The organism is Pseudomonas sp. P116, assembly GCF_020149425.1.
GTDB lineage: Bacteria > Pseudomonadota > Gammaproteobacteria > Pseudomonadales > Pseudomonadaceae > Aquipseudomonas > Aquipseudomonas anatoliensis.
Window position 1 is genome coordinate 570,023 of the sequence record NZ_JACVHB010000002.1, and the last position, 115,343, is coordinate 685,365.

The window sequence follows — 115,343 nt, forward strand, 5'->3', positions numbered from 1 at the left end:
CCATCAACCCGGCGCGTACCTCGATCGGCACTTCCGGGCGTATCAAAAACAGGCCGTACAACACGCCGATCAGCAGACAGCCCACGATATTAACGGCCAGCGTCGCGGTATAGAAGTGCCGCGGCCAATTGGCGGTGACCCAATTGCCGGTGGCGAAGCGCAACAACGTGCCGGCGACCCCGCCGACGGAGACCGCAACAATCAATGGAATCACTATTTTCTCCGCTGTCTTGGGCTTAAACGATCGAGTTGCGCGAGATGATTGAGCTTTTCGCCGATCTTCAACTCAAGGCCTCGGGGCACTGGCTGATAGAACGGGATCGGCTCAAGCTCTTCCGGAAAATAGTCTTCGCCGGCGGCGTAGGCGTCCGGCTCGTCGTGGGCGTAGCGGTATTCATCGCCATAACCCAGTTGTTTCATCAATTTGGTCGGCGCGTTGCGCAGGTGCAATGGCACTTCCAGCGAGCCGTTTTCCGCGGCGGCGCGCAGTGCGGTCTTGAAGCCCATGTACACCGCGTTGCTTTTTGGCGCACAGGCCAGATAGGTGATGGCCTGGGCCACCGCCAACTCGCCTTCCGGGCTGCCGAGGCGCTCCTGCACTTCCCATGCAGCCAGACACAGGCTGAGGGCGCGGGGGTCGGCGTTGCCGATGTCTTCGCTGGCCATACGCACCACGCGCCGGGCCAGGTACAGCGGATCACAACCGCCGTCGATCATCCGCGCGAACCAGTACAACGCACCGTCGGGATTGGAGCCGCGCACCGATTTATGCAGCGCGGAGATCTGGTCGTAGAACGCTTCACCGCCCTTGTCGAAACGCCGACGGGTGTCGCCGAGCAGACTTTGCAACAGTTCGGTGCCGATCTCGCTGTCGTCTTCGGCAAGGTCGGAGGCGTTTTCCAGCAGATTGAGCAGACGCCGGCCATCACCATCGGCGGCGGACAGCAGCATCTGGAAGCCTTCGTCGTTCAACGTCAGGTTACGTTTGCCCAAGCCGCGCTCTTCCGTCAGCGCGCGATGCACCAATTTGCGCAGCGCCGCTTCGTCGAGGCTCTTCAGAACGTAGACGCGGGCCCGCGACAACAGCGCGTTGTTGAGTTCAAACGAAGGATTTTCAGTGGTGGCGCCGATGAAGATCAGCGTGCCGTCTTCAACGTACGGCAGGAACGCGTCCTGCTGGGACTTGTTGAAACGGTGCACTTCATCGACGAACAGAATCGTGCGCTTGCCGTACTGGCCGGCCTGCTGCTTGGCGATTTCAACGGCCTGACGGATCTCCTTGACCCCGGCGAGCACCGCCGAGACCGTTTCGAAGTGCGCATCCGAGACTTCCGCGAGCAACCGCGCCAGCGTGGTTTTACCCACGCCCGGCGGCCCCCAGAAAATCATCGAATGCAGAGCACCCTGCTCCAGCGCCTCACGCAGAGGTTTGCCGCGAGCCAGCAGGTGCTCCTGACCGACGTACTCGTCCAGATTGGTCGCACGCAAACGCGCGGCCAGCGGCTGGGCAATCGGTGCACTGCGAAACAGATCCATCACGTAGCGTTGAAACCTCTGATTTTCTGAAACCTGTTGATGACCCTGTGGCGAGGGGATTTATCCCCGATCGGCTGCGAAGCAGTCGTAAAACCAATCGATGCGGTGTGTCAGAAAGAACTTGAATGCAGGTTTTGGGGCCGCTTCGCGGCCCATCGGGGATAAATCCCCTCGCCACAAGAGCCCCTCAATACCAGGCCCTCACCACAAAGGCCCCGACACACACGGCGCCGGGGGTTTATTCCTGAATAACGTCAGCGCCCTTAGGGATGTCGAACTTGAACTTCGACGCCGGCACCGGCTCGTTGGCCTTCACCCCGGTGAACAGGATGTTGGTGCGCTGACCAACGCTGTCGATCAGTTGCATGTCGTTGAGCAGACCGTTGCGGAACGACAGGCGCAGGTTGTCGAACAGGGTGTCCTTGGTTTTCGGCTTGAGGGTGAAATCGATCACGCCGCCCGCCTCTTTCGCACTGATGTCGAAGCTCTGGCTGATCTTCGACACGTCACCGGACAGCAGCAGCGCCGGGGTCTGGGTCAGACGCTCGTCGAGCTTCTTGATGGTTGCCTGCTCAAGATCCGGGTCCCACAGGGTGACTTTCTTGCCGTCGGAAACCATGGTCTGCTCGGCCGGCGCATTGGTGTGCCAGTAGAACAGGCCCGGACGCTGCAAGGTCATGTTGCCAGTGGTTTCCTGCAACTGCGTGCCGCCGCCATCGAGGGTCAGCTGCGAGAAGTTTGCGCTCAGGGTCTTGGATGTTTCCAGCAATTGGGTCAGACGCGCCACGTCCTTGTCATCGGCGTGGGCCGTGAGGGTGGTCAACGCCAGTACTGGCAACAGCATGCGGATAAGACGCATGGGAGTCCTCTTGAATACTCGTGGGAGAGCGGCGGAACATCATTGTCCCGCCTCTTGCTTTGTTATCAGTCGCGTACCGGGCCCGGGGCCAGGACTTCACGCGAACCGTTGGTGTTCATTGATGTGACGACGCCGGCCATTTCCATGGCTTCGATCATTCGCGCGGCGCGGTTGTAGCCGATCTTCAGCTTGCGTTGTACAGCGGAGATCGATGCGCGGCGGCTTTCCAGCACGAACTGCACGGCTTCGTCATACAGTGCGTCCGCCTCAGGATCGTCACCGTCGCCGCCACCGCTGCTGCCTTCAAAGCCGCTGCCCGCCTCTTCGACACCGTTGAGGATGTCGTCGTTGTATTCCGGGGCGCCGCGCAGCTTCCACGCTTCGACCACACGATGGACTTCTTCGTCGGACACGAACGCACCGTGAACCCGGATCGGCAGACTGGTGCCCGGCGGCATGTAGAGCATGTCACCGTGGCCGAGCAGTTGTTCGGCGCCGCCCTGGTCGATGATGGTTCGCGAGTCGATCTTGCTCGATACCTGAAACGCCATACGGGTCGGAATGTTGGCCTTGATCAGACCGGTGATCACGTCCACCGACGGCCGCTGTGTCGCGAGAATCAAGTGAATACCCGCCGCACGCGCCTTCTGGGCGATACGGGCGATCAGCTCTTCAACCTTCTTGCCGACGATCATCATCATGTCGGCGAATTCGTCGACGACCACGACAATAGTCGGCAGCTTTTGCAGCAACGGTGCTTCGTCGTGAATGCTTTCGCGCTTGTACAGAGGATCGCTCAGCGGCTCGCCGGCGTCCTGGGCTTCCTTGACCTTGGCGTTGAAGCCGGACAGGTTACGCACGCCCATCTTCGCCATCAGCTTGTAGCGACGTTCCATCTCGGCGACGCTCCAGCGCAAGGCGTTGGCGGCGTCCTTCATGTCGGTCACTACCGGGCACAGCAGGTGCGGAATGCCTTCGTAGATCGACAGCTCGAGCATCTTCGGGTCGATCATGATCAGCTTGGCGTCTTCCGGGCCGGACTTGAACAGGATCGACAGAATCATCGCGTTCACACCCACCGACTTACCGGAACCGGTCGTACCGGCCACCAGCAAGTGCGGCATCTTGGCCAGGTCAGTGATAACCGGTTTGCCGCCAATGTCGTGCCCCAGCGCCAGCGTGACCGGCGATTTGAAGTTGTCGTACTCGGGCGTCGACAGCACTTCGGAGAAGCGCACGATCTGCCGGTCTTCGTTGGGAATCTCGATACCGACGGTAGTCTTGCCGGGAATGACCTCGACCACCCGCACACTGGTCACCGCCAGGGAACGCGCCAGGTCTTTTGCCAGGTTGGAGATACGGCTGACCTTGACGCCCGCAGCCGGCTGGATTTCGTAACGGGTGATCACCGGGCCCGGATGGATCGAGTCTACGGTGACTTCGACGCCGAACTCCTTGAGCTTGATCTCCAGCAAGTGGCCGACCGCTGCCAGCGACTCCGGCGAGTAATTGAGTTGTTTCTTTTCCGCAGGATCAAGGATCGAGATCGGCGGCAAGGTGCCTTCCACAGCACTGTCGACAAACAACGGTGCCTGTTTCTCTTTCTGCACGCGCTTGCTCGGCTCCGGCGCTTTGGTCGGCGCCGGGGCGATGACCGGCGGCACCTGTTTCTCGCGATCGGACATGTGCTTGCTCAGCGCCTGCTCACGTTCGATCAGGCGTTCCTTGACCTTGGCCTGTTCACGCTTGTCGGTGACTGTCGGTGCGACCACATCATGTACGCGATCATCGACTTCACGCAGTTGCGCAACCAGTTGCTTGCGCTCGGTGCGTGCCGACCACCAGCGGTTGAGCGCGCCCTGAAACAGTTCGAACAGGTCGAGGGTGATCTTGCCGGTGATGTCCATCACCTTGAACCACGACAGGTCGGTGAACACCGTCAGGCCGAACAGAAACAGCGCAATGAACAGCAACGTGCTGCCCTGAATATTGAATGCGTTCTTCGCCAGATCGCCAAGGCTTTCGCCCAGCGCACCACCCGCGCCGGCTGGCAGACCGGTGGCCGCGTGAAAATGGATATGTGCCAGCGCCGCGCCGGACAGCACCAGAAACACCAGACCGATCAGGCGCCAGGAGAACAGCCAGCCGCTCCACTGCCATGGCTCGTGGCGCTGACGGAAGATCTGATAGGCCTTGACCGCCAGCAGCAACGGAAAGATGTAGGCGAAGTAACCGAGCACCATGAACAGGATGTCGGCGCTGTAGGAGCCCGCCGGGCCGCCGAAGTTCTGCACGTCGTCGATCTTGCTGTTGTGGCTCCAGCCCGGATCGTCCTTGCCGTAGGTCAGCAAAGCCATCATCAGGAACAGGCACAGCGCGCCGATGGCGATCAATGCACCTTCCTTGAGCCGGTAGTGCAACTGTTGGCGCCAGAGCGGAACGACTGTTTTTGGTGCTTCGGTGGATTTCTTCAAAACGCTACTTTTCCTGCGCCCGAGGCGCGTCCATCTATTGAATGACGATAAAAAACTGCCCAATCCAGGCAGGTAAAAAAGTTGACGGGCACAACTGAGACTACTTTTAACACTGAGCCGCGGCTTTTACATACACAGCTATAAACACGTGGCCCAGCGAATATTCTGTAACAGCCCGGCATTGTACGGGTTTGTGCGTCCGATGCCATGCTTCAGACCCGCAGCATTGAGCATAGCCAAGCGCACAAGACCTGCGACTCAATTTGAGCATGCATTGTCTTTTGTGACAAAGGCTTATGAGGTGTATTTGATGAACGTAGCGAAGCACTGACACCCAGCCCCTGCGAACTGCCGCAGATCGCCCGCCAGGCCCGCTGCAGACATGTTCCAGGCCGGCGCACAGCGCTCGCTTACGACCGCATCCAGCGCGCCAAGTTGCAACACCGCGAATGTCGATCAGGATCGGCACGACATTCGCCGCATTTCGCGGCACACTTTACTGCGGGCAGAACAGCCCGCGCCGCCCTCCCCTTCTGCAAGCCTGGATGCCATGCTGACTTGGTTACAACGTAATTCCCTGACTTTTCCGCCGCTGGAAAAGGCCATGCGCGAACCCAACGGATTGCTCGCCGCCGGTGGCGACCTCTCCGCCGACCGCCTGATCCAGGCGTATCGCCATGGCTGCTTTCCGTGGTTTTCCGAAGGCCAGCCGATTCTCTGGTGGTCGCCTGATCCTCGCACCGTGCTGTTTCCCGACGAACTGCATGTTTCGCGCAGTCTGGGCAAATTGCTGCGCAAGGAGCGCTATGAGGTGACTTTCGATCAGGACTTCGAAGCCGTGATCCGCGCCTGCGCCGCGCCACGGGATTACGCCGACGGCACCTGGATCACTGAGGCCATGCAAGACGCCTACGTTGAACTGCACCGGCGCGGCTTCGCTCATTCGGTGGAAGTGTGGGATCAGGGCGAACTGGTCGGTGGCCTATACGGGCTGGCGATGGGGCAGCTTTTTTTTGGTGAATCGATGTTCAGCCGCGCAGACAATGCCTCCAAGTACGGTTTTGCCACGCTGGTCCGGCATCTGCAAGAGTCAGGATTCGTGCTGATCGACTGCCAGATGCCGACCGACCACCTGCAGAGCCTCGGCGCCCGGGCGATTCCCCGCCACGAATTTGCGGATTATCTGGCACGGCATCTGGATCAACCCAATCGTGCCACCTGGGTTTGCTGAGCGACTTTTGCGCGCGTGGCTTACACTTAATTCACCAGCTTATCCCGAGGGTTGATCATGACCGAGTTGGCGCGGTTGAAGTTCTATGCCACTCAGCCTCACTCTTGCAGCTATCTGCCCGAGGAACAGGCCACGACCCTGTTTCTCGACCCTAGTCAGCCCATGGATGTGCACGTCTACGCAGACCTGTCGGAAATGGGCTTTCGTCGTAGCGGCGATCATCTGTACCGCCCCCATTGCCAGAATTGCAATGCGTGCGTGCCTGCACGCATCCCGGTGGCGCAGTTCACCCCGAATCGTCAGCAGAAACGGATTTTCAAGCGCAACGCCGACTTGCAGATACAGCCGGCGAAACCGGGTTTCAGTGAAGAATACTTTGAGCTGTACCAGCGCTACATCGAACAGCGTCACGCCGACGGCGACATGTACCCGCCGAGCCGGGATCAATTCTCGACTTTTCTGGTGCGCGATCTGCCCTTCTCACGCTTTTACGAGTTCCGACTCGACGGACGGTTGCTGGCGGTAGCCGTGACCGATTTGCTGCCGAACGGCTTGTCGGCGGTCTACACTTTTTACGAACCGGCCGAAGAACGGCGCAGCCTGGGACGTTTCGCGATCCTGTGGCAAATCGCCGAGAGTCAGCGCCGCGGACTTGAAGCGGTCTACCTCGGTTACTGGATCAAGAATTGCAAAAAGATGAACTACAAGACCCAATATCGCCCCATCGAACTGTTGATTAATCAGCGCTGGGTGATCCTGAACTGAAGACAAGCCGTAAACCCCTTGGCGTAAACACCATTTTTCGGGCACAATGCACGCCGCTTTTGCCTGGCGCAGTTGCACCGGGCCATTCATTGGATACCGAGGGCTTTACTGCATGTCGAAAGAAGACAGCTTCGAAATGGAAGGCACTGTCGTCGACACCCTGCCCAACACCATGTTTCGTGTGGAGTTGGAAAATGGGCACGTCGTAACCGCGCATATTTCCGGCAAGATGCGCAAGAACTACATTCGTATTCTTACCGGTGACAAAGTGCGCGTCGAGCTGACGCCCTATGACTTGAGCAAAGGGCGCATTACTTACCGCGCTCGCTAATCAGGTCAATACAAGACGCCCGGCTTTATGCCGGGCGTTTTTGTGTCTGGGGTTTGGGATTTTGGGTTTTGGGTTTTGGGTTTTGGGTTTTGGGTGTATATCCGTTGCTGCGGGTGTTGCTGATTAGGGTTTCGCCCTTACGGCGAGTCACCTTTTCCAAACGCCGAAAAGGTAACCCAAAAGGCTTTGCCCCGGCGTACGGCACTTCGCTTAGGCTCAGTGTTCCCTCGCTACGGTGTCCATCCGGGGGCATCGCCTACGGTTTGCTTCGCTGCACCTCCTCTCGATGAATGCGGCTTCGCCGCACGGCGCTGCGCGCCTACCCCCCCGGATGAACACCTTCGCTCGGCCTGCCGATGGGGCAAAAGATCAAAAGCCGAAGCCAGATCAAAAGCCAGATCAAGAGCCCCTCACCCTAGCCCTCTCCCGGAGGGAGAAGGGACTGACCGGGGTGCTTGGGCGAACTACGCCCACGTGCGATACCGAGTCGAACTCAGGCTTTGAAAAGCACACAAATCGGCTCCCTCTCCCTCTCTCTCCGGGAGAGGGTTGGGGTGAGGGGCGAATCCACTACAAAATCAAATCCGAACACCCGCTCCTCACCACTCAACAGGATGAGCGTTAGCTCGGCTGCAGCTCTTGATCTTGATCCACGGGCGACGTCGGAAGGCTGAGTGGAGGGATTGATCCGGGGGTGGGAGCGCAGCGACCGTTTGGCGAAGCCAAACACAGCGAGAGGAGGTGCAGCGCAGCAAACCGGAGACGCTGCGCCCGGATCGATCCCGAAGCGAAGGGACCCCGAGCCCCAGCGAGCGGGCCGCACGTAGGAGCAAGCGTTTTTTGCTTACTTTTTTTGGCGCTTGAAAAAAAGTGAGTCGCCGTAAGGGCGAAACCGTAATAAGCCATCACCGCAGCAACGGATATTCACCCAAAAAACCCAAACGACAACTAACAAAAAGGCGCCCGAAGGCGCCTTTCGCTTACAACAGGCCGTCAGGCCATCTCAGCCGTGGTTTCGAAGTCAAAGGTCATCTCACCATCCTTGATATCGATATGCACAACACCACCATGCTCAGCCAACTCGCCAAACAGGATCTCCTCCGCTAGCGGACGCTTGATCTTGTCCTGGATCAGGCGCGCCATCGGCCGTGCGCCCATTGCCGAGTCGTAACCACCGGCCGCCAGCCAACTGCGCGCCGCGTCGGTCACTTCCAACAGCACCCGCTTGTCTTCCAGCTGCGCCTGAAGCTCGGTAAGGAACTTGTCCACCACACTCTTGATAACCTCATGACTGAGGCGACCAAACTGGATAATGGTGTCCAGACGGTTACGGAATTCCGGCGTGAAGCTCTTCTTGATCACTTCCATTGCATCAGACGAGTGATCCTGATGAGTGAAACCAATCGAAGCACGCGCGGCTGTTTCGGCACCGGCGTTGGTGGTCATGATCACGATTACGTTGCGGAAATCCGCCTTGCGCCCGTTGTTATCGGTCAGCGTGCCGTGATCCATCACCTGCAACAGCAGGTTGAAGACTTCCGGGTGCGCCTTCTCGATTTCATCGAGCAGCAATACGCAATGCGGCTGCTTGGTGATCGCCTCGGTCAACAGACCGCCCTGATCAAAGCCGACATAGCCCGGAGGCGCACCGATCAGACGCGATACGGTGTGACGCTCCATGTACTCGGACATGTCGAAGCGAACCAGCTCAATACCCAGTGCCTTGGCCAATTGTCGCGCGGCCTCGGTTTTACCGACACCGGTTGGCCCTGCGAACAGGAACGAACCGACTGGTTTGTCTGGCGACTTGAGGCCGGCACGGGACAGCTTGATCGCAGTCGACAGCGAATCGATCGCCGCATCCTGACCAAACACCGTCAGCTTCAGATCACGCTCGAGGTTACGCAGCAGTTCCTTGTCGGAGCTGGTGACGTGCTTCGGCGGAATCCGTGCAATCTTCGCCACGATGTCTTCGACGTGCGGCACTTCGATACGCTTGGCGCGTTTCTCGACCGGTTGCAGGCGCTGGTAAGCGCCGGCTTCGTCAATGACGTCGATGGCTTTGTCCGGCATGTGCCGGTCATTGATGTAGCGCGAAGCCAGTTCGGCAGCGGCGCGCAACGCCTCATCGCTGTACTCGATGTTGTGATGCGCTTCGAAGCGCCCCTTCAGGCCGCGCAGGATGCCGATGGTGTCTTCCACCGACGGCTCGACGACATCGACCTTCTGGAAGCGTCGTGCGAGGGCACGATCCTTCTCGAAGATGCCGCGAAATTCCTGGAACGTAGTCGAACCGATGCAACGAATGTCGCCAGACGAGAGCAAAGGCTTGAGCAGGTTCGAAGCATCCATCACGCCACCCGACGCAGCACCGGCACCAATAATGGTGTGGATCTCGTCGATGAACAGAATGGCTTGCGGACGTTTTTTCAATTCATTGAGTAGCGCCTTGAAGCGCTTCTCGAAATCGCCGCGATACTTGGTGCCCGCGAGCAGAGCACCGAGATCAAGGGAATAAACAACGCTGCCAGCCAGCAGGTCAGGCACCTGGTTGTCGACAATACGCTTGGCCAGGCCTTCGGCAATCGCGGTTTTACCCACGCCAGCCTCGCCTACCAGCAGCGGATTGTTCTTGCGACGACGCGCGAGAATCTGCGCGACGCGCTCGACTTCCAATTCGCGTCCGACCAACGGATCGATACGACCCTGGCGTGCCAGTTCGTTGAGGTTGCTGGCATAAGCATCCAGAGGATTGCCTGAAGAAGAAGACTCACCGCCCTCGTCGTCCTGCATATCTTGTTCACCTTCAGAGTGATCGCCATGCCCCGGCACTTTGGAAATGCCGTGCGCGATGTAATTGACGACATCGATGCGCGCAACGCTCTGCTGTTTCAGCAGAAACACTGCCTGACTCTCTTGCTCACTGAAGATTGCAACCAGCACGTTGGCGCCAGTTACTTCACGCTTGCCCGAGCTCTGTACGTGGAAAACAGCACGTTGCAGGACACGCTGAAAGCCCAGGGTTGGCTGGGTTTCGCGATCTTCGTCATGGACGGGGATCAATGGCGTGGTGGAGTCGATGAACTCCTGCAGGTCGTGCTTGAGTTTGTCGAGGTTCGCGCCGCAGGCACGCAAAACGGTGGCGGCAGCCTCATTGTCCAATAGGGCCAGCAGCAGGTGTTCGACGGTCATGAATTCATGACGTTTCGAACGAGCCTCCTTGAAGGCAAGATTGAGGGTGACTTCGAGCTCGCGGTTTAACATAGCTTCACCTCATACCCAAGTGGTCGGCGATTAACCGTCCTTCTCGATTTCACAGAGTAGCGGATGCTGGCTTTCCCTGGCGTACTGGTTGACCTGCATGGCCTTTGTCTCGGCGATGTCGCGGGTAAACACTCCACATACTGCCCGTCCTTCTGTGTGAACGGCCAGCATGACCTTGGTCGCCAGCTCGCGATTCAGGTTAAAAAACACCTCGAGCACTTCGACGACGAAATCCATCGGTGTGTAGTCATCGTTGAACAAAACCACCTTGTACATCGGCGGCGCCTGTAACGCAGGCTTTGCTTCCTGAACAGCAACGCCCGCCGAATCGTCGTCGCGTTCCTCCGGGTGATCCTTTTGGAGAGTCGGGCGATCCTGATTGAATGTTAGTCGAATCTGGCTGATTGCATGCATGGAAAGAAAGGTTCGTCAGTTGTGCAAATACAGTGGTGGGGGCGGTTGTCCACGTTTTCAACTCCGACTGCCCGGTCACCTTGACTATCGGGAAAACGGTGTTACAACCAATAGAGCCCACAGTGGGTAAAAAAGATCCGCGGAGTCAATCCTTTTAACGGATTAGATTGCGGATGACTTGGATGATACTCCAGCGATGGAGTCTGTTGCAGAGGGATTTGAGCATGGCTGTCGGCAAGGTGAAATGGTTCAACAATGCCAAGGGGTTCGGTTTCATTAATACCGACGCCCGCGAAGGTCGCGATGAAGACGGCAAAGACATTGATTTCTTTGCGCACTACTCCGCCATCGAAATGGACGGGTACAAAACCCTCAAGGCAGGGCAAGTGGTGAAATTCGACATCGTGCAAGGCCCAAAAGGCTTGCACGCCGTGAAGATTGGAGCCGTCGATTCCGAAAAAGAAACGTCCCCCGTCGATGCCAAGCAACAAAAGGTAACCAGCTGACGCACAGCACCTTCGGCCATAAAAAAAACGCCCGGCTCGATTATTTCGAGCCGGGCGGTTTTGTTGCAGGGTGTTGCTCTTACATGTGCGAGATCAGCGCATCACCGAAGCCCGAAGACGAAACCAGCTTGGCCCCCTCCATCAGACGTTCGAAGTCATAGGTCACGGTCTTGGCGCTGATGGCGCCGTTGGTGCCCTTGATGATCAGATCCGCCGCCTCGGTCCAGCCCATGTGCCGCAGCATCATTTCTGCCGACAGAATCAACGAACCCGGGTTGACCTGGTCCTTGCCGGCATACTTCGGCGCGGTCCCGTGGGTGGCTTCGAACATCGCTACGGTGTCGGACAGGTTGGCGCCCGGCGCAATACCGATACCGCCCACTTCCGCTGCCAGGGCGTCGGAGAGGTAATCACCGTTGAGGTTCAGGGTCGCGATCACATCGTATTCGGCCGGGCGCAGCAGGATCTGCTGAAGCATGGCGTCGGCGATGGCGTCTTTGACCACAACGTTCTTGCCGGTTTTCGGGTTTTTGAACTGCATCCACGGGCCGCCGTCGAGCAGGGTCGCGCCGAACTCTTCAGCCGCCACCTCATAGGCCCACTCTTTGAAGGCACCTTCGGTGAACTTCATGATGTTGCCTTTGTGCACGATGGTCAGCGAATCGCGGTCGTTGTCGACCACATATTGCAGAGCCTTGCGCGCCAGACGCTTGGTACCTTCCAGGGAAACCGGCTTGACGCCGATGCCGCAGTTTTCGTCGAAACGGATCTTGGTGACGCCCATTTCTTCTTTAAGGAATTTGATGACCTTGGTCGCTTCCGGCGAACCGGCCTTCCACTCGATACCGGCGTAGATGTCTTCGGAGTTCTCGCGGAAAATCGTCATGTCGACGTCGCCAGGCTTTTTCACCGGGCTTGGCACGCCTTCGAACCAGCGCACCGGGCGCAGACAGACGTAGAGGTCGAGTTGCTGACGCAGGGCCACGTTCAGCGAGCGGATGCCGCCACCGACCGGAGTGGTCAGCGGGCCTTTGATGGAAACCACGTAATCCTTGACTGCGTCCAGGGTTTCCTGAGGCAGCCAGGTGTCCTGATCGTAAACCTGAGTGGCTTTTTCCCCGGCGTAGACTTCCATCCAGGAAATCTTGCGCTTGCCGCCGTATGCCTTTTGAACTGCAGCATCGACAACCTTGATCATCACCGGACTGATGTCGACACCAATGCCGTCACCTTCGATGAAGGGGATGATCGGGTTATCAGGAACATTGAGAGAATGGTCTGCATTGACGGAGATTTTGTCGCCGACGGCTGGAACCTGAATCTTCTTGTAACCCATGCTGAACTCCATTGTTTGGATTGAACATCTGGCTTGGTTCGAGCGTAACCCAGTTAAATCAACACGCAAACCCTCTGTTCGCGGCGCAGGCACATCTGGTTTCGTACAAGCCTGAAAGCAAAGGGAAAAGCGCCAAACTCAAGCATTCGCGACGACTCTACGCCCCACCCTGCCCTGCGACCTTTAGACCAATGGACGAGAATCGTTGCATATGAACCATCGGCAGATTGCCAGCTACCTATGTATAATGCCGGCCGCTGACCACAGGGTCACGACGGCTGGCCTGTCTAGAACGAGACTTTCCGCCCTATAGCCAGGTTGTTATCGCAACCTGACTGCTCGACGCTCAACGATGCACCCAACATCACCGCGAAGATTCTCGACATTCGGTTCATGGATGACTTTGAACGAACGCGCTTACCCGGCGCCCCTCGAGTTTCTGCGCACGCTTAGCAAAGAAGAGAGAGTTAATCCGAATATGCCCACCCGCTCGAAGATCATCTATACCTTCACCGACGAAGCCCCAGCCCTCGCCACCTATTCCCTGCTGCCGATCATCGAGGCCTACACCGCCTCGGCCGATATCGCCGTGGAAACCCGCGATATCTCTCTTGCAGCGCGCATCCTGGCCAGCTTCCCCGAGCAACTGGGTGACAAAGCCGTAGCCGACCACCTCGCCGAACTGGGCGACCTGGCCGTTACGCCTGAAGCCAACATCATCAAGCTGCCGAACATCAGTGCTTCGGTTCCTCAACTGCAAGCTGCGATCAAAGAGCTGCAAGCTCAGGGTTACAACCTGCCGGACTACCCGGAAACCGTGACCAGCGACGCCGACAAAGACGCCAAGGCGCGTTACGACAAGATCAAGGGCAGCGCCGTGAACCCGGTTCTGCGCGAAGGCAACTCCGATCGTCGTGCACCGCTGTCGGTCAAGAACTATGCGCGCAAGCACCCGCACAAAATGGGCGCCTGGGCCAAAGACTCCAAATCCCACGTCGCTCACATGAGCACCGGCGATTTCTACGGCAGCGAAAAAGCTGCCCTGATCGACGCCGCTGACGCTGTGAAAATCGAGCTGATCGCCAAAGACGGTACCGCTACCGTCCTGAAAGAAAAAACCACCGTTCAGGCTGGCGAGATTCTCGACTGCGCCGTGATGAGCAAAAACGCCCTGCGTTCGTTCATCGCTGCTGAAATCGAAAGCGCCAAGGCTCAAGGCGTGCTGCTCTCGGTTCACCTGAAAGCGACCATGATGAAGGTTTCCGACCCGATCATGTTCGGCCAGATCGTTGCCGAGTTCTATAAAGACGCACTGACCAAGCACGCTGACGTGCTGGCCCAGATCGGCTTCAACCTGAACAACGGCATCGGCGATCTGTACGCTCGCATCAAGGCCCTGCCGGCCGAGCAACAAGCGCAGATCGAAGCTGACATGGCAGCGGTCTACGCTGCGCGTCCGTCGCTGGCGATGGTCAACTCCGACAAAGGCATCACCAACCTGCACGTGCCGAGCGACGTTATCGTCGACGCCTCGATGCCGGCAATGATCCGTGACTCCGGCAAGATGTGGGGCACCGACGGTCAGTTGCACGACACCAAGGCTGTGATCCCGGATCGCTGCTACGCGACCATCTACCAGGCCGTGATCGAAGATTGCAAAGCCAACGGTGCTTTCGATCCGACCACCATGGGCAGCGTGCCAAACGTTGGCTTGATGGCTAAAAAAGCCGAAGAATACGGCTCCCACGACAAGACCTTCCAGATCAAGGCTGACGGCGTGGTTCGTGTGACCGACAGCAAGGGCACCCTGCTGATGGAACAGGCTGTTGAAGCCGGCGACATCTTCCGCATGTGCCAGACCAAAGACGCGCCGATCCAGGACTGGGTCAAACTGGCCGTCAACCGTGCTCGCGCCAGCAGCACTCCAGCGATTTTCTGGCTGGACCCAATGCGCGCTCACGATGGCGTAGTGATCGAGAAAGTTCAGGCTTACCTGAAGGATCACGACACCGCAGGTCTGGACATCCAGATCATGGCGCCGGTCGACGCAATGAAGTTCACCCTGCAGCGCACCCGCGATGGCAAGGACACCATCTCGGTGACCGGCAACGTACTGCGCGACTACCTGACTGACCTGTTCCCGATCATGGAACTGGGCACCAGCGCCAAGATGCTGTCGATCGTGCCGCTGATGAACGGCGGTGGCCTGTTCGAAACCGGCGCCGGCGGTTCGGCTCCGAAGCACGTGCAGCAACTGGTTGAAGAGAACTTCCTGCGTTGGGATTCGCTGGGTGAGTTCCTCGCCCTGGCAGCCTCGCTTGAGCATTTGGGTGTGAACTACAACAACCCGAAAGCACTGGTGCTGTCCAAGACCCTGGATCAGGCCACTGGCCAGTTCCTCGACAACAACAAGTCGCCATCGCGCAAAGTCGGCAACATCGACAACCGCGGCAGCCACTTCTATCTGGCGATGTACTGGGCTCAGGCTCTGGCTGCCCAGACCGAAGACGCTGCACTGCAAGCGCAGTTCGCGACGCTGGCCAAGACTCTGACCGAGAACGAGGCAACCATCGTTGCCGAGCTCAACGCCGTTCAGGGCAAGCCAGTCGACATCGGCGGTTACTACCACGCCAATGCCGAGCTGATCAGCAAGGCCATGCGCCCAAGCGCAACCCTCAACGCGGCGATTGCTGCGCTGGTTTAAGGTTGTAAAGGGAACATCACAAACCCCGGCCAAGTGCCGGGGTTTGTGTTTTTGGCGAAGATCAAAAGATCGCAGCCTTCGGCAGCTCCTACACCGGTCCTTGTAGGAGCTGCCGAAGGCTGCGATCTTTTGATCTTCAATGCGCTGAAGACTTTACCGAGGAAACCCTATGGAATGGCTCCCCCACATCACCGTCGCCACCATCGTCGAGGACAACGGTCGCTTTCTGATGGTCGAAGAGCACAAGGCCGGCCGTAACGTGCTCAACCAGCCCGCCGGTCATCTCGATCCGGACGAGACACTGATTGATGCCGCCATTCGTGAAACCCTCGAAGAAACCGGCTGGGACGTCGAACCCACCGGCGTGGTCGGCATTTACCTGTACACCGCACCCAGCAACGGCGTGACCTATCAACGCGTCTGCTTCGTCGCCAAAGCACTGAAACATCACCCGGATTATCAGCTCGACGACGGCATTGTCGGCGCCAAGTGGCTGACCCGCGACGAATTAATCGAGCAGCGCGAACACTGGCGCAGCGAGCTGATCATCCGTTGCATCGATGATTATCTGGCCGGCCATCACTTCGGCCTCGAATTGATCCGCCCTTCTCTTTAGCCTTGAGGCCGCGAGCCTGATAGAATCGCGTCCTTTTTAAAGACACTCATTGAATCCCTATGCGTGATCCAGCCCCTTCTGACACATCCAAGAAGCGCGTCATTGTCGGCATGTCCGGCGGCGTGGACTCTTCCGTTTCCGCTCTCCTGCTGATCGAGCAGGGCTACGCGGTGGAAGGCCTGTTCATGAAGAACTGGGAAGAAGACGACGGAACGGAATACTGCACCGCCATGGACGACCTGGCGGATGCCCAGGCTGTCTGCGACAAGATCGGCATCAAGCTGCACACCGCCAACTTCGCTGCCGAGTACTGGGACAACGTGTTCGAGCACTTCCTGGCCGAATACAAGGCAGGGCGCACGCCGAACCCGGACATCCTGTGTAACCGCGAGATCAAGTTCAAGGCGTTCCTCGACTACGCCATGATGCTCGGCGCCGACCTGATCGCCACCGGCCACTACGTGCGCCGCCGTGACATCGACGGCCGCACCGAGCTGCTCAAAGGCCTCGATGCGAACAAGGATCAAAGCTACTTCCTGCACGCCGTCGGCGGCGAACAGATCGCCAAGACTCTGTTCCCGGTCGGCGAGCTGGAAAAACCTGAAGTCCGCGCAATTGCCGAAAAATACGAGCTGGCCACTGCCAAGAAGAAGGATTCCACAGGGATCTGCTTCATCGGTGAACGGCGCTTCAGCGACTTTCTCAAGCAGTACCTGCCGGCACAGCCGGGCGAGATCAAGACCACCGAAGGCGAAGTCATCGGCCGTCACCACGGTTTGATGTACCACACCATCGGTCAGCGTCAGGGCCTGGGCATCGGCGGCCTGAAAGATGCCGGCGACGAGCCGTGGTACGTGCTGCGCAAGGATCTGGACACCAACGAGCTGATCGTCGGCCAGGGCAACAACCATCCGTGGTTGTTCTCCGGCGCCCTGCTCGCTTCGGAAATCTATTGGGTCAACCCGGTCGATCTGAGCCAGCCACGTCGCCTGACCGCCAAAGTGCGCTATCGCCAGAGCGATCAGGCCTGCACGCTGGAGCAGACTGCAACCGGCTACCGTGCCGTGTTCGATGAGCCGCAACGCGCGGTCACACCGGGCCAATCCGTGGTGTTCTATGACGGTGAAATCTGCCTCGGCGGCGGCGTGATCGAAGTCGCCGAGCCATGGAGCGGTCAGGCATGAGCCCGACTCAGGAGCAACTGACGGCGCTGGGCGGCGTATTTCTCGCCGCCGTGCTGGTCGACCGGATCGCCAAAAGCGGCCAGACCAGCGAAGCCGGCCTGACCTGCATGCTCGGCAGTCTGTTGGTACGCGACCCGAAAGACACGCTGGACGTGTACGGCGGCGACGACCTCAATCTGCGCGAAGGCTATCGTGCATTGATCGGCGCTCTCGAACGCGATCCGAGCACATTGCAGCGCGAACCGTTGCGCTATGCCCTGTCGATGCTCGGTCTTGAGCGCCAACTGGCCAAGCGCAACGACATGCTCGATGTGATCGGCAAGCGTCTGCCGCAGATCCAGTCGCAGGTCGAGCATTTCGGCCCGGCGCACGAAAACGTCATTGCCGCCTGCGGCGCGCTGTATCAGGACACCCTGAGCACGCTGCGCCAGCGCATTCAGGTGCACGGCGACATGCGCAACCTGCAGCAGCCGAGCAACGCCTCGAAGATTCGCGCCCTGCTGCTCGCCGGGATTCGCTCGGCGCGCCTGTGGCGTCAGCTCGGCGGCCATCGCTGGCAGTTGGTCGTCAGCCGGCGCAAGCTGCTCAAAGAGCTGTATCCGCTGATGCGCAGCGAGTAAATCGCCTGCAACAAATGCTTTGAAGTCTGTAACGCGTAATACGCCGGTCAGTTGGCAACGGACCGGCGGATTTTTTCATGTATGATACGCGCCCCATTTCGTTGCCCGACTGTCCGAGAACACCCCATGCAGCTTTCTTCGCTCACTGCGGTTTCCCCTGTTGACGGCCGCTACGCCGGCAAAACCCAGGCCCTGCGCCCGATTTTCAGCGAGTACGGTCTGATCCGTGCCCGTGTTCTGGTTGAAGTGCGCTGGCTCCAGCGCCTGGCCGCCCACGCTGGTATCCCTGAAGTGCCAGCCTTCTCCGCCGAGGCCAACGCCGTTCTCAATGAACTGGCTGAAAACTTCTCGCTGGAGCACGCCGAGCGCGTCAAAGAGATCGAGCGCACCACCAACCACGACGTCAAGGCGATCGAATACCTGCTCAAAGAGCAAGCCGCCAAGCTGCCTGAGCTGGCCGCTGTCAGCGAATTCATCCACTTTGCCTGCACCAGCGAGGACATCAACAACCTGTCCCACGCCCTGATGCTGCGCGAAGGCCGTGACGATGTAATGCTGCCGCTGATGCGTCAGACCGCTGAAGCCATCCGCGAGCTGGCAATCCGTTTCGCCGACGTGCCGATGCTGTCGCGCACCCACGGCCAACCAGCCTCCCCGACCACTCTGGGTAAAGAGCTGGCGAACGTGGTTTACCGCCTCGAGCGTCAAATCGCTCAAGTCGCTGCCGTTCCGCTGCTGGGCAAGATCAACGGCGCTGTCGGCAACTACAACGCTCACCTGTCGGCTTACCCGCAGATCGACTGGGAAGCTAACGCCCGCGCCTTCATCGAAGACGAGCTGGGTCTGGGTTTCAACCCGTACACCACTCAGATCGAGCCGCACGACTACATCGCCGAGCTGTTCGACGCCATTGCGCGCTTCAACACTATTCTGATCGACTTCGACCGTGACATCTGGGGCTACATCTCCCTGGGTTACTTCAAGCAGCGCACCATCGCTGGCGAAATCGGTTCGTCGACCATGCCGCACAAGGTCAATCCGATCGACTTCGAAAACTCCGAAGGCAACCTGGGCATCGCCAACGCGCTGTTCCAGCACCTGGCGAGCAAACTGCCAATCTCCCGCTGGCAACGCGACCTGACCGACTCCACCGTACTGCGTAACCTCGGTGTCGGCTTCGCCCACAGCGTGATCGCGTACGAAGCCAGCCTCAAAGGCATCAGCAAGCTTGAGCTGAATGCACAGAAGATCGCCGCTGATCTGGACGCTTGCTGGGAAGTTCTGGCTGAGCCAATCCAGACCGTGATGCGTCGCTACAACATCGAAAACCCGTACGAAAAGCTGAAAGAACTGACCCGCGGCAAGGGCATCAGCCCTGAAGCGTTGCAGACTTTCATCGACGGCCTGGACATGCCAGCCGAAGCGAAAGCCGAGCTGAAACAGCTGACCCCGGCCAACTACATCGGTAACGCTGTAGCGCAAGCCAAACGCATCTGATCGACCGCTTGAACCGTTTGAGACGCCCGGCCGCGCCGGGCGTTTTTATTCCCGTCTGAAAAGTGCTTTTTTTCAATAGGTTACATATGAATTCCGATATTCCTCTTCAACTTCTGGGCGGCATCACGGCGCGCGAATTCCTGCGCGACTACTGGCAGAAAAAGCCACTGCTGATCCGTCAGGCGATTCCTGACTTCGAGAGCCCGATCGACGCCGACGAACTGGCCGGCCTGGCCCTGGAAGAAGAAGTTGAATCGCGCCTGGTGATCGAGCACGGCGAGCGCTCATGGGAGCTGCGCCGCGGCCCGTTCGCTGAAGACGAATTCAGCAAATTGCCGGAAAAAGAGTGGACCCTGCTCGTTCAGGCAGTCGACCAGTTCGTTCCGGAAGTCAGCGAGCTGCTGGAAAGCTTCCGCTTTCTGCCGAGCTGGCGCGTCGACGACGTGATGATCAGTTACGCCGCCCCGGGTGGCAGCGTTGGCCCGCACTTCGACAACTACGACGTGTTCCTGCTGCAAGGTCACGGCAAGCGCAACTGGAAAATCGGCCAGATGTGCGATTCCGAGAGCCCGCTGCTGCAACACGCAGACCTGCGCATCCTCGCTGAATTCGAACAGACCGAAGAATGGGTTCTGGAACCGGGCGACATGCTTTACCTGCCGCCGCGCCTGGCCCACTGCGGTGTCGCTGTCGACAACTGCATGACCTACTCGGTCGGCTTCCGCGCACCAAGCGCATCCGAAGTGCTGACCCACTTCACCGACTTCCTCAGCCAGTTCCTGACCGATGAAGAGCGCTACACCGATGCCGACGCGCAGCCAGCCGTCGATCCGCATCAGATTCAACACGACGCACTGGATCGCCTGAAAAGCCTGCTCGCCGAACACATGAGCGACGAGCGCCTGCTGCTGACCTGGTTCGGCCAGTACATGACCGAGCCGCGTTACCCGGAACTGGTCGTCGGCCCGGAAGAAGTCGAGGAAGAAGACTTCCTCAGCGCCCTGCAGGATGGCGCCGTGTTGATCCGCAATCCAAGCGCACGTCTGGCGTGGTCGGAAGTCGATGACGACTTGCTGCTGTTCGCCAGCGGCCAGAGCCGTTACCTGCCGGGCAAACTGCGCGAGCTGCTGAAACTGATCTGCGCCGCAGATGCCTTGCATGTCGACAACCTCGGCGAGTGGCTGAACGACGAAGACGGTCGTGGCCTGCTGTGCGAGCTGGTCAAGCAAGGGAGCCTGGGGTTCGCCGATGAATAAGATTCGCGTACGTGTCGCAGATTGGCAAAAGGACATCGCCGAGATCCGCCGCATTCGTGAGACGGTATTCATCGCTGAGCAATCGGTGCCACCTGAGCTGGAGTGGGACGCGGATGACGCGAGCGCCGTGCACTTTCTGGCGTTTGAAGGCGACTTCCCGATCGGCACCGCACGACTGTTGCCCGACGGGCACATCGGCCGGGTGTCGGTGCTCAAAGACTGGCGCGGCATTAAGGTCGGTGATGCGCTGATGCAAGCGGTCATCGCTGAAGCTGAAGCGCGCGGTCTGAAACAGCAGATGCTCAGCGCTCAGGTGCAGGCCACGGCGTTTTATGAGCGCCTGGGTTTCAGCCTGGTCAGTGAGGAGTTCCTGGAAGCAGGGATTCCGCACGTTGATATGGTTCGCCATTCGGCCCAACCGCTAGCTGAATGAAACCTTGTGGCGAGGGGATTTATCCCCGATGGGGCGCGAAGCGGCCCTAAAATTTTGGGTCTGCTGCGCAGCCCATCGGGGATAAATCCCCTCGCCACAAGAGCAATATGCAAACTTCAGCAAACGCCCCGACATCCACCGATGCCGGGGCGTTTTGCTGTCTTGGATTCAACTTGCCCCACCCCGGGCCGACAAACTGGCAATATCAAGCCTTTCGAAAGCGGAGATAACGGACATGTCCCTACGCACCCTGCTCACCACCCTGCTGCTCGGCTGCAGTTTTTCGGTGATGGCAGCCACAGAAGTCGTCCCCCTCAAGTACCGCACCAGCGCCGACATGCTGCCGATGGCGCAAGACTTCATCGGCAAGGACGGCCAGGTCAGCGCCTATGGCAATCAACTGATCATCAAGGCCGAGCCGGACAAGATCGAGGAACTCAAGACGCTGATCACTCAGCTCGACACCGCGCCAAAACGCCTGCTGATCACTGTCGACACCAATGAAAACAACGGCCGTGGCGATGAAGGTTATTCGGTCAATGGCGCGCAGACCCGCATCATCAGCCGCAGCACCGCCAGCCGTGACGGCGGCGTCCAGCAAGTCCAGGCCACCGACGGCATGCCGGCGCTGATCCAGGTCGGCCAGAGCGTGCCGATCACCAGCAGCCAGAGCAACTCCTACGGCGATTACAACAGCCAGACCGAGTACCGCAACGTCACCCAGGGTTTCTACGTCACCGCCAGCGTCACCGGCGACATCGTTCACCTGGCAATCACGACCAATCGTGACCGTATGAGCCAGGAACGTCCCGATGTAGTGAACGTGCAAAGTACCGACACAACCGTCAGCGGACGCCTCGGCGAGTGGATCACTCTGGCCGGCGTGAATCGCCAGACTCAGGCCGACAAACAGGGCCTGGCCCGCAGCTACTCGACTCAAGGCCGGGATGACATGACCTTGAAGGTGAAAGTCGACGCGTTGGACTAAACCACCGAAAACTGACTGATTAGTCGTATTAGACGAAAGATGTAGTGCTTGAAAAAAAGCACTACAAAACGTTTGACGAGGCAAAAAAGCGAAGGCATGATGGCCTCGCTCCCGCTAATCAGAGGCCCTGGCAAGGGCCTTCGAAGCGATGTTCGCATCTACCCCGCGAACCGCTTCGTGTCTGTACCGCCCACAAGGTGTGTTTGACGAGGTTGCCGACTGGAACGAAGTTGTCCCGAGGGACGGAAGCGTAATTAGGTAACCCGGCTTCACGCTGTAGTTCGTACAAAGGCCCACGACGCCCGAATGCGCCCGCAGTCCGCCCTTACCTGTCACTTCCCCTCGAGCCCATCGTTCATCCCGTCGCCTACCCCGCCGAATCCGACTTGACCGCCTAAGCTTCTGGTCAGCGAGCGCAGGAATTTTCCACCGCAGAACAACTTTTCATAAAAGACGCGACGAGGTTTATCTCCATGGCACTGACACGCGAACAGCAAATTGCAGCCCTCGAAAAAGACTGGGCTGAAAACCCGCGCTGGAAAGGCGTGACCCGCGCTTACTCCGCTGCTGACGTCGTCCGCCTGCGTGGCTCGGTTCAACCTGAGCACACTTTTGCAAAACTCGGCGCCGAGAAGCTGTGGAACCTGGTCACCCAGGGTGCCAAGCCGTCCTTCCGTCCAGACAAAGATTTCGTCAACTGCATGGGCGCCCTGACCGGCGGCCAGGCTGTTCAGCAGGTCAAGGCCGGCATCCAGGCCATTTACCTGTCGGGCTGGCAAGTCGCTGCGGACAACAACTCCGCAGAATCGATGTACCCGGACCAGTCGCTGTACCCGGTGGACTCGGTTCCAACCGTGGTCAAGCGCATCAACAACTCGTTCCGTCGTGCTGACCAGATCCAGTGGAAAGCTGGCAAAGGCCCGGGCGACGAAGGCTACATCGACTACTTCGCGCCAATCGTGGCTGACGCCGAAGCCGGTTTCGGCGGCGTTCTGAACGCCTACGAGCTGATGAAGAGCATGATCGAAGCAGGCGCCGCCGGCGTTCACTTCGAAGACCAACTGGCTTCCGTGAAAAAATGCGGCCACATGGGCGGTAAAGTACTGGTTCCTACTCAGGAAGCCGTACAGAAGCTGACCGCTGCACGTCTGGCTGCTGACGTTGCCGGTACACCGACCATCATTCTGGCGCGTACCGATGCGAACGCTGCGGATCTGCTGACTTCCGATTGCGACCCGTACGACCAGCCGTTCGTGACTGGCGAGCGTACTCAGGAAGGCTTCTATAAGGTTCGTGCCGGTCTGGACCAGGCAATCGCCCGTGGCCTGGCTTACGCACCGTACGCCGACCTGATCTGGTGCGAAACCGCCAAACCGGATCTGGACGAAGCCCGTCGCTTTGCTGAAGCGATCAAGAAGGAATACCCGGACCAACTGCTGTCGTACAACTGCTCGCCTTCCTTCAACTGGAAGAAAAACCTGGACGACGCGACCATCGCCAAGTTCCAGCGCGAACTGTCCGCCATGGGCTACAAGCACCAGTTCATCACCCTGGCCGGCATTCACAACATGTGGCACAGCATGTTCAACCTGGCGCACGACTACGCCCGCAACGACATGACTGCCTACGTGAAGCTGCAAGAGCAGGAATTCGCTGACGCTTCCAAGGGTTACACCTTCGTGGCGCACCAGCAGGAAGTGGGCACCGGCTACTTCGACGACATGACCACCGTGATCCAGGGTGGCTCGTCCTCGGTAACCGCGCTGACCGGTTCGACCGAAGAAGAACAGTTCCACTGATTCTGCTTCGCCTGAGCAAACGGCCGTTGCGGACCGAATAAAAGCTAACCGCAGCGCTGCACATCTGACGCCCCGACTGGTTCGGGGCGTTTTTTTGCCTGCAGAAACCGCGCCCCCTCCCCCCTGTAGGAGCTGCCGAAGGCTGCGATCTTTTGATCTTGCTTTTGATGTTGAAAGCCCAAAGTCAAAAGATCGCAGCCTTCGGCAGCTCCTGCAGAGGGGTGGCGATTCCTCGGACATCACAAACCCGTGCCAGACCTTTCTGAAAAAACATTGATCCAGAGCCGTATGGGCGTAGGAAAAATCAGCTAAAACGGACGCCGCCGCTACTTGCAGTAACGGGTATATAAGACAACTTCCCAACTACTGCGCCGCAAAATAGTTACAAAACCACCACAAACGATATTAATTATCATTCAGCCATAACTATGTTCGTTACATTCCCGACAAAACATTATTCATTGAAACCCGGCTAATGCCCGCAACGCATGGGCCTCAGGGCATTCGAGGTGCGCTATGTCCTTATTCCAATAAATAATTTCGCTATAGGAATTTTACTTGCTGGGTGTTTAGCCATAAAATCAGCGCGATTGATTGCTGCGACATATCGTCACTGCCTATTTCTTTATCAAGCTCAGAGACCTTTGCTCTCTGTTAAGGATTACCAGCATGCCCGAAGCGACAGGACTCATGGCCCACAACTGGGGCTTTGCCATTTTCCTTCTGGGTGTCGTCGGCCTGTGTGCCTTCATGCTTGGCGTTTCCAGCCTCCTCGGGTCAAAAGCCTGGGGCCGCAGCAAAAACGAACCGTTCGAGTCGGGCATGCTACCTACCGGTGGCGCCCGCTTGCGGCTCTCAGCCAAATTCTATCTGGTCGCGATGCTCTTCGTGATCTTCGATATCGAAGCCCTCTTTCTCTTTGCATGGTCTGTGTCCGTCCGCGAAAGCGGCTGGACCGGATTCGTCGAAGCTCTCGTTTTCATAGCAATTCTGTTGGCAGGTCTTGTCTACCTGTTCCGAGTGGGCGCCCTTGACTGGGCTCCGGAAGCTCGTCGCAAGCGGCAGGCGAAGCTGAAACAATGAGGCTTTGGCAATGCAATACAATCTCACCAGGATCGACCCCGATGCTCCTAACGATCAGTACCCGATCGGCGAACGGGAAACCGTTTCCGATCCGTTAGAAGATCAAGTTCACAAAAACATTTTCATGGGCAAGCTCGAAGACGTGCTGAGTGGCGCGGTCAACTGGGGACGTAAAAACTCCCTGTGGCCGTACAACTTCGGCCTGTCGTGCTGCTATGTGGAAATGACCACCGCCTTCACGGCGCCCCACGACATCGCGCGCTTTGGCGCCGAAGTTATCCGGGCATCGCCGCGTCAGGCCGACTTCATGGTTATCGCCGGTACCTGCTTCATCAAGATGGCGCCGATCATTCAGCGTCTCTACGAGCAAATGCTCGAACCGAAATGGGTTATCTCCATGGGTTCGTGCGCCAACTCCGGTGGCATGTACGACATCTACTCCGTGGTTCAAGGGGTGGACAAGTTCCTGCCGGTGGACGTCTACGTACCTGGCTGCCCGCCCCGTCCAGAAGCATTTCTGCAAGGCTTGATGCTGTTGCAGGAATCGATTGGCAAGGAGCGTCGCCCGCTTTCCTGGGTCGTTGGTGATCAAGGCGTTTATCGCGCCGACATGCCTTCGCAGAAGGAACAGCGCCGCGAACAGCGAATCGCAGTGACCAACCTGCGCAGCCCTGACGAAGTCTGATCCAGATCTGTTCTTACAAAGAAACGAGAAGCTGGCTTCATTCTTTACGTTGACCGAAAGCGAATAAATAACCATGACTACAGGCAGCGCTCTGTACATCCCGCCTTATAAGGCAGACGACCAGGATGTGGTCGTTGAATTGAATAACCGTTTTGGCCCGGAGGCGTTCACCGCCCAGCCAACCCGCACCGGCATGCCGGTGCTGTGGGTGGCGCGTGCCAGACTCGTCGAAGTCCTGACTTTCCTGCGCAACCTGCCCAAGCCGTACGTCATGCTCTATGACCTGCACGGCGTGGACGAGCGTCTGCGCACCAAGCGTCAAGGGCTGCCATCGGACGCCGAGTTCACCGTGTTCTATCACCTCATGTCGCTTGAGCGTAATAGTGACGTGATGATCAAGGTCGCTTTGTCCGAGAGCGACCTGAGCTTGCCGACCGTCACCAGCATCTGGCCGAACGCCAACTGGTACGAGCGTGAAGTCTGGGACATGTACGGCATCGACTTCAAAGGCCACCCGCACCTGTCGCGAATCATGATGCCGCCGACCTGGGAAGGTCACCCGCTGCGCAAGGACTTCCCGGCGCGCGCCACCGAATTCGATCCGTACAGCCTCAACCTCGCCAAGCAGCAGCTTGAGGAAGAAGCAGCACGCTTCCGTCCTGAAGACTGGGGCATGAAGCGTTCCGGTGTGAACGAGGACTATATGTTCCTCAACCTGGGCCCGAACCACCCTTCGGCTCACGGTGCGTTCCGCATCATTCTGCAACTGGACGGTGAAGAAATCGTCGACTGCGTTCCGGACATCGGTTACCACCACCGTGGCGCCGAGAAGATGGCCGAGCGTCAGTCGTGGCACAGTTTCATTCCGTACACCGACCGTATCGACTACCTCGGCGGCGTGATGAACAACCTGCCGTACGTGCTCTCGGTCGAGAAGCTGGCCGGCATCAAGGTGCCTGAGAAGGTCGACGTCATCCGCATCATGATGGCCGAGTTCTTCCGGATCACCAGCCACCTGCTGTTCCTGGGTACGTACATCCAGGACGTTGGCGCAATGACCCCGGTGTTCTTCACCTTCACCGACCGCCAGAAGGCGTACACGGTGATCGAAGCCATTACCGGTTTCCGTCTGCACCCGGCCTGGTACCGCATCGGTGGCGTTGCCCACGACCTGCCGCGCGGCTGGGAAAAACTGGTGAAAGACTTTGTTGAATGGCTGCCAAAACGCCTCGACGAATACACCAAGGCTGCCCTGCAGAACAGCATCCTCAAGGGTCGTACCATCGGCGTTGCCGCCTACAACACCAAAGAGGCCCTGGAATGGGGCGTTACCGGTGCAGGCCTGCGTTCGACCGGTTGCGATTTCGACCTGCGTAAAGCGCGTCCGTACTCCGGCTACGAGAACTTCGAGTTCGAAGTACCACTGGCCGCCAATGGCGATGCCTACGACCGCTGCATGGTGCGCGTTGAAGAGATGCGCCAAAGCATCAAGATCATCGACCAGTGCATGCGCAACATGCCGGAAGGCCCGTACAAGGCGGATCACCCGCTGACCACGCCGCCGCCCAAAGAGCGCACGCTGCAGCACATCGAAACCTTGATCACGCACTTCCTGCAAGTTTCGTGGGGTCCGGTCATGCCGGCCAACGAATCCTTCCAGATGATCGAAGCGACCAAGGGCATCAACAGTTATTACCTGACGAGCGACGGCGGCACCATGAGCTACCGTACCCGGATCCGCACTCCAAGCTTCCCGCATCTGCAACAGATCCCTTCGGTGATCAAAGGCAGCATGGTCGCGGACTTGATTGCGTACCTGGGTAGTATCGACTTCGTTATGGCCGACGTGGACCGCTAAGCATGAACAGCACGCTTATCCAGACAGACCGTTTCACCTTGAGTGAAACCGAGCGCTCGGCCATCGAGCACGAGCTGCATCACTACGAAGACCCGCGCGCGGCGTCGATCGAAGCCCTGAAGATCGTTCAGAAAGAACGTGGCTGGGTGCCGGATGGCGCCCTGTACGCGATCGGCGAGATGCTCGGCATCCCGGCCAGCGATGTTGAAGGTGTGGCGACGTTCTATAGCCAGATCTTCCGTCAGCCCGTCGGCCGTCACATCATTCGCGTCTGCGACAGCATGGTCTGCTACATCGGCGGCCACGAGTCGGTGGTCAGCGAAATCCAGAACAATCTGGGCATCGGCCTGGGTCAGACCACCACCGACGGTCGTTTCACCCTGCTGCCTGTCTGCTGCCTCGGCAACTGCGACAAGGCACCGGCGCTGATGATCGACGACGACACCTTTGGTGATGTGCAGCCTGCTGGCGTCGCCAAACTGCTCGAGGGCTACGTATGACCCTGACATCTTTCGGTCCTGCCAACCGCATTCAGCGGTCGGCCGAGACTCACCCGCTGACCTGGCGTCTGCGTGACGACGGCGAAGCCGTGTGGCTCGACGAGTACCAGGCCAAGAACGGTTACGCCGCTGCGCGCAAAGCCTTCGCCGACATGGATCAGGACGCCATTGTCCAGACCGTGAAAGACGCAGGCCTCAAAGGTCGCGGCGGTGCAGGCTTCCCCACTGGCGTTAAGTGGGGCCTGATGCCCAAAGACGAATCCATCAACATCCGCTACCTGCTGTGCAACGCGGATGAAATGGAGCCGAACACCTGGAAAGACCGCATGCTGATGGAGCAACTGCCCCATCTGCTGATCGAAGGCATGCTGATCAGTGCCCGCGCGCTGAAAACCTACCGTGGCTACATCTTCCTGCGTGGCGAGTACACCACCGCCGCCAAGCACCTCAACCGTGCCGTGGAAGAAGCCAAGGCAGCAGGCCTTCTGGGCAAGAACATTCTGGGCTCAGGCTTCGATTTCGAACTGTTCGTGCACACCGGCGCCGGGCGTTACATCTGCGGTGAAGAAACCGCACTGATCAACTCCCTCGAAGGCCGCCGCGCCAACCCGCGCTCCAAGCCGCCCTTCCCTGCCGCCGTCGGCGTGTGGGGCAAGCCGACTTGCGTGAACAACGTCGAAACCCTGTGCAACGTGCCGGCGATCATTGCCGACGGCGTTGACTGGTACAAATCGTTGGCCCGCGAAGGCTCTGAAGACATGGGCACCAAGCTCATGGGCTTCTCCGGCAAGGTCAAGAATCCGGGTCTGTGGGAATTGCCATTCGGCGTTACCGGTCGCGAGTTGTTCGAAGACTACGCCGGCGGCATGCGCGACGGTTTCAAACTCAAGGCCTGGCAGCCAGGCGGGGCCGGTACCGGTTTCCTCCTGCCTGAGCACCTCGACGCACAAATGTACGCCGGCGGCATCGCCAAAGTGGGCACCCGTATGGGTACCGGCCTGGCGATGGCGGTGGATGACAGCGTCAACATGGTCTCGCTGCTGCGCAACATGGAGCAGTTCTTTGCCCGTGAGTCGTGCGGCTTCTGCACCCCCTGCCGTGATGGTTTGCCATGGAGCGTCAAGCTCTTGATGGCCATCGAAGAAGGCCGTGGTCAGCCAGGCGATATCGAGACCCTGCTGGGTCTGGTCGGTTTCCTCGGCCCGGGCAAGACCTTCTGTGCTCACGCACCGGGTGCCGTGGAGCCGTTGGGCAGTGCCATCAAATACTTCCGTCCAGAGTTCGAAGCCGGTATCGCGCCTGTCAGCGCCGCCGTCCCGCCTCTGGCAAGGCCGATCGTAATCGGCCCGTAAACGCTTAATAAAGGTGAAGGGCCCGTGCTCTTCATCTCCTGCGATGACGCCTTTCGAGGCTGGTTTGATTCGCACGGATAACAAGATTCCATTAGCCACGCCCGCTGACACCGGGCCAACGAAGACCTTTGAACCATGGCCACTATCCACGTAGACGGCAAAGCGCTCGAAGTCGACGGGGCAGACAACCTGTTACAGGCATGTCTGTCGCTGGGCCTCGACATTCCATATTTCTGCTGGCACCCCGCGCTAGGTAGCGTCGGGGCTTGCCGCCAGTGCGCGGTCAAGCAGTACACCGACGAGAACGACACCCGTGGTCGCATCGTCATGTCGTGCATGACCCCTGCCACCGACAACACCTGGATCTCCATCGAAGATGAAGAATCCAAGGCGTTCCGCGCCAGTGTTGTCGAATGGCTGATGACCAACCACCCGCACGACTGCCCTGTGTGCGAAGAAGGCGGTCATTGCCACCTGCAAGACATGACAGTGATGACCGGCCACAACGAGCGCCGTTATCGCTTCACCAAACGCACCCACCAGAACCAGCAACTGGGCCCGTTCATTTCCCACGAAATGAACCGCTGCATCGCTTGCTACCGCTGTGTGCGTTTCTACAAAGACTACGCTGGCGGCACCGACCTCGGTGTGTTCGGCGCCCACGACAACGTGTACTTCGGTCGCGTCGAAGACGGCACCCTCGAAAGCGAGTTCTCCGGCAACCTCACCGAGGTCTGCCCGACCGGTGTGTTCACCGACAAGACTCACTCCGAGCGTTACAACCGCAAGTGGGACATGCAGTTCTCGCCGAGCATCTGCCATGGCTGCTCGAGCGGTTGCAACATCTCCCCGGGCGAGCGTTACGGCGAACTGCGTCGCATCGAAAACCGTTTCAACGGTTCGGTGAACCAGTACTTCCTGTGCGACCGTGGCCGTTTCGGTTATGGCTACGTCAACCGCACCGACCGTCCACGTCAGCCGCTGCTGGCCGACGGCACCAAGCTGAGCCTCGACGCTGCGCTGGATAAAGCCGCCGATCTGCTGCGCGGTCGCAACATCGTCGGTATCGGTTCGCCGCGTGCCAGCCTTGAAAGCAACTACGCGTTGCGTGAACTGGTAGGCGCCGAACACTTCTACTCGGGTATCGAAGCGGCCGAACTGGAGCGCATCCGTCTGGTTCTGCAAGTGCTCAATGACAGCCCGCTGCCAGTACCGAACATGCGTGACATCGAAGACCACGACGCCATTTTCGTGCTCGGTGAAGACCTGACCCAGACCGCCGCCCGTATGGCGTTGTCGCTGCGTCAGTCGGTCAAGGGCAAAGCCGAAGAAATGGCCGACGCCATGCGCGTCCAGCCATGGCTCGACGCCGCGGTGAAAAACATCGGTCAGCACGCGCTGAACCCGCTGTTCATTGCCAGTCTGGCTGAAACCAAGCTCGACGACATCGCCGAAGAATGCGTTCACGCGGCTCCCGACGATCTGGCGCGTATCGGTTTCGCCGTGGCTCACGCTCTGGATGCCAGCGCCCCTGCCGTTGAAGGTCTGGACGCTGAAGCACTGGAACTGGCCAAGCGCATTGCTGATGCCCTGCTCGCCGCCAAGCGTCCGCTGATCATCGCCGGTACTTCGCTGGGTTCAAAAGCCCTGATCGAGGCTGCGGCCAACATCGCCAAAGCCCTGAAGCTGCGCGAGAAGAACGGTTCCATCAGCCTGATCGTGCCGGAAGCCAACAGCCTCGGCTTGGCGATGCTCGGTGGCGAATCGGTCGACGCTGCGCTGCAAGCAGTGATCGATGGCAAGGCCGACGCTATCGTCGTGCTGGAAAACGATCTCTACACCCGCACCGCCAAGGACAAGGTCGATGCAGCCCTGAACGCCGCGAAAGTGGTGATCGTCGCTGACCATCAGAAGACCGCTACCAGCGACCGCGCGCATCTGGTTCTGCCAGCCGCCAGCTTCGCTGAAGGCGACGGTACTTTGGTAAGCCAGGAAGGTCGCGCCCAGCGCTTCTTCCAGGTTTTCGATCCGCAATACCTGGACGCGAGCATTCTGGTGCACGAAGGCTGGCGCTGGTTGCACGCCTTGCGCGCCACCTTGCTGAATCAGCCGATCGACTGGACGCAACTCGACCACGTCACCGCTGCCGTTGCTTCGAGCACCGCGCAACTGGCGCGTATCGTCGATGCTGCGCCGTCTGCCGCATTCCGCATCAAGGGTCTGAAACTGGCGCGTGAGCCGCTGCGTTACTCCGGTCGCACCGCGATGCGCGCCGACATCAGCGTTCACGAACCACGCACGCCGCAAGACAAAGACACCGCGTTCTCTTTCTCCATGGAAGGTTACTCGGGCTCTGCCGAACCGCGTCAGCAAGTGCCGTTTGCCTGGTCGCCGGGCTGGAACTCGCCGCAAGCCTGGAACAAGTTCCAGGACGAAGTCGGTGGTCACATCCGCGCTGGCGACCCGGGCACCCGCCTGATCGAAAGCACGGGCGATTCGCTGAACTGGTTCGCTGCTGCTCCGCGTGCGTTCAACCCGACGCCGGGCACCTGGCAAGCCGTGCCGTTCTTCCACCTGTTCGGCAGCGAAGAGAACTCTTCGAAAGCCGCGCCGGTTCAGGAACGCATTCCGGCGGCTTACGTTGCACTGGCCAAATCCGAAGCGGATCGCCTAGGCGTCAACGAAGGTGCACTGCTGAGCCTGAACGTGGCCGGTCAGACCCTGCGTCTGCCGCTGCGCATCAATGAAGAACTGGGCGCAGGTCTGGTGGCATTGCCTGCGGGCATCGCCGGCATTCCACCGGCATTCGCCGGCGTATCCGTCGACGGTCTGCAGGAGGCAGCGCAATGACCTGGTTCACCCCTGAAGTGATCGATGTGATCCTGACGGTCGTCAAAGCCATCGTGATTCTGCTGGCCGTTGTGGTCGCGGGCGCGTTACTCAGCTTTGTCGAACGTCGCCTGCTGGGCTGGTGGCAGGACCGTTACGGTCCGAACCGCGTTGGCCCGTTTGGCATGTTCCAGATCGCTGCCGACATGCTGAAGATGTTCTTCAAGGAAGACTGGACGCCACCGTTTGCCGACAAGGTGATCTTCACCCTGGCACCGGTTGTGGCCATGTCGGCCTTGCTGATTGCGTTCGCGATCATCCCGATCACCCCGACCTGGGGTGTCGCGGATCTGAACATCGGCCTGCTGTTCTTCTTTGCCATGGCCGGTCTGTCGGTCTACGCAGTGCTGTTCGCCGGCTGGTCGAGTAACAACAAGTTCGCCCTGCTGGGTGCCTTGCGTGCCTCGGCGCAGACCGTGTCCTACGAAGTGTTCATGGGCCTGGCCCTGATGGGCATCGTGGTGCAGGTCGGCTCGTTCAACATGCGCGACATCGTCGAGTACCAGGCGCAAAACCTGTGGTTCATCATTCCGCAGTTCTTCGGCTTCTGTACTTTCTTCATCGCTGGCGTCGCCGTGACTCACCGTCACCCGTTCGACCAGCCGGAAGCGGAACAGGAACTGGCTGACGGTTACCACATTGAATACGCCGGCATGAAATGGGGCATGTTCTTCGTTGGCGAATACATCGGCATCATCTTGATCTCGGCGCTGCTGGTCACCCTGTTCTTCGGTGGCTGGCACGGTCCGTTCGGCATCCTGCCGCAACTGTCGTTCCTGTGGTTCGCCCTGAAGACCGCGTTCTTCATCATGCTGTTCATCCTGCTGCGCGCCTCTATCCCGCGTCCGCGTTATGACCAGGTGATGGACTTCAGCTGGAAATTCTGCCTGCCACTGACCCTGATCAATTTGCTGGTGACCGCTGCGGTCGTGTTGTGGAACACGCCCGCAGTTGCGGTTCAGTGAGGATTTGACCCATGTTCAAATATATTGGCGACATCATTAAGGGTACCGGTACCCAGTTGCGCAGCCTGGTCATGGTCTTCGGCCATGGCTTTCGCAAGCGCGACACCCTGCAATATCCGGAAGAAGCGGTCTACCTGCCACCACGCTACCGTGGTCGCATCGTCCTGACCCGCGACCCCGATGGCGAAGAACGCTGCGTAGCCTGCAACCTGTGCGCCGTGGCGTGCCCGGTGGGTTGCATCTCGCTGCAGAAAGCTGAAACCGAAGACGGTCGCTGGTACCCGGACTTCTTCCGTATCAACTTCTCGCGCTGCATTTTCTGCGGTCTCTGCGAGGAAGCCTGTCCGACCACCGCAATCCAGCTGACACCGGATTTCGAGATGGCCGAGTTCAAACGTCAGGACCTGGTGTACGAGAAAGAAGATCTTTTGATCTCCGGCCCCGGCAAAAACCCTGATTACAACTTCTATCGTGTTGCAGGTATGGCAATCGCTGGCAAGCCGAAAGGCGCTGCACAGAACGAAGCCGAACCGATCAACGTGAAGAGCTTGCTGCCTTAAGGAAGAACGATGGAATTCGCTTTCTATTTCGCATCGGGTATCGCGGTTGTGGCCACGCTTCGTGTGGTCACCAACACCAACCCTGTGCACGCCCTGCTCTACCTGATCATCTCGTTGATCGCCGTGGCCATGACCTTCTTTGCACTCGGCGCTCCATTCGCCGGCGTGCTGGAAGTGATCGCCTACGCTGGCGCCATCATGGTGCTGTTCGTGTTCGTGGTAATGATGCTCAACCTCGGCCCCGCCGCGGTTCAGCAGGAACGCGTCTGGCTCAAGCCCGGTATCTGGGCCGGACCGGTAATTCTCGCCGGTCTGCTGCTGGCCGAATTGCTGTATGTGCTGTTCGCTCACCAGAGCGGCCAGGCCATCGGCCACACCACCGTCGATGCAAAAGCCGTGGGCATCAGCCTGTTCGGCCCGTATCTGCTGGTGGTCGAACTCGCCTCGATGCTGCTGCTTGCCGCAGCCGTCACGGCGTTCCATTTGGGCCGCAACGAGGCGACGGAGTAACTTATGCCTGCTATCCCTCTTGAGCATGGTCTGGCGGTTGCCGGCATCCTGTTCTGCCTAGGCCTCGTCGGCCTGATGGTTCGTCGTAACATTTTGTTCGTGTTGATGAGTCTGGAAGTGATGATGAACGCCTCTGCACTGGCCTTCATCGTTGCAGGCGCCCGTTGGGGCCAGCCGGATGGACAGATCATGTTCATCCTGGTGATCAGCCTTGCAGCCGCCGAGGCCAGTATTGGTCTGGCGATCCTGCTGCAGCTGTATCGCCGCTTCCACACGCTCGATATCGACGCTGCCAGTGAGATGCGCGGATGAACCTAATCTTTCTGACTTTCGTATTCCCCCTGATCGGGTTCCTGCTGCTGTCGTTCTCTCGTGGACGCTGGTCGGAAAACCTCTCGGCGCTGATCGGCGTGGGTTCCATTGGCTTGTCGGCGATTGTCACCGCCTACGTCATCTGGCAATTCAACGTCGCACCTCCCGAAGGCGGTCACTACACCCTGGTGCTGTGGCAGTGGATGGCGGTGGAAGGCTTCAAGCCTGACTTCGCGCTCTACGTCGACGGCCTGTCGATCACCATGCTCGGCGTGGTGGTAGGCGTAGGTTTCCTGATCCACCTGTTCGCCTCCTGGTACATGCGCGGTGAAGCGGGTTACTCGCGCTTCTTCTCGTACACCAACCTGTTTATCGCCAGCATGTTGTTCCTGGTCCTGGGCGATAACCTGTTGTTCCTGTACTTCGGCTGGGAAGGCGTGGGCCTGTGCTCGTACCTGTTGATCGGTTTCTACTACAGCAACCGCAACAACGGTAACGCCGCACTCAAGGCCTTCATCGTGACCCGGATCGGCGACGTGTTCATGGCCATCGGCCTGTTCATCCTGTTCCAGCAAGTGGGCACGCTGAACATCCAGGAACTGCTGGTGCTGGCACCGCAGAAATTCCAGGTCGGCGACTTCTGGATCACCCTGGCGACTCTGATGCTGCTGGGCGGTGCGGTCGGTAAATCGGCGCAACTGCCGCTGCAAACCTGGCTCGCGGACGCGATGGCCGGTCCTACCCCGGTTTCGGCACTGATCCACGCCGCGACCATGGTGACCGCAGGTGTTTACCTGATCGCGCGTACCCACGGTCTGTTCACCCTGGCGCCGGACATCCTGCACCTGGTCGGCATCGTTGGTGGTGTGACGCTGGTACTCGCCGGTTTCGCCGCTCTGGTTCAAACCGACATCAAACGTATCCTCGCCTACTCGACCATGAGCCAGATCGGCTACATGTTCCTGGCGCTGGGCGTTGGCGCATGGGATGGCGCGATCTTCCACCTGATGACCCACGCCTTCTTCAAGGCGCTGCTGTTCCTTGCTTCCGGTGCGGTGATCGTTGCCTGCCACCACGAGCAGAACATCTTCAAGATGGGCGGTCTGTGGAAGAAACTGCCACTGGCCTACGCCAGCTTCATCGTCGGCGGCGCGGCACTGGCTGCTTTGCCACTGGTAACCGCAGGCTTCTACTCCAAGGACGAAATCCTCTGGGAAGCGTTCGCCAGCGGCAACCACGGTCTGCTCTACGCAGGTCTGGTCGGCGCGTTCATGACCTCGCTCTACACCTTCCGCCTGATCTTCATCACGTTCCACGGTGAAGCCAAGACTGAAGCGCACGCCGGTCACGGTATTGCTCACTGGTTGCCACTGTCGGTGCTGATCGTGCTGTCGACTTTCATCGGCGCCATGATCGTTCCACCGCTGCACGGCGTACTGCCAGAAAGCGTTGGCCATGCCGGTGGCGAAGCCAAGCACAGTCTGGAAATCGCTTCGGGCGCCATCGCTCTGGCCGGTATCCTGCTGGCGGCCCTGCTGTTCCTCGGCAAGCGTCGCTTCGTGACGGCGATTGCCAACAGCGGCGTCGGGCGTTTCCTGTCGGCCTGGTGGTTCGCTGCCTGGGGCTTCGACTGGATCTACGACAAACTGTTCGTCAAGCCGTACCTTGCGATCAGCCACATCCTGCGCAAAGACCCGCTCGACCAGACCATCGGTCTGATCCCGCGTATGGCCAAGGGTGGACACACTGCTCTGAGCCGCACCGAGACCGGTCAACTGCGTTGGTACGCTGCTTCGATGGCTGCTGGTGCCGTGCTGGTTATTGGCGCCATCGTGCTGGTAGCGGTCTGATATGAACCTTGCGAATTTGCGAAAGGAAACGAGCCCGTCATGATTCTGCCTTGGCTAATCCTGATCCCCTTCATCGGCGGCCTGCTGTGCTGGATGGGTGAGCGCTTCGGCGCTACCCTGCCCCGCTGGATTGCGCTGATCACCATGTCCCTGTTGCTCGCGATCGGCCTCTGGCTGTGGGCTACCGGCAACTATTCATTTGCCCCGGCGCCTGGCGCCGATCCGACCTGGGCGCTTGAGTTCAAGCATATCTGGATCGCGCGTTTCGGCATCAGCGTGCACCTGGCCCTCGACGGCCTGTCGCTGTTGATGATCCTGCTGACCGGTCTGCTGGGTATCCTCTCGGTACTCTGCTCGTGGAAAGAGATTCAACGTCACGTTGGCTTCTTCCACCTGAACCTGATGTGGATCCTGGGCGGTGTTGTCGGCGTGTTCCTCGCCCTCGACCTGTTCATGTTCTTCTTCTTCTGGGAAATGATGCTGGTGCCGATGTACTTCCTCATCGCGCTCTGGGGTCACAGTTCTTCGGACGGCAAGAAAACCCGGATCTACGCAGCAACCAAGTTCTTCATCTTCACTCAGGCTTCCGGCCTGATCATGCTGGTGGCGATCCTCGGTCTGGTACTGGTCAACTTCAACAACACTGGCGTGATTACCTTCAACTACGCCGACCTGTTGAAAACCAAGATGTCGATGACCACCGAGTACATCCTGATGCTCGGCTTCTTCATCGCCTTCGCGGTCAAGCTGCCAGTCGTACCGTTCCACTCCTGGTTGCCTGATGCTCACGCCCAGGCGCCGACCGCAGGTTCTGTCGACCTCGCCGGTATCTTGCTGAAAACCGCTGCTTACGGCCTGCTGCGTTTCGCCCTGCCGCTGTTCCCGAATGCCTCGGCCGAGTTCGCGCCGATCGCCATGACCCTCGGTCTGATCGGGATCTTCTACGGTGCGTTCCTGGCGTTCGCGCAAACTGACATCAAGCGTCTGATCGCCTTCTCTTCCGTTTCCCATATGGGCTTCGTGTTGATCGGCATCTACTCCGGCAGCCAACTGGCCCTGCAAGGTGCAGTGATCCAGATGCTGGCGCACGGTGTTTCGGCAGCCGCACTGTTTATCCTCAGCGGTCAGTTGTACGAGCGTCTGCATACTCGTGACATGCGTGAGATGGGCGGTCTGTGGTCGCGTATTGCTTACCTGCCGGCGATCAGCCTGTTCTTTGCAGCCGCGTCCTTGGGTCTGCCGGGTACCGGTAACTTTGTCGGTGAGTTCCTGATCCTGATCGGTTCTTTCGCGAGCTGGCCTTGGATCACTGCGATTGCCACCTCCGGTCTGGTGTTCGGTTCGGTCTACTCGCTGATCATGATCCACCGTGCGTACTTCGGTCCGTCGAAATCGGATTCGATTCTGCACGGTATGGACGCTCGCGAACTGATCATGGTGCTAGGCCTTGCGGTGCTGCTGATTTACCTCGGCGTCTACCCGCAACCGTTCCTCGACACTTCTGCCGCCACGATGCATGGCGTACAGCAGTGGCTCGGCACCGCCTTCACTCAACTCGCTTCGGCCCGGTAAGAGCGCTATGGAATTCACGATTCAACACTTTATTGCGCTTGCGCCACTGTTGATCACCAGCCTCACCATTATCGTGGTGATGCTGGCAATCGCCTGGCGCCGCAATCACTCGCAGACCTTCCTGATCTCGGTCGCCGGTCTGAACCTGGCCTTGCTGTCGATCCTGCCTGCCTTGAAAGTCGCGCCTCTGGCCGTGACCCCATTGCTGCAGATCGATGCGTTCGCCTGCCTGTACATGGCGCTGATCCTGGTCGCCACCCTCGCCTGCGTCACGCTCGCCCACGCCTATTTGGGCGACGGCGGTTCGGGTTACCCGGGCAACCGTGAAGAACTGTACCTGCTGATCCTGATGGCCGCCGCCGGTGGCCTGGTTCTGGTCAGCGCGCAGCACCTGGCCGGGTTGTTCATCGGTCTGGAACTGCTGTCGGTGCCGGTCTACGGTCTGGTGGCTTACGCCTTCTTCAACAAGCGTTCGCTGGAAGCCGGCATCAAGTACATGGTGCTGTCGGCCGCCGGTTCCGCGTTCCTGTTGTTCGGTATGGCACTGCTGTACGCAGACGCTGGTTCGCTGAGCTTCACCGGTATCGGTCAGGCACTGGCTGCCACTGGTCTGCCTAGCCCGCTGGCACAACTGGGCCTGGGCATGATGCTGATCGGTCTGGCGTTCAAGCTGTCGCTGGTACCGTTCCACCTGTGGACGCCGGACGTGTACGAAGGTGCTCCGGCACCGGTCGCCGCGTTTCTCGCGACCGCTTCCAAGGTTGCCGTGTTCGCGGTGATGGTGCGCCTGTTCCAGATCTCCCCTGCTGCAAGCAGTGGCGTACTGAGCGACGTGCTGAGCGTGATCGCCGTTGCCTCGATCCTGTTCGGTAACCTGCTGGCCCTGACCCAGAGCAACCTCAAGCGTCTGCTCGGTTACTCGTCCATCGCGCACTTCGGCTACCTGCTGATCGCACTGGTGGCGAGCAAGGGTCTGGCCGTGGAAGCCATCGGCGTGTATCTGGTTACTTATGTGATCACCAGCCTCGGCGCTTTCGGCGTGATCACCCTGATGTCTTCGCCGTACAAGGGCCGTGACGCAGACGCGCTGTACGAGTATCGCGGCCTGTTCTGGCGCCGTCCGTACCTGACCGCCGTACTGACCGTGATGATGCTGTCCCTGGCCGGTATCCCGCTGACCGCAGGCTTCATCGGCAAGTTCTACATCATCGCTACCGGTGTCGAGTCGCACCAATGGTGGCTGGTGGGTTCGCTGGTACTGGGCAGCGCCATCGGCGTCTTCTACTACCTGCGCGTGATGGTCACCCTGTACCTGATCGAGCCGAACCTGCGTCGCCACGATGCCGAGTTGCACTGGGAACAAAAGGCGGGCGGCGTAATGCTGCTGGCCATCGCCCTGGTTGCGTTCTTCCTCGGCGTTTACCCGCAGCCGTTGCTGACACTGGTTCAGCAGGCGGGTCTGGCGGGCTGATTGCTCTGCTGGATTTAGCTGCAAATGGAAACGGCACCTTCGGGTGCCGTTTTTGTTTTTGCGGATATATGTGCAGCGCCGGTCCCCTCTGCGCCTGATACCTACCCTTCTGTAGTTGTAGGAAAGCCTTCAATCAGCGCAAGGAAAACTCATTACCTGCGATGGAAAATTCCCGGGAGCTGATTGCCAGACCCTCTTTTCCCAAAAAACCCGCTGAAATATCCCACGCCCCCTCAGCAAGAAACCCTCTCAGGCACACCAAATCCCCCCGACAAATAACAACCGTGCCCCTCGGAAAAAGCCGCTGAATCCTGACTATCCCGCATTTCAATCACAAGATGATGTGTACGCATTTCACCCTCCCATCCATCCCGGAACTGAAACTTCCGGACATTTTTGACCCCTCACAGCCCGCCTTATAGATTCGGTCCGTGCAAGCAAATGCACTTTCATCCAAAAAGAAAAAGGAATTGACCTATGGGCTACATGGCCAGCTGGAACGCCAACAAAATCGTTGAACTGGACGAGGAGCAAGCTCGCGATCCGGAGCACATCGAAGCACTGCAACTGAGTGAGGAAGAACTGGCCGAACTCGACGCGCAGTGAGTCAACGAACGGGGGTGAAAGCCCCCGTTCTTTTTGAGGATGGATAGCATGGACAGCATCAGGATGATCGAGCGAGAACTGACAGCAGATCAGGCATACCAGCGCATTCAAACTGAATTGAGTCGACTGGGAATGACGCCCGCTATGCACACCTTGGGTCAGGACGTTGTTGCGGTACAGGCGACCTTTACTGACAGCAAAGGTCTGCCTGTCGCGCGCGGCGCCGGCAAAGGTTATGCAATTCAGGCAACCATCGGTGCGCTCTACGAAACGCTTGAACACTATTGGACAGACTCGCTCCCGGTTGAGAATGCCCACGCTATTCCCGTGGACTACTTCGCAGACAAGGCGATGTTCAACGAAGATCTGGTGCGACTCATTACCCGCCAGCAGCACCGCCAAATCGCCTGTCGACGCTACACCTGCCCTCAACGACACGACCCTTTTTTTTACCCGCTCGCGCTGACGTCACCCAACACGCAGCAGTTGTTTGATCAGCAGACCGCGGACTGCCGCGCCTTGCGCCGTTACTCGAGCAACAGCGGCACGGCCATCGGCGCCAGTTACAACGAAGCCCTGCTGCATGCCATCAATGAATGCATCGAACGGGACGCTGTTTCGTTGTTTTTGCTGGATCATTTTTATTATCAGAATCACCCGCCAGTGCGCCGGATCACCCGCCCCGACCATGGCGATGCCTTGGGCCAACTGTGGGCGGATGTCGAAAGGGAAATCGGCGCAGAGGTCGTGCTGGTGGATATCAGTACCGAATTCGTTGCGCGCACTTTCCTGGCGTTTTGCGCCGCACCCGGTGCCTGGATTCATGTATTCGGTTCAGGTTGCTCCCTGGATCCGCGCCATGCTGCCTGGCGGGCGCTGACGGAACTGGTGCAGTTGCATCACGCCGCGGCGGGGCCCGAATATACGCAGCATTTGCTCAACGCGAAGCGCCACTTAAGTCCCTTCCCCCGACTATTGCGCTGCCTGCTATTCAATCCTGAGGATCTGCTGCATCGCTGCGCTCACTCCACGGTCACCTTGCCCGAGGCCAGCCCGCAAAGACCATTGCCCCTGCAGATTGAACAGCTGACTACCGATCTTCAACAACACGGGCGCCACCTCGGCGTATCCACTGTGCATCAAACGAGCCTCGGCACCAGCCTGGTCAATGTGGTGATACCCGGTCTGGAACGGTTCTTCGTCGTGTCCAGCGGCAACGTGGTGATTCCCCACGCCCGAGGTCGAGGGTTGGACAAACAGCTTCACGGAGTGAGCTCATGAACAACCAAGCCATCGTCTGCTCAAAGGGGCATGAACTGGAACTGGCAAAAAACCTGTCCGACCACATCACAAGCGCCGGCCCGATCGGTTGTTTCGTCGAATCGACTCGCAACGGCCTGCATCAGGTATTTATTCTGCGGGTCCGCGACCGTGACTGGGTCGGCCGCAAAGTCTTGCAGCGAGACCCTTGCAATCGCTGGGGCCTGAGCAGCCTGTTGAACCCCACCATGTTGCTCGGCCCCCACAGGCAGTCGCAATGGGGCAACGACGGCGTGTCGATCTATTTTCAAACATCAACGTTGAAAGAAAGAATCGAAGCCTTCGAAGCCGCGCTGAACAGCCCGGACAGCGAGATACATTTCCCCTTTGCTGTCATCGATGATTGTGGTGACGAGGCCGTTTGCCCCGCCGATTACTGGCAGGGAAACGAATTGCTGGCTGCGCAACTGAACGCAGACGAGTGCCACTTTCGCGAACACTGCGTGAGCGTACTTCGTCCATTGCTCAAACCGGACGACCTGGTTTACGACCCGGCCTGCTCGACAGGTGACTTCATCGCCCATCTGGCTGTCGAACTCACTGACGGCCGCTACCTCGGCACAGACCGTTCGGCCTCGATGATTGAATATGCGCAACAGCGTCACGCAACATCGACTGCGCAGTTTCGCGTGATGGAGGCGACCGCCTGCATCGACGCTCATATTCGCTGCGACGTGCTGATCCTTCGTTTCCTCAACGCCGAAGTCATGACCCGCCGCGAAGCACACAGCGCGTTTGAAAGCCTGGTGCGTTGCGTAAAGCCCGGTGGCACGATCCTAGTGTTTGGTCATACGCCGGTGCTGCTTGCCATGCCCTGGCTGGCTCACACCTTTGGTCTGGTGATTATTTCCAGTGTGGCGGCGCGCAGCGGGCGGCAAGAGTTATTTCAGTTCTACCGCCTGACGCTTCCCGCCGCATGACCCGCCTCAACGGATACCTTCTCACCGCTGACGGCCATCAACTGTACTGGGAGCGCCACGGAACACGCGGTGGTGAGCCCGTGTTCTTCTTGCACGGAGGGCCCGGTGGGCGCTGCAGCCGTCATCATCTGGAGTTCTTCGACCTGCGTTGCTTCGACGTGATTTTGATTGATCAGCGCGGATGTGGCCGATCACGCCCGTACGGGCAGACGCGAGACAACAACACGGCCCTGAACGTCGAAGACATCAACGCCTTGCGCCTGCACCTGGGCTTGCAGCGCATCAGTTTGCTGGGTGTCTCCTGGGGCACCTGGCTGGCCATTCAATACCAGCAGCGATACCCCGCCACTTTGCTGAAAACCACATTGGTGTCTGTTTTCGTTCCGTTTGCAGCGAACACTTACGCCTATGAAGAAGCAATAAACGCAGCCTTGCGCCATACCGGTGGCGGTACCGCGCGCGACATCCAGCAAATATTGAATGATGGCTGTCGTGACCAACAGCAACAAGCCGCCATCCACTGGTTGCAAGCGTCGTTACGACTCAACGGGCAGACGATGCCAATGGATGCTCTCGGTAGGTTTGCCGATGAAGAAGCCATTCTCGCCATCCGTCTGGAATTGCATTACCACGTCAATCGCTACTTCTTCAGTGCGGACAGCGAAAACGTTTCGCTCAATTCCGACACCCTGATAATTCAGGGCATCAAAGACCCCTTCGGCATGTCCAGCCTGCGTTGGTTACGGCAGCGCCAGCCCGTGCGCAGCCGTCTACTGCGCGCCGGGCACAACGCTTTCGAATGGCCGATATTGAAAACCGTACGCGAGTCGTTGAAACGTGAATGCGCGTCAGACGCTTTTCCACAAACCGTCGCCCCCCCATTGCAGCCTTGAAGCGAACCGATCTGGCAAAGCCTTCCACATGACGAAATTGTAATCCCCCAATCACCCTCGCGTTATCCGCCGCTTGCAACGATGTCACCCGGCGACCATGCCGGCGGGCGGAAAGAGGTGAATCTTTTGGCGTCCTTCGGGGCGCCTTTTTTAGGTCGCCGCTTCCACCTCCATTCTTGAAAGCATTGCTAAGCCCAGCGGGAGCAAGCTCCCTCGCTACAATGGCATCACAGTTTCTTCACCATTGGCACGCACGCCAGTTGCAGACCCGAAGGCGATTGGTAAATCGCACTCCCCTCCCCGATGTAACCGCAGCGCCGGTAAAAATCGGCAGCGTTCAACGTTGCGTCCAGGCAGACCTCTGCCAGCCCCAGCTCCCTTGCCAGATCTTCGAGAAAGCGCAAAACGTGTTTGCCCAGTCCACGCTGCATGAAATCCGGATGAATGAAGATTGCACCGATTTCACGGTGCTCCAGATCAAGCATTCCGGTTGCCACGGGCTCGCCCTCAACGAAGCCCAGATAGAAATGCTTTTCCATGAACGTGTCGTAACCGTCCTCAGCCGAACCCTTGGTCCAGTCGTGCATTTGCTGCTCGGTGTAGGCACCGATGCATTGATGCCTGATCGCCATGCGTCGTATGTCGAATGCGGTTTGGGCGTCATTCGCGGTGGCTCTTCTGATGTCGAACATTTCTCTCTCCATGAGCCATGTGCGGACGGGAACGAAAAAGCCCCGTCCATTTCTGGCGGGGCTTCGGGTACACGTCAAATGACAAACACGTATGACCTTATGGCCCGCCGGAAGCGGTCATTGAGGCGCACATCATGTTCATTCGGTGGTGGGCAGTCATGATCGGATAGTGCTGTGGATTGTTCCGACACGTCAATTGCGAAGTCTCTTTGTTGCTCTACCGAAAGCTCTTGCAAGAAGGTCAGGTTCGTCCTACAGCCAGAATTGAGGCACTTCTCTATCCTCAGTAATTGCTGAAAAGATCAATCGAGGCACGGAGGAACAATGAAACGAGACATTTTTTCCGAACTACTGGACGGCTTGAAATCCTTGGCAGATGAGCGCGAAGGCAAAGTCAAACTACGGACCACCAAGCTTCATCTGGTAAAGGATTCCGATAAAAGCGAGGAAACAAACAATCCCATACACCGATTGAGTTCAAACCAAACGCACATGACGAAATTGTAATTCCCTCATCACCTTGGCGTTATCCGCAGCTTGCAACGATGTTACCCGGCGACCATGCCGGCGGGCGCTTGCCCGTCGAACAATAAAATCCACGCCGAAGCACGTTCCCGTTCTGCCGAACCCAAGGAGTGTTTGATGGTTAACAATACAAAAATGTCGATGGCCGCTTTAGCGGTGGTGGTTGGCTCCGGGCCGTCCATGGTGTTTGCAGAAGAAAAAGCCGAAGGCTTTATCGAAGGCAGCAGCCTGACGGTGCTTAACCGCAACTTCTACTTCAATCGTGACGACCGCAACAGCCAGTCCAGTCCTACCGGCAATGGCTACTCAGAAGCTTGGGCGCATGCGGTGATCAGCAAGTTCGAGTCCGGTTTCACTCAAGGCACCGTCGGGGTCGGAGTCGATGCGTTTGCCATGATCGGCTTGAAGCTCGACACCGGTGACGGCCGCAACGGTGGCCGCAGTTCGTTCGATGTGCTGCCGGTCAACAGTGACGGCGAGGCGCGGGACGAATACACCAAGGTCGGGGGTGCCGCGAAAGTGCGGGCGTTCGATACGGTGGTCAAGGTGGGTGATGTGTTCCCCGCCAACCCGGTCGTCGCAGCAGGTGATTCACGATTACTGCCAGAGAGTTTTCGTGGTGTGACGGCGACCAACACCAGTATTGAAGGTCTATCGGTTCAGGGTGGTCGACTGCACGCGATGAGCCAACCGGTGTCGAGCGACATGCGGGAGAACTTCGCGACCTTCTATGCAGGCCCGGTCAATTCGCCGTGGATCGCGTATGGCGGCGGTGACTATGTGCTGAATAAGAACCTCAGCGTCAGTCTCTATTCCAGTCGTCTCAAAGATGCCTGGAACCAGTATTACGTCGGCACCGCGTGGACATATCCGCTGGCGGATGACCTGTCGCTGTTCGGTGGTTTGAATTACTACAAGGCCGTCGACGAAGGCAAACAACTGCTCGGCGAGTTCGACAACAACATCTGGAGTGGCCGGGTTGGCGTGAAGTTCGGTGCGCATTCCGTGGCCCTGTCGCACCAGCGCAACAACGGCAACGACGATTTCGATTACCTGCGCCAGTCCGACTCGATCTTCCTCGACAACTCCATCCAGTACAGCGATTTCAACTCGCCAAAAGAACGTTCGTGGATGGTGCGCTACGACCTCGACATGACCACCCATGGCGTGCCCGGTTTGTCGTTCATGACTCGCTACGGCCGCGGCACCGACGCCGATTATTCCAACGCCAACACCGTGTACATGCGCCGCGATGGCGACGGCAATCCGCTGACGGATCAGAAGCGTTGGGAGCGGGATATCGAAGTCAAATACGTGGTGCAGAGTGGTTCGTTGAAGGACATCTCACTGCGTTTGCGCCAGGCCACCACCCGCGCCACGGCGTTCGAGTCGGACCTGGAGGAAGTGCGGGTGATTGTCGAGTATCCGTTGGCGATTCTCTGAGTTCACGAGCAATGTACATTCACCTTTAGAAGCTCCTTGCTCCTTTGGAAAGAGGTGAATTTTTTGGCGTCCTTTGGGGCGCCTTTTTTATGCGTTAGCTTTGGCACGGTTTTCCAGGGCAGGAAAGCAGCCCTCACGGTAAAGACCGGGTACATCCTTTAAGTTTGAGACCAGGACATGGTTTACAGGTATCAATGGCATGACGACTTGCACGATCTCCAGGCGTCATGTGATCCCTGCTGTCCGGCAGCACACCGAGCTACGTTTACTTTCAGCTCCACCGTTTTCGACGAATTTTCAGTTGGCATAAGCACACGTTGTTTCGGGCCGGGTTGGCTTCAATAGCCTGTTCGAATGCGCTAAATGCAACGTCATCGAGAAGATATAGCTGTGCTACCGGATTCGTCTGTTGACACGTGAAGGCTGCGAGATCAATCACATGCCGTTTCTTTTGATCCGTACTTCGATAGCTTGAAAAGGGATTGGTAATCACATCGAGTTCAGTTGGACTGGGCATTGACCTGCCTCCGTTGTATTCGAACATTGACCTGCGTGCGCCACGATGTGGCGAGAGATAACCAATCTCGCCACGTGGCTCAGTGCCTACACCGCAGGCTCGACGTTATCCAGCGCTCTGTTCACCGCCAGTTCACCAAGCATCACAACTTGGGCGATCCCCAGCAGTGTCTTGCGATGCGTGCCTTCCAGCAGCGCGGCGAAGTCACCGAGCATGACGCTGGCCGAGCCTAGGGATTCGCTGGCGTTGGCCAGCAGGGATTCGGTGTCGGCGGTGGGATTGACCTGGAACATCTGGTTCTGGACGTAGGGCGTGGCCATGATGGCGGCGGTGGGCTTGAGGTAGAAGTCGAGGGCGCGGTCGGCGGCTTCGTGGAGTTTGCGGGTGTCTTCGCAAGCGTAGGGGGACGTTGTATTGGCGTCCGCAGGGACGGTTGTTTCGGGCGGATTGGGTGTTGGCTTTTTCATGATGAAACTCCGGTGTGGCAATGGAGCTGGCCCATTCGGTTCCAATCGAAGGGTGGCAGCTGTACGCAGGTTGGAACCCGGGCCACCAGACAAAACCCGACAGACTCGAAGTCTCCCGCGCACAGCCGCCATAACGGAGTGCACACCATCAAGGTGCGCAAGCATACGTCATGAAAGCCAGTTTTGCGCTTTCGGGTGGTCCGGGGTTCCAATCCCGATCGCTGATTTGGCAGCGACCCACACAGGCTAGAGAGCCGACGTCCGACGGACAACCTGAAAACATTGTGGGAAGGTTCTGTATTTCCCACACAACCTTTAAACATCCCGAATCGAAATACACATCGTCATTTCGAAATCCTCCCCTGTAGGAGCTGCCGAAGGCTGCGATCTTTTGATCTTGTTTTCAAGGATCAAGGTCAAAAGATCGCAGCCTTCGGCAGCTCCTACACGGGACCGTGTTCTGATCGTTGGCGGATCAGCCGCGCTGGCGGCATTCGCCGGCCACGGTGTATCTGAGGGTGTTGAGCTGTCCCTTCGAATCTTCGTAGGTCATGACGGTGGGGACCACGGCGCAAGTAGCCGGCGGCTTCACGACGCTGACGATTTTCACCACATCCAGCTTCATGCCGTATGCGTATTCCTTCACCACTGGCGGCGCTTTGCCCTGGTTGGCGGCGTATTGCTCCATGGCTTTGGAGTTGGCGCTGAGTGCGCGTTCAAACGCGCGGTCACCACCACCTTCGGCCAACACATTCAGCGACATTGCCAGCACCCCGGCGAACACCATCCACTTGATCAACTTCATGTTTATAACCTCCATAAAAAAGCCCGGCATCGATGCGCGATGTCGGGCTTGCTCAGTTGCGACACGCTTACAGGTCTTGGGTCTTGTCGTCTTTCTTTTCATTGACCACGACCGGATTACCAGCGGCCTGTTCCCGGGTAACGAACAGCTCCACGGAGCGGTCATTGGCGGTCATCATTTTTTCGAAGGTGCGGTCGCCGCCACCTTCGGCCATGGCCAGGGAAGACATCACCAGAGCGGCTGCAAAGGCACTGATTTTTACCAACTTCATATTTGATTCCTCGTTTAAGTAGCTGACGGGATCAAGGTAACAATCCGAACCTATCGGGACGGTGGCGGGGAAATTACATATCCGTTATCTGGCCTTACCCCGCCACTGAGCAGCCTGCTGCAATACCTGTGGCGAGGGGATTTATCCCCGATGGACTGCGCAGCAGGCCTGCTTTTTTGGGGCCGCTGCGCGACCCAACGGGGATAAATCCCCTCGCCACAGGGTTGTGTTCACAATCAGGTAGGAATGGCGTCCTCATCCCGGCGATGGGCGAGTTGGTACAGCGCCGGCAAGATCAGCAGCGTGAGAATGGTCGAGGACAGAATCCCGCCAATCACCACCGTCGCCAATGGCCGCTGCACTTCCGCGCCCGTGCCGGTCGCCAGCGCCATCGGAATGAACCCCAGAGAAGCCACCAGCGCCGTCATCAACACCGGCCGCAATCGCGTCAGTGCTCCGACGTTGATCGCATCCGTTAGAGAGCGCCCCTCCTCCCGCAGATTGCGGATAAACGCGATCATCACCAAGCCGTTGAGCACCGCCACACCCGACAGCGCGATGAATCCGACTCCGGCAGAGATCGACAGCGGAATATCCCGCAACCACAGCGCCATCACCCCGCCGGTCAACGCAAACGGAATCCCGGTAAACACCAGCAAGCCATCCTTCAGGTTGTTGAACATCATGAACAACAATCCAAACACCAACAGCAATGCCACCGGCACCACGATCTGCAAGCGCTTGGCCGCCGATTGCAGTTGCTCGAACTGTCCGCCCCAACTGGTCCAGTAACCGGCCGGCACCTGCACATCACGTTCGATCACTTCGCCCGCCTCGGCAACGAACGAACCGATATCGCGCCCGCGCACGTTGGCGCTGACGATCACCAGGCGCTTGCCGTTTTCGCGGCTGACCTGATTCGGCCCCAGCACCAAGTCGAGGCTGGCGACTTCTTGCAACGCGATGAAGCCGATCTGATCCGCCGCGCCATTCACCGCCGGCACCGGAATCAGCAGCGACGACAAGCCTTCGATGTCTTTGCGCATGGCATCGGACAAACGCACGACCATGTCAAAACGCCGATCCCCCTCATACAACGTCCCGGCCTGACGCCCACCCACGGCCACGGCAATGGTGTCCTGCACATCGCCGACGTTGAGCCCGTAACGCGCCGCTTTGTCGCGATCGATGTTGATGGTCAGCACCGGCAACCCGGTGGTTTGCTCGACTTTGACTTCGGATGCGCCATTGACCTTCTGCATCGCCGCCGCAATCTTCGCTGCCGTGGCGTTGAGCACGTCCATGTCATCGCCAAACACCTTCACCGCTACGTCACTGCGCACGCCGGAGATCAGCTCGTTGAAGCGCAACTGAATCGGCTGCGACAGCTCGTAGTTGCTGCCCGGCAATGTGGCGGCGGCGCCTTGCAGTTCGGCCATCAGTGTTTCGCGGGACTTGTCCGGGTCCGGCCATTGCTCTTTCGGCTTGAGCATCACGTAGCTGTCGGAGATGTTCGGCGGCATCGGGTCGGAGGCAATTTCGGCGGTGCCGGTGCGGGCGAACACGCGCTCGACTTCCGGCACTTTCGCCAGAATCAGCGTTTCCAGACGCTGCTGCATATCGACCGATTGCGTCAGGCTGGTGCCCGGTACACGCAAGGCCTGCAGGGCAAAATCCCCCTCACTGAGACTCGGCACAAACTCACTGCCCATACGACTGGTCAGCACACCACTGAGCACAATCACGCCCACCGCCGCACCGATTGCCACGGTGCGATGAGACATGACCCACGCAAGAGCTGGTGCGTAAACGCGACGTGCACCGCGCATCACCATGCCCTCTTCTTCCTTGACCTTGCCGGTGACAAACAGCGCAATCGCCGCAGGAACAAAGGTCACCGAAAGCAGCATGGCACCGAGCAACGCGATGACCACGGTGAACGCCATCGGATGGAACATTTTCCCTTCGACGCCGCTCAGGGCGAAGATCGGCAGGTACACGACCATGATGATCAACTGGCCGAAAATCAGTGGGCGCCGCGCTTCTTTCGCCGCCGCAAACACTTCATGGAAACGCTCGGATCGCGTCAGCAATCGCCCGTGACGCTGCTGCGCGTGAGCCAAGCGGCGCAGGGTGTTTTCGACGATCACCACCGCGCCGTCGACGATAATGCCGAAGTCCAGCGCCCCCAGACTCATCAGGTTAGCGCTGACCTTGTTGCTGAACATGCCGGTGAAGGTGAACAGCATCGACAGCGGAATCACCATCGCGGTAATCAGCGCCGCACGGATGTTGCCGAGGAACAGGAACAGAATCGCGATCACCAGAATCGCGCCTTCGATGAGGTTTTTCTTCACCGTGGCAATGGCTTTGTCGACCAGGTGCGTGCGGTCATAAACCGTCACCGCGATCACGCCTTTGGGCAGGGATTTGTTGATCTGTTCGAGCTTGTCGGCAACCGCTTGCGACACGGTACGGCTGTTCTCGCCGATCAGCATGAACACCGTGCCGAGCACCACTTCACGGCCATTTTCCGTGGCTGCGCCGCTGCGCAATTCGCGACCGATTTCCACGGTGGCAACGTTCTTGATGCGGATCGGCGTGCCGTCGACATTGGCCATGACGATGTTGGCAATATCCTCGGTGCTCGCCACTTGCCCCGGCGCGCGAATCAGCAATTGCTCGCCGCTGCGCTCGATGTAGCCAGCGCCGACGTTGGTGTTGTTGCGCTCAAGCGCGGTGACCAGATCGGTGAGGGTCAGTTTGTACGCGGCCAGGCGTTTCGGGTCCGGCGCAATCTGATATTCCTTGGCGAAACCGCCGATGGTATTGATCTCGGCCACACCCGGCACGTTGCGCAATTGCGGTTTGATGATCCAGTCCTGTATTACCCGCAGATCGGTCGGCGTGTAGGGCGTGCCGTCGTCCTTTAACGCCCCTTCCTGCGCCTCGACCGTCCACAGGAAAATCTCCCCAAGGCCGGTGGAAATCGGCCCCATCACGGCTTCCGCGCCTTCGGGCAATTGCTCCTTGGCGATCTGCAAACGCTCGTTGACCAGTTGGCGGGCGAAGAACAGGTCGGTGCCGTCCTTGAAGATCACCGTGACTTGCGACAGCCCCGAACGCGAGAGCGAACGGGTCTGCTCCAGCGCTGGCAAACCGGCCATGGCGGTTTCAATCGGGAAGGTGATGCGCTGCTCGGTTTCCAGCGGTGAGAACCCGGCGGCGCCGGTGTTGATTTGCACCTGGACGTTGGTGATGTCGGGCACGGCGTCGATCGGCAGTTTTTGATAACTGGCGATGCCGAGCCCGGCCATAAGCAGAACGGCGAGCAGCACGATGATGCGCTGCTCGATGGCAAACTGGATCAGGCGTTCGAACATGGGAGTCTTCCGGGATCAGTGACTGTGCTCGGCTGAGGCTTTGCCCAGTTCCGATTTGAGGACGAAGCTGCCGGCGCTGGCGACTTGCGCGTTCGCATCCAACCCTTGAGTGATTTCCACAAAACCGCCTGCGCGGCTACCCAGTTCCACCGTTTGCGCCTTGAAGCCATCGTCGGTGCGCACGAACACCGTGGGTTTTTCCTCGACGGTCTGGATGGCGTTTTCCGGTACAGCCACTTTCGCCTGACGGCTGTCGGTGGCCACCAGCGCGGTGACGAACAGCCCCGGTCGCCACGAACCTTGCGGGTTTTCCAACGTGACGCGCACGGTCGCCGTGCGGGTTTGTTCGCCAAGCAGACTGCCGACGTAAGCCACGCTGCCGGTGACTTGCGCATTCAATTCCGGCGCGCTGACGGTAACGGTTTTGCCCACCTGCACCTTGGTCAGGTCCTTGGGCGACACGCCAAACGTTACCCAAACCCGCGACAGGTCGGAGAGCGTGAAAGCCGCTGTGGTTTCATCCACCACCTCCCCCGGCGTCAGGTGTTTTTCCACCACGACACCGTCGAACGGCGCACGCAGTTCATAGCGATTGCCGCCGGTGGCGACCACGCTGCCGCTGAGCACGCTGATTTTTTGCCGGGCGTTGTTCACGGCGATTTCGGCTTCTTCCATGGCTTGCCGCGCCTGAAGAAAATCCTGCTCGGCAGAAATCTTGTCCTGCCACAGCGTCTTTTCGCGCTCATAAGTCGTGCGCGCCAAGGCCAAACGGCGTTGCGCCGCAGCCTGCTCGCTGCGCTGGTCGGAGATCTGCTGACTGGAGATGACCGCCAGCAATTGCCCCTTCTTTACCGACTGCCCGAGGTTGACCGACACCGACTCGACCACGCCGGGCACGCGTGGCACGACGTGGGCGGTGCGGTCTTCGTCGAATCGCACTTCACCGGGGAACGGTAAACCCAGGCTGATGGTTTGCGCCCGCGCTTCGGCCAGTTGAATGCCGGCTGCGGTGATCTGTTCGGCGCTCAATTCAATGTGCCCTTCTTCGCCGTGGTCGCCGTCGGCGGCGGCGCCTTCTTCAGCGTGATTGGCATGTTCCGCCCCTTCATCCGCGTGGGCGTCGATAGACGCATTGCCCGGCCACATCGAGCCGATACCGATGCCCAGGGCCAAGGTTGCCGCAGCGACCACAATCAGTTTTTTATCCATGGAAACTCCTCTGCGCCGTGCCATCGCGCAGTGTTGAAAAAGATGAAATTCAAGGGCTGACGGCGAGCTCGCCGAAAATCCGTTCGATGCGTACGCGGGCGTCGGTGGCTTCGCTGACCGCCTGGATGTATTGGCTACGCGCACTGATCAAGGTGCGTTGCGCATCGAGCACGTCGAGAAAGCCGAACTTGCCCATTTCGAAACCGCGAGTGGCGCTGTCGACGGCACTTTGCGCGGCGGGCAGGATGGTTTGATTGAAGGCCTGAACTTCGCCGTTGGCGGTCTGCCATTGCTCAAGACTGGTCTGGATTTCAGTGCGCAAACGCAACTCGGTGGCGTTGCGTAGATCGCGCGCCTGATCGCTGCGTCGCGCGGCCGCCAGCACGTTGCCCTGATTGCGGTTGAACAGCGGAATTGGCATCGACAGCCCGACCACATTGACCCGTTCGCGCTCAGTTTCGCTGTACTGGCTGCCGAGGCTGACGGTGAGATCGGGAATGCGCTGGGACTTCTCCAGCCCCAACGAGGCTTCGCGCTGATCGATCTGCAATTTGGCCAGGCGCAGCTCGGCGGTTTCGTTCAAGCGGTCCAGCAGACGGCTCGGCGGTGGCACTGCGGGCATGTTTGGCGTGGCTGTTTTTACGTTGGTCGAGTTTGGCAACGGTGCGCCCATGACCTGCGCCAGTTGCTGATAAGCGTTGGCCTGATCACGTTCGGCGCGGCTCAGTTCAAGGCGTACTTCGGAGAGCTGCACCTGCGCCCGGGTGCCTTCGACCGGCGAGGATTTGCCCGCCTCGATACGGCCCTGCGCCACGCGCAAACCATGCTCGGCCAGTTGCAGGGATTGACGCGACAACTGCAAGCGCTGCTGTGCGGTCTGGGCGTTGTTGAACGCCTGAATCACATCGGCGCGCAAGGCATTGCGCTTGCGCTCCAGTTCAATACCGGCAGCGTCCTGGGCGCGGCTGGCAACATCGATGCGCGCGCCGCGTTTGCCGCCCAACTCGATCGGCTGGCTGAGCATCACTGTAGTAGTGCGTGAATCGCGGCGGGTGTCTTCGGCCTCCCAAGAAACTTCGGGGTTGGGGATCAGCCCCGCCTGTTGGCGATCACCCTCGGCGATGCCGATTTCCCATTGGGCAGCGGCCAGATCGGGGTTGCCGGCGAACGCGGTTTGCAGGGCCTGCTCCAGGGTCAGGGACGATGCGAGCGCAAGGTTTGCAGTGGCCAGCAACAGAATGCCGCTGGCTATTTTTTTCAGGCGTGTTCGCGCCATCAGTTCGGTTAAACCGGGCAATTGAAGACTTCCTTTAATCAAGAATCTTTGATGCCGCCACGGTAGGGTTTTGAACTTATCGACAAGGTGACTGGAAGATTACAAATCCGTTATCCACGGTTTGCCGAAGTTGTTTTGTTTTAGGATGCGAAGTGCTAGCGGTGTTATTGCAATACATGGAAACAAATGCGCGCTAGTTATCTGCTGAGCAGCACTTGCGGAAATCAAACTCATAAGGATTTTGTGGCTTGTGCTGCGGCCGACTGTCGCAGAGCACCGTTTTAAAGCGCTTGGCGGTTGACCCTGTAGCCACTACAACCTTTATTGTCCGGACTTACCCTCACCCCAGCCCTCTCCCGGTGGGAGAGGGAGCCGACCGAAGTGTCTGGCGTTATATATCGACCTGTTACATCAAGTCGATTATGGATTCAGTAATGTTTTCTCACGTCGGCGTAGTTCTGAAATATCCCGCGCTCAGTCCTCTCTCCCTCCGGGAGAGGGTTAGGGTGAGGGGCCGCCTTAATTAAATATCCATTAAATAAAAGTGGTGATAGATCATGCGAATCCTTGTGATCGAGGACGAGCTTAAAGCTGCCGAATACTTGCATCAGGGTTTGACCGAAAGTGGCTATATTGTTGACCACGCGACCACCGGTGCGGACGGTTTGCATCTGGCGCAACAACAGGTTTATGACCTGATCATTCTCGACGTCAACCTGCCGGAACTCGACGGCTGGGGCGTGCTGGAGCAGTTGCGCCGCACCCATTCGACACGGGTGATGATGCTCACCGCGCGCGGGCGGCTGGCCGACAAGATTCGCGGGCTCGACCTGGGCGCGGACGATTATCTGGTCAAGCCGTTCGAGTTTCCCGAGTTGCTGGCGCGAGTGCGCACATTGATGCGGCGCAGCGAAAACATCCCGGTGCCGCAGGTGCTGAAAGTCGCTGATCTGGAGCTTGATCCGGGGCGGCACCGCGCCTTTCGTGGCCAGCAGCGCATCGACTTGACCACCAAGGAGTTCGCCCTGCTGCACCTGTTGATGCGCCAGTCCGGCGAAGTGCTGACCCGCACGCAGATCATTTCGCTGGTGTGGGACATGAATTTCGATTGCGACACCAACGTGGTCGAGGTGTCGATCCGGCGGTTGCGGGCCAAAATCGATGAGCCGTTCGACAATAAGTTGATCCACACCCTGCGCGGTGTCGGCTATGTGCTGGAGGCGCGTGAATGAAGCCGGCCAGCCTGTCGATGCGCCTGGGTTTGACGGTGAGTATTCTCGGCGCGCTGCTGGTGGTGTTTCTGGCGATCCTCGCGTATTTCGCCCTGACCCATGAGCTCAATGCGCTCTCTCGAGACAGTCTGAAAAAGAAGATGGAACAGGTTGAACACAGCCTCTCGTTGTATGCCGACACTAGCGAAATCGGCGCTAAACCGCACATCCTGCTTGATCAGGTCATGGGCCATGACAACCTCACACTGACGATTTACGACCGCAACAATTTGCGCACGCCGTTGCTCAAATCCGGCACTGGCATGGCCGATTCGCGCCTTGAATTGAGGGTTGTGCGGGCGATCACCGACGATTTGACCTACTCCAGCAGCACCGATGCCGAGGGCGCGAAATTCCTCACCGCGTCGAGGCTGATCAGCCTCAAGGGCGGCGCCCGCGTACCTGTGTTGCTGTCGATGGACAACGCCCACGATGAGGCCTTGCTCAGTGCCTATCTGCGCTCGACGCTGATTGCCTTGCCGTTGCTGCTGATCTTCATCGGCCTGAGCGCCTGGGGTGCGGTGCAGCGTGGGCTGGCGCCGATGCGCGAGTTTCGCAAAGTGGCGGCGATGGTCTCGACCCAGGATCTGGATCATCGGCTGTCGGTGGTGAACATGCCGCAAGAGTTGAGCGAACTGGCGCAGGGCATCAACTTCATGCTGCATCGCCTGGATGCGGGGGTGCAGCAGTTGTCGCAGTTTTCGGATGATCTGGCCCATGAGTTGCGCACGCCGATCAATAACCTGATGGGCAAGGCGCAGGTGACGCTGTCGCGCGAACGCACCACCGAGGAATACAAGGACGTACTGGTCTCGTGCACCGAAGAACTGGAGCGCGTGGCGCGGATTGTTTCGGACATGCTGTTTCTGGCGCAGGTGAGCCACCCGTCGGCGCTGGCACCGTTTGAGCCGGTTGCGCTGGAGGTTGAGGCGGCGAAAGTGGCTGAGATGTTTTCGTTGTCGGCGCAGGACAAGGACATTCATTTGAACGTGGTCGGCAGTGCTTCGGTTCTTGGGGATCGGTTGATGATTCAGCGGGCGATATCGAATCTGCTGTCCAACGCGCTGCGCCATTGTCCGTCCGGCAAAACCGTGACGTTGATGATTGAACAAGCTGCGGCGCAGACTTCATTGCTGGTGAGCAATCCCGGTACGGGGATCGAGGCGCAGCATCTGCCCCATCTGTTTGATCGCTTCTACCGCGTAGACAGCAGCCGCTCGCGCTCGCAGGGCAGCACCGGGTTGGGCCTGGCGATCGTGCGCTCGATCATGAGCCTGCATCAGGGCGTGGCCGAGGTGAAGAGTTTGCCGGGGGCGATGACCGTGTTTCGACTGGGTTTCCCTGCAGTGACACGACCGGCCCCATCGCTTGCAGGCAAGCTCCCACAGTGAGTTGCGGTGACACCGGATTTTGTACATTCCAACGAAACCTGTGGGAGCCAGCCTGCTGGCGATTGCGGTGGGTCAGTCAACATCATTGTTGAATGTAAGTCCGCCATCGCTGGCAAGCCAGCTCCCACAGTGTTCAGTGGTGCCCACAAAATCCAGGAACACTCGAGATTCCTGTGGGAGCTGGCTTGCCAGCGATGGCGGTGGATCAGCCACAAAAGAAAACGGCACCTTGCGGTGCCGTTTGCCTTTCACAGTTCCCCCATCACTTACGCGCATCCGCCCACGATTTCAGCAGCTCGTTATAGCTCACGGTCTCACCCTTCGGTTTCTCGTTCGCCAGTTTCGGTTTCGGCGCACCCGGTTGATCGAACCAATACTGAGCATCGCGTTCCGGGTTCATTTTCGGTGCGCAGGTGGCCTGGGCCTTGGAGCGTTCCAGACGCGTCATGATCGCGTCCTGATCTTTCGCCAAGCCATCAAGCGCCTGCTGCGGAGTCTTCTCGCCGCTCGCCGCTTCGGCGATGTGGCTCCACCACAGTTGTGCCAGACGTGGATAGTCGGGCACGTTGGTGCCGGTCGGCGACCATTGCACGCGGGCCGGGCTGCGATAGAACTCGACCAGACCACCGAGTTTCGGCGCCAGATCGGTCATGGCCTGCGAGTTGATGTCCGACTCGCGAATCGGCGTCAGGCCGACAATGGTTTTCTTCAGCGAAACCGTTTTCGAGGTCACGAACTGCGCGTACAGCCACGCCGCAAGTTTCTGTTTCTCAGGCGTGGATTTCATGAACGTCCACGACCCCACATCCTGATAGCCGAGCTTCATGCCCTCTTCCCAATACGGGCCTTTAGGCGACGGCGCCATGCGCCACTTCGGCGTGCCGTCGGCGTTGACCACCGGCAGGCCGGGTTTGGTCATGTCGGCGGTGAACGCGGTGTACCAGAAGATCTGCTGGGCGATGTTGCCCTGCGATGGCACCGGGCCGGACTCGGAGAAAGTCATGCCCGCTGCTTCCGGTGGCGCGTAGGCCTTGAGCCAGTCGACATATTTGGTGGTGGCAAACACCGCCGCCGGGCCGTTGGTGTCGCCGCCGCGGGTCACGCTGGAGCCGACCGGATGGCAGTCCTCGACACGAATCCCCCACTCGTCCACCGGCAAACCGTTGGGCAAGCCCTTGTCGCCGCCGCCCGCCATGGAGAACCAGGCATCGGTGAAACGCCAGCCCAGCGACGGGTCTTTCTTGCCGTAGTCCATGTGCCCGTAAACGCGCTTGCCGTCGATTTCCTTGACGTCCTCGCTGAAGAATTTGGCGATGTCTTCATAGGCTGACCAGTTCACCGGCACACCCAATTCGTAGCCGTACTTTTCCTTGAACTTGGCTTTGAGGTCGGCACGCTCGAACCAGTCGGCGCGGAACCAGTACAGGTTGGCGAATTGCTGGTCGGGCAGTTGATAGATCTTGCCGTCCGGCGCGGTGGTGAACGAGATGCCGATAAAGTCCTTGAGGTCGAGGGTCGGCGAGGTGAAATTCTTGCCTTCGTTGGCCATCAGGTCGGTGATCGATTCGGTCTTGCCGTAGCGAAAGTGTGTACCGATCAGGTCCGAGTCGTTGACCCAGCCGTCATAAATATTCTTGTCGGACTGCATCACCGTCTGCATCTTTTCCACCACGTCGCCTTCTTGCAGCAGGTCGTGGGTGAGCTTGATCCCGGTGATTTCAGTGAAGGCCTTGGCCAGCACTTTCGACTCATATTCGTGGGTGGTCAGGGTTTCCGAAACCACCTTGATGTTCATGCCACGAAACGGCTCGGCTGCCTTGATGAACCACTTCAATTCTTCAAGCTGCTGTTCGGCCGTCAGGGTCGACGGTTTGAATTCGCTGCCGATCCACTTTTTCGCAGCGTCTTCGTAGGCATCGGCCCAGGCAGATGCGCTCAAACCGCTGAGTGCCAGCATGGCTGCCAATGAAATGCTATGTCGCAGCTTATTGTTTTTGTCGAACATAGAGACCTCCTGTTTAGGATTTCGGAGCACGATTGCCGATCAATTCGACTAGCCCCAACGCATCACAGCCAACAGCCACACCAGGGACAACGCGGACGCGACCCAGATGCTCCAGTCGGTGGCGCCGATTACCAGCAAATGCAGGTAGGCGCTGCCGAGAAGACCGATAAACAAGCGATCGCCACGGGTGGTGGCAATCGGCAGAAACCCTCGCCGCAAAATGCTCGGCGAACGCAATTCCCAGGTGGTCATGCCCACCAGAATCAGGCCGATGACGATGAAGAATGTCGCTGTGGGGGTGGTCCAACTCATCCATTCCATCATCAGCTCCTCAGACTCGACCGAGGGCAAAGCCCTTGGCCACGTGGTTGCGAACAAACCAGATCACCAGCATGCCGGGCAGAATGGTCAACACCCCCGCCGCCGCCAGCACGCCCCAATCGATACCGGAAGCCGACACCGTTCGGGTCATTACCGCCGCAATCGGCTTGGCGTTTACCGACGTCAACGTGCGCGCCAGCAGCAGTTCGACCCAGGAAAACATGAAGCAGAAAAACGCCGTGACGCCGATGCCGGAGCCGATCAGCGGGATGAAAATCTTCACGAAGAACTTGGGGAAACTGTAGCCATCAATGTAGGCGGTTTCGTCGATTTCTTTCGGCACGCCGGACATGAAGCCTTCGAGAATCCACACCGCCAACGGTACGTTGAACAGACAGTGCGCCAGTGCCACGGCGATGTGCGTGTCGAACAGACCAATCGACGAATACAGCTGGAAGAACGGCAACAGAAACACCGCCGGTGGTGCCATGCGATTGGTCAGCAGCCAGAAGAACAAGTGCTTGTCACCCAGGAAACGGTAGCGCGAAAACGCATAGGCCGCCGGCAATGCCACGCTCAGCGAGATCACCGTGTTCAGGCTGACGTAGTACAGCGAGTTGAGATAACCGTTGTACCAACTCGGATCGGTGAAGATCACCTTGTAGTTCGCCAGCGTGAAATCCTGTGGGAAAAGCGTCAGGCCACCGAGGATTTCGGTGTTGCTCTTGAAGGACATGTTCAGCAGCCAGTAGATCGGCACCAGCAGGAACAGGATGTAGATCAGCAACGGAATCAGCTTTCTCTTGCTCATGGCCGGGCCTCAGCGGTTGGCGTCGGAGTGCGTCATGGCGGTGTAGAACAGCCAGGACACCAACAGGATGATCAGGAAGTACACCAGCGAGAAAGCCGCTGCCGGACCCAGGTCGAATTGGCCTACAGCCATTTGCGTCAACGTCTGACTCAAGAAGGTCGTGGCGTTACCCGGCCCGCCGCCGGTGAGCACGAACGGCTCGGTGTAGATCATGAAACTGTCCATGAAGCGCAGCATCACCGCGATCAACAACACGCTTTTGAGCTTGGGCAACTGAATGTGCCTGAACACCGCCCATCCCGAAGCGCGGTCGATTCGCGCCGCTTGGTAATACACGTCAGGAATCGCCCGTAATCCGGAGAAACACAGCAGCGCCACCAATGAGGTCCAGTGCCAGACATCCATCACCAACACGGTCACCCAAGCGTCCATGGTGTTGGCCGCATAGTTGTAGCTGATGCCCATGGCATTGAGGCTGGAACCGAGCAAACCGATGTCGGCACGGCCGAAAATCTGCCAGATAGTGCCGACCACGTTCCACGGGATCAGCAGCGGAATCGCCAGAATGATCAGCACCACCGACGACCAGCGGCCCTTGGTCGGCATGGTCAGGGCGACAGCGATGCCCAGTGGAATTTCGATCAACAGCACGCACGCCGAGTAGATGAACTGGCGCAGCAGCGAGTCATGCAGACGCGGGTCGAGCAGCACTTGCTTGTACCAATCTGCGCCGACGAAGTAGCGGCTGGACTGGTCGAAGATGTCCTGCACCGAATAGTTGACCACGGTCATCATCGGGATAACGGCACTGAACGCCACCAGCAGAAACACCGGCAACACCAGCCACCAGGCCTTGTTGTTCTGCACCTTGTTCATGGCTGCACCTCGCTGTTTTCGCTGGCTTCGAGGAGGAATTCGTCGGCATAGACCATCAGCCACTGCGCCGGAAAACTGATGTACGCCGTGCCCTGCGGCACCGGTTTGTCTTCCGCCAGGCGAACTTTCAACGGTGCGCCGTCGAGGTCGAGGGTCATGATCTTGTAGGTGCCGAGGTCTTCGACGTGTACGACCCTGGCCTGCATCGCGTCATCAAACGGCTCGTCCCACACGTGAATGAACTCGGGACGGATGCCGACCTTCAGATTTTTCCACTGGCCATGTTCGATATGGCGCTGCAAGGCGTCGGACAACGGCAGGTGCGTCGAGGCGAAACCGACGCCACCGGGCTGCGGTTGCACTTCGATCAGATTCATACCCGGGCTGCCGATGAAGTAGCCGACGAAGGTGTGGCTCGGCCGCTCGAACAATTCCCGTGGCGTGCCGAACTGGACGATCTGGCCGCCGTACATCACCGCGATCTTGTCGGCGAAGGTCGAGGCCTCCAGTTGATCGTGGGTGACGTAGACCATGGTGATGTTGAACTGCTCGTGGATCTGTTTGAGCTTGCGCCGCAGTTTCCACTTCAGGTGCGGGTCGATCACCGTCAGCGGCTCATCGAAGAGGATCGCCGAGACGTCATCGCGCACCAGACCACGGCCCATGGAGACTTTCTGTTTTTCGTCAGCGGTGAGGTTGCGCGCCTTCTTGCTCAGCAGGTTTTGCAGGTCGAGCACTTCGGCAATTTCCTGCACCTTGCTGTGCACTTTCGCCTCGGCCATGCCCTGATTGCGCAGGGGAAACGCGAGGTTGTCGAACACGGTCATGGTGTCGTAGACCACCGGAAACTGGAACACCTGAGCAATGTTGCGCTTCTCCGGCGTCAGGTCGTTGACCGCTTTGCCGTCGAACAGCACATGCCCTTGGGAGGGACTGAGCAGGCCGGAAATGATGTTGAGCAAGGTCGACTTGCCGCAACCCGACGGCCCGAGCAGAGCATAGGCACCGCCCTGTTCCCAGACGTGATCCATCTCGCGGATCGCGTAATCCTCCGGCCCACCCGGGGTTTTGCTGTAGCTGTGAGCAAGGTGTTGCAAGCGGATTTCGGCCATCAGGCAACCCTCGCGACACGCCGGCCAGGTGCTTGCACCAGACGGCCCTGCGCATCGAAAACAAACAGTTTATGGGTCGGGATATAGATGCGGATCGGCGCATCGACGTCGTATTCGTGAACGCCCGGCAAGTGCAGCACCAGCAGGAAATGCTCGTTGCGCACATGCAGAAAGGTTTCAGAACCACTGATCTCGGCGACTTCGACGGTGACCGCCAATTCCAGATCATCATCGTTGCTCGGCACCAGCGAGATGTGGCTGGGGCGCACGCCAAAGCGGAACTCACCCTCGCCCACCGGACGCAGATCGACGTTCAACGGGAAGTGCACAAAATTGGCGAAACTGACTTCGTTGCCGGCGATGCGGCCGGGCATCAGGTTGATCGGAGGCTCGGAGAACAATTCGGCGGCGAGTACCGTTTGCGGCTGGTGATAAACCTCGGTCGAAGGACCGCTCTGAATCACCCGGCCTTCGTGAAGAATGGTCGTGGTGCCGCCCAGCGCCAACGCTTCGTTGGGCTCGGTGGTGGCGTAAATCGCAATGGTGTGGCGCAACTTGAACAGCTCGCGCATTTCCTGACGCAGTTCTTCGCGCAGTTTGTAGTCGAGGTTGACCAGCGGCTCATCGAACAGAATCAGTTCGGCATCCTTGACCAGCGCCCGCGCCATGGCAGTGCGTTGTTGCTGACCACCCGAGAGCTCCAGCGGATAACGCTGCAAGAACTTCTCGATGCGCAGCATTCGCGCGGTTTCCTGCACCCGGCTGTGGATGATCTCTTTCGAGACGCCGGCCTGGCGCAGTGGCGAGGCGATGTTCTCGAATACGGTCATGGTCGGGTAATTGATGAACTGCTGATAGACCATCGACACGTTGCGCAAGCGCACCGGGCGTTGCGTGACGTCGACACTGTTCATCAGCACGCGGCCGCTGTCTGGCTTGTCGAGGCCGGCCATCAGGCGCATCAGGCTGGTCTTGCCGGACAGCGTGCGACCGAGCAAAACGTTGAACGAACCGGGTTCGAATTTCAGGCAGGCATCGTCGATCCAGATCTGGCCCTCGACGGTGCGGCTGACGTGCTCCAGGGTGAGTGACATGGCTCGGCCTTTTTTATTTTTGGAGTCAAGCGACCTGTGCACTGGAGCGACTTTCGTGCCAAAAACGGCAAGCTGTTGATTTGTCGTGAAAATCGCTGAAAACGTCGCTAAGAGGCATTCAATGGTGAACACATTTGAACAGTTGGACGATTGACAATGAACAATTGTGAACAACACTCTATGCACTCTTCGCGCATCCCCGAATGCAAACGGAATTGCCTGCGAACGCAACATCGCCACCTGTAGGAGCTGCCGAAGGCTGCGATCTTTTGATCTTGTTTTTAACAAGCCACGTCAAAAGATCGCAGCCTTCGGCAGCTCCTACAGGGGATCGCATAACAATAATAAAAATGTTGTTTCAGAGGCTGACCGCCATGGCCGCACCTGCCCCGCCGTTGTCCCACGACGCAATCGTCCAGAGTTCCTGGCAACGCTGTCGCGCGTTCGGTCTTGACCACCAGAGCACCCCGGCTTTCGATCAACTGCCCGCCGCCAGCATTGCGCGGTTACTCGACAGTCAACATTCACTGGTGCAGACCACCCATCAGGAAGTGCTGCCCTATTACGAGAACATCCTCAGCAATTCCAATTGCCTGATCATGCTCGCCGATAACCAGGGCCAGGTGCTGACCTCGTGGGGCACGCAACGCTTTATCGAGCCGAATCTGGCCCGGGGGTTTCAGGCCGGGGCGAGCTGGATGGAGCGCTGCAGCGGCACCAATGCCATCGGCACGGCGCTGGCCTGTGAGCAGGCCGTGCACATCGAACACGATGAACATTTTCTTAAAGCCAACCGCTTCATGACCGGTTCCGCCGCGCCGATTTTCGATGCCGAGCGCAAGGTGATCGCGGTGCTCGACGTCTCCAGCGACAGCTATCTGCCGCCGTCGCACACACTGGGCATGGTCAAGATGATGAGCCAGACCGTGGAAAACCGGCTGATCCTCAACCTGTTCCACGGTCAGCACTTTCAACTGACCTTCAACACCGGGTTGAACAACCTCGACAGTCAGTGGGCCGGGTTGTTGATCTTTGATGAGAGCGGCCAGGTGCTGTCGGCCAATCGCCGGGCGGACAATCTGCTCGGCGTGCGTTTGTCGCGAGTGAGCGTCGAAAGCCTGTTCAAGGTGTCGTTGCTGGAGTTGATCAATCAGCCAGACGGGCTGCCGTTTGCCTTGCAGACCTCGGGGCGCAACCGTTTTCAGTGCCTGTTGAAGCGCCCGAAACAGGCACCGATTCAGGCGCGGGTTTTTACGGCTGAAACTAAACCCGTCGTTTCAACGACGATCAGCCTCAACACTCTGCACTTCGGCGACAGCCGCGTGGAAAAAGCCGTACGGCAAGCAGAACGACTCTTGGAAAAAGACATTCCCCTGCTGATTCACGGCGAAACCGGCGTCGGCAAAGAGGTGTTCGTCAAAGCCCTGCACCAGGCCAGTTCACGCAGCAAACAGGCGTTTATCGCCGTCAACTGCGCGGCGATCCCCGCCGAACTGGTCGAGTCCGAACTATTCGGCTACGAGAAAGGCGCGTTCACTGGCGCCAACCAGAAAGGCAGCATCGGCCTGATCCGCAAGGCTGACAAAGGCACGTTGTTCCTCGATGAAATCGGCGACATGCCGCTGCCCACTCAGGCGCGGTTGTTGCGGGTGTTGCAAGAGCGCTGCGTGCAACCGGTGGGCAGCAGTGAATTGTTCCCGGTGGATCTGCGGATTATCTCGGCGACTAACCGTTCGTTGCGCGAGCAAGTGCAACTGGGACGGTTTCGCGAGGATTTGTATTACCGCATTGGTGGCCTGACGCTGGAACTGCCGCCGCTGCGCGAGCGCAGTGATAAACAAGCGCTATTTAAACGGCTTTGGGAACAGCATCGAGAGCCGACGCAGTGGGCGGGTTTGAGTCCAGAGGTGCTGGAGTTGTTCGACAAACATCCGTGGCCGGGGAATCTGCGCCAGGTCAGCAGCGTGATGCAGGTGGCACTGGCCATGGCTGAAGAGCAACCGGTGCGGTTGGAGCATTTGCCGGATGATTTTTTTGTTGATCTGGAGATGGAGCCGGTTGAGAGCGCGCAGCCGTTGGGGTTGGATTTGAATGATGTTGAAGCGTTGAATCGGGAGTTGAAGTTGGCGGGGGGCAATATTTCGCACTTGGCGCGGCGGTTGGGGGTTAGTCGCAATACGCTTTATAAGCGGTTGCGGCAGTTGGGCGGTTAACAGCGAAGATCAAAAGATCGCAGCCTGCGACAGCTCCTACACGGTGTACGCAATGCCACTGTAGGAGCTGCCGAAGGCTGCGATCTTTTGACTTTGAAAGCTATATAAAAGCAGTGCGCATTACGAATACGCCGACTCAATATTTGTCGTTGAAGCAGCAGCCAACGTACGCAACCCAATCAACACAACCACCATCATCATCACCCCCGCACCAATCGCCACCCCGAACCCCGCACGCGCGCCATAAGCATCAATCACCGGCCCCGCGAGCATGCCCCCAAGCGCTACGCCAATGCTGATGCCAGTGGTCATCCACGTCAGCCCTTCTGTCATCCTGGACGCAGGGATGATGATCGTCCCCAACTTCATGACCACGACCATGGTGGGCGCAAACGATATGCCCGCGATAAACAGCATCGCTGACAGGACATAAACATCTGTTGCGAAAACCGGCAGTACGCCGGTGACGGCCGTGACCAATATGCCGATAAAGAACTGTTTTTCGATCGGCAGGGAAACCCGCAATGCACCGAACGTAAGGCCCGCCACCAGAGAGCCGAGCGCATAGGCGGCGAGCATGAACGTGGCAGACGCGGGCCAGCCTTGATCATTGGCAAAAGCCACGACGGCGACATCGATTGCACCGCCAATGGCGCCCATCGCCAACAGCGCCAGGACAATGGTGCGAACGCCAGGAATCAGCAACGTGGAACCGCTATTGCTGCGGTTGCCCACGACCACTTTCGGTTCGGTCTGGCGCTGCATGAGAAACGCCGTCACCCCGACGGCCAGCAGCCCGACCGCCACCAGTGGCCCGGCTTCGGCGAAGAAGCTCACGCTCAAACCGATCGCCAGTGGCGGGCCGATGATGTACGCGAGTTCGGTCAAGACCGTGTCCAGAGAGAACGCCGTGTGCAACTGCGGCTTGCCACGGAACAAGTGCGACCAGCGTGCCCTGATCATGGACGGCATACTGGGCATTGTCCCCGCCAGTGCCGCCAGAACAAAAAACAAGGCGGCAGGAGCCCTCATGTAGACGGCGAAGATCAGCGCCAGCAGCATGACCACGCTGAAAGCCGTGACGATGGGCAGCACGCGACTCTGGCCGCGCTGATCAACGAGTCTCGAAATAACCGGGCCGAGCAGCGCATTGGCCAAGGTGAACGTACCGGCGACGGCGCCGGCCAACCAGTAAACACCGGTTTGCTGGACCAGCATGGTGATGATGCCGATGCCGATCATTGCTTGTGGCAGTCGGGCAATAGAGCTCGCGAGCACTAACCCGGTGGCGCCGGGGGTGGTGAACAGTTCGCGATAGTGATTGGCCATGATTCCTCCTTTTATTAGTCGCTGGTCAGCATCCTGCTGCAAGCGCCGCCCATGTTGGCGGAGTCAGATATCAAGACCTACGCGTAGAGCAAAAGCAACCCCCTCACTAACGCTCTCCCGGAGGGAGAGGGTTAGTGAGGGGCTCTTCTTCGTGACAGGTCGAGGGTTGGAGGCACAGATCAAAAGATCGCAGCCTTCGGCAGCTCCTACAGGGTCGCGCTCGATGTAGGAGCTGCCGAAGGCTGCGATCTTTTGATTCTAAAAAACAAAAACCCGCACAAGGCGGGTTTTGTTTGTATCAGGTAGGCAATCAGTCAGCCAGACGCCAGGTAGTCCCACCCTTCCCGTCTTCCAACACAACTCCCATCGCAGTGAGCTGGTCACGAATACGGTCGGACTCAGCCCAATCCTTACCGGCCCGTGCCGCCAGACGCGCAGCAATCAGCGCGTCGACTTCAGCCGCGTCAACACGCCCTTCGGCGCCGGCCTGCAGGAAGTCATCGGCTTCGAGCTGCAACACACCCAGCACGCTCGCCAGTTCTTTCAAACGTGCAGCCAGACCTGCCGCTGCATCAAGATCGCTCTCACGCAGACGGTTGATCTCACGCACCATCTCGAACAGCACCGCGCAGGCTTCCGGCGTGCCGAAGTCATCGTTCATCACCGTGGTGAAACGTTCGACAAACGCTTCGCCGCCGGCAGGCGCCACGTTCGGCAGGCCTTTCAACGCGTGGTAGAAACGCTCGAGTGCGCTTTTGGCGTCCTTGAGGTTGTCTTCCGAGTAGTTGATCGCGCTGCGGTAGTGGCTCGATACCAGCAGGTAACGCACGACTTCCGGGTGGTACTTTTCCAGCACGTCGCGGATGGTGAAGAAGTTGTTCAAGGATTTGGACATCTTCTCGCCATTGATGCGAATCATGCCGCAATGCATCCACGCGTTGGCGTAGGTCTTGCCGGTGGCCGCTTCGCTCTGGGCGATTTCGTTTTCGTGGTGCGGAAACTCGAGGTCGCTGCCGCCGCCATGAATATCGAAAGTTTCACCGAGGCAGCAGGTCGACATCACCGAGCATTCGATGTGCCAGCCCGGACGACCGTCACCCCACGGCGATGCCCAGCTTGGCTCGCCCGGCTTGACGCCTTTCCACAGCACGAAGTCCAGCGGATCTTCCTTGGCCTCGTCGACCTCGATCCGCGCCCCGATGCGCAGGTCTTCGATCTTCTTGCGCGACAGCTTGCCGTAGCCCATGAACTTGCCGACGCGGTAGTACACGTCGCCATTGCCCGGGGCGTAGGCGTAGCCCTTGTCGATCAGGGTCTGGATCATCGCGTGCATGCCCGGAATGTGATCCGTGGCGCGCGGCTCCATGTCCGGCTTCTTGATGTTCAGGCGCGCTTCGTCTTCATGCATCGCGGCGATCATGCGCTCGGTCAACGCTTCGAACGACTCGCCGTTCTCGTTGGCACGATTGATGATCTTGTCGTCGATGTCGGTGATGTTGCGCACGTAAGTCAGGTCGTAACCGCTGAACCGCAACCAGCGGGTCACCAAGTCGAACGCGACCATGCTGCGACCGTGGCCCAGGTGGCAGTAGTCGTACACGGTCATCCCGCAGACGTACATGCGCACCTTGTTGCCATCGAGCGGCTTGAAGACTTCTTTGCTCTTGGTGAGCGTGTTGTAGATCGTAAGCACGTTGGTTTCCTTGACGCTAAATCACTGGCCCCACGAATCACGCAGGGTCACGGTACGGTTGAATACCGGCTGACCTGGTTTCGAGTCCTTGATATCGGCAACGAAGTAGCCTTCGCGCTCGAACTGGAAACGGTCTTCCGGCTGTGCATTGCCAAGCGATGGCTCAGCACGACAACCGGTCAGCACTTGCAGTGAGTCAGGGTTGATGTTGTCGAGGAAACTGGCGCTGTCTTCGGCCTTCTCAGGGTTGGCCGAGCGGAACAGACGATCGTACAGACGCACTTCGCACTCGATGCTGGCGGCGGCCGGCACCCAGTGGATCACGCCTTTGACCTTGCGGCCTTCCGGGTTCTTGCCCAGGGTTTCGGGATCGTAGGAGCAACGCAGTTCGACGATGTTGCCATCGGCGTCCTTGATCGCTTCGTCGGCGCGAATCACGTAGCTGCCGCGCAGACGCACTTCGCCGCCCGATTCCAGACGCTTGTAGCCCTTCGGCGGCTCTTCCATGAAGTCTTCACGGTCGATGTAGATTTCCCGGGCGAACGGCAGAGCGCGCACGCCCATGTCTTCTTTCGGGTGGCGCGGCAGTTCGAGGTTCTCGACCTGGCCTTCCGGGTAGTTGGTGATCACGACTTTCAGCGGACGCAGCACGCACATGGCACGCGGGGCGCTGTGGTCGAGGTCGTCGCGGATGCTGAATTCGAGCATGCCGAAGTCGACCACGCCGTCGGAACGGTTGGTGCCGATCATTTCGCAGAAGTTGCGGATCGATTTCGGCGTGTAGCCACGACGACGGAAGCCCGACAGCGTGGACATGCGCGGATCATCCCAGCCATTGACGTGCTTTTCATCGACCAGTTGCTTGAGCTTGCGCTTGCTGGTGATGGTGTAGTTGAGGTTCAGACGGCTGAACTCGTACTGACGCGGGTGCGCGGGTACTGGCAGCGCATCGAGGAACCACTCGTACAGCGGACGATGGCTTTCGAATTCCAGGGTGCAGATCGAGTGGGTGATGCCTTCGATGGCGTCCGACTGACCGTGGGTGAAGTCGTAGTTCGGGTAGATGCACCACTTGTCACCGGTCTGATGGTGATGGGCGTGGCGGATGCGGTACATGATCGGGTCGCGCAGGTTCATGTTCGGCGAGGCCATGTCGATCTTGGCACGCAGCACGCGGGCGCCGTCCGGGAACTCACCGGCGCGCATGCGGGCGAACCAGTCGAGGTTCTCTTCAACCGAACGATCACGGAACGGGCTGTTCTTGCCCGGCTCGGTCAGGCTGCCGCGGTATTCCTTGGCTTGCTCAGGCGTCAGGTCGTCGACGTAGGCCTTGCCGGCCTTGATCAGCTCGACGGCCCAGTCGTGCAACTGGTCGAAATACTGCGAGGCGTAGCGCACTTCGCCGGACCATTCAAAGCCCAGCCATTTGACGTCGCTTTCGATCGCGTCGATGTATTCCTGATCTTCCTTGGCCGGGTTGGTGTCATCGAAACGCAGGTGCGTGACGCCGCCGAACTCCTGGGCCAGACCGAAGTTCACGCAGATCGACTTGGCGTGGCCGATGTGCAGGTAGCCGTTGGGCTCAGGCGGGAAACGGGTGATGATCTTGGTGTGCTTGCCCGAGTCCAGGTCTGCCTGGATGATCGGCCGCAGGAAGTTGACCGGCACGGCAGGGCCGGACTTGGCATTCGAGGTAGGGTCGACAGTGGGCTTGCTCATAGGATCCTTGACTTACATGTGCGCGGCCGCAGAAGAGGGGCCAGACAAAACAAAGCCGCTATCATAGCCGATGCCGTCAAGGGCCTGACAGAGCAGGCCCTATAAAGGCGTGCATTTAATCGCACGGAAATGAAAAACTGCCTCGAAATTCGCGCCTGTCACGCTAAACTGCGCACCTTGGCCTTCAAGGGCTGAACCGGTAAGGGGTGTAAATGGGCCCCTACCCACGAATTCCTTATAAAGAGTAGCGATCATGACTCAAGTAAAACTGACCACTAACTTCGGTGACATCGTCATCGAGCTGAACGACGAAAAAGCCCCGATCACCGCGGCCAACTTCATCGAATACGTTAAAAAAGGTCACTACGAGAACGTCGTGTTCCACCGTGTGATCAAGGGTTTCATGATCCAGGGCGGCGGTTTCGAGCCTGGCATGAAGGAAAAGAAAGACAAGAGCCCAAGCATCCAGAACGAAGCTGACAACGGTCTGAAGAACGAGAAGTACACCCTGGCCATGGCTCGCACCATGGACCCGCATTCGGCATCGGCGCAGTTCTTCATCAACGCCACCGACAACGGCTTCCTCAACCACACCGCCAAGACCGCTCAGGGTTGGGGTTACGCGGTATTCGGTAAAGTGGTTGCCGGCTTCGACGTTGTCGACAAGATCGAAGGCGTTTCCACAACGTCCAAGGCAGGTCACCAGGACGTACCAGCAGACGACGTGATCATCGAGAAAGCCGAGATCATCGAAGCGTGATATTGCTGATTTCAGACTTGCATCTGGAAGAGGAGCGCCCGGACATCACCCGGGCGTTTCTGGATTTGCTCGCCGGACGCGCCCGCTCGGCGAGTGCGTTGTACATTCTGGGCGACTTCTTCGAAGCGTGGATTGGCGACGACGCCATGACACCTTTCCAGCGTTCCATCTGCCAGGCCCTGCGCGAATTGAGCGACAGCGGCACGGCGATATTTCTGATGCACGGCAATCGCGACTTCATGCTCGGCAAGGCCTTTTGCAAACAGGCCGGCTGCACATTAATGAAGGACCCGAGTGTCGTGCAGTTTTACGGAGAGCCGGTGCTGTTGATGCACGGCGACAGCCTCTGCACCCGCGATGTCGGCTATATGAAGCTGCGGCGTTATCTGCGCAATCCGGTCACCCTGTTTATCCTGCGCAACCTGCCGCTGAGCACCCGGCACAAACTGGCGCGCAAGCTGCGCAGCGAGAGCCGCGCGCAGACGCGGATGAAGGCCAATGACATTGTCGATGTCACGCCCGAGGAGATTCCGCGAATCATGCAGGAATTTGGCGTGAAGACCCTGATTCACGGGCACACCCATCGTCCGGCGATCCACAAGTTGCAGCTCGGCGAGCAGGCGGCGAAGCGGATTGTGCTGGGGGATTGGGATCGTCAGGGTTGGGCGTTGCAGGTGGATGAGAACGGGTATGCATTGGCGCCGTTCGACTTCGCCCCGCCTCCAGCCCTGCCCGCCCCGAGCGCCTAAGGATCACTGCTATCCCTGTGGGAGCGGGCTTGCCCGCGATGAGGCCATCACATTCAACATCTCTGTTGACCGAAAATCCGCCATCGCGGGCAAGCCCGCTCCCACAGGTTATGTGTTGCCTCAATGGCCGGAAGCAGCCGGCCCGGCCTTGGCAGCAAACGGCGGCTTCGCCAGCCACACAATCAATATCAAACCCATGAACCCCCAACCCAACAGCGTGAAGTAATCCACGGTGGAGAGCATGTACGCCTGACTGGTCAGGATCTGATCCATCTGCGCATACGCCGATTGACTCGCCCCGCCCAATGAATTCAAGGTCTCGCGAGTCGCCGGCTCGAAAGTGCTGATACTTTCACTCATGTACGCATGATGCTGATCCGCGCGACGAATCCAGATCCATGTGGTCAGCGACGCCGCGAAGCTGCCGCCCAAGGTGCGCAAAAATGTCGCAAGGCCTGCGCCATCAGCGATCTGGCTTGGCGGCAAGTCCGACATCAAGATGCTCAACGTCGGCATGAAGAACAGCGCCACGCCAATGCCCATGAACAGTTGCACCAGCGCGATATGCTGGAAGTCCACCTCGTTGGTGAACCCGGCGCGCATGAAGCAGCTCAGGCCAATCGCCAGAAACGCCAGCCCGGCCAGCAGGCGCAGGTCGAACTTGTTCGCGTACTTGCCGACAAACGGCGACAGCAGCACCGGCAGAATGCCGATCGGTGCCACGGCCAGACCGGCCCAGGTCGCGGTGTAGCCCATCTGGGTTTGCAGCCATTGCGGCAGGATCAGGTTGATACCGAAGAACCCGGCGTAACCCAACACCAGCACAATCGTGCCGATGCGGAAGTTGCGATGGGCGAACAGGCGCAGATTGACCACCGGGTGCTGGTCGGTCATTTCCCAGATCACGAACACCGCTAGCGCAACCACCGATATCGCCGCGCCGATGATGATGAAGTTCGACTCGAACCAGTCCAGGTCATTGCCCTTGTCGAGGATCACCTGCAACGCACCGACACCGATGATCAGCGAGATCAGCCCGACGTAATCCATCGGCTGGCGACTGGTCACCACCGGACGCTTGGCCAGTTGCGAACGCACCACCATCACCGCAAAGATGCCGATCGGCACGTTGATGAAGAAGATCCACGGCCAGCTATAACTGTCGGTAATCCAGCCACCGAGGATCGGCCCGGCAATCGGCGCAACCACCGTGACCATCGCCAGTAACGCGAGCGCCATCCCCCGTTTAGCGGGGGGATAAACAGCGATCAACAATGTTTGTGTCATCGGGTACAGCGGCCCGGCGACCAGACCTTGCAGCACACGGAAACCGATCAGTTCCGGCATCGACGTCGAGATACCGCAAAGGAACGACGCCAGTACAAACAGAATGGTCGCCCAGAGAAACAGCTTCACCTCGCCGAACCGGCGGCTGAGCCAACCGGTCAGCGGCAGCGCAATCGCGTTGCTCACGGCGAACGAGGTGATCACCCAGGTGCCCTGCTCCGAACTCACACCGAGGTTGCCGGAAATCGTCGGCAGCGCCACGTTGGCGATGGTGGTGTCGAGCACTTGCATGAACGTCGCCAGCGACAGGCCGATGGTGCTGAGCAACAGGCTGGGCGGCGTGAAAGAGGCGTTATTGCTCATTGTGAATCCTATGGAACCTGATTGGCGCTGCGCCTGTTACAGACGCAGCTGCGCTTGTGGGAACACGCTTTTGTGATGAGGGAGCTTTTGTGGCGAGGGGATTTATCCCCGATGGGTCGCGAAGCGGCCCCTCTTTTGCTCCTGAAAAGACGGGCCTGCTTCGCAGTCAATCGGGGATAAATCCCCTCGCCACAGATGCATCTTTTCTCTACAGAAGAATCCCTTCTTCTCAGATGAATCCTTTCACCACAGAGGCTTGCCCCCCACAGGATGAATGTCAGCGTTGCGCGGTTTTGCTGGTCGCGGCGCTGTTGTCGTGGATCAGCCGCGCAATCATCGCGTCGGCTTCGGCCAGTTGGCGGTCGTAGACGTTGGTGCTGAACGAGGCTTTTTGCGGCGGCTGCTGGGCCAGTACCGGGCCGCTCTGGTCGTGCAGATTGACCTCGACGTTGGTCGACAGACCGACGCGCAGCGGATGCTTGGCCAGTTCTTCAGCGTTGATATGAATGCGTACTGGCACACGCTGGACGATCTTGATCCAGTTACCGGTGGCGTTCTGCGCAGGCAACAGGGCAAACGCGCTGCCAGTGCCGGCGCCGAGGCTGTCGATGGTGCCGCTATATTTCACGTCGCTGCCGTAGATGTCGGATTCGATGTCCACCGGCTGGCCGATGCGCATGTCACGCAACTGGGTTTCCTTGAAGTTGGCGTCGATCCACAGTTGATCCAGCGGGATCACCGCCATCAGCGCGGTGCCCGGCTGCACACGCTGACCGAGCTGCACGGTGCGTTTGGCGACGTAACCGGTGACCGGTGCAATCAAGGTGCTGCGGGCATTGGTCAGATAGGCCTGACGCAGATCGGCGGCGGCCGACATCACGTCCGGATGCGACGAAACGACGGTGTCGTCGACCAGTGCGCTGGTGGTTTTCAGTTGCTGTTTAGCGTTGGCAAGGGCGTTTTGTGCCGAGGTCAGGTCATCGCGAGCGTGGGACAGTTCTTCCTGGGAAATCGCCCCGCCCGAGGCAAGACTCTTGCGGCGGTTGTAGTTGTCCTGCGCCTTCTGCACTTCGGCCTGTTGCGCGTTGACCTGGGCTTTCATGCCATCGACGTTGCTGTACAAGCCGCGCACCTGACGCACAGTGCGCGCCAGTTTCGCCTGAGCACTTTGCAGGCCGACTTCAGCGTCGTTGGGGTCGAAGTTGATCAGCACCTGACCTTCGTGAACCAGATCGCCATCGTCAGCACCAATGCTGACCACAGTGCCGGTCACCAGCGGGGTGATTTCAACGACGTTGCCGTTGACGTAGGCATCGTCGGTGCTTTCGTTAAAGCGCCCGATGAATTCGTGATACGCCCAGACGCCAGCGACGGCGAGGATCACCACGACGGCCAGCGTCAGCAGCATCACTTTGCGTTTGCGCGGGTTGCCGGTGTCCGGGGTGTTGTCTTGAGCTTGGGTGTTTTCGGCAGTGGCCATGACAAATACCTTGAATTAGTTATGCGGCGTGGCTGGGCGGGCGTTGGCTGCGGTCAGGGTTTCACCCTGGAAGCCGCCGCCCAGCGCTTGCATCAGTTGAATCGACAGGTCGATCTGCTCGGCATTGAGGTTGGCCAACTGACGTTGGGCCTGGAGCAATTGCTGCTCGATGCTGAGCACGTCCAGGTAGTTGCCGATGCCGGAACCGTAACGCTGGACGACGGTGTTGTAAGAATCCTGAGCAATGTCGGTGGCGTGTTGCTGCGCGCCGATCTGCCGGCCGATGTCACGCAACTGGTTGATTGTGTCGCTGACATCGCCGAGTGCTTTCACCAGACTTTTGTTGTACTGCGCCACCGCCAGATCGTAATCGGCATCGCGCGCATCGAGGTTGGCGCGCAAGCGTCCACCGTCGAAGATCGGCACCGAAATGGTCGGAGCAATGCTGAAGAAGCGACTGGCCGAACCGAACATCGCATCACCCAATAACGATTCCGCACCGGCCGAGGCCGTGAGGTTCAGATTGGGATAGAACCGGGTTTTCGCCGAGTCGATGTCTTTGCTCGCGGCTTCCACGCGCCAGCGGGCGGCAACCAGATCCGGACGACGACCGAGCAGTTCCGCCGGCAACACCGACGGCACGGCAACAGCGCTGGCCTGGAGGATTTTCGGGCGGGCGATTTCGTTGCCGCGATCCGGGCCTTTGCCAAGCAGCACCGCCAAAGCGATTTTCGCGCTGTTCAGGCGTTTTTCTGCGTCAATCAGACTGGCTTCGGAACTGGCTTCCAGACTTTGCGTTTGCTGGAACTGATACTGACTGTCGATCCCCGAGCTCAAGCGACGCTGGCTCAGGTCGAGCATCTGCTTGGTGCGCTTGAGGTCTTCATTGGCCAAGTCATAAACAATGTGCGCCTGACCGAGATCGCTGTAAGCGCGGGCGACGTCGGCGGCGAGTGTCAGTTGTGCAGCCTGACGGTCGACTTCGGCGGCACGGGCTTCACCGAGCGCGGCCTCCCACGCATCACGCTGGCCGCCCCACAGGTCGAAGTTGTAATTGAAGCCGGCGCTGACGTTACGCACGGTGGCGTAGGCATCGCCCTGCCCTCGCGGATCCTGATCCTTGGCCAGGCGCGAACGGCTGATGCCGGCGCTGGCGTCCAGCGTCGGATAGCGCTCGGCATCGGCGGCATACGCGGCGGCGCTGGCCTGATGGGCGCGGGCTTCGGCTATCTGCATGTCGGGGCTGTCGTGCAGGGCTTCGCGGATCAAGCCGTCGAGTTGCGGATCGCCGAGGCTGGTCCACCAATCGCTTTTCGGCCAGGCCGCCGGCGACAGCGTGACGCCATTGAGCGACTGACCGACCTTGAGGCTTTTCGCATCGAGGCTCTGGCCTTGAGTGTCGAGGCCGCTGTAGTTGGCGCAACCGGCGAGAATCATCGCCGACAGCACCAAAGTGAGGCTGCTGCGCAAGGTTTTACCGCTCATTGTGTTCACCTAACCGCTGGATAGTGATCGGGTCACCGGCTGCCAGCAGAATTTTCTTGAGGATGTATTCCAGGGTTTTCAACTCGTCCGGAGTGACGGCGCCGGCCAGTTCATTCATCGCATCGGCGCCTATGTGCGGCAGGCGATCGGCCAGTTGCTGGCCTTGTTCGGTCAGTTTCAATTGCACCTGACGGCGATCGCCTTCGCTGCGGTGGCGGGCCAGGAAACCTTTCTGCTCCAGACGATCAAGCATGCGTGTCATCGAACCGCTGTCGAGCGACAAGTGCCGGCACAGCTCGGCCGGCGTATCGACGCCGAACTGGGCCATGATGATCAACACCTTGAACTGCGCGGCAGTGATGCCGTGGGGTTCCATGTGGGTGTCGATGATCCGGTCCTTGAGCAACGCAGCACGGCCAAGCAACAGGCCGAGATGGCAGTGTTTGAATTCGTCCGGGGTGAAATGCTTCATTTGCTCACCTAATAACTGCCTAGGCAGTGAATGTATGTCGAGATGTTACTGCCTAGGCAGCGAATGTCAATGGAATAGTTAGCAGGCTAGGTAATTGGCTGATAAATGGGCTGGGTTTTGCGGCGTGCGCACTGACGCCATCGCTGGCAAGCCAGCTCCCACAGGTTTTTGTGGCGTAAATGATTTTTCAGTACGACACATCCCCTGTGGGAGCTGGCTTGCCAGCGATGGCAGCGACTCGGTCTAAAGCCAATCAGGATTCGTCGGGGGGACGGACTGATGTTGGCGGCTGCAACGGATGCACCTCGCGCCCCCGCAAGGCAGTGGCCACATAGCCGCAGGCGCGTTTCGCGCCCGCGTACATGCTGTGCCAGCCCGGCGGTGCTGGCTCGACAGCGGCCCGCAATGCCCGGGCATAATCGAGCACCAGACCTGGGGTCCAGGCCATGGCTTCGGCACGTTTGCGCACCTGGGCCGCTACCCAGAATTCGGGGCTGATGATGATCCGGGCAAAATCCAGCATGCTTGATTTGCCCCGATTCATAGCGCCTTCAAGGGCCGCTTCCAGGCTATGGGCGACGGCACTGGAGCAATTGCGGCTGGTGAGGTTGTAGGTGGCGTTCTGCCGATAGTTGGCCCAGAACCCGGCCAATCGCTGAGCATCGTAATGGGCAAAACTGACTTGAACCGACGATGGACACCAGTCGGCGACCTCGCTCGGATAATCGGGTAAAAACCTGCCGGCGACATCGTTGTTCGGCGTCGCCCGCAGCAACCGCACGAAATCCCCGGCCGAACGGTCAATGTCGTCCTGCGGATAGTGGCTGATGTAGATGTCCGGCCCGCACTCGAGTGCGGCGTGGCCGGCAGAGATGACGCCGTTGACGTCGACCGCCGCGATATAACGATTGAGCAGGCGGTTACGTACCAGGGTGTCGTCGACCGTGCCGCTGGGTGTCCAGACATGGATCACCAGTGCGTTGCTGCAGGCCGGTGCACTGACGGGGGAAATGCTGATCGGCGACTGCCAGTTTTTGAACCGGATGGCCTGGCGCAACAAGGCACCGCCCGAGAGAAAAATGCTCATGCCAATGCAGAACGGCACCGTTCCCTTATAGAGCGTCGGGTACGGTTCGAGGATGAAAAGGCCAAAACCAATCTCGAACAACCCCGTCAGCAATGACAGTCGCCAGCCGACAAAACGCACCACCACTGCCGCCGCCAGCCGGAAGCCACCATCGACCAGAAAAGCCCCGCCAAACAGCACCGCCAGAATCAGGCTGGCGGCATGCTGCCGGTCGACAATCAGCAGCCCAAGTATCAGGAAAGCCACACCTCGCGCTTTGCGCAAAGCGGCAGCGGTGCCGGTTTGCGGTGCGGGCACCAGCAGAATGATCAAGGCATCGAGTAACAGCAGATAGCCAAAAAAATGCAGCGGAAAATACATCACGCCATCGAGCGCATCGATGAATATCGCCACGCCGGACGCGCCCCAGACCACGCCGATCAGGGCCAGCGATGACCAGCGTTTGCGGACAAAGTCTTTACCGAGCAGGATCGTGCTCAAGCGGATCATAAGACCAACCTATGAGGCGTCAGGCAACGGCCCGCGCGGCTTGCAAGTCCGCTGAGTCTAATACATCCGCCGATAACCGGAGCGCGCGCGGCGATCCGGTCATCGTCAACGCGACCTAGAAATCGCGCTTGTAGAAGATATCCAGCGAACTGGCCACGCCGCTGGCGACTTCGACGTAAACCTTCTTGCTCAGCTTGTAGCGCAAGGCAATGGTGCTGGCCGGTTCAAACACGCCAACGCCGTAACGCAAACTGAGCTTCTCGGAGATATTGCCGCTGGCCACCACGCTGGTGGCGTCGCCGCTGCCCTGTGTGTCGAGCTGGAAATCCTGAATGCCCAGATCCTTGGCCAGGCCGCTGGTGACCCCGGCACTGCCCATCAAGCCCAGGCCCAACGCCGCTTGCGCGAGCATGTTGTTGTCTTCACCGTTGGTGCTCAACGGACGGCCGAGGACGAGGTAAGACAGCGCCTGTTCCTGGCTCATCGCCGGCTCGGAGAAGATCTGCGTGGTCGGTTGTTCCGCGCTGCCGCTCAGGCGAATACCGGCGATCACGTCGTCAGTCTGGCGAATCGCTTCGATATCCAGATACGGCTGATCGATGGGACCGGCGAACAGCAGACGCGCACGCCGCACCGTCAGACGCTGACCGTAGGCGCGGTAACGCCCGTCGTTGAGCCAGAGTTCGCCACGCGTGTCCATGTTGTCACCGATGTGAACCTGACCTTGCAGATTGGCGGTCAGGCCAAAACCGGCGAAGCTCAACTTGTCTTGCCCGACCACCACGTCGATGTCCATTTTCATGGCGATTGGGGGTTTGCCCTGTTCGGTCTGCGCGCCGACGATGATCGTGTCATCGGAGACCTTCACCGTCGATGGCGGCAATTCACGCACGGTGATTTCGCCTTTGGGCACCAGCACTTTGCCGGCAATTTTCAGCTCATCGCCGGCCATGGAAATCTTCAGGTCCGGCGCCACTTCAAGCTTGGCATAGGGCTCGACGCTGACCGGCAATTGCGTGCCTTTAAGCGCTAGGTCAACCACCAGCGCCTGGCCCCAGGTGATGTTGCCGTTCAGATTGCCCTGCCCGCGCTTGCCGCTTTTCCAGCCGCCGTCCAGACGCACCGACTCACCGGCAATCATTGCTTTGAGTTGCAGATCCTGCAGCTCCATCGGCAACTCGGCGCCGGACACTTCGCCATCGCTGAGTTGCACGGTGCCGTTGACCAGCGGCGCGAGCAGACCACCGGAGATCGTGCCGCTGCCGTTGAGGTGCCCGGTGAGTTTCTCGACCATAGGCACAAACGGCCGCGCCACGGACAGATCCAGCCCGGTCAGGCGGAACGAGCCGCTCAGCGGTTTGTTTTTCGGCAGCGGATTGAGCTGCGCCTGCACCATCAGTTCGCCGAGTTTGCCACCGACGAAGTTGAGGTCGGTGTCGATGCGTTTCGGGGTCAGCTTGCTGGTGAGTTTCAGCGTCTGGTACGGAAAGTCGAGCCACTGATCCTTCTCACGCATACGCAAGGTGCCGCCGCTGGCGTCGATGCTGACCACGCCATTGGGGCCGCTCGCCGGCAAGTCCAGTTGCAGATCGGCATTGAGCTTGCCCTGCCAGGCGAAGTCTTTGGGCAACCACTGCGCGAGGCTTTCAATCGGGAATTGCTTGAGGTGGTATCGCAGTTTCGGCTCGGGCATCAGCCGTTGATCTTCACCGCAGAAGCTGGCGCTGCCGGACACCCAGCAATGGGCGCCGAAGTTGATTTTGCCGTCAGCCAGACGCTCGAGTCTGGCCGGGTTTTGCAGTTTCCAATCATGGCCGCCGGCCTGAATATCGCCGCTGGCCAGGCGCCCGCGCCAATTGCCCTTGTCCAGATTGCCGTCCAGGCCAAGCGCCAGTTTCAGTTTCGGCCCGAGCAAGTAGAGGTTGAGCTTCTGGCTCTTGATGTCGCCTTGGGCGCTGGCGGTCAGTGTGCCCAACGAGGTATCGCCGGCCTGAATGCCGCTGCCTTTCAGATCGATTTTCGCTCGCTGTGCGCTGTCGAGGGTGGCGTCGAGATTGAGGCTTTGCAGGCGATTATCCTGAAAGGCCAGTTGCGACCCTTGCAGATCGAGCTTGCCTTGCGGTGCTTTCAGCGTGCCGGCGACGTTGACCTGGCCGTTGATCTGCCCGCGCAGTTCTGGCCAGAGCTGGGCCAGACGGGCCAACTTGATGTCGATCTGCCCGGTGAGTTTCTGTTGCAGGCTGCCCTTGCCGCTGATGCTGTTATCGCCGAGGCGGATTTGCAGGGCATTCAGATTCCATAGTTCGCCAGCGCCGTCAGCCTTGGCCTGGAGGATCGCCGGTTGGCCGCGCAGTTTGCCTTTGAGGTCGAGATCGGCCGTCAGGCTCAGGCGCTCATTCTTCATCTCGCCTTTGCTTTTCAGTGGGCCGGCCAGGGTGCCCGGCAGCTCCGCCACCCAGTACGCCGGATTGAGCGCCGACAGATCCAGCGCCGCGTCCCAGGCAATGCCGTCAGCAAACTGCACGTTCACGTGCCCTTCGGCCTTGCCCTGCCCGGCTTCCATTTTCAGTTGCGGCAAAGCGATCTGTTTAAGGCTGCCGCTAAACGGACTGCTCAGGCTGAATGCGCCCGCCGGGCCATCCAGCGCGGCGGCGAAGTTACCAATGTACTGACCGTCGGTGTAAGACACTTCGCCGTTGAAGGTACGCAAAGCGACCTGTGGCTCGTCGATTTCGTTGTAGAGCCGATGCCACGGGAAGTCCTGCCAATTGATGTTGGCTTGAGCGGTCAGACCCTTGCTCCAGTCAACACTGCCGGTGAGTTTGAGGCTTTGCTTGTCGTTGGCGCTCAGGTCGAGGCCGGCGATTTGCGCGCCGCTGGCGTCGACCTTGCCTTTGAGCAACAACGCCACCGGGCCTTTATCGGCGGGCAGCGTGGCGTTGCCGTTTAGCTGGTAACCGTTTTTCAGGTCGCCTTCACCGGTCAGCACGAGTTGATTGAGTTGCAGGGTATCCGGCAGATCAGCGCTCGGTTTGAACGCCTCGGACGTGATACGCACCTTGGCCGGCAGGTTTTCCACCAGCGGTTGCAGTTCGCCGCTCAACTGGCCATCAAGGTAGCCACGACTGTCGGCGTGCAGATTGAGGGTCTTCAACAGATCGCCGTCGACTTTCAACGCCAGCGTCCAGGGATCGGTGCCCGGAGACGGCAGGGTCAGATCCCCTGCAATGTTCAGCGGCCAGTTACCGGTGGGCTGGAGCAATCCGGACAGGTTCAGGCTCAGCTCATCGCGTTGCAATTTCACGCTGTCGATCTGCAAGCCTTTGGCGGTCCAGTGGGCCGCCAGTTGCAGGCCTTTGAGTTGCTCGCTGCCGTTAAACAGCAAACTGCCGACCTGCACATCGCCCAGTTCGAGACCCAGCGGCAACTGCAGATCCGGCAATTTGATCGGGCCGCTTTCGGTGGTTTCTTCACTCGGCGGAAATTGCAAAACAACCCGATCAGCTTTGAGTTGATCGATGCACAGCGTCATGCGCGTCAGGCACAGCGGCGACCAGGCGAAGATGGCCTTGTCCAGTTCAACCCGGCTGCTGTCTTGCTGCCAGACAAGATGATCGGCGCTCCATTGCCCGCCGAGGCGCCCCTGGAAATTCTCCGTGCTCAAGCCCGGCACCAGACCCAGCGCCCAGCGGCTGCCGGTGTTGGTTCCGAGCACGACGGCCACACTCAATACAATCAAGAACACCAACGCCAACAACGTCAGTGCGGTAATTTTCAAACCACGCTTCACAGCTCAGGCCCCATGGAAAAGTGCAGCCGGATGCCGCCATCGTCGTCCAGCGCGTGGGCCAGGTCGAGGCGGATCGGCCCCACCGGCGAAACCCAGCGCACACCGATACCGACCCCGGTCTTGAGGTCCGGCAGTTCGAGTTTGTTGAAGGAGTTACCCTGATCGACGAAGGTCGCGACCCGCCATTTCTCGGCGACGGAGTATTGATATTCAACGCTGCCGGCAATCATGTAGCGGCCGCCGATGCGGTCGCCATCGGAGTTTTCCGGGGACAGGCTCTGGTAGTCGTAACCGCGCACGCTCTGATCGCCACCGGCAAAGAAGCGCAACGATGGCGGGACTGATTTGTAACCGTTGGTGGCGCTACCGCCGACCTGCACGCGACCGAGCAAACGGTGTTTGTCGAACACCGTGGTCAAGCCCTTGACCAGCGCGGTGCCATATAAAAGGTTGGTGTCGGAGCCGACGCCCTCTTTCGCGACTTTGCTTTCAAAGGTCAGGCGATAACCGTTGTGCGGATCGATGCGGTTGTCACTTTTCAGGTACGAGTAACTGATGCCGGGCATCAGCAAGGTACTCAAGCCCGAGTCATCGCCAAGCTCGTATTCCTCGCGCTGCCATTTCAGCGAGATCACCCGTTGCCAGCCGCTGGGCAACTTGCTGTGCCATTCCGGGCCGAAGGTCAGCAGTTTGCTGAGCGTGTCGGAACCTTCGATGTCTTCGAATTGATAACCGCCGGCCCAACGCAATTTGTCGGTCAGCGGCGGGTCGAGCGGGATGTCGTAGAACAGCCCGACGTTCTGCCGCGGCGCCGAGAGTTCGGCTTCCCAGCCATAGCTGTCGCCCTGCGGATTGACCCAGTGGCGCGTCCAGTTGGCTTTGATCCGTGGGCCGACGTCGGTCGAATAGCCGAGACCCAAGCCCATGGTGCGCGGCTTGCGCGTGTCGAGTTTGACGGCCACCGGGATCACGTCGTTTTTCGCGGCGGTCGGTGCGGCATCCACCCGCACGCCTTCGAAATAGCCGCTCGATTGCAGATCGCGATTGAGTTCGGCGATCAGTTCGGAGTCGTAAGGCTCGCCCGGTTTGAATGGCACCATGCGTTGCAGCAAGTCTTCGTCGAACGGCGTATCGCCTTCGAAACTGACTTTGCCCAGCGCATAACGCGGGCCGCTTTCGTAGATCAGTTCGACATCGGCGACGCCTGCGCGCGGGTCGACCAAGAGTTTTTGACTGGTGAAATGGCCACTGAAATAGCCGAAGCGCGAGGCCTGATTCTGGATCAGCCGCTTGGCGTCTTCGTAGCGACCATGGTTGAGCACCGCGCCGGGCTTGAGCACATCGGCTTTCGGTACGCGAAAGGATTTGAACGAGGCCGCTGGACCGTCGACGCGAATGGTCACGTTGCGCAGCCGGATCGGCTCGCCGGGATCGATGTTCAGCACCAGGCGCGGCTTGTCGCCGCCCTTCACATCGCTGTCGATCTGCGGCTGGTAGTAGCCCAAAGCCTGCGCGGCTTTGCGCGCCTGCTCCTCGGCACCACGACTGAAGCGCAGCAAGGCTTCTTCGTCGCGGTCACCGAGGCTGCCGATATAGCCTTCTATATTGGCCTTGAGTTCATCGTTGGACGGTTTGATCCGCACATCCAATTCACTTTGCGCCAGCGCCGCGCAGCTGGATAACAGCATGAGCACGCCACTGGTAAATCTTCCTGGAAACTTCATAGGCGCGGATGCTATCACGAGCTTGGGAGCGTGATAGAACCGGACTTGTCTCGAAAAGTTCGATCGTTATGCGGTCGCAGTTTGTAACACCTGCGGATTGGCATGGAAAAACACATGCTCGCGCACCGGGCCGACGGCAACTTCGCCGATCTCCTCGTAACCCTGTCGTTTGTAAAATTCCAGATAGCGTGGATTGCCAGTGTCGAGCACCACGCCTTGGGACGTTTCGTCCACCGCGCACCAGTTGTGTACGGCCGTCAGCAGTTGCTCGCCGAAGTGCTTACCCTGAAACTGCGGATGAATACCGAGCAGCGGCAACATGTGTACCGAATCACTCGGCACGCACGCGGCGACGGCATCGTGGTATTCCAGATAGCGCCGGGTGCAGCGAAAACCGGTGCTGAGCACCATGCGCAGGCGCCATGCCCAACTTTCGGTGATGCCCAGGCGGCGCTGCGGTGGCGCAATCAGGGCGATGCCGATCAGTCGGTCGTTGACCAGCAGGCCGATCGCGGGCAAGTCCTGCAGAAAATGTTGTTTGACCAGCTCGCGCACCGTCGCCCGCACGCGCTGCTCGTATCCGGGACGCTCGGCTTCGAACAGGTAACCGAAGGTCGGCTCGTGGCGATAGGCCTGATACAGCAGCGATCGGGCTTCGCGGGAATAACCGCGGTCGAGCATATGAATGTCGGCGATGGCGGTCTGGGTTTCAGGCATGACAGTGATTCTCCCCTGGCACCGCTTGAATGGCGGGGCTCTTGTTGGTACGAACCTTTTGCGGGTGGCGCGGTTCCCCACAGGTATAGACCAAAGCGGGATCTTCATCGACTGAACGGACGCCATCGCTGGCAAGCCAGCTCCCACAGGTTTCTCGGGTGTTCACAAAATTTGTGTTCGCTGGAGATCCCTGTGGGAGCTGGCTTGCCAGCGATGGCGCCATTGCAGACAGCACGAATCCCATAGACCAAACCGAATCTGCCTACCCCAACACTGGCCCCCATCCCACATGTCAGCTAGCATCGCCCTTTTGCCAGGACTGCCGACCATGAAGATTGTTTCCTTCAACATCAACGGACTGCGCGCCCGTCCGCATCAGCTGGCAGCGCTGATCGAAAAACACCAGCCGGACGTGATCGGCCTGCAGGAAACCAAGGTCCACGACGACCAGTTCCCGCTGGAAGAAGTACGCGCCCTTGGCTACCACGTGTATTTCCACGGCCAGAAAGGCCATTACGGCGTGGCAATGCTCTCGCGTCAGGAGCCGATTGCTATCCACAAAGGTTTCGCGACTGACGAAGAAGACGCCCAGCGCCGCTTCATCTGGGGCACTTTCGCTGACGCCAATGGCGTGCCGGTGACGATCATGAACGGCTATTTCCCACAGGGTGAGAGCCGCGACCATCCAACCAAATTCCCCGCCAAGCAGCGTTTCTACAGCGATCTGCAAACCCTGCTGGAAAGCCAGTTCAACAACGAGCAGCCGGTGGTGGTGATGGGCGATGTGAATATTTCCCCGGAAGACTGCGACATCGGCATCGGCCCGGACAACATGAAGCGCTGGCTGAAAACCGGCAAATGCAGCTTCCTGCCGGAAGAGCGCGAGTGGATGGCCCGCCTGAAAAACTGGGGCCTGACCGACAGCTACCGCCACCTGAACCCGGACGTGACCGACATGTTCAGCTGGTTCGACTACCGCAGCCGTGGCTTTGAAGATGAACCGAAACGCGGGTTGCGCATCGACGTGATCCTGGCATCCCACGGTTTGCTGCCACGGGTGAAAGCGGCGGGTGTCGACTATGAATTGCGCGGCATGGAAAAGCCTTCTGACCATGCGCCGATCTGGCTTGAACTGAGCTGATCCTCTTCAAGATCAAAAGATCGCAGCCTGCGGCAGCTCCTACAGGGAATGGTGTTTTTCTGTAGGAACTGCCGCAGGCTGCGATCTTTTCCTGTGTAATGTTTTGGTCATGCGCCTGACTTAATCTCCCCGGCAATCCCCTTGGCTTCAATTGGTGCCGGCATGAACCTGCGTGTTTTATTCGTGTTTCTGTTGGGCGCATGGCTGAAGGTCTCTGCCGCAGCCTTGCCCATTGCGCAAAACGGCCCCGCACTGCGCATTCAGGGTTCCAATACCATCGGCGCCGAACTCGGCCCGGCACTGGTTGAAGGCTTGCTGCAAGAACAAGGTCTGCTGAAGATTCACCGCGAAATCCCGGACGCTGCCAATGAACTGCGTATCGTCGGCCAGACTGCGCAAGGTCAACGCGTTGTCGTGGAAGTTGCCGCCCACGGTTCGAGTACCGGATTTATCGCGTTGAAAAACGCCAGCGCCGATCTGGCCGCTTCTTCCCGCGAGATCAAGGATGGTGAGTTACAGACACTGCAATCACTCGGTGATCTGAAAAGCCCCAGCGCTGAGCAAGTCATTGCCATCGATGGTCTGGCGATCATCCTTCATCCCGATAATCCATTGCAGCAACTGGATACCGAACAACTGGCGCGGATCTTCAGTGGCGAGCTAAAAACCTGGGAAGACCTTGGCGGGCGTGGTGGCGCCATTCATTTATATGCGCGGGATGATCAGTCCGGTACGTACGACACGTTTAAGGAACTGGTCCTGAGTCGTCGTGGGAAAAATCTGAGTAACGCGGCGAAAAGGTTTGAATCCAGCGAGCAGTTATCCGACGCCGTCAGCAGCGATCCGCAGGGTATCGGCTTCATCGGTTTGCCGTACGTGCGGCAGGCCAAAGCGGTGGCGATAGCCGATGGCGCGTCGCAATCGATGCTGCCACTCAACAGTTTGATCGCCACCGAGGACTATCCGCTGTCGCGACGATTGTTCTTCTATCTGCCGCCAGACAGTCAAAACCCGTGGGCCAAGGCATTGGTGGCGTTTGCGCAAAGTCGTCAGGGCCAGGCAATTGTTGCTTCCAACGGTTTTATCAGTCAGACCGTGCATGCGATGACCGTCGCACCGAATGCGCTGATGCCCGAGGGCTATCAATCCCTCAGCCGTCACGCCCAACGCCTGACAGTCAATTTTCGTTTCGAGGAAGGCAGCGCCAGCCTAGACAACAAGGCTCGGCAGGATCTGGCTCGGGTGTTCGACTATATAAAGCGCCACGACAAAACCGATCGCGCGGTAACGCTAGTAGGGTTTGGTGACCTCAAGGACGACCCGGCGCGGGCGGACTTGCTGTCCAGACTGCGGGCGATGGCCGTGCGACGTGAACTGGTGAAAAACGGCGTGGTGCTGCGCGAGGTGCGCGGGTTTGGCGCGCAGATGCCGGTGGCGGCCAATAGCGCGGATGAAGGCAGGATCAAGAATCGGCGGGTTGAGGTTTGGGTTTATTGAGTTTCAACTGATCGTTCCGATGCAGTGCCTGAATAAGATCAAAAGATCGCAGCCTTCGGCAGCTCCTACATTGGAATGTGTTCCCCTGTAGGAGCTGCCGAAGGCTGCGATCTTTTAGCTTTTAGCGCTCGCTACGCAGCATTTCCTTCGGCACATATTTGCCGATTTCGAACTTGCCGATCGCCGCGCGGTGCACTTCGTCGGGGCCGTCAGCCAGGCGCAGGGTGCGTTGCATGGCGTACATGTAGGCCAACGGGAAATCGTTAGACACCCCTGCCCCGCCATGCATCTGGATCGCCCGATCAATCACGCGAAGTGCCACGTTCGGTGCGACAACCTTGATCTGTGCGATCTCGCTCTTCGCCACTTTATTCCCGACAGTGTCCATCATGTAGGCCGCTTTCAACGTCAGCAGGCGCGCCATGTCGATTTCCATCCGTGAGTCGGCGATCTTGTCGACGTTACCGCCCAGACGCGCCAATGGTTTGCCGAATGCAGTGCGGCTCACCGAACGTTTGCACATCAATTCCAGCGCACGTTCCGCCATGCCGACCGAACGCATGCAGTGGTGAATTCGGCCTGGGCCAAGGCGACCCTGAGCGATTTCGAAGCCGCGTCCTTCACCCAACAGGACGTTTTCGTACGGCACGCGTACGTTGTCGAACAGCACTTCAGCGTGACCATGGGGCGCGTCGTCATAACCGAATACCGGCAGCGGACGGACGATTTTCACGCCGGGGGTGTCGACCGGCACGAGGATCATCGAGTGCTGCGCGTGGCGCGGCGCATCGGGATCGCTCAGGCCCATGAAGATAAGAATTTTGCAGCGTGGATCGCAAGCGCCGGAGGTCCACCACTTCTTGCCGTTGATCACCCACTCGTCGCCATCACGCACGGCGCGGGCGGCCATGTTGGTGGCGTCGGACGAAGCGACGTCCGGCTCGGTCATGGCAAACGCCGAGCGAATCTCGCCGCGCAGCAGCGGTTCGAGCCAGCGCTGTTTCTGCTCTTCGTTGGCGTAACGCACCAGTACTTCCATGTTGCCGGTGTCTGGCGCTGAGCAGTTAAACGGCTCTGGCCCCAACAAAGAGCGACCCATGATTTCTGCCAGGGGTGCGTATTCGAGGTTGGTGAGGCCGGCACCCAGTTCCGATTCCGGCAGAAACAGATTCCACAACCCCTGCGCCTTGGCCTTGGCTTTGAGCTCCTCCATGATCGCCGTCGGCTGCCAGCGATCGCCTTCGGCAACCTGGCGTTCGAACACGGCTTCGGCCGGGTAAACGTAAGTGTCCATGAACGCGGTTACGCGCTCACGCAGTTCTTGCACCTTGGGCGAATAAGCGAAATCCATGAGCAATTACCTTGTTGGGCAGAGGTTGTTTAAGTCATGCAATCGATGCTAGAACAGCGTTGATAATTTACCTAGCCTATTCTCGGCGTGTATTAACATTCATCACCGATATATGATCGGCTGATTGTCAGCCCCTCAAACACCTGCCCTTAAAAACAAGAGAAGCCGCGTTATGAATCTGAGCAAGGTCGACCTCAACCTTTTCATCGTCTTCGACGCGATCTACACCGAAGCCAACCTGACCCGTGCCGGGCAGATTGTCGGCATCACTCAGCCAGCGGTGTCCAACGCGTTGGCGCGGTTGCGCGAGACGTTTAACGACCCGCTCTTCGTACGCACGGCTCAGGGCATGGTGCCGACGCCGATGGCACAGAACATCATCGGCCCGGTGCGCAACGCGCTGTCGCTATTGCGCGTATCGGTTCAGGAAAGTCGAATTTTCAACCCGGCGCAAGCGGCCAAGACTTACCGCATCAGCATGACCGACCTCACCGAGGCAGTGATTTTGCCGCCGCTGTTCCAGCGTTTGCGCCGTTTGGCGCCGACGGTAATCATTGAAAGTTTCCTGTCCAAACGTCGCGAGACCACCAAGGAACTGGCGGCCGGACGTCTGGATTTTGCCGTTGATGCGCCGCTCAACACCGACCCGCAGGTGCGTCACGTCAAGCTGATGGAAGACCGTTATGTTTGCGCAATGCGTAAGGGCCACCCGATGGCGGGCAAGGAAAAATTCTCCCTCGATGACTATCTGTCGCTGACGCACATTCATATTTCCAGCCGCCGCAGCGGCCTCGGCTATGTGGACCTGGCCTTGGGCAAAATGGGCATTCAGCGCAAGATCGCATTGCGTTCGCAGCATTATTTGATGGCGTCCCAGGTGATGCAGCAGACCGACATGGTCATGACCGTGCCGGAGCGTTTCGCCCGTCGCCATGAATTGCATGCGTTTAATCTGCCGGTCAATGATGTGCCGCCGGTGGAGACGCATCTGTATTGGCATGAGAGCACCGATCAGGACCCGGCGAATCGCTGGATGCGCGAGCAGATGATCGAGTTGTGTCAGCAGGTGACGGCGCATGAGAAGAAGCTGGATAAGCAGGTGGTTTGAGGAAAGATCAAAAGATCGCAGCCTTCGGCAGCTCCTACATTTGTAAATTTCTCCCCTGTAGAAGATGGCGGTGGCTGAGATCTTTTCGTCCTTGACGTAAACGTCAACCTGCCATTAGCTTAGCGCCAAGACCTTTTATCGAGCGCTTTCATGAGCAGCCAGACCTACAGCATTTCCGACCTCGCCCGCGAGCTGGACATCACCACCCGGGCGATTCGCTTTTATGAAGAACAAGGCCTGCTCAGCCCCGAGCGTCGCGGCCAGGAACGCATCTATTCGCCCCGCGACAAAGTCAGCCTGAAGCTGATCCTGCGCGGCAAGCGCATCGGTTTCTCGCTGGCCGAATGCCGCGAACTGATCGAACTCTACGACCCGTCCAGCGGTAACACCAAACAACTCAACAGCATGCTGGCGAAAATCAGCGAGCGCCGGGAACAGCTGGAGCAGCAGTTGCTGGATATCGAACAGATGAAGCTGGAACTCGATACCGCCGAAGAACGCTGCGTGCAGGCGCTGGAGCAGACGCTCAAGAGCCAGCAAGTCACGCAATAATCAGCCATCACTCATTTCCTGTGGGAGCGGGCTTGCCCGCGATTAGGCCGGAACATCCAGCATTAATGTTGACTGACCCGACGCCATCGCGGGCAAGCCCGCTCCCACAGGGTTCTCCACGAACTCAAAATGTAAGCAGGTCAACGCCATGTCCCTCCCCTCCAAAGTACGCCTGATCGAAGTCGGCCCGCGCGATGGCCTGCAGAACGAAGCCCAGCCCATCAGCGTGGCTGACAAGGTGCAACTGGTCGACGCCTTGAGCGCCGCGGGCCTTGGCTATATAGAAGTCGGCAGTTTCGTCTCACCGAAATGGGTGCCGCAGATGGCCGGGTCCGCCGAGGTGTTCGCGCAGATCCAGCGCAAACCCGGCGTGACCTACGGCGCACTGGCGCCGAACCTGCGTGGTTTTGAAGACGCGGTCGCGGCTGGGGTCAAGGAGGTCGCGGTGTTCGCCGCTGCATCCGAAGCGTTCTCGCAGCGCAACATCAACTGTTCGATCAGTGAAAGCCTGGCGCGGTTTACGCCGATCATGGAGGCGGCGAAACAGCATGGCGTTACCGTGCGCGGTTACGTTTCCTGTGTGCTCGGTTGCCCTTACGAGGGCACGGTCGCGCCGGAGCAAGTGGCCATGGTTGCGCGCGAGTTGTACGCGATGGGCTGTTATGAAGTGTCGCTCGGCGACACCATCGGCACCGGCACCGCTGGCGCGACTCGTCGCCTGTTTGAAGTGGTTTCGGCGCAGGTGCCAAGAGAAAAGCTCGCCGGACACTTCCACGACACCTATGGCCAGGCAATGGCCAACATCTACGCCAGTCTGCTCGAAGGCATCGCGGTGTTCGACAGCTCTATCGCCGGCCTCGGCGGCTGTCCGTACGCCAAAGGTGCAAGCGGTAACGTCGCCACCGAAGACGTGGTTTACCTGCTCAACGGTCTGGGGATCGACAGCGGAATCGACTTGGACGCCTTGATTGCCGCGGGCCAGCAAATCAGCGCGGTGCTCGGTCGCCCAAGCGGCTCGCGCGTGGCCAAGGCCCGTAACGCACAGTGAGGCCAACGGTGTTACCGCTGCGTGCAGAATGTGGGCGCAAGCGAGTAACACGGAAACAAATTGTCTGGCTTTGGCCGGGCAACAAAACCTGGAAAAAGATCAAGCTGTTGATTTATAAGGCTTTTTAAAAGTTGGCACGCGTTCTGCTATCTCTATGGCATAACAAGAATAAAAAGCGGCAAACCAATAAAAATAAGACGTAACGACTCTGACATAACAAAAACAACACGGCAGAGACGCAGCTAACAGATTTTTTTGGAGAAGGTGTGCTTTTCAGGGTGCTCTCAGGAGTGACCCGCAACCGGGCAGAGAACAATAACACTACCCTCAGGTAGCTCCCGAATCGGTTGGATCGTTTAACGAGAAAGCAGATCAGCGCTCAAAAAAATACGTTTGCTCTTGACCCCGGATGGGGGTCGCCAAAAACAGCGGTAAAGGGCCACGGTTGCCAAAAACAACAACAGACCGACCCTCAATAATAAAAAAGAGCACGCGACGACAAAATTAAAGGGGAGCCTCGGCTCCCCTTTGTGCTTTCTGTGATTTGTGTTTTTTAAAAGATCGCAGCCTTCGGCAGCTCCTACAGGGGATTGGTGTAGGAGCTGCCGAAGGCTGCGATCTTTTGATCTTCAACTCACTGTTTTCAGCTCCTCGATACTGATCTCACGCATCCTGAACTTCTGGATCTTGCCGGTCACCGTCATCGGAAACTCTTCTACAAACTTGAAATGCCGCGGCGTCTTGAAGTGCGCGATGCGCTCCTTGCACCAGGTTTGCAGCTCCAGTTCGGAAGCATTGTGGCCGGGATGAAATTTGATCCAGGCAACGATCTCCTCACCGTACCGAGAACAAGGAATGCCGATCACCTGCACGTCCGCCACGGCCGGATGGGTGAAGAAGAACTCCTCCAGCTCACGCGGATAAACATTCTCGCCACCGCGAATGATCATGTCCTTGTTACGTCCGGCGATGTTCACGTAGCCATCGTCATTCATGCTCGCCAGATCGCCGGTGTGCATCCAGCCGGCCTCATCGATGGCCTCGGCGGTGGCCTGCGGATTGCTCCAGTAGCCGAGCATCACACTGTAACCACGGGTGCAAAGTTCGCCGATGGTGCCGCGCGGCACCAGGTTGCCGGCCTCGTCGATGATCTTGCTTTCAAGTTGCGGTTGGGTGCGGCCGACCGTGGTTACACGCAGTTCCAGTTCATCCTTCGGCCCGGTCTGTAGCGAAACGGGGCTGGTTTCGGTCATGCCGTAGGCGATCTGCACTTCACTCATGTGCATCTCGCTGATGACCCGGCGCATGACTTCGATCGGGCAGGTGGCGCCAGCCATGATGCCGGTGCGCAGGCTAGACAGATCGAATTCGCCGCGCTGCGGCTGATCGAGCATGGCGATGAACATGGTTGGCACGCCGTAGAGCCCGGTGGCTTTTTCTTCGGCGACGGTTTGCAGGGTCAGCAACGGATCGAACGCATCATTGGGGTAAATCATCGTGCTGCCGTGGGTGATACAACCGAGATTGCCCATGACCATGCCGAAGCAGTGATACAGCGGCACCGGGATCACCAGTCGGTCACGCGGCGTCAGGCCGATGCTTTCGCCGACCATGTAACCGTTATTGAGAATGTTGTAGTGACTGAGGGTCGCGCCCTTGGGGAAACCGGTGGTACCGGAGGTGTACTGGATGTTGACCGGTTGATCGAAGTGCAGGCTGTCGCTGCGCTCATGCAGTTGTTGCGCGGCGATGCTCGCGGCCATATCGGCCAGTTGCGACCACGGCAGGAAACCCGACGGCGGTTGTGCGTCGAGGCTGATCACGCCACGCAGATCCGGCAATAGCTCGCTTTGCAATTGGCCGATGGATTGCTCCGCCAGTTCCGGCAGCAGTCCCTGCAACATGCCGTGATAGTTGGAGGTCTTGAATGCTCCGGCACAGACCAGCCAGTTGCAGCCCGACTGCTTGAGGACATATTCAAGTTCGGAGCTACGGTAGGCCGGGTTGATGTTGACCAGGATCACCCCGATCTTCGCGGTGGCGAATTGGGTGATGCACCACTGCGCGCAATTCGGCGCCCAGATGCCGAGTCGATCACCTGACTGCAATCCCAACACCAGCAAAGCCCTGGCATGCAGATCCACCGCTTCCGCGAGCTGTCGCCAGGAGTAGCGCAGTTGCTGATGGCGCACCACCAACGCCTCGCCGTCCGGGTATTGCGCGACGGTCTGGTCGAACTTCTGCCCGATGGTCATCGCCAGCAAGGCTTTGTCTTGGGATCCGCGGGTGTAACTGCGCTGCGGATTTGCACTGGGTTGATCCATGACGACCCCTATTGTCTTTATTAGTGGGTTTGCCGGATTAGTCCCTCGGGGACAGCCCGGTTTCTATCTTGAACTGTCTCTACTCTCGCCTAAGTTGACGTTAACGTAAAGTGTGATTGACAGCCACTCATCGCAGGCTTACGTTAACGTCAAGGTGAGAGCTGAACCGACGCCCTCCCCACCCTACAAAAAAGCCAAAAGGTGACCCATGAGCTACCCATCCCTGAACTTCGCCCTCGGTGAAACCATCGACATGCTGCGCGATCAGGTTCAGTCCTTCGTCGCTAAAGAGATCGCCCCACGCGCGGCGCAAATCGACAGCGACAACCTGTTCCCCGCCGACATGTGGGGCAAATTCGGTGACATGGGCCTGCTCGGTATCACCGTGCCGGAAGAGTACGGTGGCGCTGGCCTTGGGTATCTGGCGCACGTAGTGGCGATGGAAGAAATCAGCCGCGGCTCGGCCTCGGTGGCGTTGTCCTACGGCGCGCACTCCAATCTCTGCGTCAACCAGATCAACCGCAACGGCAACCACGAACAGAAAACCAAATACCTGCCGAAGCTGATCAGCGGCGAGCACGTCGGCGCGCTGGCGATGAGCGAGCCGAACGCCGGTTCTGACGTGGTTTCAATGAAACTGCGCGCCGACAAACGTGGCGACCGCTACGTCCTCAACGGCAGCAAAACCTGGATCACCAACGGCCCCGACGCCAATACCTACGTGATCTACGCCAAGACCGATCTGGAAAAAGGCGCCCACGGCATCACTGCATTTATTGTCGAGCGCGACTGGAAAGGCTTCAGCCGCAGCAACAAGTTCGACAAGCTCGGCATGCGCGGCTCCAACACTTGCGAGCTGTTTTTCGATGACGTCGAAGTGCCGGAAGAGAACATCCTCGGCGTGCTCAACGGCGGCGTGAAAGTGCTGATGAGCGGCCTCGATTACGAGCGCGTCGTGCTGTCCGGCGGCCCGACCGGGATCATGCAGTCGTGCATGGATCTGATCGTCCCGTACATCCACGACCGCAAGCAGTTCGGCCAGAGCATCGGCGAGTTTCAGCTGATCCAGGGCAAAGTCGCCGACATGTACACCCAACTCAACGCCAGCCGCGCCTACCTCTACGCGGTGGCCCAGGCCTGCGAGCGCGGTGAAACCACGCGCAAGGACGCTGCCGGCGTAATCCTTTACACCGCCGAACGTGCCACGCAGATGGCCCTCGACGCGATCCAGATTCTCGGCGGTAACGGTTACATCAACGAATTCCCCGCCGGTCGTCTGCTGCGTGACGCCAAGCTGTACGAAATCGGTGCCGGCACCAGTGAGATCCGTCGCATGTTGATCGGTCGTGAACTGTTCAACGAAACGAAATGAATTTCGTCAGCGGCAAGCTGCGAGCGTCAAGCGGCAAGAGACATGCGCTCTCGCCTCAACTTGCAGCTCGTAGCTTGAAACTTGAAGCTGCTACGGAGTAGCACATGATTCTGCACACTCAGCTCAATCCTCGTTCAGCGGAATTCGCCGCCAACAGCGCGGCGATGCTCAAACAGGTCGACGCCCTGCACACCCTGCTCGCGCAAATCGCGCAAGGTGGCGGCGCGAGAGCCCAGGAACGCCACACCTCGCGCGGCAAACTGCTGCCGCGTGAACGCATCAACCGCCTGCTCGATCCGGGCTCGCCGTTTCTGGAAATCAGCCAGTTGGCCGCCCACGCGGTCTATGGCGAAGACGTTCCGGCCGCAGGCGTGATCGCCGGGATCGGCCGGGTTGAAGGCGTCGAATGCATGATCGTCGCCAACGATGCGACGGTGAAAGGCGGCTCGTACTATCCATTGACCGTAAAAAAACACCTGCGCGCGCAAACCATCGCCCAGCAAAACCGCTTGCCGTGCATTTATCTGGTGGATTCGGGCGGTGCCAATCTGCCGCGTCAGGACGAAGTGTTCCCGGATCGCGAACACTTCGGGCGGATCTTCTTTAACCAGGCCAACATGAGCGCGATGGGCATTCCACAGATCGCCGTGGTCATGGGCTCGTGCACCGCCGGCGGCGCTTACGTGCCGGCGATGGCCGACGAAGCGATCATGGTGCGCAACCAGGCAACGATTTTCCTCGCCGGCCCGCCGCTGGTGAAAGCCGCGACCGGGGAAGTGGTCAGCGCCGAGGATCTGGGCGGCGCTGATGTGCATTGCAAAGTTTCCGGGGTGGCCGACCATTACGCCGAAAGCGACGAACACGCCCTGGCCCTTGCCCGCCGCAGTGTCGCCAACCTTAACTGGCGCAAGCTCGGCGAAGTGCAACAACGCGCGCCGATTGCCCCGCTCTACGCCAGCGACGAGTTGTACGGCGTGGTCTCGGCCGACGCCAAGCAACCGTTCGATGTCCGCGAAGTAATTGCGCGGCTGGTCGATGGCTCGGTGTTCGATGAATTCAAAGCACTGTTCGGCACTACGCTGGTGTGCGGTTTCGCCCATCTGCACGGCTACCCCATCGCCATCCTCGCCAACAACGGCATCCTCTTCGCCGAAGCTGCGCAGAAAGGCGCGCACTTCATCGAACTGGCGTGCCAACGCGGCATTCCGCTGCTGTTTCTGCAAAACATCACCGGCTTCATGGTCGGCCAGAAATACGAGGCCGGCGGTATCGCCAAGCACGGCGCAAAACTGGTAACCGCTGTGGCGTGCGCCAAGGTGCCGAAATTTACCGTGATCATCGGCGGCAGCTTTGGCGCGGGTAACTATGGCATGTGCGGTCGCGCCTACGATCCGCGCTTCCTGTGGATGTGGCCGAACGCGCGGATTGGCGTGATGGGCGCCGAACAAGCAGCGGGCGTGCTGGTTCAGGTCAAGCGCGAACAGGCCGAACGCAGCGGGCAGGCGTTCAGCGCCGAGCAGGAAGCCGAGATCAAGCAGCCGATTCTCGACCAGTACGAAGAACAGGGTCACCCCTACTATTCCAGCGCACGGCTGTGGGACGACGGCGTCATCGACCCGGCGCAGACCCGCGATGTATTGGCTCTGGCCTTGTCCGCGTCGTTGAACGCGCCTATCGAACCGAGCCGCTTCGGCGTGTTCCGGATGTGATCGGGAGAATCTCATGAGCGATTTCAACACCCTCGAACTGCACAGCGATCCACGGGGTTTTGCGACTCTTTGGCTCAACCGTGCAGAGAAGAACAACGCCTTCAACGCCGAAATGATCCGCGAGCTGATCCTCGCCCTCGACAAGGTTGCCAGCGACGCCAGCCTGCGTTTCCTGCTGGTGCGCGGGCGCGGCAAGCATTTCAGCGCCGGCGCTGATCTGGCGTGGATGCAGCAATCGGCCGAACTCGATTATCACACCAACCTCGACGACGCTCGGGAACTGGCGGAGTTGATGTACAACCTGGCCAAACTGAAAATTCCTACCCTGGCCGTGGTGCAAGGCGCGGCGTTCGGTGGTGCGCTGGGCCTGATCAGTTGCTGTGACATGGCGATTGGTGCCGATGATGCGCAATTCTGCCTGTCGGAAGTGCGCATCGGCCTGGCGCCAGCGGTGATCAGTCCGTTTGTGGTGCAGGCCATTGGCGAGCGCGCAGCACGCCGCTATGCCCTGACCGCCGAGCGTTTTGGTGGACAACGTGCGCGGGAAATCGGCTTGTTGTCCGAGAGCTATCCGAACGCAGAGCTTGAGCAACAGGTCGAGCAATGGATCGATAATCTGCTGCTCAACAGCCCTGCTGCCATGCGCGCCAGCAAGGATCTGTTGCGTGAAGTCGGCAACGGTGCGCTGACTCCAGCCCTGCGCCGCTACACCGAAAACGCCATCGCCCGCATCCGCGTCAGCCCTGAAGGCCAGGAAGGCTTGCGCGCCTTTTTGCAAAAACGTCCGCCGAACTGGCAAGCCGCAACCACCACCAAGGAGCCGCGTTGATGAGCGCACCTGTTCTCACCACCCTGCTGGTGGCCAACCGAGGCGAAATTGCTTGCCGGGTCATGCGCACCGCCAAGGCCCTGGGCCTGACCACCGTCGCGGTGCACAGCGCTACCGACCGTGATGCGCGACACAGCCGTGAAGCAGATATCCGCGTTGATCTGGGCGGCAGCAAAGCTGCCGACAGTTATCTGCAAATCGACAAACTGATCGCAGCGGCCAAGGCCAGCGGCGCACAGGCGATTCATCCGGGTTATGGTTTTCTTTCCGAGAACGCCGGATTCGCTCGCGCCATCGAAGCCGCCGGTTTGATCTTCCTCGGGCCGCCCGCCTCGGCCATCGACGCCATGGGCAGCAAATCCGCCGCCAAAGCGCTGATGGAAACGGCTGGCGTGCCGCTGGTGCCGGGTTATCACGGCGAAGCGCAAGACCTCGACACCTTCCGCGATGCTTGCGAACGCATCGGTTACCCGGTGCTGCTCAAGGCCACCGCTGGCGGTGGCGGCAAAGGCATGAAAGTCGTCGAGGACGGCAGCCAACTGGCCGAAGCCCTCGCCTCCGCTCAACGTGAAGCACAATCGTCGTTCGGCGATTCGCGGATGCTGGTGGAGAAATACCTGCTCAAGCCACGTCATGTGGAAATCCAGGTATTTGCCGATCAGCACGGCAACTGCCTGTACCTCAATGAGCGTGATTGCTCGATCCAGCGCCGCCACCAGAAAGTTGTCGAGGAGGCGCCGGCACCGGGTCTGACCGCACAACTGCGCCGCGCGATGGGTGAAGCGGCTGTGCGTTCGGCGCAGGCGATCGGCTACGTTGGCGCGGGCACCGTGGAATTCCTGCTCGATGCTCGCGGCGAATTCTTTTTTATGGAGATGAACACTCGGCTGCAGGTTGAGCATCCCGTGACCGAGGCCATTACCGGCCTGGATCTGGTGGCGTGGCAGATCCGCGTTGCGCGTGGTGAAGCGTTGCCGATCACTCAGGAGCAAGTGCCGCTCAATGGTCATGCCATTGAAGTTCGGCTATACGCAGAAGATCCGTCGAATGACTTCCTGCCGGCCGCCGGGAGTCTGGCGTTGTATCGCGAATCAGCTGACGGCCCAGGGCGGCGGGTGGACAGCGGCGTCGCGGAAGGTGACGAGATTTCACCGTTCTACGACCCGATGCTCGGCAAGTTGATTGCCTGGGGCGAAGATCGTGAGCAGGCGCGTCTACGGCTATTGAGCATGCTCGATGAGTTTGCGATTGGCGGGTTGAAAACCAATATCAATTTTCTGCGGCGGATCATCGCTCACCCCGCGTTCGCGGCGGCGGAACTGGATACCGGGTTTATTCCGCGTTATCAGGAGCAACTGCTGCCGGCTCCGGCCGAGTTGAGTGATGCGTTCTGGAATGTGGCGGCGCAGGCGTTTGCACAGAGCCTGCCGAGCATTGCGCGGGCTGATGACCCGAGTTCGCCGTGGGCTCGCAATAGCGGTTTGCGCGCGGGTCTGTCGCCGGAAATCACCCTGCACTTGAGTTGCGAGGGTCAGGATCGCGCGTTGACGTTGGGTGCAGGTAGCAACGCGAAACTGGTGGGTGAAGCACTGATTGTCGAGCACGACGGCGTGCGTCGTGACTTACGCGCTATCCGTCAGGGCGATTCGCTGTATCTGCAGTGGGAAGGCGAGTTGCGGCGTGTCGAGTCGTACGACCCGATCAGCGCTGTCGAAGCCAGCCACAGTCATCAAGGCGGGCTGACTGCGCCAATGAACGGCAGCATCGTGCGGGTTCTGGTTGAAGCCGGTCAATCGGTCGAGGCGGGTGCGCAACTGGTGGTGCTGGAAGCCATGAAAATGGAACACAGCATCCGCGCACCACACGCCGGCGTGATCAAGGCGCTGTATTGCCAGGAAGGCGAAATGGTTGGCGAAGGCAGCGCTTTGGTTGAATTGGAAGCTGTATGAAATGAAGATCGATCCTACGCCTGGCGAGGATCGATCTGATTAGAATCGCGCCGTTGCCTGAACCACTACGCCGATAATTCGACACTCATCGGTAAACAGTGCTTTCGGCCATGTCGGATTGAGCGGTACCAGGTAGCGCTGGCCGCCCTCTTCGTCGAGTTTGCGAAAAATCGCCTCATCGCTTTCCGGCCGCTGGGCGATCACCAGTTTGCCAGGCACTGCTTCCACTTCCGGATCCACCAGAATCAGCATGCCTTCAGCAATGCTTATGCCACTGGGTGCGGTCATCGAATCACCCGTCACCTTCAGCCAGAACGCAGCACCTCGGGCGTGATAATCCGTCAGTTCGAAGCGTTGTTTGTCTGTCGGCACATACGTGGGCTGCCCGCTTTCGCGCACTTCGCACGGTGCTCGCCAGTCGCTGACCGGGTAACGGAAGTACGGGTTGTACTTCTGCGCCAACGGCATCTCATCATCCGGCGCCTCTTGCGGCTCGCGGATCAGCAGCACCACTTCCAGATAATCCATGCCCAGCGCTTGCAGCACGCGATTCATTTCAGTGATGCCCGGTTCCCTACGTTTGTTCAGCCAATGACCGATCCCTCCCTGGGACATACCGACGCGCTCTCCGAGCACTGTTTGAGTGATTTTGAGTTCACTCATCTTGGCCTTGACCAACTCAATCCATTTATCCATGTGCAGCACCTTACGCGGACGCCTTCAGCGCGGCAAAACACAAATTGTAGTATTTAATTATTAGTGACAACTACATTTCGTACTATTCTGAAAGCACGGATTTTCAATTGAACAAGGAGCGGTCGTCATCATGAATATCAGCAGCAAAGACTTGCCCGATCTGCAAATGGACACCACGTTCACCTCGCCACAAGGCAACGCCGCGGCACAACGAGCACTGGACTATTACTTGAAACCAGCTGTGTCAGAGCCCGAGGTCGATGAGCGTTTCTTCGATGTGAGGCGCCATCTAAGCGGCGAAGAAGCCCTGGTCCACGCCTCGGATCTGCTGCGATGCGCGGCAGCCACCGCGTTCAAGGCAGCAGAAAACCTGCAGGGCGCGAGCCGTGACCTGGCATTTTCGGTGGTGCACATGGTGGATATGGCGCGGGCGATGGTCGACCACTCGCTCGATGGCGAAGAAACCTGAGGGCGAGAAAGGAAAGAATTTTCCAATCGCGCAGATGAAAACATTTGACTTGCAAATGATAATGATTATTATTGCATGCAGCTGGTCGCGAGATCAGTCGATGGACCAGAGACCTTAGGTCGGTCTTCTGGCCTATCTCCTCATCAGGCTAATCACGGTTTTTGACCCGGCTTTTTGCCGGGTCTTTTTTTGCCCGTTTTTCGGGCTTATGGCTTCAGGCTAATGAAGTCTTTGGATGCTGCAAATTCGATGGCGCGGATAATATCAAAAGAATATCGATTAGCAAGACAAGCCCGGCTGCATTGGGGAAAACTAACAGCAGATAGCACTTGAGAATCAATCGCATACACTCTAAGCTGCATCCGCGTCATGGAGGACGCCCCCGCCTCCACCCCACAATTCCCCTCGGTTTCACGCCTGTCTTGTGTGTAAAGTAACGGCCATAAAAATCATATTCAGGAACCGATTATGACCGTGGCCAAATCTTCGTTCGACATCAGCGCCAACTTCGACAGCGGCAATATCCAAGTCATCGATATCAGTAATCCGCTCAACCCGGTTCTGGCCATCCGCCCGGACACCCGCAGCGCGCATTTCCAGTGGTTTCACTTCAAGGCCAGCGGCTTGCATGTCGGCCAGGAGCACTGGTTTCGCCTGAACAACGCCAGCCAATCCACTTACAGCAAAGGCTGGCCAGGCTATCAGGCAGTGGCCTCCTACGATCACGTCAACTGGTTCCGTGTGCCGACGATATTCGAAGGCGACTGCCTGCGCTTCTCCCTTGAAGCCACCCAGACCCACGCCTGGTTCGCCTACTTCGAACCCTACAGCCGTGGCCGTCACGACTGGCTGATCGAGCAGGCCCTGACCAAAGCCGGCACCGAACTGCTGGCTACCGGCAAGAGCGTCGAAGGCCGCGACATTCAATTGCTGCGCAAAGGCACAGGTGCCGAAGGCCAGCGCAAAGTCTGGATCATCGCCCAGCAACACCCGGGCGAACACATGGCCGAATGGTTCATGGAAGGCGTGATCGAGCGCCTGGAAAGACACGATGACCCGGTCATGAAAAAATTGCTCGCCAGCGCCGATCTTTATCTGGTTCCAAACATGAACCCGGACGGCGCTTTCCATGGTCACCTGCGCACCAATGCCATGGGCCAGGACTTGAACCGCGCCTGGCAGAACGCCACTCAGGAGGTCAGCCCTGAAGTGCTTTTCGTGCAGCAGCAAATGGAAAAATACGGTGTCGATCTGTTTCTCGACGCCCATGGCGATGAAACCATCCCGCACGTATTTACCGCCGGTTGTGAAGGCAATCCGGGCTACACACCGCGCATCGAGAAGCTCGAAGAGCATTTCCGCAACCACTTGAAGCACACCACCAAAGACTTCCAGACCAAGTACGGCTACACCCGCGACGAACCGGGCCAGGCCAACATGACCCTGGCGTGCAACAGCGTCGGCCAGAAGTACGATTGCCTGTCGCTGACCCTGGAAATGCCATTCAAGGATCACGACGACCATCCAGATCCACACACCGGCTGGTCGGGCAAACGCTCCAGGCAATTGGGCAAAGACGTGCTGACCACTATTGCCGACATGGTCGACACCCTGCGTTGATCCCCAGCTCCCGGTAATCCGCAAAAGATCGCAGCCTGTCTGCGATCTTTTGTTTTGTGCGATACGCAGCCTTGCTCGATCAGGTTGCAAAACGAAACCAGATTACCTACTGTGGATTCTGGTTTTAATTTGCAACCTAAAAGGGAATCCGGGCATGAAACCTCATTCACTCAACAACAGCGTGGTGCTGCTCTTTGCCGTTGCCTGTGGTCTGGCCGTGGGCAATGTGTATTACGCGCAGCCGCTGCTCGACGCCATGGCCGAAGCCTTCGCCATGTCGCCGGCAACCATAGGCATCGTGATTACCCTGACTCAGGTCGGTTACGGCGTAGGTCTGATACTGCTAGTGCCGCTGGGCGATTTGCTCAACCGACGACGATTGATCGTCGCGCAGACGCTGTTGTCGGCCGCAGCGTTGCTGATGATCGCAGTGGCACCCAGCAGCCTGTGGCTGTTGATCGGCATGACCTTGACCGGTCTGCTCGCCGTGGTGACGCAAGTGTTAGTGGCTTATGCTGCGACGCTGGCGATCCCGGCACAACGCGGGCGCGTGGTTGGCGTGGTCACCAGCGGCATCGTGGTCGGCATCTTGCTGGCGCGTACGGTCGCAGGCGCAATGGCCGATCTGGCTGGGTGGCGGGCAATTTATCTGCTGTCGGCGGGGCTGACGTTGTTGATGGCTTTGCTGCTGTTTCGTGTGCTGCCTAAAGATGAAAACCCACAACCGACGACAACCTATAGCGCCTTGATCGTCTCGGTATTCAATCTGTTCAGAGAAGAGCCGGTACTGCGTCAGCGCGCAATGCTGGCCCTGCTTACCTTCGCCAGCGCCATGGTGCTGTGGACGCCGATGGTGCTGCCGCTAGCCGCCCCGCCGCTGTCGCTTTCCCACAGCGAAATCGGATTGTTCGGACTCGCCGGGGCCGCAGGCGCGCTGGCCGCCGCCCGTGCCGGGCATTTGGCTGATCGCGGTCTTGGCCAGTGGGTCAGCGGTTTATCGCTGTTGTTGATGCTCGGCTCGTGGCTGCCAATCGCCCTCACTCAATCCTCGCTGTGGGCGTTGCTGCTCGGTGTGATCACCCTGGATCTGGGCTTGCAAGCCGTGCACGTCACCAGCCAAAGCATGATTTACAGCGTGCGCCCGCAAGCACAAAGCCGCCTCACCGCCGGTTACATGTTGTTCTATTCGATCGGCAGCGCACTGGGCTCGATCGGCTCGACCGCCATGTATACGTGGGCCGGATGGATCGGCGTGTGTTGGCTGGGCGCGGGCATCAATGCCATTGCGCTGGCGTACTGGTACCTGACGCTGAGAAGTGGCGCATCTTCACAATGCGCCACTCAGACCGGCTAACGACGATCACGCCCGCGCAACATGCTGTCGAGCACCTCGTCGCGGCGCACCCAGCCATGGAACAGCGCCGCCGCCAGGTGCAGCAGCACCGTCAGAAACAACAGATACGCCAGATACCCATGAGCCTTGCGCAGCAGCGAAAACAACTGCGCATCGGCCGGCACAATTGCCGGTAACTGCAGCGAACTGCTGAGCATCACCGGCTCGCCCGACGCACTGATCATCGCCCAACCCAGCAAAGGCAACACCAGCATCAGCGCATACAGCAATACATGCGAAGCCTTGGCCGCCATCACCTGCCAATCCGGCAAGTCGGCCGGCAGCGGTGGTTGCCGGGTGGAAAATCGCACCAGCAGACGCACGATCACCAGCGCCAGAATCGCAATACCCAATGGCTTGTGCAGATGGATCAGCCATTCATGGCGCTCGGAAACCGAAGTGACCATGCCGGCGCCAATAAACAGCATGGCGATGATCATCAGCGCCATCAGCCAATGCAGCAGCCGCGCCAGCAGCGCGAAATGAGTCGGTTGAGCGCTCATGGACGAGCCTCCTGTTTAGCGGCGGGCAATTGGCTGACTTCGCTGGTGCGTCGCAGGTAGGAATCGGCGTAACCAGCGGAGCGAGCCGCGAGCAACGGATCGTCGGAACCTTGAATACCGGCCGGCAGCACCAACGGATCGTAGTTGATGTCACGGCACTCACCGCTCAGTTGCGGTTGGGTTCGCTCCAGCACCAAGGTGCCGGCGTTCAACACCTTGCGCCCCTCGGGCCAGGTTTTGCTGGCGTCGTTCACCGGGTCATCGGCATTGGCCAAGGTAATGTTCAACTGAAAACGCAAAGGCGCGGAGGCCAACCGTCGCACCAGGTCTTTCTCCAGAAAATCGCCACCCTCAGGCGCGGTGGCACCCGCAGCGTCCTGCGCCAAGGGTTTCATGCTCCAGCGCACAGCCTGTTTCTTGCCGCTGGCGTCCACCAGATAGAACGCGTTAACACTGTTATAGGTTTCAGTGGCGTAACTGGCGGACGGCTTGGCGGTCTTCACCCAAGTCAGAAACGGCACGGCTTCCGGGTGCGCTGCAAAAAATGCGGGCACCTTGGTCGGATCCGGTTTGCCGGTGGCCGGATCCGGCGACTGCGCCTGCTGCAACTGATAGAACGCCTCAGGCGTGCCAACCGGGAACACCGGCATGCTGTTCATCCCGGTGCGCCATTGCTGACCATTGGCCTGAGTGAATCGCAGCGCCAGGCTGCGGATCGGCACGCTGCTGTCCGGTGCATAAGGATTGCCCGCCGGCAGCGCGAATCGCCCGACCACTGGCGTGCGCGGGTCGTTGAACACCTGCGCGGTGGAAAACACTCGCGCTTCGCCACTGCTCTCGAAATGCCCGATCACGCACACGCCTTTGGCGTGATTACGGCGAAATCCGGGATGCACGCCGTTGTTCTTCTCCAGCACATCGACCAGCGCTTTGGGCGTCAGACGTTGTGGGTCAAAGGTGCCATGAACGTAGGCAAACGCCCCGGCCACGGCGGCGACTACCACGGCAATGGCGCCAAGGCGGAATATCAGGCTCGCGGCACTCAATGGCGGGCGCTGCGGCCCGCCGGGTGGTGCAGCGTTGGGAGAGCTGCGATCTACCATGAAAGACTCCAGGGCCATCGGCCATAGGGAAAGGTGCTATGAGACGCACGCCTCGTAGGATTATTCCCTTTGAACTGTAGTTTCTTTCAGGTCACTGCGTTTGCTGATGCGTTGAGCACATTAAATCTGCTCAAAACGTGGTTTGCGCTTCTCCAAAAATGCCTGGATGCCTTCTGCATCATTGTCCAGGCCTCGCAGGGAATCGAGCAGTTCACCCATCATTTGGTGACTCAAGGCATTGCGGGCTCGTGGGCGATTGAGCCGGCTCAGCACAAGTCGTCCGAGTCTTTCGATCAATATGTTCATGTTCGTTGCCTTCCCTGGATTAAGTAACACTAAGAAAAATATCGACGCGGTGTCAGGAATCCCAGATAGCGCCGTAGGCAGGGATACCCCTGGCCTCCATTTCCTCGACCACGCGTTCCGTCAATGTCTGATTGGATATGCAAATCACTGCCTCCGCGCCGAACGACTGCACCGCGCAATACGCCAACTTCACCAGGTCGGGTTTGCCTGAAACATCGGTGTCCCAGATCAATGCATCGGGCTGCGCCGCGAGAATTTCGTCCACCAGTGCATCGCCATAAGTGGCTCTGGGACTTCGGGTCGACCAGATCAAGCGTATGGGTATTTGTTTGGCCAACAAGTGCGGCAACACCGGGCCAATCCCGCTGCCGGTGGCGATATACACCACTGCTTTGAACAACGTTTCAATGTGCGCCACCCCTGCGGTGGTAATGCCTTTGACCCAGACGTGGGTCGGCGCCTGCTCAATGAAGTCGCCCGTCCAGTCACCCGCCCGGGAAATGATCAGTCGGAAACCTTCCTCCCCCGGAGTAGGAATATTGGCGAACGAATGCCATTCCCACAGTGGGTTGCGACTAATAGCGGTGGCTGAGCCGGCAAACGGTGTGTGGTGATCGAACTGGACTATCACCGCGTGTGAGGAAAGTGGCACCACACTGACAGGGACTTGGCGCAACCGCAGCCACGGCAAGGTAATGCTGAATGTCACCAGCAACAGCATCCAGAACGAGGCAGATTGCGAGAGGACATCCGTCAGCGCAGCCGTAGGATGTTGATCCCTGACAAACACCAGTGTCATCGCCCAGAACATCGCGAGAGCGGCCCAACCGGCGAAGCGGTGGGTGCGTTCGAACGCATTGTGAAAACGCGCGCGAATGATCGGTAGCGCCATGATCGCCACCAGTAAAAGCAGCCCGAGCAAGCCACCGCTTAGCCCGATCAGGGTCAACGAAACGCCGCCCGGCCCTTCGAATTGCAGCCAGATCATCGAGCCGAACAACAGCGCAAACCACGCAATGGCTGCCATCGCGCCACCACTGTGCAGACCACCAAAATGGTAGACCTTGGCCAATGACCGGCGAATCGCCAGCGGCCAGGACGTCGGCGCCCGGGTCGCCAGCCAGAACAAGCCATTGATGACGTACTGCTGACGAATCAGTATCGCCATCGACAAGTTCGCGACGACCAACCCAGACAGAGTTTGCAAAGCGACGCCTGAAGTCGACCACCACTGCCCGGTTTTCAAACCGTAAACCAGGGCTGCAATGTTGCCGGCGAACACCAGCAACACCAGACGGTTGTAATGCGAGAACATCGGCAGCGTTCCCAAACGCCGCCACAATGCGCGCCGGGCCGGTAACACGATCGTCAAATCCGTGCCGTTCATGCCTGCACCCGCTGCTCGGCGCGAGCGTGTTGTGCCTGATGCGCCACGGCCCACTCAAGCAACAAACGCTTGTCGACCTTGCCTCGGGAGGTCAGCGGAATTTGATCCACAGCGAGAATCAACGATGGCACGCAATAATAAGCCAGGCGCTCTTCGCAACGTTTGCGCGCAACTTCAACGTCTGTGATGGCGGGATAGACGAAGGCCACCAGATGGCGACTGTCGAGCTTGAGGGTAACCGCTCGCTCACAGTTCGGCACGGACTCCAGTGCCGCTGACACCGAGTCAAGTTCCACCCGAAAACCCCTGACCTTGACCTGATCATCGACACGCCCCAGGTGTTCGAGCTCACCGTCCGCCATCCAACGTCCCAGGTCCCGGGTGCGGAACATCAAACGTCCCTGCCCCAGAAACGGATCGGGCCGATAGCGTTCGTTGGTCAGTTGCGGATTTCCCAGATAACCAGCGGTCACGCAGTCACCGCCCGCCCACATCTCACCCTGCTCGCCCGGAGCGCAGAGCTGTCCGGCGTCGTCGAGTACATAAACGGTGTTGTTGGGCGTTGGCTTGCCGATCGTCAACGCACCCGCGCCGCGATAGTGCTGCATGGTATTGACGATGGTGGTCTCGGTCGGCCCACAGGCATTATAAAAAGTGCAAAACGCCGCCCAGCGATCTGCCAGCGGTTGTGGGCAGGGCTCGCCAGCCAGAGCAACCACTTTTACCTGTCTGCAACGAGCAGGATCGAGCGTAGCGAGAATCGACGGCGTCGCAATCAGCACGTCACAGCGCTCGGCGGTTTGCGCGATGTCTTTGCCCCGGATCAACAGCGTCGCTCCGTTGGCCAGACAACCCAGTACCTCCCAGGCCGCCATATCAAAAGCGATGTTGAGGATCTGGCCAACCTTCAGGCCCGGTCGCATACCCAGATTGCCGGGCTCGGTCAGCAAAATATTGCACACATTACGCTGCGTCACGCGAACGCCATTGGGCAGTCCGGTGGTGCCCGAGGTGAACAGGATAAAGCACAGTGAGTCCGGCGATGACGTCGCGCCACACCTATTCAAGTCGTCGCTGGCAACGCTCGCCACCTGAATGAATTCATCCAGGTGGATGCACTGTTGATCCATTGTCAGAGGAATCGCCCGCGCCAGTTCGGACAGTGTCAGTACGACCCGAACCTGAGCGACGGCCATGATATGACTCAGCTGCGCAGCGGGGGTGATGCCGATGTGCTGAGGAATATAGGCCGCCCCGGTTTTCAGCACGGCCAGCATGCCCACCAGCATCGGGATCGAACGCTCCACAAACAGCGCCACACGATCGCCCGGGCCCACACCCTGCTTGAGCAATGTCGTGGCGAGTCGATTGGCCTGGCGGTTCAACTCGCCGTAAGTGATGGACTGGCTTTGATATTCGGCCGCGATTGCTTCAGGCCGGCTGGCTGCTTGAAGTTCGATTGCACGATGGATCAATGTAGCGTCAGGCTTGACGCTCGGACCGCAGCCGAAGTGTTGCCATGGGTTGGGCTCAACAAACGGATTCGGCTTCGCGTTCGATGTCGACCGGTTATTCATCGCAAATGCTTGCATGGGACTTCCCTTTCCTTTTCTCAACGATTTATTTTTCACGTCCCGCTCCGCACCCGTGGGTTGCGCCGGTAGCCGACGTGATTGGCAAATGGGTTGAGCAGGGAAAGTGGAATCCATTACACGGCTTACAAATCGCAGCGAACTATCCTACGAAGAAGGGATAAAAATTTTCAAACCGGTGGATGGAATAACCATCCTTGAGGGACGTCTTTCTTCTCAACATCGCCTTTCGGCAAAGAGCAGCCCCTCGCCATGAACGAGCTAGACGAACAACTGCGTGAACTGATCCCCCGGTTACGGCGCTTTGCCGTGTCGTTGACGCGCAACAGCAGCAGCGCCGACGATCTGGTGCAGGCTTGCCTTGAGCGGGCCCTGTCGAGTTGGGGCGGCAAGCGCGCTGACGGGGATCTGCGTGCCTGGCTGTTTTCGATCCTCTACCGGCAGTTTCTCGATGCCCATCGCCGCTCCCGCCGTTATGCGCGGATGCTCGAGTTTTTCACCGGTCGCGACGATGCCGAACCGTCGACCGAGCGCACCGTGATTGCCCAATCTACCCTGCAAGCGTTCGACCGACTGCCCAGCGAACAGCGTGCGCTGCTGCTGATGGTCTCGGTTGAGGGCCTTTCCTATAAAGAGGTCGCCGAGATTCTCGACGCCCCGATCGGCACCGTGATGTCGCGCCTGTCCCGCGCCCGCCAGGCCTTGCGCCAACTCAGCGACGGCGAAATCATCAGTCCTTCTTTGCGGATACTCAAATGATCAGCATGCCTCCCAGCGAGCGCGACCTGCACGCCTACGTCGACCACCAACTCAGCGACGCCGACCGGCGCGTGCTGGAAACCTGGCTCGGCAACCATCCAGACCAGGCCGCTCAGGTGCGCGCCTGGCAACAGGACGCCCAGCAACTGCGTGCGGCACTGAGCGGCGCATTGCAGCAACCGGCCAATCCGGCGCTTGATCCGACGATGATTCGTCAGCGCCGCCAGCGTCAGTCACGCCGCCATCTGGCGAGCGCAGCGGTGTTGCTGATCGCGGTGAGCGTCGGTGGTTTCAGCGGTTGGCAGGCACGGGAAATGACCTTGGTGCGCGCCTCCGTGTTACCCATGACCGACGCGTTGCAAGCGTATCGGTTGATTGCCCAGCAAGGCATGCTGCCCGCGGATTACAAGGTCGAGGGTGCTGGCGACATGCAGCGCTGGCTCGACCGCTATTTCACTCGGGTCGGTCGCTTGCCAGATTTGGCGGCGGCGGGGTTTGAACCGGTCAGCGGACGCTTGCTGAGTACCGATGAAGGGCCGGCGGCGATGGTGATGTATGAAGATGCGAGTGGGCACAAGGTCAGTTTTTATGTGCGACCGCCTGGGCCGAAAAACACCTTATTGCCCAGGGGCAGTCGCAGTGATGGGGATTTGCAGGCGGACTACTGGTCAGGCGGTGGTTACAACTATGCGATGGTCAGTCCGGTCGATACACCGGCCGCGCTACTGCTCAAGCAATCGCTGCAATTCTGAAAACCACCGCGGATTCCAATCTGGAATCAGCCTGCCGGCGATTGGGTGCGCCGCTTATTATCAGCCTGTACACGCCGCACAATTGTTCACTGACCGCCCACTCTCGAGCGGCTGTGCTGGAAGGCTCGTTCCGCGACTGGTTACACTATGGCGCCGCGCCGGCTCGACGAAATACGGAGTGATCGACAGTGCCCGCCCAACCGCCGAAACGATCGCGACTGACCCAGCGCTGGCCGGTGCTGCGCCGCCTGTTCGGCAAAGGCAGGCCCGCCAACGCCGGGCACGACGCCAGCGCCCAGTTGATCCGCGATTACTTCCGCCACAAGGCAAACGGCCAGGGTTACACCCTCAGCCACAGTCAGCTGCGCGTGATCGACTGCATGGCGCAGCAGGCCAGTCTGCTGTTCGGCGCAACAGCGCAAACCCCACCGAGTCTGTATCTGTACGGCAGCGTGGGGCGCGGCAAGAGTTGGCTGCTGGACGGCTTCTTCCAGGCGCTGCCGATCACGCAGAAACGTCGCCTGCACTTCCATGAATTCTTTGCGCAACTGCATCAGGGCATGTTCGACCATCGCCATCAGGACGATGCCCTCGCCACCACGCTCGATGCACTGCTGCTGGACTGTCGGGTAGTGTGTTTCGACGAGTTTCATGTGCATGACATTGGCGACGCGATGCTCATCACCCGACTGTTCAAGGCGCTGTTCAAACGGCGGATTCTGCTGTTGGTGACCTCCAACTATCCGCCCGAAGGCCTGCTGCCCAATCCGCTGTACCACGCCCGGTTCAAACCAGTGATCGAGCTGATCAACTCGCGCATGCAGGTCATGGAAGTCGGCGGCCCTCACGACTACCGCAGTCAGATGCGCAACCATGCGCATCAGGTGTTCACTCAGGGCCTCTACGTGTGGCCAGCCACGCACGCTCAGCGTGAGGCGCTGAACCTGCCGACAGAAGATGCACCAGCCATTTCATTAACCGTTGGCACCAGGGCGTTTCGCGCACGTTTTTGCGAGGACCGCCGCGTCGGCTTCACCTTCGCTGACCTGTGTGAACAGCCGACGGCCGTCATGGACTATCTGCAATTGTGCCGCCGCTTCGACCACTGGATCATCGACGGACTGCCGGAACTGGACGAATGCTCGATTGCCGCGCAGCAGCGGTTCATCAACTTGATCGACGTGCTCTACGACCAGGACAAACACCTGACGTTGCTCGGTCGATTGCCTCTGGGCGAAAGCCTGGCGGGTCAGGTAACCGATCTGGCCCGGACCCGCAGTCGGTTGGGGCAGTTGCAGGAAGAACACAGCACGGACAGCTCCCACGGGACTGAGTTTACTGAGCCCCCCCTGTAGGCGCTGCCGCAGGCTGCGATCTCTTGATCTGTTTATTAACAACCAAAATCAAAAGATCGCAGCCTTCGGCAGCTCCTACAGTTGAAATGTGCGAACGCCCGGAGCGAAGGTACCCGAGCCACAGCGAGGGCCGAACGTCAGGGCGCAACCCCAAGAGGCCATTACCGCAGCACCGGATATGTACCCAATCAGCAAAAACACCATCAACAGAGCGGACGCCTTCGCGAGCAAGCTCGCTCCCACAATTGAACGGAGCAAACCTGCAAAACACTCGTCGGCTGAAAAATAGCTATCGCCAGCAGGCTGGCTCCCACAGGGTTTTGTAGCGTTTTCAAGATCCGAGAAAATTTCAAACAACAGCTTTGCCGCTATCATGTCGCCCATTCCCAGCGACCCCCTTATTGCGAATTCCCATATGCACACCCTTGCTCAATTGCGCGCCGGCGAATTGTCGGGCATCACGCGGCTGGACCTGTCCTGCGGCCTGACCGAGTTCCCGGCAGAAATCTTCGATCTGGCCGACACCCTGGAAGTCCTCAATCTCAGCGGCAACGCCTTGAGCTGCCTGCCGGATGACCTGCATCGCCTGACTCGATTGCGCGTGCTGTTCTGCTCCGACAACCAGTTCACCGCACTGCCCGCCTGCCTTGGCCAATGCGCGGCGCTGACGATGATCGGCTTCAAGGCCAACCGCATCGCCGACGTACCTGGCGCTGCCCTGCCACCGCTGCTGCGCTGGCTGATCCTGACGGACAACTGCATCGAAACACTGCCGAGCGAACTGGGTGAACGTCCACACCTGCAAAAACTCATGCTGGCGGGCAATCGCCTGCAATCGTTGCCGTCTTCGCTGAGTCATTGCCACCGGCTGGAACTGCTGCGCATCGCCGCCAACCAGTTGACCGAGTTGCCACACTGGCTACTGACGTTGCCGAGCCTGACGTGGCTGGCCTACGCCGGCAATCCGCTGGAAACCGAAGCCGACGCCGCGGCTCTTGAAGCGACACCGCAGATCGACTGGTCGGCGCTGCGTCTGGAGCAACAACTGGGCGAAGGCGCCTCCGGGGTGATTTCCCGGGCGATCTGGCAACGCGCCGATGGTGCGGTGACGCCGGTTGCGGTGAAGCTGTACAAAGGCGAAATGACCAGCGATGGCTCACCGCTGCACGAAATGAACGCCTGCATCACGGCCGGTTTGCACCAGAATCTGATTCGAATTGAAGGTCGCATCCACGGCCATCCCGACGGCCAGCAAGGTTTGGTCATGCAACTGATCGATCCGAGCTTTGCCAACCTGGCTGGATTGCCGAGCCTGGCGTCCTGCTCGCGGGATGTCTACGCCGAGGATCGCCGCTTCAGCGCACAGGTTGCACTGCGCATTGCCATGGGCGTTGCGTCGGCAGCGGAGCATCTGCATCAACAAGGCATCACCCATGGCGATCTCTACGGGCACAACATTCTGTTGAACGATCAGGGTGACTGTTTACTCGGGGATTTCGGAGCAGCGTCGTTTCATGCCACCACCGACAGCATGGAAACGCGCGCGCTGCAGCGCATTGAAGTACGGGCGTTCGGGGTCTTGCTGGGGGAATTGCTGGCGCGGATCGACTCGGGACTGAGTGATGAGCGACGTCAGGTGCTTGAAGCGCTGGAGCGGCGGTGCTGTCAGCCCGATGTGCTGGCGCGGCCGGGGTTCAGTGAAGTGATTGAGGTATTGCAAAAGCCGTGACCGCGGCGCGATCAATCGCGGGCAAGCCCGCTCCCACAGGGTTTGCGGCGATCACGGAATTTGTGCACGACGCCATACCTGTGGGAGCGGGCTTGCCCGCGATGGCGGCTCTACTGAATAAACAAATCAGCCAGCCAGACCGACAAACATATCCTGCACGTCATCATGGTTGTCGAGGCCTTCGAGGAACGCTTCAACCTCAGCCATCTGCTCATCGCTCAAACCGCTGACCGGGTTTTTCGGCTGGTAGCCGAGCTTGGCCGACAGCACGGTGAAGCCTTGTTCCGGCAGGGCTTTCTGCACCGCGTCGAGGTCGGTCGGATCGGTGATGAACAGGGTCGCGCCCTCTTCACCCGGCTCGAAATCCTGGGCACCGGCTTCGATGGCGGCCATTTCCGGATCGGCGTCCGGAGTGTCTGCCGATGCTTCGATCATGCCGACGTGGTTGAAGTCCCAGGCCACCGAACCGGAAGCGCCCAATTGGCCCTTGCGGAATGCCACGCGGATTTCCGCCACGGTGCGGTTGATGTTGTCGGTGACGCACTCGACAATCAACGGCACCTGGTGCGGGGCGAAACCTTCGTAGGTCACGCGGTGGTATTGCACGGTTTCGCCCAGCAGGCCCGCGCCTTTCTTGATTGCGCGGTCGAGGGTTTCTTTCGGCATCGAGGCTTTCTTGGCCTGTTCGACCACCAGACGCAGGTGCGCGTTGGTCGCGGTATCGGCACCGTTGCGCGCAGCAATGGTGATTTCTTTCACCAGTTTGCCGAAGATCTTGCCCTTGGCATTGGATGCCGCTTCTTTGTGTTTAACCTTCCACTGTGCGCCCATTACTCACTCTCTTGATCTGTGGCGCCGAGACATCTATTGGCCGACGCGTGGCGCCAAGTTTATACGGCCTAAAGTCGGCAATCGACCAAAAAAAATCCAATGTGGAATCGACATCTTCACCAGAGCTTGTAGGGCGATTCTGAAAACACCCTTTGACATGACCATTCCGCGCCGCGGTTTCGTACCCTCTGAGGCCCGTATTGCCTGACAGAGCCTGTTCGAATGCTCAATGACAAGGAAAGTCCGTTTACCCTCACCCTGACCGACAGTGGGTTATGCCTGCCGGTGGTGCGTTTCAATGGCGAGGAAGCGCTCAACCAACCCTACCGTTTCGACATCGAACTGATCGGCCTGGCCCCCGCCGTGACGCCGGGCACGCTGGTGCAGCAACCGGTATTTCTGCGTCTGGACGACCATCACGGCATTCACGGCATGATCGACAGTGCCAGCTGCGAACATCGCGGGGCGCACCGCATCGGCTATCGACTGATCGTGGTGCCGGCGCTGCAACGGATGGCGCAGCCGTGTAAACGGAGGGTGTTCGTGCAACTGAGCGTGCCGCAGATTCTTGAACAGTTGCTCGCTGAAAACGCCCTGCCGGCCGACAGCTACCGAATTGAAATGACCGTGGGTCAGTATCCGGCGCGGCCGTTCTGCGTGCAGTTCGAGGAAAGCGATCTGGCGCTGCTGCACAGGCTTTGCGAAGAAGAAGGCATTCACTATCACTTCGAGCACAGCACGCAGGGGCACGTTGTCGTGTTCGCCGATGACAGCCTGAGTCTGCCGCAAGAACCGGCATTGGTGCCGTTTATGGAGGATGAGCAAGCGTCCTCGCCCTGTGTCCGTTCGCTGTACCAGCACCACCACGCCGCGCCCATCCCCACTCTGCACGCCGTGCGCAATCGAGGGCTCCAGACGGCCGATGGGGATGCGGCCAATCAGCCACCGTCAAAACCGTCGCTGCCGGTGCCTTCGCCGCAGCAACGCCACAGTGAACAACGCAGTCGTCGCCATCTGGAACGACAACGTTGCCAACACCGCTCAATCAATGGCCGCAGTGACTGCGTCGGTTTGCTCAGCGGGCACTTGTTGCAAGTGACGGAACATCCCATCAGCCAGTTCAACGAACAATGGCGGATCACCACCCTGCGCCATCACGGGCAACACCCGTCGATTCTCGACCCGGCACCGACGGTGCACCGTTACTACAACGATTTCACTGCCCAACCGTGGTCAACCGACTTTCGCCCGCCACTGCAGCAACCGCGCCCGAGCATTGCGGGCTATCACCTGGCGCAAGTGCTGGGAACACCGGGGCAAGCTGCGCGGCTCGACGCGCAAGGGCGGATTGCCGTCAGGCTGTGGCCATCACAATCGCAATCGCCACCAGTCGCCGACACCGACGCCATCTGGCTACCCATCGCCATGACCCGGGCCAACGGCCGAATCGCACCTTATGATTTGCCCAGCGTCGGCAGTGAAGTGTGGGTGAGTTTTCTCGACAGCGATCCAGACCGGCCGATCCTGTGCCTGGGCACCACCCGCAACCCCACACCCCGCGAAACACCGTCCGCGACTGACAGCAGTCTGTTGCTCGACTGGTTGCTCAACGGTACCCACCTGTGACCTGAACCTCTGTAGGAGCTGCCGAAGGCTGCGATCTTTTGATCTTGCTTTTAAAAACCAAAATCAAAAGATCGCAGCCTTCGGCAGCTCCTACAGGGGTTGGAGTGTTTTGCAATTATTCGGTTGTCAGCCCTTGTCAGCCTTGCCCGCCGCCGCGGCGAATTTCGCCAGGCGTACGTCCAGATGCCGGGGACGGTGACCATGGTCTTCGGCGCGTTCCTTGCGGCGGATGGCGTTACGCACCATCAACGATCCCAGGTAGCGGATTGGCTCCGGCGGAAAATACCCCAGCGGCCCGTTGACCAGCGGCGAGCGCGTCCATGGGTTATCCAGCCCCTGCACCAGCGACGCAAGTAT

Annotated in this window: 94 protein-coding genes and 1 pseudogene (2 of these 95 running past the window's edge); 54 read left to right on the forward strand and 41 right to left on the reverse strand. The window is 59.1% G+C overall.

From position 1 onward, the window contains the following. The 4 genes from crcB to ICA15_RS09020 all read right to left on the reverse strand — a co-directional run. Positions 1-214 carry the 5' portion of a fluoride efflux transporter CrcB gene (gene crcB, locus ICA15_RS09005; protein WP_150615234.1) on the reverse strand. 161 nt of this gene lie to the left of the window's left edge, so only the first 214 of its 375 coding nucleotides appear in the window; it begins with the start codon at positions 212-214; the stop codon falls past the left edge of the window. Beyond that, positions 214-1,536 carry a replication-associated recombination protein A gene (locus tag ICA15_RS09010; protein ID WP_042559848.1) on the reverse strand — a complete coding sequence of 441 codons (1,323 nt, stop codon included), beginning with the start codon at positions 1,534-1,536 and terminating at the stop codon, positions 214-216. The genes crcB and ICA15_RS09010 overlap by 1 nt, the downstream gene beginning before the upstream one ends. Before the next feature lie 238 nt (positions 1,537-1,774). After that, positions 1,775-2,395: an outer membrane lipoprotein chaperone LolA gene (gene lolA / locus ICA15_RS09015; RefSeq protein WP_042559849.1), complete on the reverse strand. Its 621-nt coding sequence runs from the start codon at positions 2,393-2,395 to the stop codon at positions 1,775-1,777. Between the two features lie 65 nt (positions 2,396-2,460). Continuing rightward, a complete protein-coding gene (locus tag ICA15_RS09020; RefSeq protein WP_150604183.1) occupies positions 2,461-4,869 on the reverse strand; it encodes a DNA translocase FtsK in 2,409 nt (802 codons plus the stop codon). Positions 4,870-5,419: 550 nt separating this feature from the next. Here ICA15_RS09020 and aat point away from each other — a divergent pair. From aat to infA, 3 genes are all read left to right on the forward strand, one after another. Then, entirely contained in the window at positions 5,420-6,100 is a 681-nt protein-coding gene (gene aat, locus ICA15_RS09025; RefSeq protein ID WP_210553059.1) for a leucyl/phenylalanyl-tRNA--protein transferase, read from the forward strand. A gap of 57 nt (positions 6,101-6,157) precedes the next feature. Then, complete coding sequence (locus ICA15_RS09030) at positions 6,158-6,865, forward strand: arginyltransferase (protein ID WP_150604181.1); 708 nt, start codon at positions 6,158-6,160, stop codon at positions 6,863-6,865. Positions 6,866-6,977: 112 nt separating this feature from the next. Next, positions 6,978-7,196: a translation initiation factor IF-1 gene (gene infA / locus ICA15_RS09035; protein ID WP_002553999.1), complete on the forward strand. Its 219-nt coding sequence runs from the start codon at positions 6,978-6,980 to the stop codon at positions 7,194-7,196. A gap of 993 nt (positions 7,197-8,189) precedes the next feature. Here the strand turns inward: infA and clpA are convergent. Both clpA and clpS read right to left on the reverse strand, forming a co-directional pair. Beyond that, complete coding sequence (gene clpA / locus ICA15_RS09040) at positions 8,190-10,460, reverse strand: ATP-dependent Clp protease ATP-binding subunit ClpA (protein ID WP_047301913.1); 2,271 nt, start codon at positions 10,458-10,460, stop codon at positions 8,190-8,192. A gap of 30 nt (positions 10,461-10,490) precedes the next feature. Beyond that, positions 10,491-10,874 (reverse strand): ATP-dependent Clp protease adapter ClpS, encoded by a 384-nt coding sequence (clpS, locus tag ICA15_RS09045; RefSeq protein ID WP_042559854.1) that lies wholly within the window; start codon positions 10,872-10,874, stop codon positions 10,491-10,493. Positions 10,875-11,098: 224 nt separating this feature from the next. On the opposite strand from clpS, the gene ICA15_RS09050 reads away from it, so the two are divergent. Then, positions 11,099-11,380, forward strand: coding sequence for a cold shock domain-containing protein (locus ICA15_RS09050; protein ID WP_150615232.1), 282 nt, complete (start codon positions 11,099-11,101; stop codon positions 11,378-11,380). A gap of 79 nt (positions 11,381-11,459) precedes the next feature. On the opposite strand, the gene icd is transcribed toward ICA15_RS09050, so the two are convergent. Continuing rightward, positions 11,460-12,716, reverse strand: a complete 1,257-nt coding sequence (gene icd, locus ICA15_RS09055; RefSeq protein WP_150597244.1) for an NADP-dependent isocitrate dehydrogenase — start codon at positions 12,714-12,716, stop codon at positions 11,460-11,462. Between the two features lie 478 nt (positions 12,717-13,194). Between icd and ICA15_RS09060 the strand changes: the two genes are divergently transcribed. From ICA15_RS09060 to ICA15_RS09180, 26 genes are all read left to right on the forward strand, one after another. After that, entirely contained in the window at positions 13,195-15,420 is a 2,226-nt protein-coding gene (locus ICA15_RS09060) for an NADP-dependent isocitrate dehydrogenase (protein WP_150604218.1), read from the forward strand. Positions 15,421-15,589: 169 nt separating this feature from the next. Further along, a complete protein-coding gene (locus ICA15_RS09065; RefSeq protein WP_150604179.1) occupies positions 15,590-16,036 on the forward strand; it encodes an NUDIX hydrolase in 447 nt (148 codons plus the stop codon). 59 nt (positions 16,037-16,095) lie between these two features. Next, the gene (gene mnmA, locus ICA15_RS09070; protein WP_150604178.1) at positions 16,096-17,220 is read left to right on the forward strand and encodes a tRNA 2-thiouridine(34) synthase MnmA; all 1,125 of its coding nucleotides are present in this window, start codon (positions 16,096-16,098) and stop codon (positions 17,218-17,220) included. Further along, positions 17,217-17,840, forward strand: a complete 624-nt coding sequence (gene hflD / locus ICA15_RS09075) for a high frequency lysogenization protein HflD (RefSeq protein ID WP_210553060.1) — start codon at positions 17,217-17,219, stop codon at positions 17,838-17,840. Before mnmA ends, hflD begins: the two co-directional genes overlap by 4 nt. Before the next feature lie 126 nt (positions 17,841-17,966). Then, positions 17,967-19,337 (forward strand): adenylosuccinate lyase, encoded by a 1,371-nt coding sequence (gene purB, locus ICA15_RS09080; protein ID WP_150604176.1) that lies wholly within the window; start codon positions 17,967-17,969, stop codon positions 19,335-19,337. 86 nt (positions 19,338-19,423) lie between these two features. Continuing rightward, positions 19,424-20,593, forward strand: coding sequence for a cupin domain-containing protein (locus ICA15_RS09085; RefSeq protein ID WP_210553061.1), 1,170 nt, complete (start codon positions 19,424-19,426; stop codon positions 20,591-20,593). After that, positions 20,586-21,026: a GNAT family N-acetyltransferase gene (locus ICA15_RS09090; RefSeq protein ID WP_210553062.1), complete on the forward strand. Its 441-nt coding sequence runs from the start codon at positions 20,586-20,588 to the stop codon at positions 21,024-21,026. Before ICA15_RS09085 ends, ICA15_RS09090 begins: the two co-directional genes overlap by 8 nt. A gap of 235 nt (positions 21,027-21,261) precedes the next feature. After that, complete coding sequence (locus tag ICA15_RS09095; RefSeq protein WP_150604174.1) at positions 21,262-22,014, forward strand: secretin N-terminal domain-containing protein; 753 nt, start codon at positions 21,262-21,264, stop codon at positions 22,012-22,014. A gap of 473 nt (positions 22,015-22,487) precedes the next feature. Then, complete coding sequence (gene aceA, locus ICA15_RS09100) at positions 22,488-23,813, forward strand: isocitrate lyase (RefSeq protein ID WP_033057066.1); 1,326 nt, start codon at positions 22,488-22,490, stop codon at positions 23,811-23,813. 669 nt (positions 23,814-24,482) lie between these two features. Further along, positions 24,483-24,896, forward strand: a complete 414-nt coding sequence (locus ICA15_RS09105) for an NADH-quinone oxidoreductase subunit A (RefSeq protein ID WP_003223812.1) — start codon at positions 24,483-24,485, stop codon at positions 24,894-24,896. A 10-nt stretch (positions 24,897-24,906) separates the two neighbouring features. Continuing rightward, complete coding sequence (locus ICA15_RS09110; protein ID WP_042559865.1) at positions 24,907-25,581, forward strand: NuoB/complex I 20 kDa subunit family protein; 675 nt, start codon at positions 24,907-24,909, stop codon at positions 25,579-25,581. A 73-nt stretch (positions 25,582-25,654) separates the two neighbouring features. Further along, the gene (nuoC, locus tag ICA15_RS09115; RefSeq protein WP_047302093.1) at positions 25,655-27,439 is read left to right on the forward strand and encodes an NADH-quinone oxidoreductase subunit C/D; all 1,785 of its coding nucleotides are present in this window, start codon (positions 25,655-25,657) and stop codon (positions 27,437-27,439) included. Between the two features lie 2 nt (positions 27,440-27,441). Continuing rightward, a complete protein-coding gene (gene nuoE / locus ICA15_RS09120; RefSeq protein WP_042559867.1) occupies positions 27,442-27,939 on the forward strand; it encodes an NADH-quinone oxidoreductase subunit NuoE in 498 nt (165 codons plus the stop codon). Continuing rightward, positions 27,936-29,291 (forward strand): NADH-quinone oxidoreductase subunit NuoF, encoded by a 1,356-nt coding sequence (gene nuoF / locus ICA15_RS09125; RefSeq protein ID WP_210553063.1) that lies wholly within the window; start codon positions 27,936-27,938, stop codon positions 29,289-29,291. The genes nuoE and nuoF overlap by 4 nt, the downstream gene beginning before the upstream one ends. Before the next feature lie 135 nt (positions 29,292-29,426). Continuing rightward, positions 29,427-32,141, forward strand: a complete 2,715-nt coding sequence (gene nuoG, locus ICA15_RS09130) for an NADH-quinone oxidoreductase subunit NuoG (protein ID WP_210553064.1) — start codon at positions 29,427-29,429, stop codon at positions 32,139-32,141. Continuing rightward, entirely contained in the window at positions 32,138-33,145 is a 1,008-nt protein-coding gene (gene nuoH / locus ICA15_RS09135) for an NADH-quinone oxidoreductase subunit NuoH (protein WP_064390680.1), read from the forward strand. Before nuoG ends, nuoH begins: the two co-directional genes overlap by 4 nt. An 11-nt stretch (positions 33,146-33,156) precedes the next feature. Beyond that, complete coding sequence (gene nuoI / locus ICA15_RS09140) at positions 33,157-33,705, forward strand: NADH-quinone oxidoreductase subunit NuoI (protein WP_129394527.1); 549 nt, start codon at positions 33,157-33,159, stop codon at positions 33,703-33,705. Between the two features lie 9 nt (positions 33,706-33,714). Next, the gene (gene nuoJ, locus ICA15_RS09145; protein ID WP_042559872.1) at positions 33,715-34,215 is read left to right on the forward strand and encodes an NADH-quinone oxidoreductase subunit J; all 501 of its coding nucleotides are present in this window, start codon (positions 33,715-33,717) and stop codon (positions 34,213-34,215) included. Between the two features lie 3 nt (positions 34,216-34,218). Further along, a complete protein-coding gene (gene nuoK / locus ICA15_RS09150) occupies positions 34,219-34,527 on the forward strand; it encodes an NADH-quinone oxidoreductase subunit NuoK (RefSeq protein ID WP_003223790.1) in 309 nt (102 codons plus the stop codon). Then, the gene (gene nuoL / locus ICA15_RS09155) at positions 34,524-36,377 is read left to right on the forward strand and encodes an NADH-quinone oxidoreductase subunit L (protein WP_095189665.1); all 1,854 of its coding nucleotides are present in this window, start codon (positions 34,524-34,526) and stop codon (positions 36,375-36,377) included. The genes nuoK and nuoL overlap by 4 nt, the downstream gene beginning before the upstream one ends. Positions 36,378-36,416: 39 nt before the next feature. Continuing rightward, the gene (gene nuoM / locus ICA15_RS09160) at positions 36,417-37,949 is read left to right on the forward strand and encodes an NADH-quinone oxidoreductase subunit M (protein ID WP_150592314.1); all 1,533 of its coding nucleotides are present in this window, start codon (positions 36,417-36,419) and stop codon (positions 37,947-37,949) included. Positions 37,950-37,956: 7 nt separating this feature from the next. Further along, positions 37,957-39,420, forward strand: coding sequence for an NADH-quinone oxidoreductase subunit NuoN (gene nuoN / locus ICA15_RS09165; protein WP_150615224.1), 1,464 nt, complete (start codon positions 37,957-37,959; stop codon positions 39,418-39,420). A 477-nt stretch (positions 39,421-39,897) separates the two neighbouring features. Continuing rightward, positions 39,898-40,026: a hypothetical protein gene (locus ICA15_RS28505; RefSeq protein WP_263480701.1), complete on the forward strand. Its 129-nt coding sequence runs from the start codon at positions 39,898-39,900 to the stop codon at positions 40,024-40,026. A 48-nt stretch (positions 40,027-40,074) separates the two neighbouring features. After that, positions 40,075-41,307 (forward strand): YcaO-like family protein, encoded by a 1,233-nt coding sequence (locus ICA15_RS09170; protein ID WP_210553065.1) that lies wholly within the window; start codon positions 40,075-40,077, stop codon positions 41,305-41,307. Then, entirely contained in the window at positions 41,304-42,266 is a 963-nt protein-coding gene (locus ICA15_RS09175) for a class I SAM-dependent methyltransferase (protein WP_210553066.1), read from the forward strand. The genes ICA15_RS09170 and ICA15_RS09175 overlap by 4 nt, the downstream gene beginning before the upstream one ends. After that, positions 42,263-43,159, forward strand: coding sequence for an alpha/beta fold hydrolase (locus tag ICA15_RS09180; protein ID WP_210553067.1), 897 nt, complete (start codon positions 42,263-42,265; stop codon positions 43,157-43,159). Before ICA15_RS09175 ends, ICA15_RS09180 begins: the two co-directional genes overlap by 4 nt. Positions 43,160-43,386: 227 nt before the next feature. Here the strand turns inward: ICA15_RS09180 and ICA15_RS09185 are convergent, their stop codons facing one another. Further along, a complete protein-coding gene (locus tag ICA15_RS09185; RefSeq protein WP_210553068.1) occupies positions 43,387-43,851 on the reverse strand; it encodes a GNAT family N-acetyltransferase in 465 nt (154 codons plus the stop codon). Positions 43,852-44,175: 324 nt separating this feature from the next. Here ICA15_RS09185 and ICA15_RS09190 point away from each other — a divergent pair. Next, positions 44,176-44,280, forward strand: a pseudogene (locus tag ICA15_RS09190) (transcriptional regulator); the annotation flags it as partial. Between the two features lie 213 nt (positions 44,281-44,493). Further along, positions 44,494-45,819, forward strand: a complete 1,326-nt coding sequence (locus ICA15_RS09195) for an OprD family porin (protein ID WP_210553069.1) — start codon at positions 44,494-44,496, stop codon at positions 45,817-45,819. A 603-nt stretch (positions 45,820-46,422) separates the two neighbouring features. Here ICA15_RS09195 and ICA15_RS09200 read toward each other — a convergent pair. The 6 genes from ICA15_RS09200 to ICA15_RS09225 form a co-directional block, all read right to left on the reverse strand. Continuing rightward, entirely contained in the window at positions 46,423-46,803 is a 381-nt protein-coding gene (locus ICA15_RS09200; RefSeq protein ID WP_210553070.1) for a DUF6124 family protein, read from the reverse strand. 475 nt (positions 46,804-47,278) lie between these two features. Then, positions 47,279-47,608, reverse strand: coding sequence for a DUF2790 domain-containing protein (locus tag ICA15_RS09205; RefSeq protein ID WP_210553071.1), 330 nt, complete (start codon positions 47,606-47,608; stop codon positions 47,279-47,281). Between the two features lie 67 nt (positions 47,609-47,675). Next, positions 47,676-47,879 carry a co-regulatory protein PtrA N-terminal domain-containing protein gene (locus tag ICA15_RS09210; RefSeq protein WP_210553072.1) on the reverse strand — a complete coding sequence of 68 codons (204 nt, stop codon included), beginning with the start codon at positions 47,877-47,879 and terminating at the stop codon, positions 47,676-47,678. Positions 47,880-48,115: 236 nt separating this feature from the next. Next, positions 48,116-51,262, reverse strand: coding sequence for a CusA/CzcA family heavy metal efflux RND transporter (locus ICA15_RS09215; RefSeq protein WP_210553073.1), 3,147 nt, complete (start codon positions 51,260-51,262; stop codon positions 48,116-48,118). Between the two features lie 15 nt (positions 51,263-51,277). Then, the gene (locus ICA15_RS09220; protein ID WP_210553074.1) at positions 51,278-52,471 is read right to left on the reverse strand and encodes an efflux RND transporter periplasmic adaptor subunit; all 1,194 of its coding nucleotides are present in this window, start codon (positions 52,469-52,471) and stop codon (positions 51,278-51,280) included. Positions 52,472-52,520: 49 nt separating this feature from the next. Then, entirely contained in the window at positions 52,521-53,768 is a 1,248-nt protein-coding gene (locus ICA15_RS09225; protein WP_210553075.1) for a TolC family protein, read from the reverse strand. Between the two features lie 536 nt (positions 53,769-54,304). Between ICA15_RS09225 and ICA15_RS09230 the strand changes: the two genes are divergently transcribed. Together ICA15_RS09230 and ICA15_RS09235 are read left to right on the forward strand one after the other, a co-directional pair. Further along, on the forward strand, positions 54,305-54,979 hold the full coding sequence (locus ICA15_RS09230) for a heavy metal response regulator transcription factor (protein WP_150604162.1): 675 nt from the start codon (positions 54,305-54,307) through the stop codon (positions 54,977-54,979). Then, positions 54,976-56,409, forward strand: a complete 1,434-nt coding sequence (locus ICA15_RS09235; protein WP_210553076.1) for a heavy metal sensor histidine kinase — start codon at positions 54,976-54,978, stop codon at positions 56,407-56,409. The genes ICA15_RS09230 and ICA15_RS09235 overlap by 4 nt, the downstream gene beginning before the upstream one ends. 262 nt (positions 56,410-56,671) lie before the next feature. Here the strand turns inward: ICA15_RS09235 and ICA15_RS09240 are convergent, their stop codons facing one another. The 6 genes from ICA15_RS09240 to ICA15_RS09265 are packed head-to-tail and all read right to left on the reverse strand — an operon-like array spanning position 56,672 to position 62,628. Beyond that, positions 56,672-58,414 carry an ABC transporter substrate-binding protein gene (locus ICA15_RS09240; protein ID WP_042559890.1) on the reverse strand — a complete coding sequence of 581 codons (1,743 nt, stop codon included), beginning with the start codon at positions 58,412-58,414 and terminating at the stop codon, positions 56,672-56,674. A 48-nt stretch (positions 58,415-58,462) separates the two neighbouring features. Continuing rightward, entirely contained in the window at positions 58,463-58,735 is a 273-nt protein-coding gene (locus ICA15_RS09245) for a DUF2160 domain-containing protein (RefSeq protein ID WP_042559891.1), read from the reverse strand. A 10-nt stretch (positions 58,736-58,745) separates the two neighbouring features. Next, entirely contained in the window at positions 58,746-59,546 is an 801-nt protein-coding gene (locus ICA15_RS09250) for a carbohydrate ABC transporter permease (protein ID WP_150615212.1), read from the reverse strand. Positions 59,547-59,555: 9 nt separating this feature from the next. Continuing rightward, a complete protein-coding gene (locus ICA15_RS09255; protein ID WP_042559892.1) occupies positions 59,556-60,422 on the reverse strand; it encodes a carbohydrate ABC transporter permease in 867 nt (288 codons plus the stop codon). Beyond that, positions 60,419-61,534, reverse strand: coding sequence for an ABC transporter ATP-binding protein (locus ICA15_RS09260; RefSeq protein WP_210553077.1), 1,116 nt, complete (start codon positions 61,532-61,534; stop codon positions 60,419-60,421). The genes ICA15_RS09255 and ICA15_RS09260 overlap by 4 nt, the downstream gene beginning before the upstream one ends. After that, positions 61,534-62,628, reverse strand: coding sequence for an ABC transporter ATP-binding protein (locus ICA15_RS09265; RefSeq protein ID WP_210553078.1), 1,095 nt, complete (start codon positions 62,626-62,628; stop codon positions 61,534-61,536). The genes ICA15_RS09260 and ICA15_RS09265 overlap by 1 nt, the downstream gene beginning before the upstream one ends. A 374-nt stretch (positions 62,629-63,002) precedes the next feature. Here ICA15_RS09265 and ICA15_RS09270 point away from each other — a divergent pair, with 374 nt between their 5' ends. Then, positions 63,003-64,841 (forward strand): sigma-54-dependent Fis family transcriptional regulator, encoded by a 1,839-nt coding sequence (locus ICA15_RS09270; RefSeq protein WP_210553079.1) that lies wholly within the window; start codon positions 63,003-63,005, stop codon positions 64,839-64,841. A 120-nt stretch (positions 64,842-64,961) separates the two neighbouring features. On the opposite strand, the gene ICA15_RS09275 is transcribed toward ICA15_RS09270, so the two are convergent. The 3 genes from ICA15_RS09275 to ICA15_RS09285 form a co-directional block, all read right to left on the reverse strand. Continuing rightward, positions 64,962-66,170 (reverse strand): MFS transporter, encoded by a 1,209-nt coding sequence (locus ICA15_RS09275; RefSeq protein WP_210553080.1) that lies wholly within the window; start codon positions 66,168-66,170, stop codon positions 64,962-64,964. A gap of 310 nt (positions 66,171-66,480) precedes the next feature. Continuing rightward, on the reverse strand, positions 66,481-67,863 hold the full coding sequence (cysS, locus tag ICA15_RS09280; RefSeq protein WP_042559897.1) for a cysteine--tRNA ligase: 1,383 nt from the start codon (positions 67,861-67,863) through the stop codon (positions 66,481-66,483). 21 nt (positions 67,864-67,884) lie between these two features. Next, on the reverse strand, positions 67,885-69,582 hold the full coding sequence (locus tag ICA15_RS09285) for a glutamine--tRNA ligase/YqeY domain fusion protein (protein WP_042559898.1): 1,698 nt from the start codon (positions 69,580-69,582) through the stop codon (positions 67,885-67,887). A gap of 253 nt (positions 69,583-69,835) precedes the next feature. On the opposite strand from ICA15_RS09285, the gene ICA15_RS09290 reads away from it, so the two are divergent. Both ICA15_RS09290 and lpxH read left to right on the forward strand, forming a co-directional pair. Further along, a complete protein-coding gene (locus ICA15_RS09290) occupies positions 69,836-70,342 on the forward strand; it encodes a peptidylprolyl isomerase (RefSeq protein ID WP_150605366.1) in 507 nt (168 codons plus the stop codon). After that, positions 70,339-71,091, forward strand: a complete 753-nt coding sequence (lpxH, locus tag ICA15_RS09295) for a UDP-2,3-diacylglucosamine diphosphatase (RefSeq protein ID WP_210553081.1) — start codon at positions 70,339-70,341, stop codon at positions 71,089-71,091. Before ICA15_RS09290 ends, lpxH begins: the two co-directional genes overlap by 4 nt. Positions 71,092-71,211: 120 nt before the next feature. Here the strand turns inward: lpxH and ICA15_RS09300 are convergent, their stop codons facing one another. The 8 genes from ICA15_RS09300 to ICA15_RS09335 all read right to left on the reverse strand — a co-directional run bounded on the left by ICA15_RS09300 (position 71,212) and on the right by ICA15_RS09335 (position 83,985). Continuing rightward, on the reverse strand, positions 71,212-72,741 hold the full coding sequence (locus ICA15_RS09300; RefSeq protein WP_150605364.1) for a DHA2 family efflux MFS transporter permease subunit: 1,530 nt from the start codon (positions 72,739-72,741) through the stop codon (positions 71,212-71,214). A 277-nt stretch (positions 72,742-73,018) separates the two neighbouring features. Then, positions 73,019-74,221 (reverse strand): efflux RND transporter periplasmic adaptor subunit, encoded by a 1,203-nt coding sequence (locus tag ICA15_RS09305; RefSeq protein WP_150605363.1) that lies wholly within the window; start codon positions 74,219-74,221, stop codon positions 73,019-73,021. Between the two features lie 15 nt (positions 74,222-74,236). Then, the gene (locus tag ICA15_RS09310; protein ID WP_150618360.1) at positions 74,237-75,706 is read right to left on the reverse strand and encodes an efflux transporter outer membrane subunit; all 1,470 of its coding nucleotides are present in this window, start codon (positions 75,704-75,706) and stop codon (positions 74,237-74,239) included. Continuing rightward, positions 75,696-76,178 carry a MarR family winged helix-turn-helix transcriptional regulator gene (locus ICA15_RS09315; RefSeq protein ID WP_095189882.1) on the reverse strand — a complete coding sequence of 161 codons (483 nt, stop codon included), beginning with the start codon at positions 76,176-76,178 and terminating at the stop codon, positions 75,696-75,698. The genes ICA15_RS09310 and ICA15_RS09315 overlap by 11 nt, the downstream gene beginning before the upstream one ends. A 253-nt stretch (positions 76,179-76,431) precedes the next feature. Then, a complete protein-coding gene (locus ICA15_RS09320) occupies positions 76,432-77,754 on the reverse strand; it encodes an HdeD family acid-resistance protein (protein WP_210553082.1) in 1,323 nt (440 codons plus the stop codon). Positions 77,755-77,869: 115 nt separating this feature from the next. Then, positions 77,870-81,544, reverse strand: a complete 3,675-nt coding sequence (locus tag ICA15_RS09325) for a translocation/assembly module TamB domain-containing protein (RefSeq protein ID WP_210553083.1) — start codon at positions 81,542-81,544, stop codon at positions 77,870-77,872. Next, a complete protein-coding gene (locus ICA15_RS09330; protein ID WP_150605359.1) occupies positions 81,541-83,268 on the reverse strand; it encodes an autotransporter assembly complex protein TamA in 1,728 nt (575 codons plus the stop codon). The genes ICA15_RS09325 and ICA15_RS09330 overlap by 4 nt, the downstream gene beginning before the upstream one ends. Positions 83,269-83,334: 66 nt before the next feature. Further along, positions 83,335-83,985: a GNAT family N-acetyltransferase gene (locus tag ICA15_RS09335; RefSeq protein WP_007912451.1), complete on the reverse strand. Its 651-nt coding sequence runs from the start codon at positions 83,983-83,985 to the stop codon at positions 83,335-83,337. A 328-nt stretch (positions 83,986-84,313) separates the two neighbouring features. Here ICA15_RS09335 and xthA point away from each other — a divergent pair, with 328 nt between their 5' ends. Next, positions 84,314-85,126, forward strand: coding sequence for an exodeoxyribonuclease III (gene xthA, locus ICA15_RS09340; RefSeq protein WP_150605358.1), 813 nt, complete (start codon positions 84,314-84,316; stop codon positions 85,124-85,126). A gap of 162 nt (positions 85,127-85,288) precedes the next feature. Then, positions 85,289-86,623, forward strand: coding sequence for a substrate-binding domain-containing protein (locus ICA15_RS09345; RefSeq protein ID WP_210553084.1), 1,335 nt, complete (start codon positions 85,289-85,291; stop codon positions 86,621-86,623). A 121-nt stretch (positions 86,624-86,744) separates the two neighbouring features. Here the strand turns inward: ICA15_RS09345 and ICA15_RS09350 are convergent, their stop codons facing one another. Next, positions 86,745-87,974 (reverse strand): acyl-CoA dehydrogenase, encoded by a 1,230-nt coding sequence (locus ICA15_RS09350; RefSeq protein WP_150618355.1) that lies wholly within the window; start codon positions 87,972-87,974, stop codon positions 86,745-86,747. Positions 87,975-88,146: 172 nt separating this feature from the next. On the opposite strand from ICA15_RS09350, the gene ICA15_RS09355 reads away from it, so the two are divergent. The 3 genes from ICA15_RS09355 to ICA15_RS09365 all read left to right on the forward strand — a co-directional run bounded on the left by ICA15_RS09355 (position 88,147) and on the right by ICA15_RS09365 (position 90,682). Continuing rightward, on the forward strand, positions 88,147-89,082 hold the full coding sequence (locus tag ICA15_RS09355) for a LysR family transcriptional regulator (RefSeq protein WP_150618354.1): 936 nt from the start codon (positions 88,147-88,149) through the stop codon (positions 89,080-89,082). Between the two features lie 150 nt (positions 89,083-89,232). Beyond that, positions 89,233-89,634, forward strand: coding sequence for a MerR family transcriptional regulator (locus ICA15_RS09360; RefSeq protein ID WP_150592331.1), 402 nt, complete (start codon positions 89,233-89,235; stop codon positions 89,632-89,634). Between the two features lie 148 nt (positions 89,635-89,782). Continuing rightward, positions 89,783-90,682: a hydroxymethylglutaryl-CoA lyase gene (locus tag ICA15_RS09365; protein ID WP_210553085.1), complete on the forward strand. Its 900-nt coding sequence runs from the start codon at positions 89,783-89,785 to the stop codon at positions 90,680-90,682. A gap of 629 nt (positions 90,683-91,311) precedes the next feature. Here ICA15_RS09365 and ICA15_RS09370 read toward each other — a convergent pair. Further along, a complete protein-coding gene (locus ICA15_RS09370; protein ID WP_210553086.1) occupies positions 91,312-93,006 on the reverse strand; it encodes an AMP-binding protein in 1,695 nt (564 codons plus the stop codon). 208 nt (positions 93,007-93,214) lie between these two features. On the opposite strand from ICA15_RS09370, the gene ICA15_RS09375 reads away from it, so the two are divergent. The 4 genes from ICA15_RS09375 (at position 93,215) to ICA15_RS09390 (ending at position 98,865) form a co-directional block, all read left to right on the forward strand. Further along, entirely contained in the window at positions 93,215-94,378 is a 1,164-nt protein-coding gene (locus tag ICA15_RS09375; protein ID WP_042559915.1) for an isovaleryl-CoA dehydrogenase, read from the forward strand. A 104-nt stretch (positions 94,379-94,482) separates the two neighbouring features. After that, entirely contained in the window at positions 94,483-96,087 is a 1,605-nt protein-coding gene (locus ICA15_RS09380; protein ID WP_210553087.1) for a carboxyl transferase domain-containing protein, read from the forward strand. A gap of 13 nt (positions 96,088-96,100) precedes the next feature. Then, positions 96,101-96,916 (forward strand): gamma-carboxygeranoyl-CoA hydratase, encoded by an 816-nt coding sequence (locus ICA15_RS09385; RefSeq protein WP_150605353.1) that lies wholly within the window; start codon positions 96,101-96,103, stop codon positions 96,914-96,916. Then, positions 96,916-98,865 carry an acetyl/propionyl/methylcrotonyl-CoA carboxylase subunit alpha gene (locus tag ICA15_RS09390; RefSeq protein ID WP_210553088.1) on the forward strand — a complete coding sequence of 650 codons (1,950 nt, stop codon included), beginning with the start codon at positions 96,916-96,918 and terminating at the stop codon, positions 98,863-98,865. Before ICA15_RS09385 ends, ICA15_RS09390 begins: the two co-directional genes overlap by 1 nt. Before the next feature lie 39 nt (positions 98,866-98,904). On the opposite strand, the gene ICA15_RS09395 is transcribed toward ICA15_RS09390, so the two are convergent. Continuing rightward, the gene (locus tag ICA15_RS09395) at positions 98,905-99,561 is read right to left on the reverse strand and encodes a LexA family protein (protein WP_210553089.1); all 657 of its coding nucleotides are present in this window, start codon (positions 99,559-99,561) and stop codon (positions 98,905-98,907) included. Positions 99,562-99,691: 130 nt separating this feature from the next. On the opposite strand from ICA15_RS09395, the gene ICA15_RS09400 reads away from it, so the two are divergent. From ICA15_RS09400 to ICA15_RS09410, 3 genes are all read left to right on the forward strand, one after another. After that, positions 99,692-100,030, forward strand: a complete 339-nt coding sequence (locus ICA15_RS09400; RefSeq protein ID WP_042559920.1) for a DUF6124 family protein — start codon at positions 99,692-99,694, stop codon at positions 100,028-100,030. A 468-nt stretch (positions 100,031-100,498) separates the two neighbouring features. After that, entirely contained in the window at positions 100,499-101,650 is a 1,152-nt protein-coding gene (locus ICA15_RS09405; RefSeq protein ID WP_150605350.1) for a M14-type cytosolic carboxypeptidase, read from the forward strand. A gap of 154 nt (positions 101,651-101,804) precedes the next feature. Further along, positions 101,805-103,004, forward strand: coding sequence for an MFS transporter (locus tag ICA15_RS09410; protein WP_210553090.1), 1,200 nt, complete (start codon positions 101,805-101,807; stop codon positions 103,002-103,004). On the opposite strand, the gene ICA15_RS09415 is transcribed toward ICA15_RS09410, so the two are convergent. The 5 genes from ICA15_RS09415 to ICA15_RS09435 all read right to left on the reverse strand — a co-directional run bounded on the left by ICA15_RS09415 (position 103,001) and on the right by ICA15_RS09435 (position 107,919). Beyond that, positions 103,001-103,546 carry a cytochrome b gene (locus ICA15_RS09415; RefSeq protein ID WP_150618345.1) on the reverse strand — a complete coding sequence of 182 codons (546 nt, stop codon included), beginning with the start codon at positions 103,544-103,546 and terminating at the stop codon, positions 103,001-103,003. The two genes, ICA15_RS09410 and ICA15_RS09415, sit on opposite strands and share 4 nt — an antisense overlap. Beyond that, positions 103,543-104,649, reverse strand: a complete 1,107-nt coding sequence (locus ICA15_RS09420; RefSeq protein WP_150618344.1) for a catalase family peroxidase — start codon at positions 104,647-104,649, stop codon at positions 103,543-103,545. The genes ICA15_RS09415 and ICA15_RS09420 overlap by 4 nt, the downstream gene beginning before the upstream one ends. A gap of 120 nt (positions 104,650-104,769) precedes the next feature. Then, positions 104,770-104,955 (reverse strand): hypothetical protein, encoded by a 186-nt coding sequence (locus ICA15_RS09425; RefSeq protein ID WP_210553091.1) that lies wholly within the window; start codon positions 104,953-104,955, stop codon positions 104,770-104,772. A 52-nt stretch (positions 104,956-105,007) separates the two neighbouring features. Continuing rightward, positions 105,008-106,342, reverse strand: a complete 1,335-nt coding sequence (locus ICA15_RS09430; protein WP_210553092.1) for a hypothetical protein — start codon at positions 106,340-106,342, stop codon at positions 105,008-105,010. After that, a complete protein-coding gene (locus ICA15_RS09435; RefSeq protein ID WP_411959651.1) occupies positions 106,339-107,919 on the reverse strand; it encodes an amino acid adenylation domain-containing protein in 1,581 nt (526 codons plus the stop codon). The genes ICA15_RS09430 and ICA15_RS09435 overlap by 4 nt, the downstream gene beginning before the upstream one ends. Before the next feature lie 267 nt (positions 107,920-108,186). On the opposite strand from ICA15_RS09435, the gene ICA15_RS09440 reads away from it, so the two are divergent. The 4 genes from ICA15_RS09440 to ICA15_RS09455 all read left to right on the forward strand — a co-directional run bounded on the left by ICA15_RS09440 (position 108,187) and on the right by ICA15_RS09455 (position 112,529). Then, entirely contained in the window at positions 108,187-108,693 is a 507-nt protein-coding gene (locus ICA15_RS09440) for a sigma-70 family RNA polymerase sigma factor (RefSeq protein WP_150618340.1), read from the forward strand. Then, positions 108,690-109,445, forward strand: a complete 756-nt coding sequence (locus ICA15_RS09445) for an anti-sigma factor family protein (RefSeq protein ID WP_210553094.1) — start codon at positions 108,690-108,692, stop codon at positions 109,443-109,445. Before ICA15_RS09440 ends, ICA15_RS09445 begins: the two co-directional genes overlap by 4 nt. Positions 109,446-109,633: 188 nt before the next feature. Further along, a complete protein-coding gene (gene zapE, locus ICA15_RS09450; RefSeq protein ID WP_210553095.1) occupies positions 109,634-110,800 on the forward strand; it encodes a cell division protein ZapE in 1,167 nt (388 codons plus the stop codon). Positions 110,801-111,215: 415 nt separating this feature from the next. Next, positions 111,216-112,529 (forward strand): leucine-rich repeat-containing protein kinase family protein, encoded by a 1,314-nt coding sequence (locus ICA15_RS09455; RefSeq protein WP_210553096.1) that lies wholly within the window; start codon positions 111,216-111,218, stop codon positions 112,527-112,529. A 126-nt stretch (positions 112,530-112,655) separates the two neighbouring features. On the opposite strand, the gene ICA15_RS09460 is transcribed toward ICA15_RS09455, so the two are convergent. Next, complete coding sequence (locus ICA15_RS09460; RefSeq protein WP_042559931.1) at positions 112,656-113,360, reverse strand: YebC/PmpR family DNA-binding transcriptional regulator; 705 nt, start codon at positions 113,358-113,360, stop codon at positions 112,656-112,658. Between the two features lie 222 nt (positions 113,361-113,582). On the opposite strand from ICA15_RS09460, the gene ICA15_RS09465 reads away from it, so the two are divergent. Then, complete coding sequence (locus ICA15_RS09465; RefSeq protein WP_210553097.1) at positions 113,583-114,986, forward strand: type VI secretion system Vgr family protein; 1,404 nt, start codon at positions 113,583-113,585, stop codon at positions 114,984-114,986. A gap of 126 nt (positions 114,987-115,112) precedes the next feature. Here ICA15_RS09465 and ICA15_RS09470 read toward each other — a convergent pair whose 3' ends face one another. Beyond that, positions 115,113-115,343: the final stretch of an FAD-dependent oxidoreductase gene (locus ICA15_RS09470; protein ID WP_210553098.1), read on the reverse strand. The gene runs 1,161 nt beyond the window's last position; 231 of the gene's 1,392 nt are visible here — the last part of the coding sequence; its start codon lies off the right edge, out of view; its stop codon occupies positions 115,113-115,115.

What these genes read in the sequence shown, in the direction of transcription:
- ICA15_RS09010 (WP_042559848.1), bottom strand. Translation starts at nt 1,536, where the DNA reads ATGGATCTGTTTCGCAGTGCACCGATTGCCCAGCCGCTGGCCGCGCGT.
- lolA (WP_042559849.1), bottom strand. Translation starts at nt 2,395, where the DNA reads ATGCGTCTTATCCGCATGCTGTTGCCAGTACTGGCGTTGACCACCCTC.
- aat (WP_210553059.1), top strand. Translation starts at nt 5,420, where the DNA reads ATGCTGACTTGGTTACAACGTAATTCCCTGACTTTTCCGCCGCTGGAA.
- ICA15_RS09030 (WP_150604181.1), top strand. Translation starts at nt 6,158, where the DNA reads ATGACCGAGTTGGCGCGGTTGAAGTTCTATGCCACTCAGCCTCACTCT.
- infA (WP_002553999.1), top strand. Translation starts at nt 6,978, where the DNA reads ATGTCGAAAGAAGACAGCTTCGAAATGGAAGGCACTGTCGTCGACACC.
- clpA (WP_047301913.1), bottom strand. Translation starts at nt 10,460, where the DNA reads ATGTTAAACCGCGAGCTCGAAGTCACCCTCAATCTTGCCTTCAAGGAG.
- clpS (WP_042559854.1), bottom strand. Translation starts at nt 10,874, where the DNA reads ATGCATGCAATCAGCCAGATTCGACTAACATTCAATCAGGATCGCCCG.
- ICA15_RS09050 (WP_150615232.1), top strand. Translation starts at nt 11,099, where the DNA reads ATGGCTGTCGGCAAGGTGAAATGGTTCAACAATGCCAAGGGGTTCGGT.
- icd (WP_150597244.1), bottom strand. Translation starts at nt 12,716, where the DNA reads ATGGGTTACAAGAAGATTCAGGTTCCAGCCGTCGGCGACAAAATCTCC.
- ICA15_RS09060 (WP_150604218.1), top strand. Translation starts at nt 13,195, where the DNA reads ATGCCCACCCGCTCGAAGATCATCTATACCTTCACCGACGAAGCCCCA.
- ICA15_RS09065 (WP_150604179.1), top strand. Translation starts at nt 15,590, where the DNA reads ATGGAATGGCTCCCCCACATCACCGTCGCCACCATCGTCGAGGACAAC.
- mnmA (WP_150604178.1), top strand. Translation starts at nt 16,096, where the DNA reads ATGCGTGATCCAGCCCCTTCTGACACATCCAAGAAGCGCGTCATTGTC.
- hflD (WP_210553060.1), top strand. Translation starts at nt 17,217, where the DNA reads ATGAGCCCGACTCAGGAGCAACTGACGGCGCTGGGCGGCGTATTTCTC.
- purB (WP_150604176.1), top strand. Translation starts at nt 17,967, where the DNA reads ATGCAGCTTTCTTCGCTCACTGCGGTTTCCCCTGTTGACGGCCGCTAC.
- ICA15_RS09085 (WP_210553061.1), top strand. Translation starts at nt 19,424, where the DNA reads ATGAATTCCGATATTCCTCTTCAACTTCTGGGCGGCATCACGGCGCGC.
- ICA15_RS09090 (WP_210553062.1), top strand. Translation starts at nt 20,586, where the DNA reads ATGAATAAGATTCGCGTACGTGTCGCAGATTGGCAAAAGGACATCGCC.
- ICA15_RS09095 (WP_150604174.1), top strand. Translation starts at nt 21,262, where the DNA reads ATGTCCCTACGCACCCTGCTCACCACCCTGCTGCTCGGCTGCAGTTTT.
- aceA (WP_033057066.1), top strand. Translation starts at nt 22,488, where the DNA reads ATGGCACTGACACGCGAACAGCAAATTGCAGCCCTCGAAAAAGACTGG.
- ICA15_RS09105 (WP_003223812.1), top strand. Translation starts at nt 24,483, where the DNA reads ATGCCCGAAGCGACAGGACTCATGGCCCACAACTGGGGCTTTGCCATT.
- ICA15_RS09110 (WP_042559865.1), top strand. Translation starts at nt 24,907, where the DNA reads ATGCAATACAATCTCACCAGGATCGACCCCGATGCTCCTAACGATCAG.
- nuoC (WP_047302093.1), top strand. Translation starts at nt 25,655, where the DNA reads ATGACTACAGGCAGCGCTCTGTACATCCCGCCTTATAAGGCAGACGAC.
- nuoE (WP_042559867.1), top strand. Translation starts at nt 27,442, where the DNA reads ATGAACAGCACGCTTATCCAGACAGACCGTTTCACCTTGAGTGAAACC.
- nuoF (WP_210553063.1), top strand. Translation starts at nt 27,936, where the DNA reads ATGACCCTGACATCTTTCGGTCCTGCCAACCGCATTCAGCGGTCGGCC.
- nuoG (WP_210553064.1), top strand. Translation starts at nt 29,427, where the DNA reads ATGGCCACTATCCACGTAGACGGCAAAGCGCTCGAAGTCGACGGGGCA.
- nuoH (WP_064390680.1), top strand. Translation starts at nt 32,138, where the DNA reads ATGACCTGGTTCACCCCTGAAGTGATCGATGTGATCCTGACGGTCGTC.
- nuoI (WP_129394527.1), top strand. Translation starts at nt 33,157, where the DNA reads ATGTTCAAATATATTGGCGACATCATTAAGGGTACCGGTACCCAGTTG.
- nuoJ (WP_042559872.1), top strand. Translation starts at nt 33,715, where the DNA reads ATGGAATTCGCTTTCTATTTCGCATCGGGTATCGCGGTTGTGGCCACG.
- nuoK (WP_003223790.1), top strand. Translation starts at nt 34,219, where the DNA reads ATGCCTGCTATCCCTCTTGAGCATGGTCTGGCGGTTGCCGGCATCCTG.
- nuoL (WP_095189665.1), top strand. Translation starts at nt 34,524, where the DNA reads ATGAACCTAATCTTTCTGACTTTCGTATTCCCCCTGATCGGGTTCCTG.
- nuoM (WP_150592314.1), top strand. Translation starts at nt 36,417, where the DNA reads ATGATTCTGCCTTGGCTAATCCTGATCCCCTTCATCGGCGGCCTGCTG.
- nuoN (WP_150615224.1), top strand. Translation starts at nt 37,957, where the DNA reads ATGGAATTCACGATTCAACACTTTATTGCGCTTGCGCCACTGTTGATC.
- ICA15_RS28505 (WP_263480701.1), top strand. Translation starts at nt 39,898, where the DNA reads ATGGGCTACATGGCCAGCTGGAACGCCAACAAAATCGTTGAACTGGAC.
- ICA15_RS09170 (WP_210553065.1), top strand. Translation starts at nt 40,075, where the DNA reads ATGGACAGCATCAGGATGATCGAGCGAGAACTGACAGCAGATCAGGCA.
- ICA15_RS09175 (WP_210553066.1), top strand. Translation starts at nt 41,304, where the DNA reads ATGAACAACCAAGCCATCGTCTGCTCAAAGGGGCATGAACTGGAACTG.
- ICA15_RS09180 (WP_210553067.1), top strand. Translation starts at nt 42,263, where the DNA reads ATGACCCGCCTCAACGGATACCTTCTCACCGCTGACGGCCATCAACTG.
- ICA15_RS09185 (WP_210553068.1), bottom strand. Translation starts at nt 43,851, where the DNA reads ATGTTCGACATCAGAAGAGCCACCGCGAATGACGCCCAAACCGCATTC.
- ICA15_RS09195 (WP_210553069.1), top strand. Translation starts at nt 44,494, where the DNA reads ATGGTTAACAATACAAAAATGTCGATGGCCGCTTTAGCGGTGGTGGTT.
- ICA15_RS09200 (WP_210553070.1), bottom strand. Translation starts at nt 46,803, where the DNA reads ATGAAAAAGCCAACACCCAATCCGCCCGAAACAACCGTCCCTGCGGAC.
- ICA15_RS09205 (WP_210553071.1), bottom strand. Translation starts at nt 47,608, where the DNA reads ATGAAGTTGATCAAGTGGATGGTGTTCGCCGGGGTGCTGGCAATGTCG.
- ICA15_RS09210 (WP_210553072.1), bottom strand. Translation starts at nt 47,879, where the DNA reads ATGAAGTTGGTAAAAATCAGTGCCTTTGCAGCCGCTCTGGTGATGTCT.
- ICA15_RS09215 (WP_210553073.1), bottom strand. Translation starts at nt 51,262, where the DNA reads ATGTTCGAACGCCTGATCCAGTTTGCCATCGAGCAGCGCATCATCGTG.
- ICA15_RS09220 (WP_210553074.1), bottom strand. Translation starts at nt 52,471, where the DNA reads ATGGATAAAAAACTGATTGTGGTCGCTGCGGCAACCTTGGCCCTGGGC.
- ICA15_RS09230 (WP_150604162.1), top strand. Translation starts at nt 54,305, where the DNA reads ATGCGAATCCTTGTGATCGAGGACGAGCTTAAAGCTGCCGAATACTTG.
- ICA15_RS09235 (WP_210553076.1), top strand. Translation starts at nt 54,976, where the DNA reads ATGAAGCCGGCCAGCCTGTCGATGCGCCTGGGTTTGACGGTGAGTATT.
- ICA15_RS09240 (WP_042559890.1), bottom strand. Translation starts at nt 58,414, where the DNA reads ATGTTCGACAAAAACAATAAGCTGCGACATAGCATTTCATTGGCAGCC.
- ICA15_RS09245 (WP_042559891.1), bottom strand. Translation starts at nt 58,735, where the DNA reads ATGGAATGGATGAGTTGGACCACCCCCACAGCGACATTCTTCATCGTC.
- ICA15_RS09250 (WP_150615212.1), bottom strand. Translation starts at nt 59,546, where the DNA reads ATGAGCAAGAGAAAGCTGATTCCGTTGCTGATCTACATCCTGTTCCTG.
- ICA15_RS09255 (WP_042559892.1), bottom strand. Translation starts at nt 60,422, where the DNA reads ATGAACAAGGTGCAGAACAACAAGGCCTGGTGGCTGGTGTTGCCGGTG.
- ICA15_RS09260 (WP_210553077.1), bottom strand. Translation starts at nt 61,534, where the DNA reads ATGGCCGAAATCCGCTTGCAACACCTTGCTCACAGCTACAGCAAAACC.
- ICA15_RS09265 (WP_210553078.1), bottom strand. Translation starts at nt 62,628, where the DNA reads ATGTCACTCACCCTGGAGCACGTCAGCCGCACCGTCGAGGGCCAGATC.
- ICA15_RS09270 (WP_210553079.1), top strand. Translation starts at nt 63,003, where the DNA reads ATGGCCGCACCTGCCCCGCCGTTGTCCCACGACGCAATCGTCCAGAGT.
- ICA15_RS09275 (WP_210553080.1), bottom strand. Translation starts at nt 66,170, where the DNA reads ATGGCCAATCACTATCGCGAACTGTTCACCACCCCCGGCGCCACCGGG.
- ICA15_RS09285 (WP_042559898.1), bottom strand. Translation starts at nt 69,582, where the DNA reads ATGAGCAAGCCCACTGTCGACCCTACCTCGAATGCCAAGTCCGGCCCT.
- ICA15_RS09290 (WP_150605366.1), top strand. Translation starts at nt 69,836, where the DNA reads ATGACTCAAGTAAAACTGACCACTAACTTCGGTGACATCGTCATCGAG.
- ICA15_RS09300 (WP_150605364.1), bottom strand. Translation starts at nt 72,741, where the DNA reads ATGAGCAATAACGCCTCTTTCACGCCGCCCAGCCTGTTGCTCAGCACC.
- ICA15_RS09305 (WP_150605363.1), bottom strand. Translation starts at nt 74,221, where the DNA reads ATGGCCACTGCCGAAAACACCCAAGCTCAAGACAACACCCCGGACACC.
- ICA15_RS09310 (WP_150618360.1), bottom strand. Translation starts at nt 75,706, where the DNA reads ATGAGCGGTAAAACCTTGCGCAGCAGCCTCACTTTGGTGCTGTCGGCG.
- ICA15_RS09315 (WP_095189882.1), bottom strand. Translation starts at nt 76,178, where the DNA reads ATGAAGCATTTCACCCCGGACGAATTCAAACACTGCCATCTCGGCCTG.
- ICA15_RS09320 (WP_210553082.1), bottom strand. Translation starts at nt 77,754, where the DNA reads ATGATCCGCTTGAGCACGATCCTGCTCGGTAAAGACTTTGTCCGCAAA.
- ICA15_RS09330 (WP_150605359.1), bottom strand. Translation starts at nt 83,268, where the DNA reads ATGAAGTTTCCAGGAAGATTTACCAGTGGCGTGCTCATGCTGTTATCC.
- ICA15_RS09335 (WP_007912451.1), bottom strand. Translation starts at nt 83,985, where the DNA reads ATGCCTGAAACCCAGACCGCCATCGCCGACATTCATATGCTCGACCGC.
- xthA (WP_150605358.1), top strand. Translation starts at nt 84,314, where the DNA reads ATGAAGATTGTTTCCTTCAACATCAACGGACTGCGCGCCCGTCCGCAT.
- ICA15_RS09345 (WP_210553084.1), top strand. Translation starts at nt 85,289, where the DNA reads ATGAACCTGCGTGTTTTATTCGTGTTTCTGTTGGGCGCATGGCTGAAG.
- ICA15_RS09350 (WP_150618355.1), bottom strand. Translation starts at nt 87,974, where the DNA reads ATGGATTTCGCTTATTCGCCCAAGGTGCAAGAACTGCGTGAGCGCGTA.
- ICA15_RS09355 (WP_150618354.1), top strand. Translation starts at nt 88,147, where the DNA reads ATGAATCTGAGCAAGGTCGACCTCAACCTTTTCATCGTCTTCGACGCG.
- ICA15_RS09360 (WP_150592331.1), top strand. Translation starts at nt 89,233, where the DNA reads ATGAGCAGCCAGACCTACAGCATTTCCGACCTCGCCCGCGAGCTGGAC.
- ICA15_RS09365 (WP_210553085.1), top strand. Translation starts at nt 89,783, where the DNA reads ATGTCCCTCCCCTCCAAAGTACGCCTGATCGAAGTCGGCCCGCGCGAT.
- ICA15_RS09370 (WP_210553086.1), bottom strand. Translation starts at nt 93,006, where the DNA reads ATGGATCAACCCAGTGCAAATCCGCAGCGCAGTTACACCCGCGGATCC.
- ICA15_RS09375 (WP_042559915.1), top strand. Translation starts at nt 93,215, where the DNA reads ATGAGCTACCCATCCCTGAACTTCGCCCTCGGTGAAACCATCGACATG.
- ICA15_RS09380 (WP_210553087.1), top strand. Translation starts at nt 94,483, where the DNA reads ATGATTCTGCACACTCAGCTCAATCCTCGTTCAGCGGAATTCGCCGCC.
- ICA15_RS09385 (WP_150605353.1), top strand. Translation starts at nt 96,101, where the DNA reads ATGAGCGATTTCAACACCCTCGAACTGCACAGCGATCCACGGGGTTTT.
- ICA15_RS09390 (WP_210553088.1), top strand. Translation starts at nt 96,916, where the DNA reads ATGAGCGCACCTGTTCTCACCACCCTGCTGGTGGCCAACCGAGGCGAA.
- ICA15_RS09395 (WP_210553089.1), bottom strand. Translation starts at nt 99,561, where the DNA reads ATGGATAAATGGATTGAGTTGGTCAAGGCCAAGATGAGTGAACTCAAA.
- ICA15_RS09400 (WP_042559920.1), top strand. Translation starts at nt 99,692, where the DNA reads ATGAATATCAGCAGCAAAGACTTGCCCGATCTGCAAATGGACACCACG.
- ICA15_RS09405 (WP_150605350.1), top strand. Translation starts at nt 100,499, where the DNA reads ATGACCGTGGCCAAATCTTCGTTCGACATCAGCGCCAACTTCGACAGC.
- ICA15_RS09410 (WP_210553090.1), top strand. Translation starts at nt 101,805, where the DNA reads ATGAAACCTCATTCACTCAACAACAGCGTGGTGCTGCTCTTTGCCGTT.
- ICA15_RS09415 (WP_150618345.1), bottom strand. Translation starts at nt 103,546, where the DNA reads ATGAGCGCTCAACCGACTCATTTCGCGCTGCTGGCGCGGCTGCTGCAT.
- ICA15_RS09420 (WP_150618344.1), bottom strand. Translation starts at nt 104,649, where the DNA reads ATGGTAGATCGCAGCTCTCCCAACGCTGCACCACCCGGCGGGCCGCAG.
- ICA15_RS09425 (WP_210553091.1), bottom strand. Translation starts at nt 104,955, where the DNA reads ATGAACATATTGATCGAAAGACTCGGACGACTTGTGCTGAGCCGGCTC.
- ICA15_RS09430 (WP_210553092.1), bottom strand. Translation starts at nt 106,342, where the DNA reads ATGAACGGCACGGATTTGACGATCGTGTTACCGGCCCGGCGCGCATTG.
- ICA15_RS09435 (WP_411959651.1), bottom strand. Translation starts at nt 107,919, where the DNA reads ATGAATAACCGGTCGACATCGAACGCGAAGCCGAATCCGTTTGTTGAG.
- ICA15_RS09440 (WP_150618340.1), top strand. Translation starts at nt 108,187, where the DNA reads ATGAACGAGCTAGACGAACAACTGCGTGAACTGATCCCCCGGTTACGG.
- ICA15_RS09445 (WP_210553094.1), top strand. Translation starts at nt 108,690, where the DNA reads ATGATCAGCATGCCTCCCAGCGAGCGCGACCTGCACGCCTACGTCGAC.
- ICA15_RS09455 (WP_210553096.1), top strand. Translation starts at nt 111,216, where the DNA reads ATGCACACCCTTGCTCAATTGCGCGCCGGCGAATTGTCGGGCATCACG.
- ICA15_RS09460 (WP_042559931.1), bottom strand. Translation starts at nt 113,360, where the DNA reads ATGGGCGCACAGTGGAAGGTTAAACACAAAGAAGCGGCATCCAATGCC.
- ICA15_RS09465 (WP_210553097.1), top strand. Translation starts at nt 113,583, where the DNA reads ATGCTCAATGACAAGGAAAGTCCGTTTACCCTCACCCTGACCGACAGT.